A 111829-nucleotide genomic window follows, 5' to 3' on the forward strand; every position below is an offset into this window, starting at 1 on the left:
CGGTCGAGCATCTGCTGGCGGCCCTCTCCGGGCTGCAGATCGACAACGTCCTGATCGAGATCGACGGACCCGAAACACCGATCATGGACGGTTCGGCGGCCGATTTTGTGGCCGCGATCGATCAGGTCGGCTGCATTCAGCAGAGCCGGCCGCGCCGCTACCTGAAGATCGTCAAGCCGGTGCGGGTCGAGCGCGACGGCGGCTGGGCCGAGTTCCTTCCCGCCGAGCGCGGCTTCCGGCTCGACGTCGAGATCGACTTCGCCTCGCCCGCCATCGGTCGCCAGAGCCTCGCCCTCGCCCTCGATCCCGGCGCGTTCCGGCGCGAGATCGCCCGCGCCCGCACCTTCGGCTTCGTCAGCGACGTCAAGAAACTATGGCAGGCCGGCTACGCCCTCGGCTCGTCGCTGGAAAATTCCGTCGCCATCGACAACGACGAGATCCTCAATCCGGAAGGCCTGCGCTACGCCGACGAGTTCGTGCGCCACAAGGCGCTGGACGCCGTCGGCGACCTCTCTCTGGCCGGCGCGCCGATCGTCGGCGCGTACCGGACCTATCGGCCCGGCCACAAGCTGAACGCTCTGGCGCTCGAGGCGTTGTTCGCCGATCGCTCCGCCTACCTCTACGTCGAGGCGGCGCCGGCGAGGCCCTCCGTCAGGGGCGTCGGGGCGCATGTCCCCGCCGCGGCCTTCGCCGCGGCCGAGTAATCCCCCGCCCGCTGATCGTCGCCGCGGTGCTGGATTTCGCCGCCGCGCATCGTTTGGCCCCATCGCCTGCGTCGAGGGCGCCTCGTCGCCACATTTTGCCGCCATTGGTCGAATCGCGTATCGGCCGCGGAAAGTGGCGCGCGCGCTGGGACTGGGGTAAACAGCCGTCGCCGGGAGGCGACGGCGGGACGGCGGTCGTCGCCGATCCATCATTGCCACGATCGAGTTCAAGAGCATGGTCAAAGTCGAACTGGGCGCTGCTTCCTTGATCGCCGGCGGACGCCGGGCGCGCCGCCTTGCGGCGTGCGGAGCCTTGATCGCGGTCGCGTTGAGCGCCTCCGGCTGCTCGATGTTCGATCAGTTCAATCCGTTCGGGGCGGAAAAATACAAGATGGAGGTCAAGCCCGACGTCCCGGCGAGCAAGACCTACGATCAGGGGCTCGAAAAGCTGGCGAACGGCGCGCCGAAGGAGGCCGCCAAGAAGTTCACCGACCTCGGCAAGCAGTATCCGGAGTCGGACTGGGCCCGCAAGGGTCTGTTGATGACGGTGTACGCCAGCTATGAGGCCGGCGAATTCACCGACGCCGAGACCTCGGCCGAGAAGTACCTGAAGGACTACCCCAATTCGCCGGACGCGGCTTACATCGCCTACCTCCAGGCGAACGCCTATTATGGGCAAATTCCCGATATCTCGCGCGACCAGGACGCGGCGAACAAGGCGCTCGCCGCCTTCCAGGACATTCTCAAGAAGTATCCCAAGTCCGAGTACGTCGAGGACGCGAAGTTCAAGATCACGGTGTGCGAAGACCAGCTCGCGGGCAAGGAGATGTCGATCGGGCGGTTCTACCTCGCCCGTCACAACTACACCGCGGCGATCAACCGCTTCCGTAACGTCCTGCAATTTTATCAGACCACGCGGCACGCTCCCGAGGCGCTGTACCGGCTGGTCGAGGCCTATATGGGCCTCGGGATCACCGAGGAGGCGCAGACGGCGGCCGCGGTTCTCGGCCACAACTTCCCCGACAGCCAGTGGTACAAGGACGCGTATTCGGTGCTGCAGAGCCACGGCCTGTCGCCGCACGAAGACACGGGATCCTGGATGGCCAAGATCTACCACGTGGTCGTTCCGTCCTGACAGGAGCCCCGAGCCCATGCTCGCGCGCCTCTCCATCCGCGACGTGGTCCTGATCGATCAGCTGGATCTCGAATTTTCGAGCGGCTTGACGATTCTCACCGGAGAGACGGGCGCGGGAAAGTCGATCCTGCTCGACGCGCTGTCGCTGGCGCTGGGCGCGCGCGGCGACGGCGGCCTCGTCCGCCATGGCCAGACGCAGGGCCAGGTCGTCGCGGTGTTCGAGCTTCCGGCCGGACACGCGGCCCATGCGCTGCTCGAGGGACAGGACATCGAGATCGGCGACCAGCTGATCCTGCGCCGGGTTCAACTCGCCGACGGGCGCACCCGCGCCTATGTCAACGACCAGAGCGTGAGCGTTCAGGCGCTGCGCTCGCTCGCGTCGTCGCTGGTGGAGATCCACGGCCAGCACGACGAGCGCGCGCTCACCGACCCCGCGACCCATCGGGCGCTGGTGGATTCCTACGGCCGGCTCGAGCCGCAGGCGAGGGCGACGCAAGAGGCGCACGCCGCCATGCGCGCGGTCGAGAGCGCGCTCGACGCCGAGCGCAGGCGGGTGGCCGCGGCCGAAGCCGAGGCCGACTTCGCGCGTCACGCGCACGACGAACTGGTCAAGCTCGCGGTCCGCCCCGGCGAGGAGGAGGAGCTCTCCGTCCGCCGCCAGGCGATGATGCAGGGCGAGAAGGTGGCGGCCGACATTCGCGAGGCGCGCGACCATCTGACCGGCGACGCGGCGATCCTGCCGATGCTGGTCAGCGTCTCCCGCCGGCTGCAGCGCCGCATGTCGCAGGCGCCCGGCCTGATCGAGCCGAGCGTCAAGGCGCTCGACGAGGCGCTCGAGGCGCTCGAGGGGGCGGCGCGCGCCGTCGAGGACGCCCTGGAAGCGTCCGCCTTCGATCCGCACGAGCTCGAGCGTTGCGAGGAGCGTCTGTTCGCCCTGCGCGCGATGAGCCGGAAGCACGGGCGCCCGATCGACGGCCTGCCGGCGCTGGCGCAGAAATACGCGGACGATCTGGCCGCGCTCGACGCCGGTCGCGACGAGGTCGCGCGCCTCGAAAGCGAGGCCGCCCTCGTCCGGGAGCGCTATCACGCCGCCGCCCGCGCGCTCAGCGCCGCGCGGCGGCAGAGCGCCCGCGAGCTCGAGACGGCGGTGACGGCGGAGCTGCCGCCGCTGAAGCTCGAGCGCGCCGAGTTCCGGGTGGAGGTGACGGCCGACGAGGCGCTCGCCTCGCCCACCGGCTACGACCGGGCCGAGTTTCTCGTCCGCACCAATCCCGGCGCCCGGCCGGGACCGATGATGAAGGTCGCCTCCGGCGGCGAGCTGTCGCGCTTCCTTCTGGCGATCAAGGTGTGCCTCGCCGAGCGGGGCACCGCCCCGACCCTCGTGTTCGACGAGATCGACGCCGGCGTCGGCGGCGCGGTCGCGGACGCGATGGGCCAGCGGCTCGCGCGCCTCGCCGCGCGGGCGCAGGTGCTGGCGGTGACGCATGCGCCCCAGGTCGCCGCCCGCGCGAGGCGGCATTTGAAGATCGTCAAGAGCGACGTCGGCGCGGGAGAGCGCGTCGTCACCAGCGTGTCCGCGCTCGAGGCGGCGGAACGGCGCGAGGAGATCGCGCGCATGCTGGCGGGCGCGCAAATCACCCGCGAGGCGCGCGCCGCCGCCGCCAGTCTGATCGAAAAGGCCGGATGAGCGCTGAAAGTCCAGTCCCTTATTTCCAATCGGGCTTGCCCAGCCGGCCGCCTTGGCCCTATCAAGCCGTCGACCGAAGCGGCATTCGGTCCGGCGAATATGTGAGGACGCACATGGGCCCGGATGAGGCCGGGAACGCGAACCGGGATCGGCGGCGGGCGCGCCTCGCCTCGTCGCTGCGCGAGAACCTGAAGCGGCGCAAGGCCCAGCAGCGGTCGCGCGCCGGCGACGCGGCGCCGGCGCCGGCGCCGGACGCGCTCGCCTCCGGGTCGCCGCCGGCGGACGAAGAGCGTCGCTGAACATTCCTCGAAGAGTATTGGGCCGGAAGGACTGGGCATGGATCGGATTCAAATTCGCGGCGGGGCGCAGCTGAACGGCGTGATTCCGATTTCGGGGGCCAAGAACGCCGCCCTGCCGCTGATGATCGCCTCGCTGCTCACCGACCAGACGCTGACGCTGGAAAACCTGCCGCGGCTCGCCGACGTCAACCAGCTCGCGCGCATCCTCGGCAATCACGGCGTCGACTACTCGATCGACGGCAAGCGCGCCCGGGAGGAGGCCGCGACCGGCCAGACCGCGCATCTGCGCGCGCGCACGATCGTCGACACCACCGCGCCTTACGAGCTGGTGTCGCGGATGCGGGCGAGCTTCTGGGTGATCGCGCCGCTGCTGGCGCGGGTGGGCGAGGCGCGGGTGTCGCTGCCGGGGGGTTGCGCGATCGGCACGCGGCCGGTCGACCTTCTGCTGATGGCGCTCGAGAAACTCGGCGCGACGATCGAGATCGACGCCGGCTACGCCGTCGCCAGGGCGCCCAAGGGGCTGATCGGCGGGGAGATCGACTTTCCCAAGGTGACGGTCGGCGGCACGCATATCGCGTTGATGGCGGCGTCGCTGGCCCATGGCGCGACCCGCATCGTCAACGCTGCGCGCGAGCCGGAGGTGGTCGACGTCGCCGACTGTCTCAACAAGATGGGCGCGCGCATCCGCGGCGCGGGAACCCCGATCATCGAGGTCGTCGGCGTGCCCCGCCTCAACGGCGCCAACCACCGCGTTCTGCCCGACCGGATCGAGGCCGGCACTTACGCGACCGCCGTCGCCATGACCGGCGGCGACGTCCTCTTGGAGGGCGTCGGCGAGGACCTGCTGGAGACCGCCTTCGACACGCTCGAGCAGGCCGGCGCGACGGTGACGAGCGACAACCGCGGCGTGCGCGTCCGGCGCAACGGCGCCGGCATTCAGGCCGTCGACGTCGAGACCGCGCCCTTCCCCGGCTTCCCGACCGACCTTCAGGCGCAGTTCATGGCGCTGATGACCCGCGCCCGGGGAACGTCGCGCATCACCGAGACGATCTTCGAAAACCGCTTCATGCACGTGCAGGAGCTCGCCCGGCTCGGCGCGCGCATCCGCCTCGACGGCGAGACCGCGATCGTCGAGGGCGTCGACCGACTGCGCGGCGCCCAGGTGATGGCGACCGATCTGCGCGCCTCGGTGTCGCTGGTGATCGCGGGCCTCGCCGCCGAAGGCGAAACCACGGTCAATCGCGTCTATCACCTCGATCGCGGCTTCGAGCGGCTGGAGGAGAAGCTCAGCGCGTGCGGCGCGGACATCAGCCGGATCGTGGGCTGAGCCGATGACGACGGGCGACGATCGGCTGAAGCTCATCGCGCTGGACCGGGAGGGTCTCGACGTCATCTCGGCGCACGCGCAGAATACCTGCGTCAAGCGCGCCGACATGGTGTGGCTGCCGAGGCAGCGTCGTTTCCTCGTCGCCGGCATGCGCTACGACTGGGTGCGGGCGAAGACCGGCCCGGCCGAGCGGGTGTCCAGCGTGCTGCGCTTCGATCGGGTGCTCAAGGCCTCTCAGCTCGGGCTCAGGGACGCGGGCGGGGAGGCGACGCTGAATCTGCTGGCGGTCACGTTCCAGAAGACCGATCCTCCCGCGGGCATGATCGTGCTGGCCTTCGCCGACGGCGCGCTGGTCCGCCTCGACGTCGAGTGCGTCGAGGCGGAGCTGCGCGACATGGAGCTCCGCGCTCCCGCGGAAAGCTGCGACGGGCACGCGCTGTCGGACCCCTCGGCAGTCTGACGGGAAACGGGGCGGAGAGGATCGATGGCTGTTGAACTCGACATGCGGTCGCCGGACTTCGAGGCGCGCTTCGTCGCGCTGCTCGGCGCCAAGCGCGAGGCCGCGGCCGACGTCGACGCCGTCGTCGCCGAGATCATCGCCGACGTGCGCGCGCGCGGCGACGCGGCGCTCGCCGAGCATTCGCTGCGGCTCGACCGGGTCGACATCGTGGCGATGGGCGTCGCCATCGGCGCCGCCGAAATCGACGCGGCGGTCGCGGCCTGCGACGCCGAGGCGCTCGCCGCGCTCGAACTCGCCCACGCCCGGGTGACCGCCTTCCACGAGCGTCAGAAGCCGGCCGACTTGCGCTTCACCGACGCGCTCGGGGTCGAGCTCGGCTGGCGCTGGCGGCCGATCGAGGCGGTCGGGCTCTATGTTCCGGGCGGGGCCGCGAGCTATCCGTCCTCCGTGGTGATGAACGCCGTTCCAGCCAAGGTCGCGGGCTGCAAGCGCCTGGCGATGGTGGTGCCGACGCCGGAGGGCCGGATCAATCCGCTGGTGCTGGCGGCGGCGCGGATCGCCGGCGTCGACGAAATCTACCGCGTCGGCGGCGCCCAGGCGGTGGCGGCGCTGGCCTACGGCACGCAAACCATCCGCCCTGTGGCCAAGATCGTCGGTCCGGGCAACGCCTGGGTCGCGGCGGCCAAGCGGCGGGTGTTCGGCGCCGTCGGCATCGACATGATCGCGGGACCGTCCGAGGTCGTCGTTCTGGCCGACGCGACCGCCGATCCGCGCTTCGTGGCGGCCGACCTGCTGGCGCAGGCCGAGCACGACGCGGCGGCGCAGTCCATTCTGATCACCGACGACCCCGCGCTCGCGCGCGCCGCGGCGGCCGAGGTCGAGCGCCAGCTCGCCGATCTGCCGCGGCGAGACATCGCCGGCGCGAGCTGGCGCGACAATGGCGCGATCATCCTCGCGCCCTCGCTCGAGGCCGCGCTGCCGCTGGTCGAGCGCCTCGCGCCCGAACATCTCGAGATCATCGCCCGCGATCCCGAAGCGCTCGCCGAAAGCATCGTCAACGTCGGGGCGATCTTCCTCGGGCCCTACACGCCGGAGGCGATCGGCGACTATGTCGGCGGCTCCAATCACGTGCTGCCGACGGCGCGTTCGGCCCGGTTCTCGTCCGGGCTCGGGGTGCTCGACTTCATGAAGCGCACCTCCCTGCTCAAGTGCGACGCGCGGTCGCTGGCCGCGCTCGGCCCCGCCGCCGTGACTCTCGGTCGGGCGGAAGCGCTCGACGCCCACGCCCGATCGGTGTCGATCCGGCTCGCTGCGGAGGCCGGCCGATGAACGCGCGCGACGACGACCGGCGCGACCGGCTGAGCGACGTCTTTCTCGACGAGGACACCATCCCGCGCGGGGCGATCGAGGCCGATCACGAGCGCGCGGTCGCCATCTTCGATCTCGTCGAGGAGAACACGTTCGCCATTCCCGGCCGCGACGACGGCCCCTACACCATGACGATCTCGCAGGAGGAATCGAAGTTCACCTTCGACATCCGCACCTCCGACGGCGAGCAGGCGCTGTCGATCGTGGTGTCGATGACGCCGTTCCGATCGCTGCTCAAGGATTATTTCCTGATCTGCGAGACCTATTATTCGGCGATCCGCACGGCGAGCCCGCGCCAGATCGAGGCGATCGACCGCGAACGCACCAAGCTGCACAACGAAGGCGCCGAACTGATCGGGCATCGGCTGTCCGAAAGGGTGACGATCGACCAGAACACCTCGCGCCGGCTGTTCACGCTCATCTCCACGCTGCGCTGGAAGATATGATCGCGACGCCGGCCGCCCGGCGCGCGTTCGTGGCGGCCAACACGAGGCTGCTCGTCCCGCCGCTGGTCCCCGAATTGCGGCTCGGCCTCGCCGATGAAGCGCTGCCGATCTGGAAGCGGACCGAGGAGGAGATCGGCGAACTGGGCCTGCCGCCGCCGTTCTGGGCCTTCGCCTGGGCGGGCGGGCAGGCGCTGGCCCGCTACGTCCTCGACAATCCGGACCTCGTTCGCGCCAGGCGGGTTCTCGACTTCGCCTCCGGCTCGGGCCTCGTCGCGATCGCCGCGGCGCTGGCGGGCGCGGCGGAGGTCGAGGCCTCCGACATCGACGCCTTCGCGGTCGCCGCGATCGAGATCAACGCCGCCATCAACCGGGTCGCCGTCACGCCCCGCCACGAGGACCTGATCGGCGCCGACGAGGACTGGAGCGTCGTGCTGGCGGGGGACGTCAGTTACGAGAAGGATATGGCGGAGGCCGCGACCGACTGGCTCATGGGCCTCGCGCGGCGCGGCGCGACGGTTCTCGTCGGCGACCCGCGCCGCACCTATCTGGCGCTCGACCGGCTCGAGAGCGTCGCCGAGTACGGCGTGCCGGTGACGCGCGACCTCGAGGATTCCGAGATCAAGCGCACGGGCGTGTTCCGGTTCCGCTGAGTCCCGTGAAGGGGGTCGGCGAGCGCTCCGCCGGTTGCGGGCGCGGATTCCAGGATTTCAACGCGTTGCGACGGAATTTTCAGGCGATCGCCGCCCCCGCGGCCGTCCGTACGTGGGCGAGGCGCGAGAAGGGGAAAGGGGGGCGTACGGGGCGCAATATTGGTTTCCCTTCGCAATTGTATTCCGATTAAGAGAAGTTACCTCGCGGTCGAATCTTTGAGTGCATCCCGTCCTGTAGCCTTCGGAAGAACAGTTCCGTTCAAAATGCAAGATACAAACCGTGGGTTTCACCAGGAATTTTCATCTAACAGGCCGCGCCAAACAGCATGAGTAAAATTAATGCAGTCTACAACATCATAATCTTGGTTCTCAGTTTCAACAATTAGCCAATTTTCCGTTACAATATCATCAGATTGGTTGAATTGTCCTTCATTGAATCCCTGAGAATCAAACTGAGCAGTGTTTAGCAATACGGGCGTTTCAATCAATCTTATGTCTTGTGCTCCCTGCAATATTCTTGGCTTCCGATTGAGCACCATATGCTTCGATGCGTTGGCTATATCTCTGACAACGTCAAAACGTTTGTCAATTTTTGCCAACTCGGACTGGAGATCGCCATCGTTGCTAAATTTTGGCTTAGGCGAGCCTGCATTTGACCAATGTTGATTATAGTGCGTGGCTGCGACCCAGTTTCTGAGGCTCCAGATCGAAACGCATGCGTGGTACGCAAGTCGAAGATCAGTCTGCGCGGCCAGAAGCACTGACACGTCGACGTCAACGATATAATCGAAGAATTGCTTTGGGGTCTCGATCTTCCGGATTCTGTTTTGGCTCACTTTGGCTTCCACTCGCTTGCCCTCCGCTGTGCCTCGCCGATTTGATTGACATCATCCCGGTCGCCACCGCGTCGCGGTCTTTGGTCACCCTTTCCCGAGCAACCATGGCATCTCCTGCGTGCGACGCTGCCAAGCTCAACCACGTGAGAGCCTGCACGTAGTTGGCACGCGACGACCGTCCTCGTATATCAGTCCGAGGTCAATCTGCGCAAAGGCATAGCCCTCGTCCGCGGCCTTGCGATGCTAAGCGAGGGCCTCGGCACAGTCTTTCGGCACCCCACTGCCAGTCTCGTGCCTCAAGCCACGGCGTCACATTCCTCTGCTAACTGACGTAAATGCTGCAACGCCGCCGATCGAGCGCCCTTCTTGACCGTGACGGGTTCCTCCGCGAGAGAGAGGGAAATCCGCGAGGCTCCCGTGGCGCTCCTTTTCGACCTGCTCGTCATCCTGTTCGCGCTCGCCGGCCTCGCCGCGATCGGTCTCGCCGCGCTGCTGGCTGCTCCGCTCAAGGTCCCGCCGCCGCTCGGTTCCGTTCTCGACGGGGCGTTGCAGATCGACCCCGAGGGGCTGCCGGAGCTCGACCGCTTTCAGGCGCGCGACGGCACCTGGCTCGCCTACCGGCGCTATCCGGCCCCGCACGGCGCGGGAAACCGGATCGCCCTGCTCGCCCACGGTTCCGCCGGCGCCTCGGCCCAGATGAACGCGATCGCGCGTGGGCTCTGCAACGCCGGGATCGGCGCGGTCGCCGTCGACTTCCGCGGCCACGGCGCCTCGGGGACGCGGGGCGACGCGGCTTACGCCGGCCAGCACGACGACGATTTCGCCGACCTGATCGCCGAGTTGCGCGCGCGTGATCCCGAAGCCGAGCTGGCGTTCGTCGGCCATTCCTCTGGCGGCGGCTACGGGCTCAGGGTCGCGGCCGGGCCGCTCGGCGCCGCCTTCGAGCGGTTCGTCCTGCTCGCGCCCTATCTCGGCCATCGCGCCCCGACGGTCCGGATTACCGACGCGGCGAAGGGCTGGGCGTCGGCGAACGTGCCGCGCATCATCGCCATCCTCGCCCTGGCGCGGCTCGGAATCGACTGGCCGCAGGCGCTGCCCGTGCTCGCCTTCGCCACCGGACCGAACTCGAAAAAGTTCGTCACCGATCAATACACCTTCCGCCTGATGGCGAGCTACGCCGCGCCGGACGACTGGAAGGCGGCGTTCGGGAAGGCGCGGGCGCCGATCGAGGTGATCTCCGGCGCCGACGACGAACTGATGGATTCGGCGGCCTTCGCGCGCGTCCTGTCGCCGCTCGGCGTCCGGGTGACGCTGATTCCGGGCGTCGACCACATGGGCCTGTGCTGGCGGCAGGAGGCGATCAAGGCGATCGTCGCCGCGCTGAACGCCTGAGCGGATGCCGAGACTCATCGCCGCCGCGCGCTGGGCGCTCGCCGAATTCGGGCCGCTGATCGTGTTCTGGGCGCTCGCGCCGACGCTCGGCGTCAAGCCCGCGATCGTCGGCTCCCTCGTCTTCATCCTCGCCGACGCGGCCTGGCGAAGGCTGACGGGCAAGCCGTTCACCCGGCTCTATCTGTTGGTCAGCGCGCTGACCCTCGTCTTCGGCGGGATCGACCTCGTCTCGACCTCGCCGTTCATGCTGAAATACGAGGCGGCGGTCACCAATGTCGCGGTCGGCCTCGCCTTCGTCGTCGGCGCGCTGGGCGAGAGGCCGATCATCCAGGAGGCCGCCGAGGCGCGCGGCGAAAGCGTGCCGGCGACGCGGGAAACGCGCGCCTTCTTCCGCCTCTTCACCCTGGTCTGGGCCGGCTATTTCATCGTCAAGGCGGCGTTCTACGTCTGGGCCGCCTGGACCTTGCCGATGCTCGAGGCGATGGCCGTGCGCTCGCTGGTCGGCTCGGTCAGCCTCGGCATGATGATCCTGATCAGCGCGACCCAGGGGCGGCGGCTGTTTTTCCTGTGCCGCCGCCTGGGGCTCCTGCCGAAACCGGAGGCGGCCCCGGCGGGCGATTGACCGGGACGGCCCTCGCGGCGACAAAGGGAACCATGATCCGAGGCGTCTTTCTCCTGCTGTTCTTTCAGCTCGCCGGCGAGATTCTGGCGCGCGGCCTGAGCCTTCCCGCTCCCGGTCCCGTCGTCGGCCTCGGCCTGCTGGTGGCGGCGATGGCGGGCTGGCGCGCCTTTCGCCCGTTCGACGACGAAGAGCTGGCGTCGAGCGAACTCGGCCGGGCGGCGGCCGGAATGCTCGCCAACCTGTCGCTGCTGTTCGTCCCCGCCGGCGTCGGCGTCGTCCAGTATCTCGGCCTTCTTCGGGCCGAGGGCGTGGCGCTGGCGGCGGCGCTGATCGTCTCGACCTTCGTCACCCTGATCGCGACGGTCGGCGCGTTCCTGGCTGTCAAGCGGCTGATCGGGCTCAGGAGGGAGGTATGATCCCGTTCCGCCTCTGGGTCTATCTTCAGACGACGCCGCTGTTCTGGCTCACGGCGACGCTCGCGGCCTATATCGTCGCCGACCGGATCGCCGCGGCGGCCGGCCGCCACCCGGTCGTCAATCCCGTCGCCATCGCCATCGCGCTCGTCGGCGCGCTCTTGATGCTCACCGGGACCGACTACCAGACCTACTTCAACGGCGCGCAATTCGTCCATTTCCTGCTCGGGCCGGCGACGGTGGCGCTGGCTGTGCCGCTCTATCGCAATCTCGAGCTGGTCAGTCGCAATCTCCTGCCGATGGCGGCGGCGCTCGCGGTCGGCGCGGTGACGGCGATCGTTTCGGCGCTCGTCGTCGCGCGCGCGCTCGGCGCGCCGCGCGCGGTGCTGGTGTCGCTGGCGCCGAAGTCGGTGACGGCCGGGGTGGCGATGGCGGTGTCGGAAACGCTCGGCGGCGCGCCGCCGCTGACCGCGGTGCTGGTGATCGCCACTGGCATTCTCGGCGCGATCATGGTCACGCCGCTGATGAACGCCCTGAAGATCCGCGACTACGCCGCCCGCGGCTTCGCCGTCGGCCTCGCCTCGCACGGCATCGGCACCGCGCGCGCCTTCGCCGTCGATCCGGTCGCCGGCGTCTTCGCCGGCATCGCCATGGGATTGAACGCGGTCGTCACGCCGGCGCTCATTCCCGTTCTGCTGCCGTGGCTCGCCGGATAAAAAAGGGGCGGCCGAAGCCGCCCCACCGTGGGAGAATCGAGAAACCCGTGGTTTGGCCAGCATAGGCCGGAACGCCGCGCGCGGCTGTCACAGTTCGGCAACAGTCGCGATCGAAGATACGTCGCGGAACCGTCATAATCGCGCCCGACGCGCCTATCCCTCCGGCACGCCCGCCTTGCGCATGCCCTCGATCACCCGCTCGCGCTGGGCGAGGAACACCGGATTGTCGCTCTCGGCCGCGGCCCGGTAGCCGGCGAGCGTGAACCCGGGCGCGATCGCGAGCCCCGCCTCGACCTCGCTTTCGGCCTCGCTCTGCCTGCCGAGCAGCCCGAGCGCGGCGGCGTTGTGGAAATGGTTGAGCGGGAAGTTGCGGCTGGCGTCGATCGACTGGCGGAACAGTTCCGCCGCCTCCGCGTCCGCGCCGAGGAACAGCTTGCCGAGCCCGGCGATGTACTTCCACAGGAACGCGACCCCGTCGGTCGGCGAGATCCGGAACGCCTCGGCGACGTGCGCTTCGGTCTCCTCGGCGCGGCCCTGCATGATCCTGGCGAGGCCCATCCAGGCGTGCGCGACGCCGATGTTGCGGTTCAGCGACATCGCGCGTTCGAGTTCGCCGACGCCGCGCGAGGCGCGATTGGTCAGGATCTGCACGTAGCCGAGCCAGAGGTGGGCCCAATGGCTGCGCGGGTCGATCGCGAGCGCGTTGAGCAGTTCGCTCTCCGCCGCCTTGAGGCGCTCGGCGCGCTCCTCCTGCCGGTAGAGGGCCATGATGACGTCGGCGCGCGCCGCCCCGACGATCGCGTCGACCTGGGCCGGATTGAGCTTCAGCGCCTCCTGGAAGAGCTCCTTCGCCCGCAGGATGTTCTCGATCCGGCCCTTGTTGAAGGCGGCGACCCCGCGGAAATAATAGTCGATCGCGTCGGGATTGGGCTCGAGCTCGGCGCGGCGGGCCTCCGCCGCGATCAACTCCGCGCGCAACTGGTTGGCGAGCCGCGAGACGATCTCGTCCTGCATGTCGAACGAGTCGGCCACCGGCTTGTCGAACCGGTCGGCCCAGATGTGGTTGCCGGTGGCCGCGTCGATCAACTGGGTGTTGATCCGCATCCGTCCCGCGCCGCGCTGGATGCTGCCCTCGAGGATGTAGCGGACGTTGAGCTCGCGCCCGACCTGCTTGGCGTCGACCGGCTTGCCCTTGTAGGTGAAGGCCGTGTTGCGGGCGACGACCACGGTGTTCGAGAGCCGCGAGAGGTCGGTCGTCAGGCTCTCGGTGACGCCGTCCACGAACGCCTCGTGCTCCTCGCCGCCGCCCAGGCTCGCCAGCGGCAGCACGACCAGCGAGCAGCGCTCCGGCCCGGATCGCTGGGGCGGCGATTCGAGCGGGGCCGGGCGCGCCTCCGCCGGGACGCCGACCTGCAGCGAATAGACGCGCAGCGGCTCGGCGATGTTCTTGAGCGCCTTCATGCCGAGATCGCTGACCGCGAACTCGATCCGCCCCCGCACCTGCCGGTAGGCGTCCTCCGAGAGGGCGATCGCTCCGGGCGTGGCGATGCCTTCGAGCCGCGCCGCGATGTTTACGCCGTCTCCCATGAGGTCTCCGTCCGCTTCCTCGACGACGTCGCCGAGGTGGATGCCGATTCGGAAGCGGATCTGGCGGTCGGCGGGCACGCCCGCATTGCGCTCGATCAGCCCGTTCTGCATCTCGATCCCGCAGCGTACGGCGTCGACCACGCTGCGAAACTCCACCAGCACGCCGTCGCCGGTGCGCTTGACGACGCGGCCGTTGTGCACGGAAATGCTCGGGTCGATCAGATCGCTGCGCAACGCCCGCAGGCGCGCCAGAACGCGATCCTCGTCCGCCCCGGCGAGGCGCGAATAGCCGACGATGTCGGCGACCAGTATGGCCGCGAGCTTGCGCGTGACAATCATGGGCCGGCTCCGACTTGGCTCCGATTATATAGGGGCGCAAGGCGGACAATCCAGAACCAACGGCCGTCAAACGCCGACGGCCCGGCTTCCGTGGCCCGAGCGCGCGCCTCGCGTCCGCCTGTCGTCAAGCCGGATGGTCGGCTCTCGCCGGGCGCGCCGCGCGGGGCGTCATTGCCGATACTGCTGGATGCGCGTCGTGCGCAAGCCCGGAAGGCCGTGCTGGTCGATCGAGACCTGCCAGCTCAGGAACTCGTCGACGGTCAGCGTGTAGCGGGCGCAGGCTTCCTCCAGCGACAGAAGCCCGCCCCGGACCGCGGCCACGACCTCGGCCTTGCGGCGAATGACCCAGCGGCGGGTTTCGGGCGACGGCAGGTCGGCGACGGTCAGGGGGCTTCCGTCCGGACCGATGACGTATTTCACTCTCGGCCGCATGGCATCGCTCATGGAACGCTCACTCGTACGCACTCAACGAGTCGAACCTAGCTGCGGCGCTTTAAATTCCGATAAACGTCAAGGGTCGGAAACGGCGCGCCGGTGTGTCAAAACGCGAGGCCGCCTCGAAACTGGCGGCGGCCGGCGTTTTCGGCTATGACCTTGGTTTCGCGGGCCGGAAGGCCCATATGGCGCCTGCGAACACCTGTTTCGCCGGGAAGAGGTCGGAATGCTCGCGACAAGCCTCGCGCACGCCTCGCGCGGCGCGGTAAACAGCCTCGGAGTCGACAAGGCGCCCGCCGACACCCGCGTGGTGGTGGCGATGTCGGGCGGCGTCGATTCGTCCGTCGTCGCGGCTTTGCTCGCCGACGAGGGCTACGACGTCGTCGGCGTGACGATGCAACTCTACGACCACGGCGCGGCCGCCCACCGCAAGGGCGCCTGCTGCGCCGGCCAGGACATTCACGACGCGCGCGACGTCGCCGCCCGGATCGGGATTCCCCACTACGTGCTCGATTACGAAGCGCGCTTCCGCCAGAAGGTGATCGAGCCGTTCGCGCGCGCCTACGTGTCGGGCGAAACGCCGATCCCCTGCGTCGCCTGCAACCAGCACATGAAGTTCGCCGACCTGTTCGGGGCGGCGCGCGATCTCGGCGCGGACCTGCTGGCGACCGGGCATTACGTCGTCACGCGCGACGACGGGCGCGGCGGGCAGGCGCTCTATCGCGCCGCCGACGCCGAGCGCGACCAGAGCTATTTCCTGTTCGCCACCACCCGCGAGCAGCTCGCGCGCCTGCGTTTCCCGCTCGGGGCGATGCCGAAGGCGGAGGTTCGCGACCTCGCCCGCCGCTTCGGCCTGATCAACGCCGAGAAGCCGGACAGCCAGGACATCTGCTTCGTGCCGGCCGGCCACTACAGCGACATGATCGAGCGGCTGATGCCCGGAGCGGCCACGCCCGGCGACATCGTCGACGCCGGCGGCCGCGTGCTCGGCCGCCACGCCGGCATCGTCCACTACACCATCGGCCAGCGGCGCGGGCTCGGCGTCGCCTCGACCCAGCCCCTGTACGTCGTGGCGCTCGACGCCGAGCGCCGGCGGGTGGTGGTCGGGCCGCGGTCGGCGCTCGCCCGGACGCGGCTGAAACTCCGCTCCGTCAACTGGCTCGGCGACGGCCGGCTCGGCGATCTGCCGCCCGACGGCCTCGTGATCGCGGCGCGGGTCCGTTCGACCCGACCGCCGGCGCTGGCGGCGCTCACGCCCGAGGGCGAGGTCGAGTTCCTCGAGCCGGAGACCGGCGTCTCGCCGGGGCAGGCCTGCGTGTTCTACGAGTCGCTCGACCCGCACGCGCGGGTGTTGGGCGGCGGCTTCATCGCCGCCTCCTGAAGTCCGGGATCATCCGATGGCCGCCTTCGACGAGGAATCCGTATTCGGCGCGAAGCCGAGGCCGACGCCCGCGCACGAGATCGGGCAGAGCCTCGACGCCCTGTCGGAAGCCGAACTCGCCGAGCGGATCGCGCTGCTCGGGGCCGAGATCGCCCGCCTCGAGCGGGCGATCGAAAGCCGCCGGGCGACGCGCGCCGCCGCGGACGCGGCGTTCAAGATCTGAACGGCGTCCCGTTTTCGCACTCCCCGTCCGGTCCGTTTTGCGACAGCGTCTGCGAACGCCGCTTCGCCGCGGCCGCCGCGCGGCGCCGCCCGTCGCGCGCCGGGTAAACGCGGCCCGTCCCGGCCTTTCCGGGGGTTTTCGACCTTCTCTGCATACCGCCGAGGCGCGCGTTAACCTTACGCCCGGGTTAATGCGCGCCCGCCTCGTCGAGGCCCTATACTTGCCTCGACGCCTCCCGGATGCGGGGGGCCCGGCCGGGAGCCTCTTCCGCGAGGTCAGGGAGTGTTGGCGGATGAATCGTCAGACCGACGGCTGGAAGCGCCCTTTCGCAGCGGTCGCGCCTCAGCAGGCCGTTCCCTTCATTCACCGCCTCACCGCCTCGCCCGCCTTCGCCGACCTGTTCAGCCAGGGCATGGCGCTGGTGGAGGAGGCGGCGGCCTATCTCGACGGTCCGGGGCGGGTGGAGGCGCGGGCCCTGTCGCGGATGGCCGGTCTCGCCTATGCGACCGAGAGCATGCGGCTGACGACCCGGCTGATGCAGGTCGCCTCGTGGCTGCTGCTCCAGCGCGCGGTCAACGAGGGCGAACTGACCGCGCGACAGGCGTTGAGCGACCGACACCGGGTGCGGCTCGCCCGTCAGGACCTCGCCTGCGCGCCGGAGCTGTTCGACGAGCTGCCGCCGACGTTGCGGGCGCTGAGCCGCCGCTCGCTGCGCATCCAGGAGCGGGTGATCCACCTCGATCGCGGTCTCCTCGCCGCCCGGGCGCCCGAGGCTTTCTCGCAGGCGAGCGCGGTCGCGGCGCAGGTCGCGCGGCTGCGGGCGGCGTTCTCGGGCTGAGGGCGCGGCCGGGGCGGGCGCCTGAATGCAATGCCCCAGGCGGGCGGGATACGGCCAAAGGCCGGGCGGCGGGACAAAAGCCGTCGCTGACCTACGGCGGCGCTTTCCGCTGAGACCGCCGTCCTGTACATTCCTGGTCGATCGCCCGGAACAGCAGCGATGACCAACACGCGCGTCTTCAAGAACGGAAATTCGCAGGCTGTGCGCATCCCGGCGGAACTGGCTTACGAGCGCAGCGATATCGACGTCGAGATCGAACGCGTCGGCGACGAGCTCCGCATTCGGCCCGCGAGCCGCTCGCTCGCAGGGGTGCTCGCCAAGTTCGCGCGTTTCTCCCCCGATTTCATGGCCGACGGACGCGGCGAGCATGATCAGGCCGAGCGCGACCGCCTGTGACCGCGCGCTCCGCGCCCCGTAACGGCCGAGGTGGGGCGAAAGCCCTTTCCGTCGTCATCGCGAGGAGCTGAAGGCGACGCGGCGATCCGGGGGCCACGGTGAGGAGAGGCGCCGCCCGGACTTTGGCGGACAGCGCGCGCCGGTCTCGCGGAGCGCCGTCCCCGCGCGCCAAGGTTGAGCAATCCACCAACCCGCGATCCGGCGGCGGCATGGATGGCTTCGCTGCGCTCGCCATGACGGTCGTGAACTCCCGGCCATCGTGACGGCCGTGCGCTTTCCGTCGAGGGGATCGTGCGCTCACCCTTCCGCGCCGGCAATTCGGTCGAGATTGGCGATCACCCGCGACAGCAGGGCGACGAACCGAGCGGCTTCCTCGTCGGAAAAACCGCTCAGCGCCTCGCGGTTGCCTTCCATCAGCGCTTCGCAGGCGTCCGGAATGCGCGTCGTCGCGACGCTCGTCAGCGCAATCCGGCTGCTGCGCCCGTCCGAGGGGTCGGGCGTGCGCCGGATCAACCCGTCCCGCTCCATGCGCGCCAGCATCTGCGCCATGGAAGGCTGCTCGATTCTGGCGAAGCGGGCGAGCTCGCGCTGCGTCTGCGCCCGGCCGTCCTGCAGCGCGACCAGCACCGGCAGGCAGCCCACGCCGAACCCCAGCGGCTTGAGGCGCGCCTCGCTCAGGCGGGCGAACCCGCGCGCCGCGAGGCTGATCAGGTGTCCCGGCGTGGACAGCACTTCGAAATTCATGGCGACCGGCCTCTTGCATAGGAGCCTATTGTTTTATATAGGCGCCTATGTATAACGTCGGGCCGCCGCGCGCAACCCGCTCACCCCGCCGTGGCGCCTTCGCGGCGCAGGGCCGAGCGGACGCGGGGCGGCGTCCCGAACCAAGAGAAGGACCGGATCGATGGAGAACACCGACGCGATCGTGCGCCGCCTGTACGAGGGCTTCAACCGACGCGACATTCCGGCCGTTCTGACGCTCCTCACCGACAATGTCGCGTGGGCGAACGGCATGGACGGCGGGCATGTGCACGGACACGACGGCGTCCGGGCCTACTGGACGAAGCAATGGGCGGCGATCGCGCCGCGGGTCGACCCGATCCGCGTCTCCCGGCGCGACGACGGGGCGACGGTGGCGGAGGTCCACCAGGTCGTCCGGGACCTCGCGGGAAAGGTGTTGCTCGACGAGGCGGTCCGGCATGTCTTCCACTTCGAGGGGGACCGCGTCAGCCGGTTCGACATCGAGAACGCCGGCGGGCTCGCGGGAATCGCGCACGCGTGAGGAGCGCGCGGGAAAGGTCGGCCAGCGCGGGCGCAAAGCTCCGCTCCGCGCAGCCGGCCGACAGGCCCGCGGCGGGGCCGGGCTTGCCTCGACCGGGATTTGGCCGCATTGGTCGGCCAGTTATGCCCGCTCCCCGAACCCGCCGATCATGCCCCCCAAACCAGTCCATCCGCCGCGCTGCTCGCTCACCCTGATCACGCCGCCGCTCTCGCCGGAGAGCGCTCCGGCCTTCGCCGGGATATTCGCCGAGGCGGTCGCAGCCGCCCCGGTGGCGAGCGCGCGCGTCCGCTTCGCCCCCGGGGCGGACGGGGACGCCAGGGCGATCGTCGCGCCGCTCCTGAAGGCCGCCGCGGCCGCGGACTGCGCCCTGATCCTGGACGGCGACCCCCGCCGCGTCGCCCGCCTCGGCGCCGACGGCGCGCATGTCGAAGGCGTGGACGAGGCGCTCGACGCGGCGCTGGACAGCCTGAAGCCGGAGCGGATCGTCGGCGCCGGCGGCTTGCGCATGCGCGACGACGCCATGACCGCGGGCGAGAAGGGCGCCGACTACGTCATGTTCGGCGAGCCGCGCGGCGAAACCCCGTCGATGGCGCTCGAACTGTTGCTCGAGCGGGTCGGATGGTGGGCGGAGATTTTCGAAACCCCCTGCGTCGCCTATGCCGAATCGATCGACGCCGCGCGCCGGCTCGCGGCGGCGGGCGCGGACTTCGTCGCGGCCGACGACATCGTCTGGCGGGCGGCGTCCCCGGCCGAGGCCGTCCGGGCGCTGCACGCGGCGATTTCCGTCGCGGCGGCGGAGGGCGCATGAAGCGTCCCGTCCGTCTCGCCGCCGCCGCGGCGGTTCTGTCGCTCGCAGGCTCGCTCGGCCAGGCCGCCGCCGAGACGGCCCCCGCCCTTCCTTCCCTGCCGCCGCCGCTTCCCCCGCGCGCCGACGGCAAGCCGGCCGACCTGGCGTTCGGCGCCTATCAGCGCGGAAACTTCCTGATCGCGCTGCGCGAGGCCGAACGTCGGCTCGACCAGAACCCGCGCGACGCGGCGGCGATGACCCTGATCGGCGTCATCTATCGGGACGGCGCGGCCGAGGGGAAGAACGATCTCGAGGCGTCGCGCTGGTTCCGGCTCGCGAGCAATCTCGGCGATCCGCAGGCGGCCTACGAACTCGGGTCGCTGCTGCTCGAGGGGGCGAAGGACCTGCCGAAGGACCGGGACGCGGCCAAGGCGCAGTTCGAGCGCGCGGCCGCCCGGAACCAGGGCGCGGCGCTCTACAACCTCGGCGTGATGGCGCTCGAAGCGTCGGGCGGCAAGACTCCCGATTACGCGGCGGCCGCGCAATATTTCCTCAAGGCGGCGAACGCGGGCTACGACGACGGGGCCTATTCCTACGGCGTCATGCTGCGCGAAGGCAAAGGCGTGCCGGCCAATCTCGCCGAGAGCGCGCGCTGGCTCAAGCGCGCCGCCGACGCCGGCGTGGTCGCGGGGCAGGTCGAATATGCGATCATGCTGTTCAACGGCAAGGGGGTGCCGAAGGACCAGGCCGCGTCGGTGGCGATCCTGAGGGTCGCGGCCGCCAAGGGCAATCCGATCGCGCAGAACCGGCTGGCGCATCTCTATGTCGACGGCGTCGGGGTCGACCGCGACCTCGCCAAGGCCGCGGCCTGGAACGCCTTCGCCAAGGCCGGCGGACTGCAGGACCAGGGGCTCGACGTGGCGACGGCCAATCTGACGGCCGACGAGCGCAGCCGCTTCACCCGCATCGTTCGCCAGACGATCGGAAACTGAAAGCAAGGGGGCGTCGGCCGGACGGGCGCGCCCTCGGGAACGGCGGCGTCCCATGGCTTCTTTTGAGGAGGCAGGCATGACGGATCTCAACGCGCGGGTCGGCGAAGTCACCGAGCGGATCGTGAAGCGGAGCGCCGCCGCGCGCCGCCCCTATCTCGACCGGATCGACGAAGCGGTGGCGAAACGGCCGGCGCGCAAGCGGCTCGGCTGCGCCAACTTCGCCCACGGTTTCGCGGCCTGCGCGCCGGGCGACAAGCAGGCTTTGCGCGAGGGCGACGGGCCGAACCTCGCGATCGTCACCGCCTACAACGACATGCTCTCGGCCCATCAGCCGTTCGACCGGTTCCCCGACCTGATCAAGCAGGCGGCGCGCGCGGTCGGCGGCTCGGCCCAGGTCGCCGGCGGCGTTCCGGCGATGTGCGACGGGGTCACGCAGGGCGAAGCGGGCATGGAGCTGTCGCTGTTCTCCCGCGACGTGATCGCGCTCGCGACCGCGGTGGCGCTGTCGCACGACATGTTCGACGCCGCGGTCTATCTGGGCGTGTGCGACAAGATCGTGCCGGGGCTGCTGATCGGCGCCTTGTCGTTCGGTCATCTGCCGGCGGTGTTCCTGCCCGCGGGGCCGATGCCGTCCGGTCTGGCGAACGACGAGAAGTCGAAAATCCGCCAGCTCTACGCCGAAGGCAAGGCGACGCGGGTCGACCTGCTCGAGGCCGAGTCGAAGGCCTATCATGGGCCCGGCACCTGCACGTTCTACGGCACGGCCAACACCAATCAAATGCTGATGGAGATCATGGGGCTTCACCTGCCCGGCGCCTCGTTCGTCAACCCGAACACGCCGCTCAGGGACGCTCTGACGATGCTCGGGGTAAAGCGGGCGCTGGAAATGACCGCGCTCGGCAACGCCTTCACCCCGATCGGACATGTGGTCGACGAGCGCGCCGTGGTCAACGGCGTCGTCGGCCTGCACGCGACCGGCGGCTCGACCAATCACACCATCCACCTCATCGCCATGGCCGCCGCGGCGGGCATCGCGCTCCGGTGGGAGGATTTCGCCGACCTCGCCGAGGTGACGCCGCTCTTGACCCGCATCTACCCCAACGGCAAGGCCGACGTGAACCATTTCCAGGCCGCGGGCGGCATGGGGCTGCTCATCCGTGAGCTCAACGACGCCGGGCTCGTGCACGGCGAGGCGCGCACGGTGTGGGGCGAGCGGCTCGCCGATTACGTCGTCGAGCCTCATCTCGACGAGTCGGGCGAGATCGGCTGGCGGCCTGCGCCGGACGCCTCGGGCGACGTCGCCGTGCTGCGCGGCGCCGCCGATCCGTTCCAGCCGACCGGCGGCCTGCGCGTGCTCGAGGGGCCGCTTGGTCGGGCGGTGATCAAGACCTCCGCGGTCGCCCCCGATCGCCATGTGATCGAGGCGCCGGCGCGGGTGTTCCACAGCCAGGAGGAGCTGCACGCGGCGTTCCGGGCGGGCGAACTCGACCGCGATTTCGTCGCGGTCGTGCGCTTCCAGGGCCCGAAGGCGATCGGCATGCCGGAACTGCACAAGCTGATGCCGCCGCTCGGGGTTCTTCAGGACCGCGGCCACCGGGTGGCGCTGGTCACCGACGGCCGTCTCTCCGGCGCCTCGGGCAAGGTGCCCTCCGCCATCCACGTCACGCCCGAGGCCGCGGCCGGCGGCGCGATCGGAAAAATCCGCAACGGCGACGTGGTCCGGCTCGACGCCCCCGCCGGCCGCCTCGACGTGATCATCGACGCCGACGTCTGGGCGCGGCGGGGCCACGCGGAAACCGATCTCGCCCGCTCGCACGTCGGCATGGGGCGCGAATTGTTCGCCGCGTTCCGCGGGCAGGTGGGCGCGGCGGACGAAGGCGCGGCGATCTTCTCGGCGGTGTGAGCCGCGGACGTCGCTTTTCACCACGAAGGGCACGAAGGACCACGAAGTCTTCGTGTCCCTTGGTGTCCTTCGTGGTGAGTTCGACCGCTGCGGCCCGCGAACCGTCGCGTCGCCCTTCGCGCTCCTCTCGGCGAGGGAACAAGGGCGCGCCCGTTCGCAGCCCGCGTTGACTCTTCCTTCACCCTTCGCCGGCGATATCAAGACCGTCGCCCTCGGGGCGATCATCGGGAAGCAGGGCGCGCCGCAGCCCGTCCATGGACGGGCTCGCGCCTCGGCCGGCGCCTTCGACGCCGGGCGCGCCGCTTCCAGCCGCAAAATCAGCGAGGAGACCGATGCCGTCACGTCTGTGGCTGATACTGGCTTTCATCGTCGCCTTCGGCGCAACCCCGGCGCAGGCGGCGCGCGCGCCGGCGCGCCTCGCTCAGGCGAGCTTCGTCGCGCCGCCCAATGGCGCGCCGCCGCCCGTCGGCGCAACACGAGGGACGCGGCCGTGAGGCCGGCCGCGCCGACGGACGATTGCACTCGCGCACGAAGGAACTTGACGCCGAGGCGGCGCCCTTGTTCAACTCGCGTCGCCGATCGCGCGCGCAGGCGGTCGAGCGCGTCTCGTCCTTCCTGGCGACATCGCGCGCTTCGCGACGGCTCCTGAGCTATCGGAGGGGAAACGCGACATGCCTCAACCCTATACGGCCGTCGGCCTCGTTCCGACCGTTCGCGGCGTCCGCAAGCGGGCGGAGATCGAGCGCAATCTCGAACACATCGCCCACATGATCGCCGCCGCTGCCTGGCTTTCGAGCCTCGATCTGCCGGTGCGGCTGGTCGCCGTGCCGGAGGGCGCGCTCCAGGGTTTTACCGACGAGGTGTTCGATCTCGACCACGTCACCTACGCGCGCGAGACCGCGATCGACATTCCCGGCCCCGAGACGCGGTTCCTCGGCGACCTCGCGCGCCACTGGAACGTGTTCATCATGGCCCAGGCCAAGGCGCGCCACGAAGCCTTTCCCGACCGCTTCTTCAACGTCGGCTTCGCCATCGATCCCAAGGGCGAGGTGGCGCTCAAGCACTACAAGCTCGCGACGCTCTATCCGGTCGAGCATTCGGTGACGCCGCACGACGTCTGGGACCGCTGGATCGAACTCTACGGGCGAACGCTCGACGCCTTCTATCCGGTCGCCGACACCGAGATCGGGCGGCTCGGCGTGCTGATGGCGAACGAGGGATCGTATCCGGAGAACGCCCGCGGTCTGGCGATGAACGGCGCCGAGGTCGTCTACCGCGCCTCGTATCCGCACCCGCACACCGGCAACGACTTCTTCGAGATCCAGAACCGCGCCCGCGCGCTCGACAACAATTTCTTCGTCGTCGCTCCCAACATGGGAACCTACTACCTCGACGCCGACGCGGACCTGCCGATCGACACCTTCGGCGGCCGCTCGATGATCGTCGACTACAAGGGCCGGATCGTCGGCCGCCACGACTACGGCGCCGGCTCCTCCTATGTCGCCGGCACGATCGACATCGAGGCCATGCGGGATCACCGCACGCGCGCGCAGTGGGACAACTGGATGAAGGACCTGCGCACCGAGGTCTACCAGACGATCTACGAGCAGCCGGTCTATCCGAAGAACCTCTATCTCGACCGGCCGCCCTACAATCACGCCGAGTTCCGCCGCGAGGTGATCGACCGGCAGATCGCCCAGATGATCGAGCGCAAGATCTGGACGCCGCCGGGCGCGTACGGGGCAGGGCCCGGGAAGCCGGAGCGCTGAGCGACCGCGGCGTCGAGCGGCTTGCCGCCTGCCTTGCGCTTCAGAGTCGCCGCCAGCGCGCCGCGCCGTCCGCCTCCTCGCCCGCCACAATTCCTCGCTCCGCGAGGTCCTCGAGATGGGCGAGGGTCGAGAGGCCGGCGGCACGGACGAGCTTCGGGTCGAGGCCGACATAGACCCGCGCCACCAGTTCCGGAATGGTGGCCGCGCCGGCGTCGAGCGCCGTCAGAATCGAGACCTCGCGCTGGCGGCGGTGATGCGCCAGCGCCCGGACATAGCGCTGCGGCTCCGTGACCGGCCCGCCATGGCCCGGCCAGTAGATGCGCTCGCCGTGGGCGCGCACCTTGTCGAGCGAGGCCATGTAGGCGCCCATCGATCCGTCGGGCGGCGCGATCACCGAAGTCGACCAGGCCATCACGTGGTCGCCGGAGAACAGCGCCTGCTCCTGGCCGAGCGCGAAGCACAGGTGATTGGCGCAGTGGCCCGGGGTCGCCACCGCCTCGAGCGTGAAGCCGGCGCCCTCGAACCGCTCGCCGTCGGCGAGGACCGCGTCCGGGGCGTAGGCGCGGTCGTGCGACGAATCGAGCCCGCCCGTTCCGTCGCCCTTCGGGGCGAACGGCGCCGCGCCGACGATGCGGGCGCCGGTGGCCTGTTTCAGCCGGCCGGCGAGGGCGCTGTGGTCGCGGTGGGTGTGGGTGACGACGATCGTGGCGACCGTCTCGCCCGCGACCGCGGCGAGGATCGCGTCGAGGTGCGACGTTTCGTCCGGGCCCGGGTCGAGGACGGCGACGGCGCCTTGCCCCAGAATGTAGGTGCAGGTGCCGTTGAAGGTGAACGGCGAGGCGTTCGGCGCGATCAGACGGCGCACGAGCGGCGAAAGCCGCGTCGCCTCGCGCGGCGGCGACTGCCGCGGGTCGACGAAGAGGTCGGGTTCCTTGTCCTCGGCCATGCGCGTTCGGGTCCTCGTGCGACACTCGTCGCCTTGTCATGATAGCCTGTCATGACTAAGACGCGTAGAGCCGACCGCTGGAAGCATTTGGAGATCCCATGACCGCCGCCCTCGACGCCACGCTTGTTTCGACGCTGTGGCCCGCCAACCCGACCGCCCGGCTTGCGCGCGACGGGGCGCTCGTCCTGACCGGCGCGCTGGTCCTCGCCGTCTCGGCCAAGGTCCAGGTTCCCTTCATTCCCGTGCCGATGACGCTGCAGTCGCTGGCCGTGCTCGTCCTCGCCGCCGCCTATGGCCTGCGGCTCGGCGCCGCGGCCGTGGCGTTCTATCTGGTCGAGGGCCTGCTCGGCGCGCCGGTGTTCGCCGGCGCCCTCGCCGGCCCGGCCTACATGGCCGGCCCGACCGGCGGCTATCTCGCCGGCTTCCTCGTCGCCGCCGCCCTGGTCGGCTTCCTCGCCGAGCGCGGCTGGGACCGCTCCTGGCCCCGCCTGCTGGCGGCGATGACAATCGGTCACGGCGTGATCTTCGCCTTCGGCTTCGTCTGGCTCGCCGTGCTGATCGGACCCGAGAAGGCGTTCGCGCTCGGCGTGGTCCCGTTCGCGCTGGCGACGGTCGTCAAGACCTTGCTCGCCGTCGCGCTGGTCGGCGCCGCCTGGAACGCGGTGAAGCAGATGCGCGCCGCCTGACCCAATATGGCCGCCGAATCCGATCGTCAGGGGCCGCCCACGCGGGCGGCCTTCGCGCGTTTCGTGCCGCTGGCGACGCGCTGGAGCGACAACGACGCCTACGGGCATCTCAACAACGTCGTCTACTATGCGCTGTTCGATACGGCGGTGAACGCGATCATGATCGAGGCGGGGCTGCTCGACCCCAACGCCAGCCCGATCGTCGGCCTCGTCGTCGAGACCTCTTGCCGCTACTTTTCCAGTCTCGCCTATCCGGACCTCGCCGAGGTCGGCGTCGCGGTCGAGCATCTGGGGCGGACGTCGGTGCGCTATCGGCTCGCCGTGTTCAAGGCCGGCGCGGCGGTCGCGGCGGCGGCGGGACGGTTCACCCACGTCTATGTCGATCGGCAGACCAACCGGCCGTTTCCGATTCCGGACGGGCACCGGGACCTCATGCAGACGCTGATCGTCGACTAGAGACCGGAGTCCGTTCTCCCGTTGGGCCGCCCGGGGCAGGCGGCCGGTCTGGCGGATCCTGATGTTTTCGAGAGCGCGCGATCCGGACGTCTTTCCCGCCTCGGTGTCCCGATACAGCGTGACCATTCCGGCGAACCCCGCGCCGGTCGGCCGGGCGCCGCCGTTCGCCTTGCCGGCCGCGCTCGAGCGCGCCGTCCCGAAGCGGCGGACCCATTTTCTCGCCGGCCGCGTCTGCGCCCGCGAGGCGATCGCGCGCATCTCGGGGGGGTGGGCGCCGGCGATCGCCCTGGCGCAGGACGCCGACGGCTGTCCGGTCTGGCCGGCGGGGCTCGTCGGCTCCATCTCCCACACGGAGGCTTTCGCCACCGCCGCAGTGGCGCGGAGCGGCGAAGCGCGCGGGATCGGCGTCGACGCCGAACCGGTCATGAGCCGCAAGGCGGCGGCCGACCTCACGGGATTCGTCGCCTCCGAAGACGAAATTCTGCGCGCCGCGCGCGCAGGCCTCGACGGGTTGGAGAGCCTGACGCTGGTCTTCTCGGCCAAGGAGAGCCTGTTCAAGGCGCTTTTCCCGGCGTATCGGCGGCGGTTCGACTATCTCGACTGCGAACTGGTCGGCGTCGATCCCGCGACGCGGCGCTTTTCGATGCGCCTGAAATCGCCGTTCGACGCCGCCTTCGGCGCGGCCGCCTTCGCGGGACGCTACGAAGCCGCCGACGGCGCGGTCCACACCGGCGTGCTGGCGCCCTGAGCGCGACGCCGCCGGCGCGAGGCCGCTTTTCCGCGCCCGGCGGCATGGCGACACTTGATCTCATGCGCCGTTTGAGGCATGAGGAGCGCCTCAAATTCCTGCGCCGTGGGTCTTCCCCGCGGGAAGAACCATTGGTGAACGCCGTGAAAGTCCGCAACTCGCTCAAGTCCCTGCGCAACCGCCACCGCGACAACCGGCTGGTCCGGCGCAAGGGCCGCGTCTACATCATCAACAAGACGCAGAAGCGCTTCAAGGCGCGTCAGGGCTGATCTGCGACGGGTCGACAGGACCGTTTTGACGGCGGTCCCGGGGCGCGCTACTTTCGCCCCATGACGCTATCGCAGATCGCGCTCGCCGCCGCGCTCGCGGCGTTCGCCGCCGGCGGCGCTTGGGCCGCGGCGACGACGCAGTCCGAGGTCCCTCAAGAGGGGCAGGCGGAGACCGTCGCGCCGAAGACGCCCGCCGACTTTCGCGAGGAGCTTTACACGCGCCTCGCCGGCTCCGCCGACTCGGACGAGACGGAGGGGCTCGTCGGCCTGCTGTTCGCTTCCTACGGGCGCACCGGCTCCGACACTGCCGACCTCCTGCTCGAGCGGGCGCACAAGGCGATCGCCGCCCAGGACTACGCCGCGGCGGGGCATATCCTCGACGCAGCCGTCGCCTTCATGCCCGAACGGGCGGAGACGTGGAACGCGCGCGCCACCTTGCGCTATCTCGACGACGACCCCGATGGCTCGATGGCCGACATCGCCCAGACGCTGAAGCGCGAGCCGCGCCATCTCGGCGCGCTGATGGGAATGGCCAGCATTCTCGAGACGCGCGACAAGAAGAAAGAGGCGCTCGAGGTCTATCATCGCGCCCTCGCGATCGCGCCGCACTGGAAGTCCGCCGAGGAGCGGGCCGCCAGGCTGAAGGCCGAGATCGCGGGCCAGGAGCTGTGATCGGCTTCGCCGTCCGATATCCCGCCTCGTCATGATTTTCGTTCTCTCCCTCCTTCTTCTGATCGTTTCGCTCGCCGTCTTCACCGCGGTCGAGACGCGCCGCATCGAGGCGCGCTTTCCGCCGATCGGGTCGCGGGTGGCGATCGCGGGCGGCGTCATCAGCGTCCTCGACCGGCCGGCGACCGCCGGGAATCGGGCCGCGGTCCTTCTCGTCCACGGCGCCTCGGGAAATTCCGCCGACCTGGCGGTCGCGCTCGCCGACCGGCTCGCGGCGGCGGGCTTCCGCGTCCTCAGCGTCGACCGGCCAGGACACGGCTGGAGCGACCGCATCGGCGGCGACGACGGCGCCTCGCCGGCCGTGCAGGCGGCGGCGCTGCGCGCGGCGGCGGAAAAGCTCGGCGTCGGGCGGGCGCTGGTCGTGGTCCATTCGCTCGGCGCCCTCGCCGGCCTCGCGCTGGCGCTCGACCATCCGGACTTCGTCCGCGCGCTCGTCCTGATCTCGCCGGTCAGCCACCCGTGGCCCGGCGGCGTCGCGTGGTACTACGGGCTCGGCGCGCGCCGCTGGCTCGGGGCGCCGTTCCGCCGGCTCGTCGCGCTGCCGGCCGGGCGGCTGCAGATGCGCGCCGCCGTCGAGGGCGTCTTTGCGCCCAACCGGCCGCCACGGGACTTCATCGTGGCGACGCGCCTGCCGCTCGTGCTGCGCCCGCGCCACTTCCGCGCCAATTGCCAGGACGTCGCCCACGCCGAGGCCGCGGTCGCGGCGATGTCGCCGCGCTACGGCGCAATCCGCGCTCCGACCGAGATCGTCACCGGCGATTCCGACGGCGTCGTCTACGCGCACATCCATTCCGCGGGCCTCGCGCGCGACATTGCCGGAGCGCGGCTGACGACGCTTGCGGGCGTCGGTCACTCGCCCCATCACACGGCGCCGGACCGGATCGTCGCGATCGTGCTGGCGGCCGAACGCCGGGCCGCCGCGCGGGAGACCGCGGGCGGCGAGCGGCGGATGGCGAGTAGCGAGTAGCGAGGAATGGCGAATCCACTCGCCGTTCGCCATGCGCGGCTCGCTTCCCTACAACCCGGCCTCGATCGCCCGCAGCACCCGGAACCGCAGCGCGCCGTCGTCGCCCGCGAGCGCGATCACGAACCGCACCCGCCCGTGGCCCGAGGTGTCGGCGTAGCCGGCCAGCGTCCGGATTCCCGCCATGGTGCCGGTCTTGTTCAGGCCGCCGTCATGGCCCCGCAGCAGGTCGGCGTGCGGGGCGAACAGCGCCAGCGCGCGGGCGAGACCGCGGGCGGTGAAGCGGGCGCCGCGGCTGAGGCCGGAGCCTTCCTCGAGATGGATGTCGGCCGCGAGGCCGTTGGCGGCGAGCATCGCGTTCGCCACCTCGAGCGACTTGGCGAGGCTGACGGGCGGCCCCAGGCGATGCGCGCCGATTTCCAGGAAGACCTGGTTGGCGACGTAGTTGTTCGAGCTCCGAAGCAGTTCGACCAGGATCTCCGACAGCGGCCGCGACTGCCGGTGAACAAGGACCGGCGCCAGGCCTTCGGGGACGGTTCCGATCGAGATTGGACCCTTCACCCTTCCGCCGGCCCGCTCCAGGAACGCGCTGATCAGTTCGCCGGCGTATCGCAGGCTGACCGCGGGCTCGCGGGTCAGGCTGATGCGGCCCGCGCCCTCGGGGCCCTCGGCCCGCACCTGGGCGATCGCCAGCGGGGTGATCGGGGTCTGCGGTTCGGCGGAGCGGACCTGGTCGCCCCTGCGCACCGCGTAGATGGTGTTGAAGTTCACCGCCAGCGCCGAGTTCAGCGCGTCATAGGCCTCGTTGTCGTCCTCCACGCCGGGGATGCGCAGGTCGGCGGGATAATAGCTCGGGTCGAGCACGACGCCGGCGATCGGCGCCCGGCCGACCGCCGCCGCCAGATCGACCCCGAGCGGCGCCAGTTCCTCCGAGATCAGGAACGGATCGCCGCCCCCGCGAACGTAGAGCACGCGCCGGTCGTCGAGGTAGAAGCGGGTTTCGAAGCGGTAGTCGCCGCCCAGAACCTCCATCGCCAGCCAGGCGGTGACGATCTTGGCGACCGAAGCCGGGACGAAGGGCGCGTCGGCGTTCTGCGCCACCAGTTCGTTCCCGAGGGCGTCCGTCACCAGCACCGTCCCCGACGGGGCGAGCTGCGCGACCTGCTCCCGCACCCCGGCCATCGCCGGGGCGGACAGGAGCAGCAGGGCGAGGACGAGCGGGCGACACCACATGGCTGATCCCTATCCCGGGCGCTCGCGCTGCGCGACCTCTCCGGGCGCCGTCGGGAACGCCGGAGCGTCGGACCGGCCCGCGGCGGGGGCCGGGTCGAATCGTCGCCATCCTGGACGGCGTCGCCCGGTCGTTGCAAGTTGCAAACGCCGTTAACCGGCAGGCTTTGCGATTTCGCATGGTTTCCGGCGTTTTGGCTTCCAGAGGCCGCGAACGGCCGCGCTCCGGCCGGCACGCGCGTTGCAAGGTCAACGTCGAAACCCCCCGTTGCGGAATGACGCTCGATGCTCACCTTCACCGTCGATCAGGACATGGATCACGCCGGCATGTCGGCCGTCCGCGCCTCGTTCGACGAACTCGCGCGAAGCCCAGTGGACGTCTGCCTCGATCTGTCGCGCGTCCGGTTCATGGATTCGGCGGGCCTCACCGGGATGATCAGGCTTCGCTCTGCGCTCTCGAAACGCTCGCTCGAATTCGCCGTCGCCCATGCGCAGGGGCAACCGCTTCGCCTCATGCGCGGCGTTTCGCTCGATCGCGCCGCCGCCCCCGGGGTTGCGGCGCCTGGTCCCGAGGGCGTCGATTGCAGACGCCCGGTTCGTTGAAAAGGAGAGCCACCGATGCCGCCTGAAGTTCGTTATTCGGTCGAGCGGGTCGAGGACCGCCACTGGGTCGTCATCGACAAGGCTCGTGAACGTCGACGGGTCGGGCGCGCGAGCGATGAACCCGGCGCCCGGACAATCGTGTCCCTGATCGAACGCCTTCGCAGCGCGCCGCTACGGGTTGCAGCCCTGGACGCGTCGCGGACCGAGGCAGCCTGACGCCGGCTGCGGCGCCGACGCCGGAAGTCCGGCCCACGGATCGTCGCCGTCGAAGGCAGCGAGAATGCGCACGCTGCAGGCGCCTGGCGGCCAGGGGCCGAGCATTCGGAAGGCGTCCATCTCGCTCGCCGCCCGAACGTACGCCTTCCTGAGAACCTGACCCGAGCGATCGAGAAATTGCACGGAATGAATCACGGTTGAGCTCCCCGCCGACAGTCGGCCGACGACCGGTATTCTGGCTTCGATAAAGTGACGGCCCCGCGGCTGAACGGTAGTTCACCTTTTCGGAGGAGTAAAGGCGCCGCGGCGCCGCGGCAGGCGTTCACATGTCTGGCGATCGACCCCGATTTTTCGGAGCGCGCCGGGCCGGCGGAGACGAGCGGTTCAGGCCGCGACAGGGTCCGGGCGCAGCCGGTCCAGCACCTGTTGGACGATCTCCAGGGAGACCGGCTTGGTGAAGTGGAGGTCGAAGCCGGCTTCCCGGGAGCGGGCGCGGTCCCGGCTCTGTCCCAGCCCGGTCACCGCGACGAGCAGCGGCGTGCGATCGGCGAGCCGCTGGCGGAGCCTGCGGGCCGTTTCCAACCCGTCGATCCCCGGCATGCGGAGATCGACGAATGCGACATGCGGCTGAAACGACTCGGCCAGCGCGACGCCGGAAGCCCCGTCGTAGGCGCAGCGGACGTCGGCCTCGAGAACCTGCAACAGCATCACGAAGCTGTCGGCGACGTCCCGGTCGTCGTCGATAACCAGCGCGCGCGATCGCATTTTCGGCTGCGGAGACGGCGCCTCCACCGGATGCGGAGGCGCCGTCTCCGATTGCGCGAGCGGCAGGCGGACGACAAACGCGCTTCCCCGCCCGAGGCCTTCGCTGCGGGCCTCGACGCGCCCGCCGTGAAGCTCGACCACGGCCTTGACCAGCGCCAGACCCACGCCGAGGCCGCTGTCGTCGCGCGCCGAGCCCTGGCCGCCGCGAACGAAGGCGTCGAAGACGCGCGGAAGGAACTGCGGCTCGATTCCCCGGCCGTTGTCGCTGACGGTCACCGCCGCCCCGGACGGATCGCGCTCGATTGCGACCCGAATCCGGCCATCGTCGCCGGTGTACTTGACCGCATTGCTCAGGAGGTTGGCGAACACCTGCGTCAGCCGCACCGGATCGGCGTCGACGAGCAGCGGCTCGTCGCAGGCGATCGCCAGGGCCGCGGGATTCGGCTTTCGCTTCGCCTCTTCGGCGACGATGCTCCACGCGTCGGCGATCGAATCCTCGACGCTCACGGGCCGACGACGAAGCGCGATGGCCCCGACATTGACTCTCGACACGTCCAGGAGGTCGTCAACCAGTCGGACGAGGTGATCGACCTGACGCCCCATGATTTGGAGAAGCGCCCGGCCGCGATCGTCGCCGCCGGCGTCGCGCATCTTGAACAGTTCGACGCCGCTCTGAATCGGGGCGAGCGGATTGCGCAACTCGTGGGCGAGGAGCGCGATGAACTCGTCCTTGCGACGATCCGTTTCCTTCAGCTCCGCCTCGAGGGCCTTGCGCTCGGTGATGTCCTGGACGAGACCGACCAGTCGCGGCGGACCCTGCTTGGCGAGCGCTTCGGCATGCGAGACGACCCACTGGGTCGTTCCGTCGCGGCGTAGCGCCCGGTGCTCGCTGTGGAAAGGGCTTCCCTCGTCGATTGCGCGCCCAAGCGCGTCGCGAACGCGAACGCGGTCGTCCGGGTGCACCGCAGCGAGGGCGTCCTCGCGCGTTAACCGTGTCCCCGGCGGCAGGCCGTACAGCGCCAGCGCCCGATCGGAAGCGAAGAACGACCCGGATGCAGCGTCGACTTCCCATTCGCCGGCCTTCGCGGCCGCGAGCGCCTGCTTCAGCCGCACCTCGCTGCGGCGCAGCGCGGTTTCCCCCCGTCTGCGCTCCGTGACGTCGCGAACGATCTTCGAGGCCCCGACGATTTCGCCCAACGCATTCCGGATCGGCGAAATCGTCAAGGACACGTCGATGCGACGGCGGTCTTTCGTCATGCGCACGGTCTCGAAATGGTCGATGCGCTCTCCGGCCCGGATGCGCTCCAGGATTCGATCCTCTTCGTCCCGCCGCTCCGGCGGGATGATCCGCAGGATCGAGGTCCCGATCATGTCCTCGACCGACCAGCCGAACAGCCGCGCCGCGCCGGCGTTCCAACTCGTCACGGTCGAATGGAGGTCCTTGCTCACGATCGCGTCATGGGCCGACGTCACGATGCTCGCGAGACGCTCGATCGCGGCGAGCTGCTCCTGTCGCTCGGTCAGATCTTCGGTGGTCAGAATGAGTCCGGCGATTGCGCCGTCGTTGTCGCGCCAGGGCCGGGCCTCCCACTTGATCCATTGAACGGCGCCGTCATCGCGGCGAAACGGCTCGCCCTCGCTTCGGAGCGTGGCGCCGGCGAGGCACTGCGCGTGGATCGCCTTCCACGCCTCTCCGATTTCGGGGAAGATGTCGTAATGGCTGCGGCCGAGCGGAGACTGGCGCAGGCCGTAGTCGGACAGCCAGCGTCCGCTGACGGCGAGGTACCGCATCTCGCGGTCGAACATCGCCATTGCGGCGCTGGACTGCTGGATGAACGCGTCGAGGCGCCCGCCGAGAAAGAGGTCCTTCACCGTACTCCCGCTGCCCCCGGCGCAAAACAGTTCAAACGGATGGCGTTCTCGGCGCTCATCATCGCCCGCGCGTGGGGCGGGCGGCCCTGGCGACTTGGCTTTGGCGACTCCGGCCTTCCGGGCGCCCGTGTCGGCGTTTCCCGGATATCGGGGTTAGCGCCGTTCCGCAAACAGCCAAGAAGTCCTAAGGCTCAGGCCCGCCGGCGTTTTTCCAAACGAGGATGGCTGCGGCGAGGTCCTCGATCGCGGCGCCGACCGACTTGAACAGCGTGATCTCGTCCGCGCCCCTTCGGCCCGGCGCGCCGCGGCACAGCGCCGGCAGATCGGCGACGACCGCGGACCGGTCGATGACGCCGCCGAGAATGCCGAGCGCCACGTCGCCCCCCTCGACGAGCGCGGCCTCGGTATCGACGTAGACGCGCGCGCGCCGCAGCGCCTCGTCGTCCGCCTCGCGCATCGAGACGGTGAACGCCCCGACGAGGTCGAGATGCTGGCCCGGCTTCAGCCAGCGCCCCGCGATCAGCGGCTCGGTGGCGAGGGTGGCGCAGGAGACGACGTCGGCCTCGGCGACGGCGGCTTCGAGATCATCGGCGGGGCGCGCGGGCAGGCCCATCGCGGCGAGGCTCGCCGCGAGCTTCCGCGCCCCTTCGGGCCGATGGTTCCACACCTCGATCCGCTCGTAGGCGCGCACGCTCGCGTGCGCGCGCGCCATGAACGGCGCGAGCGCGCCCGCGCCGACCACGAGCAGGCGCTTGGCGTCCGTCCGTGCGAGAAATCGCGCCGCAAGCGCCGAGGCGGCGGCGGTGCGCCAGTGAGTCAGCCGGGTCCCGTCGATCGCGGCCAGCGTCTCGCCCGTCCGGCCGGACTGCAGCACGTAGAGGCCGGTGACGGAGGCAACGCCCCGGGCGGAATTGCCCGGAAAGACGTTGACCAGCTTGACCCCGAGATAGAGTCCGGCGCGCGAGGCGCTCTCGGTCCAGGCCGGCATCAGAAGGCAGGTCGCGACCGGCTCGCCGGCGCGCTGGATCGGGTGGTGATGGCGGCGCGGCGCAACAAACCCGCCGCGCATTGCGGCGGCGAGTTCGTCGATCAGCGCCGGAAAGTCGAGCGTCCGATCGAGATCTTCGGCGGAAAAGACCCGCATCGGCGCCGCCGGCGGCGCTTTACGTGCGCGTCAGGGCCGACCCGGCCGGCTGGGCGGCCTTGAGGGTCTGCGCCTCGCTCCGCCACTTCGCCGCCTCGCGGCGATTCACGCGCGCGGCCTTGCGGTGGCGGCCCTGGCTCACCCAGGTCGCGAGGGCGCCAGCGATCACCGCCAGCATGGCGACCACGACCACCACGACGAACAGCGGCGCCTGGGTGGCCACGGCCGCATTGTCGGGGGTGCTGAACGGATCAAACGACACCGTCACCGGCTGCCGATTGGCGAAGCAGAACGCGACGAGCACGATCGCGATGACCGCGACGACGAGAAGGCGAAGGAAGCGAAACATGGACGGTAGCTCGCTCGGACGGTTGGGGGCCTCGGATTTCCTGACGACGCGTACAGACCGGCGCTAGCCCTGTTCGGCCGGCGTTCGATTGAGGCGCTCGCGCATTTCCTTGCCCGTTTTGAAGAAGGGCGCAAGCTTTTCGGTGACCGGGACCTTGTCGCCGGTGCGCGGATTCCGGCCGGTGCGCGCCTGCCGCTGCTTGGTCGAGAAGGCGCCGAAGCCCCTGAGCTCGACGCGCTCGCCGCGCGCCAGCGCGTCGCCGATCTCGCCGAGAATCGCGTCGATGATGTTCTCGATGTCGCGCTGGTAGAGGTGCGGATTGCGCGCCGCCATCCGTTGCACGAGTTCAGACTTGATCACGGAACGACCCCAACTCGAAACCGCCCAAGGAAAATCCCCGCGCCCTCACATGACTCAAATCGTCTGTGCACACCAATATCGATCCGCCGGCGCGTCGTCATGACGCAGCGCGTCCCGCGGCGCGGGCGCGCATTCAGGCCGAACGTTGCGTCTCATACTGACCCGTCTTGCGGAACCGAACAAGGTAGGACGGGATGATCGCGTCGACCGCCTGCGGCCTGATTCCGAGACCCGTCAGGGTGCGTCCCTCCGCCTCCGCTTCGTTCGACACGACGGCGTCGAAGGCCAGAAGGTCGATCTGGTCGCGGCTCGTGGTCAGAAGCTTCGGGAATCGTCCGAGCGTCACCTTGGCCGCGAAGCTGGTGGTCGAAGCGATCATGTAGGAGGGCGCGAACGGCAGGCCGACGAGCAGCCTGTGGCGATCCGTCGCGCGCAGGACCGCTTCCGCCGCCTCGCGCAGCGTCATCACATCCGGCCCGCCGAGTTCGTACACGGTCGCGGGCTTCGCTTCGCCTGCGAGCGCGGCGGCCGCCGCCTGCGCGAGGTCGCCGACATACACCGGCTGGAGCCGCGCCTTGCCTCCGGCGAACAGCGGAATGACCGGAAGGAAGCGCGCGAGCGCCCCGAAGCGGTTGAAGAAATCATCCTCCGGGCCGAACACCACGGACGGCCTGAGGATCGTCGCGGCGGGAAATTCCGCCCGCGTGGCGTCCTCGCCGAGCCCCTTGCTCGCGACATACGGCGACCAGGAGTTGGGATCGGCGCCGATCCCGGAAACGAGCGCGAAGGTCTCGACGTCGGCCGCCCTGGCGGCGCGGGCGAGCGCCTGCGCGCCGTCGACGTGCACGGCGCGAAAGGTCTGCGCGCCGGTCTCGGCCTTCACCCCCGTCGCGTTGACGGCCATCTCGGCGCCTTCGAGGGCGGCGGCGATCGAGGCGGGATAGCGCAGATTGGCCTGAACGGCCTCGATCTGCCCGACCCCGCCGATCGGCTGCAGGAAGAAGGCGAGCTCCGGCCGGCGCACGGCGACGCGCACGCGCCAGCCCCGGCGGACCAGGGCCCGGACGATGTGGCGGCCGACAAATCCGGAGCCGCCGAAGACGGTCGCCAGGCGGCTTCGTTCGAAAGTGGCGTCGGCCATCGCGCTCGTCTCCGGAGGAAAGGCGTTCCGCCGCCCCGTTTAAGCGAAGGCCGCGCCCCTGTACAGCCGCGAAAAAGGCTGAATTTCCGGCGCGCGGACGTCAGCCTATCCGTTCGCGTTCGCGGCCCGCCGCTGTTCGACGACGTGGTCGGCGGTCTTGCCCGTCAGCTCCGCCAGATGGTCGAACTTCGTCTCGAAGGCGCCGACGCCGGAGGTCGCCGAGCGCAGTTCGATGATCAGGTCGCCGATCTCCGCTTCCGGGATCAGGGCGCGCAGCGCCTCCCACCCCTTCCAGCCTTCGCGCCCCTCGAAGCCGAGGATCTGGCCGCGGCGGGCGCTGACGAGCGCGCTGGCGCGGGCGAGCGCGTCGGAGGGCACGTAGATCGTCACCGACAGGATCGGCTCGAGCAGCACCGGGCGCGCCTTGGCCATCGCCTCGTCGAGGGCGATGCGGGCGGCGGCGCGGAACGCCATGTCGGACGAATCGACGGTGTGATAGGAGCCGTCGGTCAGGGTGACCGCAATGTCGACGACCGGGAAGCCGAGCGGCCCGCGCGCCGTCGCGTCCCTGGCGCCGGCCTCGACCGACGAAAAGTACTGGCGCGGCACGGAGCCGCCGTGCACCGTCTCGTCGAAGGCGAACCCCTCGCCGCGCGCGCGCGGCCCGACCTCGACCACCACGTCGCCGAACTGGCCGTGCCCGCCCGACTGCTTCTTGTGCCGTCCGCGCACCGTGACCTTGTCGCGGATCGTCTCGCGGTAGGCGACCGTCGGCTTGTGGGTGTGGATCGTCACGCCGAACCGGTCGGACAGACGCTCTTGCGTCACGCGCAGATGCATCTCCCCCTGGCCGAGGAGCTTCATCTCCGACATTTCCGCGTCCTGGACGAAGGACAGCGCCGGATCCTCCTCGCACAGTTTCGCCAGCGCGGCGGCGAGCCGGACTTCGTCCTTGCGGTCCTTGACCTTGATGGCGAAGGCCTGGGTCGGCGGCGGGGCCGGCGGCAGGTCGGCGGGGGCGGGGGCGGTCTTGCCCTCGGCGAACCGGTCGCCGGTGGCGAGGTTCTCCAGCCGGGCGAAGGCGACGGTGTCGCCCTCCTCGGCGCGGCCGATCTTGGCCGATGACGAGCCGGTCAGCCGGGCGAGGCCGCCGATGCGCTCCTCGATCCCGCGCGAATTGATCACCGTCACGCCGTCGCCGAAGGCGCCGCGCAGCACCCGCGACAGCGACAGCTTGCCGCCGTGGGCGGTGTGGACGGTGCGGATGACCTGGGCGAGCGCCGGTCCGGAATCGTCGACGCCGAGGCGCAGGCGGGTGTGGCCGATCCCCGGCGCCTCGTGGCGCACCGCCTTGAGGAGCCGCGTCACGCCGTGCCCCTCGGTCGCCGAGCCGATCAGCACCGGCACGACCTGGCCCTCGCGCAGCTCGCGCGCGAGGTCGTCGAACACCAGATCCTTCGGCGGGTCGAGGTCGCTGAGAAGCTGCTCCATCAGCGCATCGTCGTAGTCGGCGAGTTTCTCGAGCATCGAATAGCGGGCGTGCTTCTCCTCCTGCATCACGCCCGCCGGCATCTCGATCACCTCGGACGGCGCGGACTCGCGGTAGAGGAAGGCGCGTTCGAGCGCGAGATCGACGAAGCCGGTGGCGACGCCGTTCTCCCACACCGGGATCTGGCGCAGCAGCAGCGGGGTGCGCGACGCCGGCTGGAGCATCTCCAGCGTCTCGCGCAGCGAGCCGCCGGCCTGGTCGATCTTGTTCAGGAACAGGATGCGCGGCAGGCCGAGCTCCTCGAGTTCGCGCAAGATCACCTGCAGCGCCGGAATCTTGCGCGGGTCGGCCTCGCACACCACGATCGCCGCGTCGCAGACCGGCAGGGCGGGACGCATGTCGTGGATGAATTCGATCGACCCGGGACAGTCGAAGAAGGTCAGCCGGTCGCCCATGTAGTCGATGCTGGCGACGTTGGGCTCGACGCTCATCGCGTGGCTGCGCGCCTCCTGGCTCGAATCGCCGACCGTCGTCCCGTCGCGGACCGCGCCCTGCCGCGCCAGGCCTCCGCCGCGCGCCAATATCCCCTCGAGGAGACTGGTCTTGCCGCTCTGGAACGGCCCGACGATGGCGATGAGACGAGGACCGGCGATGCGGTGCTCGTTGTTGGCAGCAGTCAAGATCCAGCTCCCTTACGGCGGCCCCCGCGACGGTTTCGCCGCGGCTTTTCCACAAGGCGCGCAAGCCGTTGCGACATCCGCGGGCGCCGCTGCCCGCGTTTGTCGCGCGCCTGTCGTCGATTTGACATGGTCGCAAGTTCGCGCGCGCGGCGCAAGCCGGTCCTCCGTGCGACAAAACCGCCTCGTTGGCGGATTTCGCGCGCACTGTCGCGCCGCGCCCGATTCCTGTAGGGGACTGCGCTCGAATGCAAATCCGCAGGGACGTGGAGTGATGGCGCAGAGTCAGCCGGTTGACGTGCGGCGCGTGGCGGCGGCGCTGGGAAGCCGGTCGGTGGTGCTGGTCGGAATGATGGGCGCCGGCAAGACGTCGGTCGGCAAGCGCCTGGCCGCGCGCCTCGGCCTGCCGTTCGTCGACGCGGACGCGGAGATCGAGGCCGGCGCGCAGCTGACCATCTCCGAAATCTTCGAGCGGTTCGGCGAGGCCTATTTCCGCGAGGGCGAACGCCGGGTGATCGCGCGGCTCTTGAACGGCGGTCCCCAGGTGCTGGCGACCGGCGGCGGCGCCTTCATGAACGCCGCGACCCGGGACGCGATCGCCGCCGGCGGCGTGTCGATCTGGCTCAAGCCCGAGGTCGAGGTCCTGCTTGCCCGCGTGCGCAAGAAGGCCAACCGTCCGCTGTTGCAGACCGACGATCAGGAGGGCGCCTTGCGCCGCATTCTCGCCGACCGTGCGCCGATCTACGCGCTCGCCGACATCACCATCGAATCGCGCGACGGTCCGCACGAATCCGTGGTCGACCAGACGTTGCGACGGCTCGCGGAGACGCTCGGCGGCGCGCCTGAGGCCGGCCCGGAGGCGGCCCGGCGCCGGGTCGAGGTGCCGCTCGGATCGCGCGCCTATTCGATCCATATCGGCCCCGGCGCGCTCGACACGGCGGGGGCGGAAATCGCGCGGATCGCCAAGGGCGCCAAATGCGCGATCGTGACCGACGCCAACGTGGCCGCGCTTTATCTCGACCGGGTGCGCTTAAGCCTCGAGGGCGCAGGCCTCGCCGCCGCCGCCATCGTCTGCCCGCCGGGCGAATCCACCAAGTCCTACGCCGAGTTCGCCCGCGTGTGCGACGCGCTGATCGCCGCCCGCATCGAGCGCCGCGACATCGTCGTGGCGCTCGGCGGCGGCGTCATCGGCGATCTCGCCGGCTTCTGCGCCGCGTCGCTGCGTCGCGGCGTCCGCTTCGTGCAGATCCCGACGACGCTGCTCTCCCAGGTCGATTCGAGCGTCGGCGGCAAGACCGGCATCAACTCGCCCCACGGCAAGAATCTCGTGGGCGCCTTCCACCAGCCCTCGCTGGTGCTCGCGGACTCGGGCGTTCTCGACACCCTGAGCCCGCGCGAGTTCCGCGCCGGCTACGCCGAGGTGGTCAAGTACGGCCTGATCGGCGACCGGGGCTTCTTCGACTTCCTCGAGGCGCGCTGGCGGGAGGTGTTTTCCGGGGGCCCGGCGCGGGCGGAGGCGATCGCGGCGAGCTGCGCCGCCAAAGCCCGCGTCGTGGTCGCTGACGAGACCGAACAGGGCGAGCGGGCGCTGCTCAATCTCGGCCACACCTTCGGCCACGCGTTCGAGAGCCTCTCCCACTACGATTCCGCGCGGCTGGTGCATGGCGAGGGCGTGGCGGTCGGCATGGCCTGCGCCTTCCGCTTCTCCCGCGCCCTCGGCCTCTGTTCGGGCCAGGACGCGGTCCGGGTCGAAGCGCATCTGGCTTCCGTCGGCCTGCCGAGCCGGATCCGCCACATCCCCGGGCTCGACGCCGACGCGGGGGCGATCCTCGCCGCCATGCGCCAGGACAAGAAGGTCGAGCGCGGGCGGCTGACCTTCGTGCTCGCCAGGGGGATCGGCGAGAGCTTCCTCGCCCGCGACGTCGACGAGGCCGGCGTTCTGGCCTTCCTCGAGCAGGAGCTCGCGCTTGCGCCGGACTGACGGCGGGCGATCGTGATAGAACCCATGTCCATGCCGATCTCGCTCGACGTCGCCGTCATCATCGTCAGCATCGCCTTCGCCGCATTCTTCGCCGGGGCGGAAACGGCGCTCACCGCCGCCTCCCGCGCCCGCATGCACGCTCTCGAAATGTCGGGCGACACCCGCGCCGCGCTGGTCACCCGGCTGATCGGCATGCGCGGGCGCCTGATCAGCTCGATGCTGCTCGGCGGGCAGATCGTCACCATCGGGTCGTCGGCGATCGCCACCAGCGTCATGCTCGACCTTTACGGCGAGCGCGGGGTCGCGGTGGCGACGGTGGTGATGACCACCCTGATCGTCGTCTTCGGCGAGGTCATGCCCAAGACGATCGCGATCGCCTTTCCCGACCGGTTCGCGCTCGCAATCGCGCCGGCCGTGCTGTTCTTCGTCACCATCTTCGGCCCGGTCGTGTTCGCGGTCGAGGCGGTGGTCCGCTTCGTGCTGCGCATCTCCGGCCTGTCGCTCACCGAGACCGAGTCCGGCGTCTCGGGCCACGAGGAACTGATGGGCGCGGTCGACATCCTGCACCGCGAGGGCGAGGTCGAGCGCGACGAGCGCGACATGTTCGGCGGCCTGCTCGAGCTCGCCGAGGTGCCGGTCAGCGACGTGATGGTCCACCGCACCAAGATGCGGCTGATCGACGCCGACCTGGCCCCGGACGAGGTGGTGCGCGAGGCGATCGAATCGCCCTACACCCGCCTGCCGCTGTGGCGGGGCGATCCGGACAACATCATCGGCATTCTGCACGCCAAGGACCTGCTGCGCGCGCTCGTCAACTGCGGCGGCGACGCCTCGAAGCTCAGGATCGCCGACATCACCATCGATCCGTGGTTCGTTCCCGAATCGACGACGCTGCGCGACCAGCTTCAGGCCTTCCTGCGCCGCAAGACCCACTCGGCGCTGGTGGTCGACGAGTACGGCGTCGTGCAGGGGCTGGTGACGCTCGAGGACATCATCGAGGAGATCGTCGGCGACATCCGCGACGAGCACGACGAGACCGTGATGGGGGCGCGCAAGCAGCGCGACGGCTCGGTCGTGGTCGAGGGCTCGGTGACGATCCGCGACCTCAACCGGGCGATGGACTGGAACCTGCCGGACGAGGAGGCGGCGACCATCGCGGGCCTCGTCATCCACGAGGCGCGGGCGATTCCGGAGCCGCGCCAGACCTTTTCCTTCTACGGCTTCCGGTTCGAGGTGCTGCGCAAGCAGCGCAACCGGATCGCCGCCCTCAGGATCACGCCGCTCGGGGCGAACCCCGCCGCGCCGCGGCCGTCGGATCAGGACAGCGAGCCCGCGCCGCAGGAGTAGCGGAGCGTCGTTCCTCCCGGCGCGCCGGCGCCTCCGCCTGCCGCCGGATTCGGACGAAGCCGGGCCGGCGGCGTCCGGCAAGGCTGCGGCCATCCGTTGCCCCGCAGCGCGGCTAGCCTATATAAGCGCCAGTTCGGCGAGGCCGCCGGCGATCGAGAGAACGGAATGTCCTGGAACAATCAAGGCGGCGGCCCCTGGCGACCGCCCGGTCGCGGCCCGTGGGGACAGGGGCCGTCCGGCCCGCCCACCGGCGACCTCGAGGAGATCATCCGCCGCGTCCAGGAGGCGCTCGGCAAGTTCGCGCCGGGCGGATCGGGCGGCGGCGGATCCGGCGGCTTCAGCCTGCGCACGGTTCTGTTCGGCGTGCTGGCGGCGGTGCTCGTCTGGCTGGCCTGGGGCACGTTCTACACCGTCCAGCCCAACGAGGTCGGCATCAACCTCGTGCTCGGCCGCTACACCGGCAAGACCGCCGCCGGTCTCAACACCAACTGGCCCTGGCCGATCGGCTCGGTGATCAAGGTTCCGGTGTGGGATCAGCTGATCGAGGAGGTCGGCTACCGCAGCAACGGCGCCGACGTGCCGGAGGAGAGCCAGATGCTCACCGGCGACAAGAACATCGTCGACGTCCATTTCCGGGTGAACTGGCAGATCGATCCGGCCAAGCCCGAAGACTACGTGTTCAACATCCTGAGGCCGCGCGAGACGGTCAAGGCGGTGGCCGAGAGCATCATGCGCGAGGTCGTCGGCCTGAAGACGATCGACGGGATTCTCACCACCGACCGCGCCTCGGTCGAGGCCGACGTGCAGAAGCGCATGCAGGATCTCTTGAACGAGTACCACGCCGGGGTGCTGGTGAAACAGGTCCAGCTCCAGTCGGTCGACGCGCCGAGCCAGGTGCTTTCGGCCTACCGCGACGTGACCGCCGCGCAGCAGGACCAGCAGCGCCAGGTGAACGAAGCCGAGACCTACGCCAACAAGGTGGTGCCGGAGGCCGAGGGCGGCGCCTCGCGCATTCTCGCCGAGGCCAACGCCTATCGCGAGCAGACGATCCTCGACGCCAGGGGCCAGACCCAGCGCTACAACCTGATCCACGAGCAGTACAAGAAGGCGCCCGGCGTGACGCGCGAGCGCATGTACCTCGAAACCATGGAGCGCGTGCTCGGCCCGATGGACAAGACGATCGTCGACACCAACGGGACGACGACGCCCGTGCCCTACATTTCCCTCGACGCGCTCACCAAGTCCTCGGGAGGGGCCAAGTGAACCGTTCCCTTTCCGGACTGGCGGTCGCGGTCGTCGCGGCGATCGCGATCGTGCTCGTCTTGATGTCGACGTTCGTCGTCGACCCGACCGAACAGGCGCTGGTGCTGCGCTTCGGCCAGCCGGTGCGCGATCTGATCGGCGCGCCGGGCCTCTACTTCAAGGCGCCGCTGATCGATACGGTCGTCTATATCGACAAGCGGATTCTGGCGCTCGACAACGAGCGCCAGGAAGTGCTGGTGTCGGACAACCAGCGGCTCGAAGTCGACGCGTTCGTGCGCTACAAGATCGCCGACCCGCTGTTGTTCTATCAATCCGTGTACAACACCCGCGGCGCCGACGCCCAGCTCGGCGGCATGCTGAACTCGGCGCTGCGCCGGACGCTGTCGGGGGCCTCGATCACCGACATCGTGCGCGACAAGCGCGACGCGCTGATGGCCGACATCCGCGACCAGATGATCGGCGGCGCCAAGCGCTTCGGCATCGACGTCATCGACGTCCGGATCAAGCGCGCCGACCTTCCGGCCGAGAACTCCGAGGCGGTGTTCCGGCGCATGCAGACCGAGCGGCAGCAGCGCGCGGCGTCCTATCGCGCGCAAGGCTCGCAGCAGGCGCAGCAGATCCGGGCGGAGGCGGACCGCAAGGTCACCGTCATCACCGCGCAGGCGCAGCAGCAGTCCGAGCAGATCCGCGGCGAGGGCGACGGCGAGCGAAACCGCATCTTCGCCGAGACCTATGGCGCCGATCCGGAGTTCTTCGCCTTCTATCGCTCGATGCAGGCCTATCAGAACGCCTTCAAGGACGGGCAGACCCGGTCGCTGGTGAGTCCGAAGTCGGACTTCTTCCGCTATTTCAGCACGCCGACGCCAGCGCCAGCGGCGCCGGCTCCGGCTGCGGCGAACCCGCCGCCAACGAAGGCGGACTGACGCGATGCGGGACTTCGCCGCCGCGATCGGCCTCGTCTTCGCCATCGAGGGAATGCTGATGGCGGGATTCACCGACCAGATGCGCAAGAGCATGGCCGCGGCCGCCCGCGAAAACCCGAACACGCTGCGCGGGGTCGGCCTCGGCGCCGCCCTCGTCGGGGTGGCGATCGTGTGGGCCTCGCGCTCGCTGCTTTAGTGCCTATGTAAGGCGCCGGCTCGCTGGAGCGGGCGAAACCCGATCGTCGACGCTTTCGAGGAGGATGACATGACCCACCCCGCGCGGAGTTTGACGCCGCCCCGCCCGCTCGGCCCGGCGCTCGCCGCCGCGCTCGCGGCCGTGCTGATCGGCGCGCCGCCGGGCGCCGCGGTCGCGCAGACGCGGCCGAACAACCTCGCCGATCTCGTCGATCAGGTCGCCGACGCCGTCGTGAACATCTCCGCCACCCAGACGATCGAGGAGAAGGGCGGCGGCGCGATGCCGAACCTGCCCAAGGGCACGCCGTTCGACGAGATGTTCGAGGAGTTCTTCAAGAACCACGGCGTCAATCCGCGACCGCGGGCGCAGAAGGCGCAGTCGCTCGGGTCCGGCTTCGTCGTCGATCCGAGCGGCATCGTCATCACCAACAACCACGTGGTCGGCGACGCCAACGACATCGTCGTCATCTTCAACGACGGCCGCAAGCTCAAGGCCAAGGTGATCGGCAAGGATTCCAAGGTCGACGTCGCGGTCCTGAAGGTCGAGAGCGACAAGCCGCTCAAGACCGTCAAGTTCGGCGACAGCGACAAGGCGCGGGTCGGCGACGGGGTGATGGCGGTCGGCAATCCGTTCGGTCTCGGCGAGACCGTGACCGCCGGCATCGTCTCGGCCCGCAACCGCAACATCGACAGCGGCCCCTACGACGATTTCCTGCAGACCGACGCGTCCATCAACAAGGGCAACTCCGGCGGCCCGCTGTTCAACCTGCAGGGCGAGGTGATCGGCATCAACACCGCGATCCTGTCGCCGTCGGGCGGCTCGATCGGCATCGGCTTCGCCACGCCCTCGGCGACGGTTCAGCCGGTCATCGCCCAGCTCGAGCAGTTCCACGAGACGCGCCGCGGCTGGCTCGGCGTGCGCATCCAGCCGGTCGACGACACCATCGCCGAGAGCCTCAATCTCGGGACGGCGCGCGGCGCCCTGGTCGCCGGCGTCGACGACCAGGGTCCGGCCAAGCCCGCGGGGCTGAAGGCCGGCGACGTGATCGTCAGGTTCGACGGCAAGGAGATCAAGGAGTCGCGCGACCTGCCCCGGATCGTGGCCGGGGAGCCGGTCGGCAAGGCGGTCGACGTGGTCGTCGTCCGCAACGGCCAGGAGGTCACCAAGTCGGTGACGCTCGGCCGGCTCGAGGACGGTGAGAAGACCGCCGAGGCGGCGAGCGCCGAGGACCCGACGGCCGAGACCAATGTGGTGCAGAAGGCGCTCGGCATGGAGTTCTCCGGGATCACCGACGACGTGCGCAAGAGCTTCAAGATCAAGGAGAGCGTCAAGGGCGTCGTCGTCACCTCGGTCGAGCAGGGGTCGCCGGCGGCCGAGCGGGGCCTCAGGCCCGGCGACGTGATCGAGGAGGTCAACCACCAGGCGGTCGAGAAGCCCGCCGATCTGACCAAGGCGCTCGCCGACGCGAAGAAGGACGGCGGCAAGAAGCCGGCGCTGCTGCTGGTGGCCAACGGCGAGGGCATGGCGCGCTTCGTCGCCGTCCCGGTCGAGTGATGGACGGGTCCGGGACGGCGGCGGGCGCGGACGACAACGCGCTGGCGGTGGCGCGCGCTGTGCTCGCGCGCGCCCCGGTGTTCGACGGCCACAACGACCTGCCGTGGGTCATCCGCATCGACAAGGCGGCGCGCGGCGACCCGATCGCCTACGGATTGAACCAGGTCCACGAGAAGGCCGACACCGACATTCCGCGTTTGCGGGAAGGCATGGTGGGGGCGCAGTTCTGGGCGGCGTTCCAGCCGACCGGCGCGCCCCATCCGGCGCGCACCGCGCTCGAGCAGATCGACCTGATCCGCCGCATCGAGGCGGCGCACCCCGGCGTGTTCTTGCCCGCGCGCAGGGCGGCGGATTATGCGAGGGCCAGGGCCGCCGGAAAGATCGCCTCGTTCATCGCGGTCGAGGGCGGGGTGGGGCTGGAGAATTCGCTCTCGCCCTTGCGCATCTGGCATGCCGCCGGGGTCCGGCTGATGACGCTGTGCCACAACGAATCGCTCGACTGGGTCGATTCGGCGACCGACGCGCCGCGCAACGGCGGTCTGAACGCCTTCGGCCGCGCGGTGATCGGCGAGCTCAACCGGCTCGGCATCGTGATCGACCTCGCTCACGTCTCGCACGACGGGATGCGGCGCGCGCTCGACGCGACCGAAGCGCCGGTGGCGCTGTCGCACGCAAACGCCTTTTCGCTGTGCGACCACCCGCGCAACGCGCCCGACGACGTGCTGCGGCGGCTCAGGGACAACGGCGGGCTCGTCATGGCCACCTTCGTGCCGGGGTTCATCTCGCAACGGTTGCGCGACTGGCTACGGCGTGGGCGCGCCGCCTACGCCAAGGCGCCGCCGGCCGCCGACCCGACGGCGCCGTTCGCCGATCCCGAAGCCGGGCAGGGGCAGGCGCCGAGGGCCACGCTCGAAGAGGTCGCCGACCACATCGAACGTCTCGCCTCGACCGCGGGCGTAGACCACGTCGGCATCGGCTCCGACTATTTCGGCGGCGCCGCGCCGCAGGGCCTGGAAAACGTCAGCCGCTTCCCGCACCTGTTCGCGGAGCTGGTGCGGCGCGGGTTTTCGGAGGGCGACCTGATGAAGATGTCGTCGGCGAATGTGCTGCGGGTGATGCGCCGGGTCGAGGCGGTCGGCAGGCGGCTCGCCAGGACGCGGCCGCCTGCGCACGGACGGATCGAGGATTATCCGGGAGCGTGACGGCCCATCGAGTCGCGGTCGCCGACCAGACCGTGACCCGCTTCCCGCCCCTGGTTGTGGGCGCGGAGCGGGTTCCCGGGCACAAAGACTGGGCGTGAGCGTTGGAGCGCCCGTCCCGCGCACGCCGTCCGTCCCCTTTCCCGCCTTCGACATTTCCTTGCCGGGCTCAAAGAGATGTTCTACATTCGTTCTCATAAGCCGACGTCGAGGCCGCTCTTGTCCGATCTCTTCCGCCCCGTCCCCGAACGCGCCGAAGCCGCGCGCCGGCAAGCGCCGGGCGGCCGGATCGCACGCGGGCTCGACCGCCGGCCGTCACGGGCCGGCCGGCGGCGCGCGCGGAACCGAAACGCGCCGCAAGCTGTTGGAAAGTCTCGTTTCCGGAGCCGGGGTCTTTCCCCTCGCCGCTCGCCTTGGCCATCGCTTTCGGACGTAACCGCCAAGGCGGGACGCCGACGCTCCGGCGCCGTGACGAGCCCGAAGGACGACGTGGCGCGGCATCGCGAGCGAAGCGTGGCGATCCAGGGCCGCCGGCCGCCAGAGCGCCGGCGGGCAGCCGCTTTCGGTCGTCACTCCCGAGCCGCCGCTTCCGGACCTGGCCCTGAGCCTATCGAAGAACGCTCGCGGGGCACAAACGCCTCCGCGCACTGGATCATCCTTCGACAAGCTCAGGATGGGGCCGGTGGAACGCTCGCTGTTCATCGAGCCGGCCCGGCCGGCGCTTTCGGACGTATCTCCCGAGAGAGCGGCGGCGGCGCGGCTCAAGAGGAGGGCGCCCGTCCGGGGCGCCCGGGCGGTGGGCCTTCGCCCTCCGGGGCGCGCTGTCGGGCTCCTCGCGAACACCCGCCTTGGCAGGGACTCGCCGGCCCGAAAAAGTCGTCCATCGCGTTGAGAACATTCGACAGGCGCTCGACGAAGCGGAACGGGGGCTGCGGCCGCCGGCGGGCGCGCGACGAAAGCGTGGCGCTTCCGGCCGCTGTCGGCCCTAACTTCGCCACCGAATTCGTTTTCATCCGCGTGCTGTGCTAGGCAAATCACGGTCGATGGAGCGCGAAGGCGAAGCAATGACGGCGGGCGCGGACACAATGCGGCTCGCGGACGGTCGCGCCTCGGCGCGGCGGACGGCGATTGCGCCCCCGCTCGACCGGGAAAGACTGTTCGCCGCGGCGCGGCGGCGGTCGGGCCGGGTGCGGCTGTTGCGCAGGGCGATCCTCCTCAGCGTCGTCGGCGCCGCGGTCGGCATGATCGCGATCGCCGCCTTCGACCCGTTCGGGCCGAAATCCGGTTCGCTCACCTTTTCCAGCGTGGCGCTCGACGGGACCAAGGTCTCGATGGCGAGGCCCCGGCTGGCCGGGTTCCGCAGCGACGGGCAACCTTACGTGCTGACGGCCGAGCGCGCGCTGCAGGATCTGAAGCATCCGACCGTCGCCGAACTGCAAAACCTCGTCGGAGACATGGGGACGGCCGGAGGGGAGACGACCCGTCTGACCGCCGACGCCGGCCTCTACGACAGCGTCGGCGAGCGCATGAAGCTGAACGGAAACGTGAAGATCGACGGCGCCCGTTTCCAGGCGCGGTTGCGCAGCGTCGACATCGACTTTAAGACCGGCGTCTACGACAGCGACGAGCCCGTCGAGGTTCACCTGGGCGGGGGCACGTCGGTGGTCGCCGACCGCGCGTCCGCGCGAAACAACGGGCAGGAGCTGATCTTCGAAGGGCGGGTCAGGACGACCGTGATCCCTCAGGGCGAAGCCCCGGTCGAGGCTCACAGCACGAGGACCAATCCATGATCGATTCCCGCGCCGTTCTGATCGGGACGCGCGTCGTGGCGCTCGTGCTCGCGTTGAGCGCTGCGGCCGCCGAAGCCGCGACCAAGCCATCCAGTCCGCCGCCGCAGGCGTCGAGTCCGATCCAGATCCTGCCGGGAACCAGTTCGAAGGAGCCCATCTCCATCGACGCGGACAAGCTCGTCTATTTCGACAAGGAGCAGAAGGCGATCTATTCCGGCAACGTCGTCGTGATCCAGGGGGACACGAAAATGACCTGCTCGGTGATGAATGTCTTTCTCGACCGCGCCCCGGCGCCGGCGACGACTGCGCAGACCGCGGACGCCAAGGGCGCGACGGCGCCTGCGGACGGTCAGCAGGGTCCTTCGCAGAACTCCGGCATCAAGCGGCTCGAAGCCGCGGGGCCGGTGACGGTCGTGTCCAAGACGCAAGTGGCGACCGGCGACAGCGGCGTGTACGACAAGACGCAGGACAAGGTGTTCCTGATCGGGCACGTCACCTTGAGCGACGGGCAGAACGTGACCAAGGGCGACAAGCTGACCTACGACCTCAAGTCCGGCCAGGCGACGATCGACACCAATGGAGGCAAGTCTGGACGCGTGCACGGGCTGTTCACGCCCAACAACGCCGCCGAGCCGGCGAAGCCGAAGTAGGCGCATGTCATCGCCGTCTCTCCCCCGCGCGCCGATCCGGGCGGGCCTCCCGCCGTGAGCGACGACCTCCTGAGCGAGACGTCCTTGCGCGGCTCCGCGCGACACGGCGCCCCCCGGGCCGCCGCGGAAGGCCTGCCGGCCGAAGCCGCGGTCGGACAGAGCCGCCTCGCGGTCCATCATCTGGGCAAGGGCTATCGGGGACGGATGGTCGTGCAGGACGTCAGCATCTTCGTGCGGCGTGGCGAGGCCGTCGGACTGCTCGGTCCCAACGGCGCCGGAAAGACCACGGTCTTCTACATGATCATGGGCCTGGTCAAACCCGACAAGGGAACGATCGAGCTCGACGGCCACGACGTGACCGCGTTGCCGATGTTCCAGAGGGCCCGGCTCGGCATCGGCTATCTTCCGCAGGAGGCCTCGATCTTTCGCGGGCTCAATGTCGAGGACAACATCCGGGCGGTGCTGGAGGTGAACGAGCCGGACCGCGCCGCGCGCGAGGCGATGCTGGAGTCCCTTCTCGACGAATTCGACATCGCCCGTCTCAGGAAATCGCCGTCGATCGCGCTCTCGGGCGGCGAGCGCCGGCGGTGCGAGATCGCCCGGGCGCTCGCCGGCAACCCGTCCTTCATGCTGCTCGACGAGCCCTTCGCGGGCATCGACCCGATCGCGGTCGGCGACATCCAGGATCTCGTGCGCCACCTGAAAGGCCGCGGCATCGGCGTGCTGATCACCGACCACAACGTTCGCGAGACGCTCGGACTGATCGACCGGGCGTACATCATCCACAGCGGCCACGTCCTGACCGAAGGTCCGCCGGACGCGATCGTCGCGCATCCCGACGTTCGCCGCTTCTACCTCGGCGAAGACTTTCGCATGTGACCGGCGCGGACTACTCGTCCTCGCCGAAGCGATTGGCGACGAGGTCGGCGAGCGCGTCGAGCGCCTGCTGCGCGTCGGCGCCCGAGGCGAACACGGTGATGGTGGAGCCGAGGCCGGCGCCGAGCGTCAGAATCCCCATGATCGAATCGCCGCCGACGGTTTCCCCGCAGCGGGCGACCTTGATGTCGGCCTCGAATCGGTCGACGCATTGCACGAACTTCGCCGTCGCCCGCGCGTGCAGGCCCTTGCGGTTCACGATCTTCATGTCCCGCGACAGCGCTCCGGGAATGTCGGGCGCGGGCGGGCAGTCGTCGGAAAACCCGTCGCTCATTTTCCCGCGAGGACCTTGCTCGCGACGGTGATGTATTTCCGTCCCGCCTCCCGCGCCTCGATCACCGCATGATCGAGATCGGTCGTCTCCCGCATGGTCGCGAGTTTGATGAGCATCGGCAGGTTGACCCCGCAGATCACCTCGATTCGCCCGCCGTCCATCACCGAAATCGCGAGATTGGACGGGGTGCCCCCGAACATGTCGGTCAGAATCACCACGCCGGCGCCGTCCTGGACGCGCGCGGCGGCGTTCAGGATGTCGGACCTTCGCTGCTCCATGTCGTCGTCGGGACCGATCATGATCGTCTCGAGCTGAGACTGCGGTCCCACGACATGTTCAAGCGCTGCCCGAAAGCCAGTCGCGAGCTGACCATGGGTCACCAGGACCAATCCGATCATTAAGAATCCATCAGTCGTCCGTCTCGGGCTTCCGACGTCGTTGAAAGCGTCCGTGAAGTCACAAGCTGCCTATTTTTGTGCACTGCGGCGCATTGTTCAAGCGAAATTAGTTGCGCCTCGTCTTTCTGCCACAAAAAGGTTCAACCGGTCCGCCGCAGAGAAGGCGTTGTCGACGGCGGCCGCCGCCGAGGAAAGCCCCAGCCGCGGCACGCTGACGCCTTCGAGAATAACCACATCCGGCTCGTCTGGCCAACGGGGCCAGTTGCGATTCGGGCCGCTCAGATCGACCACGAGCCTCACCACGGCGGCAGGTTCGCTCGGCGCCGTCTGGACGCCCGCGCCCCGCCGCTCGATGAGTCCCGCGGTGTGCGGCGCTCCGGACGCGATGATCCTGCCTCCTGCGGCGCGAACCCAGATGCGGTCGTCTCCGACGAGCGCCCCGAACCGCCCGCTCGCGCGCGCATGGGCCATGAGCGCCAGCGCCAGCGCGCTCTTGCCGGCTCCCGACGGGCCGACGATGACGATTCCGTGCTCGCCGAAAACGACGGCCGTGGCGTGAACTGCGCTTCCGGGGGCGGCCGCCGCGCTCATGGCCGCAAAGCCGGCAGTTCGACGACGAAACGGGCGCCCGCGCCGTGCCGCGGCGGGTCGGCCGGACTCCCGTCCCCCGCATCGGCCGGACGGTTCGACGCCCAGATGCGTCCTCCGTGGGCTTCGACGATCTGCCGCGAGATCGAGAGCCCGAGCCCGGAGTTCTGCCCGAAACCCTGACCGGGCCGATCTGTGTAAAAGCGCTCGAATATCCGCTCGAGCGCATGCGGCGGAATGCCGGGGCCGTCGTCGTCGACCGTGATTACGACGCGCTCGTCGGGCGTTTCATCGTCCGCGGATGTCGGCGTTCGGGCGAGGGCCACCCGGACGGTCGCGCCCGGATCGGAGAAGGAGCAGCCGTTGTCGATGAGGTTGGTGACCACCTGTCCGAGGCGCGAATCGTGGCCGAGGACGAGGAACTCGGTCTCCGGGTGACGCCCGCGGCGGTTTTCGACCCGCAGCGCGATGTGCGTTCCGTTGGCGCGGGGCGAGTCCTGCGCCATCGAGACGACGGTTCGCAGCAGCGCGGCCAGGTCGACGGGCGCGGCTTCCCCGCGCGCAAGCTCCGCATCGAGGCGCGACGCATCGGATATGTCCGAGATCAGCCGGTCGAGGCGCCTCACGTCGTGCTGCATCACCGCGATCAGCCTGTCGCGCGACTGGCCGGTCTGCACGCGCGGAAGCGTCTCGAGCGCGCTCCGCAAAGACGTCAGCGGATTTTTCAGTTCGTGGGCGACATCGGCGGCAAAGCTCTCGATCGCGTCGAGGCGGCTGTACAGCGCCCTCGTCATTTCCCTGAGCGCGCCCGACAGGTGCCCGATCTCGTCGGTCCGCGAGGTGAAGTCGGGGATCTGCTGGCGTGATCGGATCCCGCGCCTGACCCGCTCCGCCGCGGTCGCAAGCCTCCTCACCGGCTCGGCGATCGTATTGGCGAGCGAAAGCGATAGAACGAGCATCACCGAAGCCAGCACCACGAAAAACCGAAAGATCGCCCAGCGTTCCGCGGCGATCACCCGGTCGATGTCCCCGCCTTGCGTCGACAGTTGCAACGCGCCGCGGGTCGCCATCATGTACTGGATCGGCACCGCGACAGAAACGATCGTCTCGCCCTCGTTGTTGATCCGTGCGGCGGCCTCGGTCCGTCCCTGGAGCGCCGCGGAAACCTCCGGAACCGATTTTCCGTCGACGAGCCACGGGTTCTCGGGCCGAGGCGCCGAGGGCGTGGCGAAAAAGTTGCGAACAGCGCCGGAAAGGCGGTCGAACGCCCCGCGGCGTTCGGCCGAATCGGGGAGATCGGAGCGCACGACCGCGCCGTGCGCCGACAGGGAGCGCGAGTCCAGGAGCAAGCGCCCGTCGCTGTCGTAGATACGGGCTCGGGTGTGCGTGGGCGTCACGAGACGGTGGAGAACGGGGCCGATCCGCTCGGGATTGATGGAAAACTGAATCGCCTCATCGTCGCTCTGCGAGGGAGCGGCGGTTTGCCCCGGCGCGAGCTGCAGAAGTTTGTCCGGATCGATCGTGATCGAGTCGGTGTCCACTCCGGCGGAGGCCGCGACCGCGGCGGCGATGATCGCCGCCTGCGTCGTCAGGCTCTGCTCCCGCGCCGCGATGATGTCGGCGCGGAACTGATTCAGGAGCAGGAACCCGATCATCAGGACGACGAGTCCGCCGAGGTTCAGGACGACGATGCGTCGCGTCAGCGACGACGAAAAGCGGGCGGTCAGGAGTCGCCACACGAATCGCGCCCTCGCCCTCGCCCACTGCCGTCGGGTCTTTTGGGGTGTCCCAGCTAGGATGCGATCACGACCAATGTCTACGTTCATGAGGCTCGCCCCGAGCCGCTCGCTCAGCCTTCTTTGAACCGGTAGCCGACGCCATAGAGCGTCTCGATCATCTCGAACTCCGGTTCGACGACCTTGAACTTCTTGCGCAGCCGCTTGATGTGACTGTCGATGGTGCGGTCGTCGACGTACACTTGGTCGTCGTAGGCCGCGTCCATCAGCGCGTTGCGGCTCTTCACCACGCCCGGCCGCGTCGCCAGCGCCTGCAGGATCAGGAACTCCGTGACGGTCAGCGTCACCGGCGTCCCGTCCCAGGTGCAGGTGTGCCGCTCCGGATCCATCTTCAGGCGCCCGCGCTCGAGGATCTTGGCTTCTGTCTCCTTCTGGGCGACGGCGTCCTTCGGACTCGAGCGGCGCAGGATCGCCTTCACCCGCTCCACCAGAAGGCGCTGCGAGAACGGCTTCCGGATGAAATCGTCGGCGCCCATCTTGAGACCGAACAGTTCGTCGATCTCCTCGTCCTTGGAGGTCAGGAAGATCACGGGAAGGTCCGACTTCTGCCGCAAGCGGCGAAGAAGCTCCATGCCGTCCATGCGGGGCATCTTGATGTCGAAGATGGCCAGGTCGGGCGGGTTGGACTTCAAGCCTTCGAGAGCGGTCGCGCCGTCGGTGTAGGTCTGGATCCGGTAGCCCTCCGCCTCCAGCGACAGCGACACGGAAGTCAGGATGTTGCGGTCGTCATCGACCAGGGCGATCGTAGGCATGAGGTTTCCGTTGCATTCGAATCGCGCCGCCTGCTGGCGCGTGGGGCGCGGGCGCACCATCATAACCGTTCGCGGCTGAAATGTGTTCCATTTCTGGAAAATCCCAGCGGCCGGTTCAGCGCGGTCGACAGGCTCCCCCACGGCGGTAAACGAGCCGCAGGCCGCCGTCTGGCGTCCCCTCTGCGCTATTTAGCGGCGTGCTCAAGAAAATCAAGGAGTTGGGTGCCTCTTTGGCGCAGTCGAGCAAGGGACCTGAGCTTATCGATAGGAAAGAGTATAATATTCGCTTGACCGTCGCACAGCTTGTGTTTCTGCTGCCGTCATCGCGTCAGCTCTGGAATCCTCATGGCGAAGCCTCCCGTCGATCCCGAAACCGTGCACGCCGAGGCCGTCGCCGACGCGAAGCGGCTGATGCGGCTCGCCCGCACCGGCGCGCTGGCGACGCTCGATCCGGCCGTGGGCGCTCCGCTGACGACCCTGGTCGGCGTGGCCAGCGACTTCGACGGCGCGCCGCTGTTCCTGATGTCGACGCTCGCGCGCCATACCCGGCATCTCGCCGCCGATCCGCGCGCCTCGCTGCTTCTCACCGAAGAGCGGGAGCGCGGCGACCCGCTGAACCATCCCCGCATCTCCTTGAACGGCCGCGTCGACAAGGCTTCGTCGCCGCACGTCCGCGCGCGCTACCTTCAGCGCAACCCGAAAGCGAAGCTTTACGCCGATTTCACCGATTTCGCCTTCTTCCGGCTCACCGTCGAGGCGGTTCACTTCAACGGCGGCTTCGGCCGGGCCGATCTGCTGACACCTGCCGACATCCTGATCGGCCGCGGGACGGAAACTGCGCTGGCGGAGGCAGAGAGCCGCCTGATCGACTGGGTCGGCGCGTTCGGAGACGAGGCGCTGGCGCGCCTCGTCGGCCACGAGGCGGGCGGCCGACAGGCTTGGCGGGCGGTCGGCCTCGACGCCGAAGGACTCGATTTAGCGGCGGGAGGGCGGCCTGCGCGCGTGCAGTTTGCCGCCGCGGCGAGCGACGAAGCCGAGTGGCGGGCGCATTTCGTCCGCGCGTCCGGCGCGCGTGCCGGATGACCCGCGACTGCCGGACAAAGGCCGTTTCCCGCGACGGCGTCCGGAGCTTCAATCGCTTTCCGCGCCTTCGATCGCGCGGCGGTGCCTCGCCAGTTCGGCGCCGGCCAGATCCATGAACGCGCGAACCCGGGCCGAGCGGCGCAAATCCGAGTGGGTCAGGATCCATAAGCCCAGATCCCATTCCCTGAGCGGCTGACCGAGACGCGCTAAGGACGTGTTCTGGTCCCCCAGGAAACAGGGCAGCGGCGCGGCGCCGAAGCCGGCGGCGACGAGTTCGAGCGCGGCATGCATCGAGTTCACGCGGGCTGCGAGTCGCTCTGGACGGATCGTGGCCTCGATCCACCGACGACCGACCGGCGGCCCGAAATCGTCGGAGAACCCGACGAACGGGATTGAGTCGACCGGCCCCGAGCCGATTTGCTCGGCATTGTCGCGCCGGCAATACACCCCCCACCGGACGGTGGAGATACGTCGGCCGACCAGGGTTTCGGGCGGATCGTTGGTCACCCGGATGGCAACGTCCGCATCCCGCTGCGACAGGTTCAGTTCCCGTTCCGACAGGATGAGGTCGGTGACCACGCCCGGATTCTGCGCCTGAAACTGCGCGAGGATCGACGGTAGGAACCGCTGGCCGATCGCCTCCACGGTCGTCACGCGGAGCCGGCCCGTCGGCTTGACGTCCCGCCCGGCGACGCGCCGTTCGAACTCCACGATCGAATCGGCCATCACATTCGCGAGCGCGGTCATTTCCTCACCAGCGGCGGTCAGGTCGTAGCCCGCCCGCGAGCGCTCGAACAGCGGCGCGCCGACGGTGGCTTCGAGCGCCGCCAACCTTCGAAACACGGTCGAGTGGTTCAGGCCCAGCCTGGCGGCGGCCCCGGCGAGCGAGCGCGTGTCGGCAATCGCCTTGACCAGTCGGAATTCGTCCCAGCTCAGCGCCGAATCCATCGCACCGACAATCGGTTGCACCCCTTGTCGCTCACCCTGCCCCGCCGGTCGAGGCTTCGCAAGCCCGCCTGCCCGGCGACAAAGTCCTAGGACCCGGGGGTCAGAGGTCGCGCGGCGCCGCGGCGCGCCGCAGCCGATCGTTGATGGCGGCGCCGAGGCCGGACGCCGGAATGGGCGCCGTGGCGATGATTGATGCGCCCGACTGGTCCAGCGCCCGCAGCCAGGCGAACAGATTCGCGGCGGCCTCCACGAGATTTCCCCGCGGCGAAAGATCGAGGCGAGCGCGGCAGGGCGCGCCGGCGAGCGCGCCGTTGAAGTCGAGCGCCGCTTCCTCCGGCGAAACGGCGCGCGCCGCGAGCCGAAGCCGCGCATGGGGCGCGTAGTGCGAGACGAGCTGCCCCGGGGCGCGCGGCGCGTCCGGCGCGCCGGCGGCGCGCGTGGCGAGGGGGCGCCCGAGGGCCGCTTCGATCGCCTCGCGGGGCAGGGCGCCGGGGCGCAGCAGCGTCGGCCCCCCGTCGAGGCAGGCGACGATCGTCGACTCGAGCCCGTGCCGGCAGCGCCCGGCGTCGAGGATCCAGTCGATCCGGCCATCGAGGTCGGCGAGAACATGGTCGGCGTCGGTCGGGCTGACGTGGCCGGAGGCGTTGGCGGAAGGCGCCGCGAGCGGCCGGCCGGCCGCCTCGATCAGCGCGCGGGCGACGGGATGGTCCGGCGCGCGCAGCGCGATCGAGTCGAGCCCCGCGCGGGCAAGGAGGCTGACCCTGCAGGTCGCCGCGGCCGGCAGGACCAGCGTAAGCGGCCCCGGCCAGAAGGCGCGCGCGAGCCGCTCAGCGTCGGCGTCGAATCTCGCCTGCTCTTTCGCCGACTCGACGCCGCCGACATGGGCGATCAGCGGATTGAAGGTGGGACGACCCTTCGCCGCGTAGATCCCGGCGACCGCCTCGTCCGAGGTCGCATCCGCGGCGAGACCGTACACGGTCTCGGTCGGCATCGCGACGAGGCCGCCCCGGCGAAGGCATTGCGCCGCCGCCGCGATCGCCTCGGGCGTCGCGAAACTGCGTTCGGTCGTTCGGCGATTGCCCGCCATACTTGCTTCCCATCGCAGCTTTGCGTGAATGGTCGCTATTTAAACGCGCTCGGGTTTGGCTTATCAAGCGGCGCAACGATGCTGGATGAACGCGCGGAGGAACCCCGATGACCTACCGATCCCCTGTCTCAGATATCCTGTTCTCCCTCAAGGCCGTCGCGGGCCTGCCGGAGCTGATCGCGGGGAAGCTGGACGGGGACTTCGACTGGGACACCCTCGCCTCCGTGATTTCCGAGGCCGGCCGATTCGCCACCGAGGAGATCGCTCCGCTCAACCGAACCGCCGACACCGTCGGGGCGGCTTACGAGAACGGCGCCGTGACGACGCCTCCCGGCTTCGCCGACGCCTATCGGCGCTGGGCCGAGGCCGGATGGGGCGGCGTCTCCGCCCCGGCCGAGTTCGGCGGCATGGGCCTGCCGCACCTCGTCAATGTCGCCTGCACGGAGATCTGGAACGGCGCCTCGATGGCCTTCGCCCTCTGCCCGCTCTTGACCGAGGGCGCGATCGGCGCGCTCAAGACCTACGGCGCGCGCGAACTCCTTGACCGCTACCTGGAGCCGATGATCGCCGGACGCTGGACCGGCACGATGAATCTGACCGAGCCGCAAGCGGGGTCCGACCTCAACGCGGTCAGGACGCGCGCCGAGCGCGCCGACGACGGAGCCTACCGTCTGTTCGGCCAGAAGATCTTCATCACCTATGGCGAGCACGACATGGCCGAGAACATCGTCCATCTCGTGCTCGCCCGACTGCCCGGCGCGCCGGCCGGCACCCGGGGACTGTCGCTGTTCCTCGCGCCGAAGTTTCTGGTCGACGCGGACGGGACTTTGGGCGCTCGCAACGACGTGCGCTGCGGCAGCATCGAGCACAAGCTCGGCATCCACGGCTCGCCGACCTGCGTGATGATCTTCGGGGAGAACGAAGGCGCCAAGGCCTGGCTCGTCGGCGAGGAGAACCGTGGACTCGCGGCCATGTTCGTCATGATGAACGCGGCCCGGCTCGCCGTCGGCACGCAGGGCGTGGCCATCGCCGAGCGCGCCTATCAGCAGGCGTTGGAATACGCCCGCGAGCGGCGGCAGGGCCGCAGCGGCAAGGGCGGCGACGGCATGGCGCCGATCATCGAGCACCCCGACGTGCAGCGCATGCTGATGACGATGAAGGGCTACGTCCACGCGGCGCGGGGGATCTGCCACCTGACCGCCGCGGCGCTCGACCTCGCCAGTCATGGGCGGACGGAGGAGGAGCGAACGGAGGCCGCCAATCGCGCAGCGCTCCTGACCCCGATCGCCAAGGCGTTTTCGACCGACCTCGGCGACGAGGCGGCGTCGCTCGGTGTGCAGGTGCACGGGGGCATGGGGTTCATCGAGCAGACCGGCGCTGCGCAGCACATGCGCGACTCCCGGATCGCCGCGATCTACGAGGGCGCGAACGGCATCCATGGCATCGATCTCGCGCTGCGCAAGCTGCCGCTCGCCGGCGGAGCGACCGTGCGCAACCAGATCAACTGGATCTACGATGTCGCCCGGGCCGTTTCGGAGAGCGGCGGCGGCGCTTTCGGCGCGACGGCCGGACGGCTCTCGGAGGCGGCCGAGGCCCTCGACGGGGCGACGAGAGAAATGCAGAAGTGGCTGGCGAGCGACAGCGAGTCGGCGCTTGCGGGCGCGTCTTCCTATCTGCGCCTGTTCGGCCTGACGCTCGGCGCCGCCTGCCTCGCGAAAGCGGGACTCGCGGGGGAGGCGCTCGCCGCCGACGGCGACGCGAGCGAACTCCCCCGCGTGGCGCTCGCCCGCTTCTACGCCGAGAAGCTCCTGCCGGTCGCGCCCGGTCTCGCCCGCTCGATCGTCTCGGGCGCCGCGCCGCTCAGCGCCTACGAAGCCGTGCTGGCGGACGCGATATGAGCGCGGGCGTCGAGGTTCGGCGCGAGGGGGCGGTTCTCGTCGCCGCCTTCGCGCGCCCAGAGAAGAAGAACGCGATCACCGGCGCCATGTACGAGGCGCTGATCGAGGCGTTCGACACGGCCGGACGCGACCCCGACATCGGCGCGCTGGTGCTCGCGGGCCGCGGCGGCGTCTTCACCGCTGGCAACGACATCGCCGACTTCCTGTCGTTCGCCGCCTCGGCGCGTGACTTCGCGACCCTTCCCGCCGCGCGCTTCATTGCCCGGCTCGCCGAGTTCGAGAAGCCGCTCCTGGCCGCGGTCGACGGTCTCGCGGTCGGCGTCGGAACGACGCTGTGCTTCCATTGCGACCTCGTCTACGCGACGCCGGCGGCGCGGTTCCACATGCCCTTCGTCGATCTCGGCCTCGTCCCCGAAGCCGGCTCGTCGCTGCTCGTCCCGCAGCGGTTCGGGCGAGCGAAGGCGGCCGAGGTCCTGATGCTCGCCGAGTCGTTCGACGGCGAGGCCGCGCTCGGTCTCGGTCTCGTCAACGCGCTCGTCCCGCCGGAGGCGCTTCTCGCCCACGCCACCGCCAAGGCCGCGGCGCTCGCCGCCAAGCCACGGTCGGCGCTGATGACGACGCGCCGCCTCCTGCGCGGCGATCCGGCGGCGCTGAAGGCGCGCATGGCCGAGGAGGGCGCCGCCTTCGCCGCCGCGCTGGCGTCTCCCGAGGCGCGGGCGGCGTTCATGGCTTTCATGGCCGGCGCGAAGCGATAGCGGCGAGCGCCCCTCTCGCCGGTGGGCGACGGCGGCGCCGACCGGCTGGACGTCTGGCGGGACGAGCGCCGCACCCGGCTCTGGAGACGCGCGGAATCGACACCTTGCCGCGTCCGCCTGAAATCGGTTAGCCACAAGTCGGAATCCCGCGCGCCTGGCGCTGCTTTCCAAGGGGGGCTTCCGTGACCGAGCTCGACGAACGCATAGACCTCTTCGAAACCCCGCGCGACTGGCTGCGTCACGCGATCGGCCGCTTCCGCGCCGCAAACCTGTCCTTCGGTCACGGAGCGACGACGGCGCTCGACGAGGCGGCCTATCTCATCCTCGAAGGGCTGCATCTTCCGATCGACACGCTCGACCCGTTCCTCGACGCCAAGCTGCTCAGAAGCGAGCGGACGCGGCTCGACGCGTTGATCGAGGCGCGCGTGACCACGCGCAAACCCGCCGCCTATCTCGTCAACCGCGCCTACATCCAGGGCGTCCCCTTCTACGTCGACGAGCGCGTCATCGTGCCGCGCAGCTTCATCGGCGAACTCCTGATCACCACCTTGTCCGACGACGAGTCTCCAATCGACGATCCGGAGGACATTTCCAGCGTCCTCGACCTGTGCACCGGCGGCGGCTCGCTCGCCGTCCTCGCCGCGCGGGTCTTTCCCAACGCCGCGATCGACGCCGTCGACCTGTCCGCCGACGCGCTCGCCGTCGCCGAGCGCAATGTCGTGGAGCACGGCCTCGCCGACCGCATTCGCTTGCTCGAGGGGGATCTGTTCGGTCCGCTCAAGCACGAGCGTTACGACCTGATCCTGACCAATCCGCCCTATGTCGACGCGGAGTCGCTCGCCGCCTTTCCGCCCGAATACGCGGCCGAGCCGCGCATGGCCCATGCGGGCGGCGAAGACGGCCTCGACGTCGTGCGGCGCATCCTGGCCGAGGCGCCGCGGCGCCTGACCGAGGACGGCGCCCTGATCTGCGAGATCGGCCAGGGCCGCGACCGTCTCTTGAGCGAGTATCCCGACCTTCCGTTCGTCTGGCTCGACACAGAAGACAGCGAGGGCGAGGTCTTTCTCTTGCGCGCGTCGGATTTCGGCGCTGCGAGGCCCCGGGCGAAGAAGAAGGGCTAAAGACCGGCGGCCTCGCGCAGGCTCGCGCGCGCGTCCGCCCGAAAAACGTCGATCGAGGTGAGGTCTCCGCCCCGCTCGACGTGCCAGAACGCCCAGCCGTTGCAGGCGGGCAGCCCCTGGACCAGCGCGCCGATCTTGTGGATCGAGCCGATTGCGGGGCCGGCGGCGAGCGTGCCGTCGGCGCGCACGAGCGCGCAATGGCGTCGGCGCGCGTCGAAGACGCGCTCGCCGGCCGCCACCACGCCGGTTTCGACCAGGCTCGCGAAGGCGATGCGCTGCTCGTTGCGACGGGTCGGGGCGATGGCGACGGCTTCGTCGTCGAGCGGCTCCACCGCCGCGATGCGCGCGCGCGCCGCCGCGGCGTAGGACGGATCGCGCTCGATGCCGATGTAGGAGCGTCGGAGCCTTCGCGCGACGGCGCCGGTCGTGCCGGAGCCGAAGAACGGATCGAGCACCAGATCGCCGGCGTTGGAGGCCGCGATCAGAACCCGGGCGAGGAGGGCTTCCGGCTTCTGTGTCGGATGCGTCTTGCGGCCCGCCTTGTCCTTGAGGCGCTCGCCGCCGGTGCAGATCGGCAGAAGCCAGTCGGAGCGCGCCTGGCAATCGTCGTTTCCGGCCTTCAGCGCCTCGTAGTTGAAGGTGTAGCCCTTGGCGTCCTGGCCGCGCGCCGCCCAGATCATGGTCTCGTGGGCGTTGGTGAAGCGCCGGCCGCGGAAGTTCGGCATCGGGTTGGTCTTGCGCCAGACGATGTCGTTCAGGATCCAGAAGCCGAGATCCTGCAGGATCGACCCGACCCGGAAGATGTTGTGGTAGGAGCCGATGACGACGATCGTGGCGTTCGGCTTCATCACCCGGCGCGCGGCGGCGAGCCACGCCCGGGTGAAGGCGTCGTATTCGGCGAAATCGACGAACTTGTCCCAGTCGTCGTCGACCGCGTCGACGAGGCTCTGGTCCGGCCGGGACAAGGCGTTTTCGAGCTGGAGATTGTAGGGCGGGTCGGCGAACACGAGATCGACCGAGCCCGCCGGCAGTCTGTCCATCTCGGCCACGCACTCGCCGACGACAATCGCATCGCGCGGCGCGGGACCGATTGCGGCCGGGCGTGTCGTCCCGCCGGCGCCAGTACGCACAACCTGAATCTGGGCGGGGAGACGCGACGCTCCGGCACGCAAGGTACGCATGTACACGAACCACTCGACGCAACGGCCGGCGCGCTTCGAGCCGGCGGGCCCGTTATGGCCGCATTGAGGTAAAGGTCCGGTTATGCGGGGGCGGTTGACGTTGTGTCGTTTTCGGACGCCGGCCCCGTCGGGGCGAGATCGCCCCTCCCGACCGCGTCCGCCCCCTCGCCGCGCAGGCGGAACGAACGCCGGTGGTAGGGGCAGGGGCCGAGGCTCGTGAGCGCCTTGCGGTGGAAGGCGGTGGCGTAGCCGGCGTGGCCGTCGAAGCCGTAGCCGGGAAAGTCGCGCCCGAGGTTGCGCATCAAGGCGTCCCGAGTGGTCTTGGCGACGATCGAGGCGGCGGCGATCGACATCGAAAGGGCGTCGCCGCCGATGATCGGCCGCCCGCGGCAGACGAGCCCGTCCGGAACGTCGCGCCCGTCGATCAGGACGAGGTCGGGGCGGATGTGCAGGGCCGCAACGACCCGGGCCATGACGCGCAGCGTCGCGCCGCGGATGTTGTATCGGTCGATCTCCTCGGCGCTGGCGAAGGCGACCGAGACGCTGATCGCCTTGGCGAAGATGACCGCCTTGAGCGCGTCGCGCTTCGCCTCGGGCAGCGCCTTCGAATCATCGAGACCCTCCGGCAGATCGTCGGGATCGAGGATGACCGCCGCCACCCCGACCGGCCCCGCGAGCGGGCCGCGCCCGACCTCGTCGACGCCCGCCACGAAGCGGCAGCCGCCCGCCATCGCCTCGCGTTCGAAGTCGAAATGCGGTCCGCTCACGGCTCATGCTCCAGCGGCCCGGCGGCGAGCCGGGCGAGGTCGAAGGCGTGGACGTCGCGCAGGAGCGCGATGAAACGCTGCACCCCGTGCGCCGCGGCGGCCTCGCCCTTTTCCGCCGTCGCCCGGTCGGCCTCCCCGACCGCGCCGGCCGAGTTGAGATCGCTCGCCGCCCAGGCGAAGCCGAGCGGCGGCTTTGCCCGCAGGAGGGCGAACTCGCGCTCGATCTCCTCGGCCGCGCTGGGAAAATCGCGCGCCTCGTCCCCCCGCACGAGATCGGGACGGAAGGCGAGCATGAGCGAGGTCTCGGAATCGCCGCCGTGGATTCCGTGCGTCGTCTCGCGCGGCGAAAACAGATTGTCCGGATAGCCGAGCCGCCGCCAGGAGGCGTGGACCGCGAGCATCCGCCAGCGCATGCGCAGGCGCAGGGCGACCGCCTCGATCGCCGCGCCGTTGCCGCCGTGGGAGTTCATCACCACGAGCTTGCGGCAGCCGGTCCGGGCGACGCTGTCGCCGATGTCGGTCCATGCGCGGATGGCGGTCTCGATCGACAGCGTCAGCGTGCCGGGATAGCCGGCGTGCTCGTCCGACACGCCGACGACCTGGGTCGGCAGGAACAGGACCGGCAGGTCCTGCGGCAGGATGTCCGCTGCGCGCGCGACGTAGCCCTCGTTGATCGCGGCGTCGACGCCGAGCGGCAGATGCGGGCCGTGCTGCTCGATCGCGGCCACCGGCAGGACCGCGATCACGCGGCCCATGTCGGCGCGGGCGAAGTCGCGCCAGGTCATGTCGGCCCAGTAGCGTGTCGGCAGCGTCACAGGCTTCCCCTTCCGCTGGGCGCGGCGCAGCGAGCAGTCCGCCCGCGCGCCAGTCGCAACCCGGGATCGAGCGTTTTCAGGCCGTTGCGGCGCCATTCGCAACCCGACGCGACGGCCGACGTTGTCATGCCTGCGGAGGCGGGCATCCAGAGCCGCCGGGCCGAGGCCGAGGCGGTCGGCTCAAATGCGACACGGCTCGTCCGCCCGGCCTTCCGGAACCCCGCTTGCGCGCCAGCTGATGCACATATCCGTTGGACGCGCGCACCCTTCCCCAGCTTTGCTGGGGAAGGTGGCCCGTCAGGGCCGGATGGGGTGTGGAAAGCAGGATTCCCGCGGCGACAAGTTGACGGCGACGGTCGCGCAATCCGTCCGGCGCCGATGAAGCGGCCCACACCCCATCCGTCGCTTCGCGACACCTTCCCCGCTTCGCGGAGAAGGGGGAAACGCCCCCGCGCCGCGCAAGGAAAAGACCTGTGTGCATCGGCTCGCGCTTGCGCGGGGATGACAGGGGGCGAGATCGTCGGCCGCGCCGACCATCCTGGCGCCGACGCAACGATTCCAGACGCTTGGCTGCCTAAACCTGCCACTCGGTAACTCCCAAGCCGGCAGCGAACAGCGCCGTCATCGCGAGCGACCCCCGGGTCGAAGAGCCCGGGGGGAAGCGATCCAGGGCCGCTGGGCCGCTGTTGCGCCCTCTGATCGTCCCGCCGCCCTTCGTTGCGAGCAGAAGACGGAGCGATTTTTTCCGCAGGAGGCAAGCGGTGGCATGGGTTGCTTCGTCGCTTCGCTCCTCGCAATGACGGGGTTGGGAGTAACGCCACTCGTAACACCCAAGCCTTGGCGCGCCTCGGGAAGGACGGGCGGTCGTCGACGCCGAGGCGATTGCGCTTTTCGGCGTCCTCGCGAGGAGCCCCAAGGGCGACGCGGCGATCGAGGGGCCGCCTGCGCCGACGTTGAAACGCGGCGAGGCCCGGCATACGCCAGACCTTGGCCGCGCCCCCTGGATCGCCACGTCGCTTCGCGCCTCGCGATGACGGCGTTTCTGACGCGGGCCGGCGATGGGCGCCTCTCCGGCTCCGGAAACGGGACTTTTCAAGAGCTTGTGACCCATTTCGGTTCCGAATCCCCGCGCCCCGCGCAACGGCCGGGGCCGCCGGACGGGCGGCGAAGCCGGCAGGCGCGAGGGCGCCGGCCCACGGCGGCAGCCGAACCTCAGGCGTCGCCAACCCTCCGTTCGCCATGGTCGAGAACCCTTCAGAAGCGTTCCGCCGACCGGCGGCGGCGCGGGATCAACGCGGCTCGCAGGGCGGCCGTGATTCGAAGGCTAGCACATCCTTCTGCTTTCCAGAAGCGATTGTCGGGCGTCCGCCCGCAGTTTTCCCCAACCCCTCGGGAGGACGGCGGCGGAACGGGCGCTCGGTCGCGCCGACGGGCGCCGCGCCTCCCGCCGTCCGCGATTTCGTATAGAAGTTCTCCATGACCTTCGGTGCGATTCGCATTCTCGGCGTCGATCCCGGCCTCCGCAACACCGGCTGGGGGCTGATCGAGTCCGTCGGCTCGCGGCTGAGCTTCCTGAGCTGCGGTTCGATTCGCACCGATGCGAAGGAGTCGCTCGCCGAGCGGCTGGCCGTGATCCATTGCGCGTTGACCGACCTCATCATCGCGAACGGTCCGCACGAGGCGGCGGTGGAGGAGACGTTCGTCAATCGCGATCCGCAATCCACCCTGAAGCTCGGCCAGGCGCGCGGCGCGGCGATCGCGGCGCTGGCGATCAGGGACCTGCCCGTCTCGGAATACGCGGCCAACCTGGTCAAGAAGACAGTGGTGGGCGTCGGCCACGCCGAGAAGACTCAGGTCGCGATGATGGTGAAAATGCTTCTGCCGGCGTCCGACGCGGCGAGTCCCGACGCGGCCGACGCGCTCGCGGTCGCCATTTGCCATGCCCAGCACCGCACGGCGCGAGCGCGGGGCGCGGCATGATCGGCAAGCTGCGCGGCATCGTCGACAGCGTCGACGCGGACGAGCTGATCCTCGACGTCAACGGCGTCGGCTACCTGGTCGCCGCCTCGGCGCGATCGCTCCGGGCGCTGCCGCCGCGCGGGGAGCCCGCCGAACTCCTGATCGAGACCCACGTCCGCGAGGACGCGATCAAGCTCTACGGGTTCGTGACCGCCGCCGAACGGGACTGGTTTCGCCTGTTGCAGGGCGTGCAGGGGGTCGGGGCCAAGGTCGCGCTCGGGATTCTCGGCGCGCTGACGGCGGACGCGCTCGCCTCCGCCATCGCCCGCCAGGACAAGGCGACGATGGCGCGCGCGCCCGGCGTCGGGCCGAAGCTCGCGGCGCGGCTGGTGCTCGAGCTCAAGGACAAGGCGCCCGCCGGCGCGGCCGGGTTCGCGATGGCGCCGGGGGAGGTCGAACGGGATTCCGCCCTGCCCAAGGCGGCGCAGGACGCGATCCTCGCGCTCGTCGGCCTCGGCTATGCGCAGCCGCAGGCGGCGGCGGCGATCGCAAAGGCGTCCGCGGCGCTCGGCGCCGAGGCCGAGACCGCGACGCTGATCCGGGCGGGCCTGAAGGCGCTGGCGCAATAGCCGGGTTTTTGCGATATTGAGATCGATCATCAACAGGTAAGGCGAATGTCCGCCACAGCGACCGTGTCATCCAAGTTCCAGATCGCCATCCCGAAGGAAGTTCGTGAGCGAATGGGCCTGCGGCCGGGGCAGAAGGTCGCCTTTATCGCCAAGCTCGACGGCGTGATGATCGTTCCCGTGCCGGAGCGCGAAGACATTCAGGGGATGGCGCGCGGAGCGAACCCCGAGGGATATCGCGACCGGAACGACCGCTTCTGATGCGGGTCGTCGACACATCCGCCTGGATCGAATGGATGCGGGGCTCCGCGCTCGGAGAGTCGCTCGCTCCCCAGTTGCCTCGCAACGAAGAGTGGGTCGTGCCGACGGTCGTTCAGTACGAGCTGGCGCGCTGGCTTATGCGGGAGGCGTCCGACGCGCAGGCGTCCCGGGTCCTGGCGTTCACCACGGAGCTCGTGGTCGCGCCTCTGACGACCGACATCGCCACGAAAGCCGCAGATTACGCGGCGCTCTACAAACTCGCCATGGCGGACGCGGTCATTTACGCCACGGCGAGCGACGCGCGCGCCGATCTCCTGACCTGCGACGCCCACTTCGCCGAATTGCCGAACGTGACCTATGTCCGCAAGGCGCCTGTCGATGACTGACGTTTCCCTCCGCCGTCAGCTCCGGGCGCGGGAGCCATGACCGCTCCCGCCCCGCCCCGGCGCTTTCTCGCGCCCTTTCTCGGCATCGCGTTCGTGTTCGCGGCGATCGGGCCGCCGGTCGGCGGCGCGACCTTCCTGCCCGTCGCGGCGCTCCTCGAGGCCCCGGCGTCGTCAGCGGGGGGGTTCGCCTTCGCCGCCGTGGCCGGGATGCTGTTCGGCCACTGGATTTTGTTGTTTCCCGCTTATGTGATCGGCCTCGGGCCGGCGGCGGCGACCGGCGTCCTGTACGCGCTCTGGGACGCCGCCGCGCCGCCGCGCTGGCCGCGCGCGCTCGCAGCCGCCGTGATCGGCGGCCTCGTGGCCTATGCCGTCGCGCTTCGCCTGGCGGCGCTCGGGACCACGCTCGACATGATGTTCCAGACCGACTTCGACGCGCCGGTCCTGCACTCGATCAGCCTGACCGAGCCTGACCGGGCGGCGACGGCCTCGATCGGGACCGGGCTCGTGCGCGCTTTCGTGGCGGCCGGCGCGGTCGCGGGCCTCGCTTGCGCGATGGTCTCGAGCCTGATCGGCCTGACCATGCAGCCGACCCCGCCGCCCGCGACGTCCGGGGGGGCGGTCGATGGCTGACGCCCCGCGCCGCCTGATCTCCGCCGAAAAACGGCCCGAGGATGACGCGGCGCTGCGCCCGCAGGTGCTGGCCGATTTCACCGGCCAGGAGGCGGCGCGCAAGAACCTCAAGGTGTTCATCGAATCGGCCAAGGCGCGCGGCGAGGCGCTCGACCACGTGCTGTTCGTCGGCCCGCCGGGCCTCGGCAAGACCACGCTGGCGCAGATCGTGGCGCGCGAACTCGGCGTCAGTTTCCGCTCCACTTCGGGGCCGGTGATCGCCAAGGCCGGCGACCTCGCCGCGCAATTGACCAATCTCGAGCCGCGCGACGTCCTGTTCATCGACGAGATCCATCGGCTGAACCCGGCGGTCGAGGAAATCCTCTACCCGGCGATGGAGGACTTTCAGCTCGACCTCATCATTGGCGCCGGGCCGGCGGCGCGGTCGGTGAAGATCGACCTCGCCCGATTCACCCTGATTGGCGCGACGACGCGCGCCGGCCTGCTGACGACGCCGCTGCGCGACCGGTTCGGCATCCCGGTGCGGCTCAACTTCTATACCGCCGAAGAGTTGCAGAGCATCGTCGCGCGCGGCGCGCGCGTCATCGGCATCGGGCTCTCGGACGAAGGGGCCAACGAAATCGCCCGGCGCTCCCGCGGCACGCCGCGCATCGCCGGCCGGCTGCTGCGGCGGGTGCGCGATTTCGCCGTCGTCGAGGGCGCGGCCGAAGTGACGCGCGCGCTCGCCGACGCGGCCCTGCGGCTCTTGGACGTCGATTCGATCGGCCTCGACCAGATGGACCGGCGCTATCTGGACGCGATCGCGCTGAAATTCGGCGGCGGGCCGGTCGGGGTCGAGACGATCGCGGCCGCCCTCTCGGAGCCGCGCGACGCGATCGAGGACATCATCGAACCCTACCTCATCCAGCAGGGTTTTGTGCAGCGGACGCCGCGGGGGCGGCTGCTCACGCCGCACGCCTTTCGCCACCTCGGCCTCGCCGAGCCGCGCCGCGAGGGCCGTGAACTCGACATGTTCGACGACGAATGACCCGATCCCCGTCCGCCCCGCCGCCGTCGCACGGCCAACGTCTGCAGAGGTTTTTCCGTTTCCCGGTGACCGCCGACCTCGCGGCGGCGCCGCCCCCTCCACCGTCCTTCGGACGGTCCCCCTCCCCCGTTTCGCTTCGCTTCACGGGGGAGGAAAACGCCGGCGCCCCTGATTTCCTCCCCTGCCGGAGGCGGGGGAGGGGGACCATGCGAAGCATGGTGGAGGGGGCAGTCGCCAAAAACGCGACGGCTGGGGAGCTGCGCTTGCCCGATGCCGTCGCCCCCCGCGGCGGCGTCCGGGTCCGGGCGACGAGCTCGCAGCCGCGGCACGCCCCATGACCGCGCGGCGGATCGATCGCGTCGCGTCTTTCCTCGAGGCGCTCGCCGCCGAGCGCGGCGCGAGCGCCCATACCATCGAGGCTTATCGGCGCGACCTCACCGACTACACGGCGCGCCTCGCGAACCAGGGCCGGACCGAGCTGACCGTCGGCCCGGCGGACGTTCGCGCCTATCTCGCCGCCTGCGGCGAGGCCGGCCTCAAGGCCGCGTCGCTCGCCCGCCGGCTGTCCGCCATCCGGCAGTTCCACAAGTTTCTCTATGCCGAAGGGATGCGGGCGGACAACCCGGCCGTCGCGATCGAGGGCCCGCGCCGCGGCCGGCCGTTGCCGAAGGTGCTGACGGTCGACGACATGACGCGTCTGATCGAGGCCGCCCGGCAGGGGCTCGACGACGCGGAACGGCCGCTGCGCGAGCGCCTCGCGCTGGCGCGCATGACGGCGCTGGTCGAGCTCCTGTACGCCTCGGGCCTGCGCATTTCCGAGGCGTTGGGTCTGCCCAAAGCGGCGGCGCGGACGAAGGAGCCCTTCCTCGCCGTGCGCGGCAAGGGCGGCAAGGAGCGGCTCGCCCCGATTTCCAATCCGGCGCGCGCTGCGCTCGCCGTCTACCGGAGGCTGCTGACCGAAGCCTCGCCGGGCCTCGCCGCCTCGCCGTGGCTGTTTCCGGCCGCGAGCGAGAGCGGCCATCTGACGCGCCAGGCTTTTGCCCGCGACCTCAAGACGGCGGCCGCGGCGGCCGGCATCCCCGCGGCGCGGATCAGCCCGCACGTCCTGCGCCACGCCTTCGCCAGCCACCTGCTGCAGAACGGGGCCGACCTGCGCGTGGTCCAGGACCTGCTCGGCCACGCCGACATCTCGACCACGCAGATCTACACCCACGTGCTCGACGAGCGCGCCAAGGCGATGGTGCGCGATCTGCATCCGATGAACGACGGGGAGGTCGAACCCCGATGACGGACGATGCGCCGTGGCGCGCCGCGCCCGACGGCGTCGTCGTCGCCTGCCGCCTGACGCCCAAGGGCGGGCGCGACGCGATCGACGGCGTGGCGCGTCTTTCCGACGGACGGCGCGTGCTTCTGGTCCGGGTGCGCAGCGCGCCCGAGGACGGACGCGCCAACGACGCGCTGCGCGGCCTCCTGGCCAAGGCGCTCGATGCGCCGACGTCGCGCGTCCAACTCGTCGGCGGCGCGAAGAGCCGGCTGAAACAGGTCGCGGTCGGCGGCGATCCCGCGGCGCTGATCGCCCGGCTCGAGGCGCTTTGAGACAACCGACCGCATGCGCGCGCCATTGCGCTTCCGCGGAAAAAGGATTTCGATGCGGTCGATTGCCGGGCGTCGGCGCGAGGGACGCGCCGGGGAGCGACGCGGTTTCAGGGAAGCGGTCGGTCAGGAGGACGGAAATGAAATCGGTCATGATCGCGAGCGTCGCGCTCGCGGCGCTCGTCGCGGGCGCGGCTTCCGCGAAGACGCTCGTCTACTGCTCCGAGGGCAGTCCCGAAAACTTCACCCCGGCGGTCAACACCACCGGAACCAGCTTCGACGCGGCGCGGCCGGTCTACAACCGCCTGACCGAGTTCAAGCGGGGCACGACCGAAGTCGTTCCCGGGCTCGCGGAAAGCTGGGACATCGCCGACGGCGGCAGGACGATCACCTTCCACCTGCGCAAGGGCGTGAAGTTCCATTCGCTCAAGGACTTCAAGCCGACCCGCGCGTTCGACGCCGACGACGTGATCTGGTCGATCGAGCGGCAGTGGAAGCCCGACCACCCCTACGCCAAGGTTTCGGGCGGCAAGTACGACTACTTCAACGACATGGACATGCCGGCCCTGCTCGATTCGGTGACCAAGACCGACGACCATACGGTGGTGATGAAGCTCAAGGAGCCCAACGTCGCCATCCTCGCCAACCTCGCGATGGACTTCATGGCGATCGGCTCGAAGGAATACGCCGACTTCCTGCTCAAGAAGGGGACGCCGGAGCAGTTCGACCAGGCCCCCGTCGGCACCGGTCCGTTCGCATTCGTCGCCTACCAGAAGGATTCGGTCATCCGCTACAAGGCGAACAAGGATTATTACGGCGAGAAGGCGCTGGTCGACGACCTCGTCTTCGCCATCACCCCCGACGCCACCGCCCGCTACGCCAAGCTCAAGGCCGGCGAATGCCACATCAACGGCTATCCGCGCCCGGCCGACCTCGCCGAGATGCAGAAGGACCCGACGCTGAAGGTGTTGCAGTCCCCGGGGCTCAACATCGCGTACTGGGCGTTCAACACCGCCAAGCCGCCGTTCGACAAGAAGGACGTGCGGGAAGCGCTGTCGATGGCGATCGACCGCGACGCGATCATCAAGGACGTCTATCTCGGCGCCGGCGAGAAGGCGACCACGCTGATCCCGCCGACCATGTGGTCGTTCGACGCCAAGATCCCGGACGTGCCCTACGACCCGGAGAAGGCGAAGGCGCTGCTCGCCGCCGCGGGGGTGAAAACGCCGCTCGAGATCGATCTCTGGTACCAGCCGGTCGCGCGCCCCTATAATCCCAACGGCAAGCGCATCGGCGAGATGATGCAGGCCGATCTCGCCAAGATCGGCGTCGACGCCCGGCTCCAGACCTACGAGTGGGGCGAGTACCGCAAGCGACTGGAGAACGGCGAGTCGATGACCGGGCAGATGGGCTGGACCGGCGACAACGGCGATCCCGACAACTTCTTCTTCCTGCTCGGCTGCCCGGGCGGAAAGGCGGCCGAGAACAACATTCCAAAATGGTGTAATGCAGAATTCAACGACCTTCTGGTCAAGGCGCGGACGGTCGCCGACCAGGCGGAGCGGGCGAAGCTCTACCAGCGGATGCAGCAGATCGAGCACGACGAGGCGCCGGAGCTGCTGCTGGCGCATTCGATCGTGTCGGAGGCGATACGCGCCAATGTCGAGGGCTACAAGCAGAGCCCGCTCGGCACGCATATGTTCGAAGGCGTGGACATCAAGTAGGTCAGCGCGCAACAGGGTCCGGCCTTCGGCCGGGCCCTCAAGCCATTCGGGACGGCCATGCTCGCCTATTTCCTCCGCCGTCTCGCGCTGACGATCCCAACCTTTCTCGCGCTGATGTTCCTCACCTTCATCGCGATCCGGCTGGTGCCGGGCGATCCGGTCGAGGTGCGGGTCGGCGAGCACGGGATCTCGCCCGAGCGGCTGGCGTTTTTCCGCCACGAGCTCGGTCTCGACCTGCCGGTGTGGCGGCAGTTCCTCGACTACGTCTGGCGGCTTCTGCACGGCGATTTCGGCGTGTCGCTCGCGACCCAGCAGAAGGTTCTGACCGAATTCCTGACGCTGTTTCCCGCGACCCTCGAGCTGTCGTTCTTCGCCATGGCGTTCGCCGTGATCGTCGGCGTGCCGGCGGGCGCGATCGCGGCGGTCAAGCGCGGCAGCGTGTTCGATCAGGCGTTGATGACGGTCTCGCTGTTCGGCTACTCGATGCCGATCTTCTGGTGGGGCCTGCTGCTGATCATGTTCGTCTCGGTCCGGCTCGGCCTCCTGCCGGTGTCCGGCCGGATCGACCTCATCACCTATTATTTCGACCAGCCGACCGGCTTCATGACCGTCGACGCGTTGCTGTCAGACCAGCCGGGCGCCTTCCTCGACGCGCTCAGGCACCTCGTCCTGCCGGCGATCGTGCTCGGCACCGTTCCGCTCGGGGTGGTGGCGCGCATGACGCGCTCCTCGATGCTGGAGGTCCTCGGCGAGGACTATGTGCGCACCGCCCGGGCCAAGGGGCTGTCGCCCGGCCGCGTCATCGGCGTCCACGCGCTGCGCAACGCGCTGTTGCCCGTCGTGACGGTGATCGGCCTCTCGGTCTCGGGCCTGATGGCCGGCGCGGTGCTGACCGAGACCATCTTCTCGTGGCCCGGCGTCGGCAAGTGGCTGATCGAATCGATCGGCCGGCGCGATTATCCGGCTTTGCAGGGCGGCGTGCTGCTCGTGTCGGCCGTGGTCATTCTCGTCAATCTGGTCGTCGACCTCGTGTACGGCGCCGTCGATCCGAGGATCCGTCATGGCCGCTGACGTGACGGCCTCGGAGTCCGGCGACAGCGGCGCGGCCGCGGTGCTGGCGCAGCCGTCGCCGCTCGCGGCCTTCTGGTCGGCGTTCGGCGAGAACAAGGGCGCGGCCTTCGGGCTCGCCGTCTTCGGCCTCGTGCTGATGCTGGCGCTGGCCGCCGATCTCGTCGCGCCCTATTCGCCGATCGAGCAGTTCCGCGACGCCGTGCGCGCGCCGCCGGTGTGGGAGACCGGCGGGTCGTGGCGCTTCATTCTCGGCACCGACGGCGACGGCCACGACATGCTCTCGAGGCTCATCTACGGCGCGCGGGTGTCGCTGTTCATCGGCTTCTCGGTCATGTGCGTGTCCTTCGTCATCGGCGCCGCGCTCGGCCTCGCCGCCGCGATGACGGGACCGGTGGTGGACACGGCGGTGACGCGCCTGATGGACCTGATCATGGCGGTGCCGAGCCTCGTGCTGGCGATTCTGGTCGTCGCGGTGCTGGGGCCGAGCCTCACCAACACGATCGTGGCGGTGACGATCGTCTACCTGCCCCGCTACGTGCGCCTGGTCAGGGCCTCGGCGCTGGGCGAACTGAACAAGGACTACGTGACCGCCGCGAAGGTCGCGGGCGTCGGTCCGTTTCGGCTCGCCTGGTCGACCGTACTGCCGAACTGTCTCGCGCCGCTGATCGTGATGGCGGCGCTCGGCGTGTCCGACGCCATCCTGGAGGCGGCTGGCCTCGGGTTCCTCGGCCTCGGCGCCCAGCCGCCGACCCCGGAATGGGGCTCGATGCTGGCCGACTCGCGCGAGTTCATTCGCTCGGACCCGTGGATCGTCACCCTGCCGGGCCTCGCCATCCTGATCACGGTGGTGGCGATCAACCTCGCCGGCGACGGCCTGCGCGACGCGCTCGACCCGAAGATGCGGCGGGGATAGGCATGGCCGTTGATTGCGCCAAGATCCCTGACCTGATCGCGATCGTCAAAGCGGCCGCCCCGACGATTCAGGCTGTCGGCCCGACCTTGGTGCTTCTCGGCGGCGTCCTCGCGTGGCTCGCGAACCGGTTTCTCGGGTGGTGCGTATGGGTCTTTGATCGCTTCGTCCGGCGACGCGATCTGATGAAGGCGCTGCTGGCGGAGATCGCGAGCAATTCCGAGGCCGAAGCCGTCTATTACCCGGGAGAGGCGCCCGAGGGCGAAATTCCGGACCGCGCCAGAGACTTCATCAAGGGGCTGAAAGGGGAGCTTGGCCCTTACAAGCCGCTCGCGCCCTATGTAGCCACGGTTCCGGGCAACCCCGTTTACGAGAAGGCGATTGATTCCCTTCCGCTCCTGCCCAGCGGAGTCATCAAGGCGATCGTCGCCTACTATTCAGCCAGCGTCTCGCTCACCAACCAGTTGCTCGACTTTCGCGAGGACGCCTTCCTGAAGCTCAGTCAGCGTCGTCAGCTGGAAATCATAGCCATGCTGTGGAACGTCATCGGAAGAGACGTCGAGCGCACGGCCCGGAAGGCGAAAGCTGCCCTCCGCTGGGCGCTGTGGAAAAGCGCGCTCGGCGGGTCGGCGGTTCTTGCGGCGATCGTCGGCGCATGTGTCGCGGCGTTCTTTGTCGTACAGTCGCCGGTTTCAAGCCTGGCCGCCGCCTTCACACAGGCGGCAATATGGGCCTCAGCATGTGAAACTCCCACACTTCGAGCGACCGGGGCGTCGCCTTGACCCTCATATAGCACGAGGCGCCTGATTTTTCCATGACCCTCCTCGATATCCGCAACCTCACCGTCACCTTCGCCACCCGTCGCGGCGCCTTCACCGCCGTCGACGGCGTCGACGTCGCGGTCGATCGCAACGAGGTTCTGGCGATCGTCGGCGAATCGGGGTCCGGCAAGTCGGTCGCGATGCTGGCGGCGATGGGCCTCCTGCCGAAGACCGCGACCGTGACCGCCGACCGAATGAATTTCGACGGTCTCGATCTCATGGCCCTGTCCGCCGACCGGCGCCGCCGCCTCGCCGGCAAGGACATGGCGATGATCTTCCAGGAGCCGATGACGTCGCTCAATCCCTGTTTCACCGTCGGCTTCCAGATCGGCGAGACGCTGAGCGCGCATCTCGGCCTCGCCCGCAAGGCGCGGGCGGCGCGGGTGGTCGAGCTCCTGGCCGAGGTCGGCATCCCCGATCCGGCGCGGCGCGCGCGCGCCTATCCCCACCAGCTTTCCGGCGGCATGAGCCAGAGGGTGATGATCGCCATGGCGCTCGCCTGCCGCCCGAAGCTCCTGATCGCCGACGAGCCCACGACCGCGCTCGACGTGACGATCCAGGCGCAGATCCTCGATCTGCTGCTCCGCCTCAGGCGCGAGAACGGCATGGGCCTCGTGCTGATCACCCACGACATGGGCGTGGTCGCCGAAACCGCCGACCGGGTGATCGTCCAGTACGCCGGCCAGCAGGTCGAGGCGAGCCCGACCCGGGCGCTGTTCGCCGACCCCCACCATCCCTACACCGCAGCCCTGCTCGCCGCCCTGCCGGAGCGGGCGACCGAGCGTCGCCTGCCCGCCATTCCCGGCGTCGTGCCGGGGCAGTTCGATCGCCCGGCGGGCTGCCTGTTCTCGCCGCGCTGCGCGTTCGCCTTTTCGGCCTGTCATCGCATCGCGCCGCGCCGCGCCGGCCCCGAACTCGGCGCGGCGCTCTGCCACACGCCGCTCGCGGCGGGCGTCCCGCAGCCGGGCGCGTTGCAGGAGGCGGGCGCTTGACCGCGGCGCTCGAAGCCCGCGGCCTCGCGCGCGACTATTCCGTCGCGCGCGGCGCCTTCCGCCGGCCGGCGCTGGTGAAGGCGCTCGCCGGCGTGTCGTTTTCGCTCGAAGTCGGGCGCACGCTGGCGGTCGTGGGGGAATCCGGCTCGGGCAAGTCGACGCTCGCCCGCCTGCTGACCCTGATCGAGGCGCCCAGCGCCGGCGCGCTCCTGATCGAGGGCGAGGACGTCGCCCATGCGACACCGGCCACGCGCCGGCGCCTGCGGCGCGAAATCCAGATGGTGTTCCAGAACCCGTACGGATCGCTCAATCCGCGCCAGACGATCGGCAAGGCGCTCGAGGAGCCGCTTCTGGTCAATACCGACATGAACGCCGCGGACCGCCGGGCCGCCTCGCTCGCGATCATGGAGAAGGTCGGCCTGAGGCCGGAATACCATCACCGCTATCCGCACATGTTCTCCGGCGGCCAGCGGCAACGCATCGCCATCGCCCGGGCGATCGTGCTGCGGCCCAAGATTCTGGTGCTCGACGAGCCGGTCTCGGCGCTCGACGTGTCGATCCGGGCGCAGGTGCTCAATCTGCTCGCCGGCCTCAAGGACGAATTCGGCCTCGCCTACGTGTTCGTCTCGCACGACCTGTCGGTCGTGCGCCACATCGCCGACGAGGTGATGGTGATCTACCTCGGCCACGCGGTCGAGACGGGGTCGCGCGACGCGATCTTTCACGACGCCCAGCACCCCTATACGCGCGCGCTTCTGTCGGCGACGCCGGTCGCCGATCCGACCGCCCGGCGCGAGCGCATCCTGCTGACCGGCGAGCCGCCGTCGCCGATCGCGCCGCCGCCGGGCTGTCCGTTCCATCCGCGCTGCCCACTCGTCTTCGATCGCTGCCGGGTCGACAAGCCGCCGGCGGAAACCAAACGCGGCCGCGAGGTCGCCTGCTGGGCGGTTACCCCATGAGCGCGATCGAGACATACGATTACATCATCGTCGGCGCGGGGTCCGCGGGCTGCGTGCTGGCGAACCGGCTCACGGCGGACCCGCGCAACCGCGTGCTGCTGATCGAAGCCGGCGGCAAGGACGACTGGATCTGGTTCCATGTTCCCGTCGGCTACCTGTTCGCGCTCGGCAATCCCCGCGCCGACTGGATGTTCCGGACGGAAGAGGAGCCCGGACTGAACGGCCGCTCGATCGCCTATCCGCGCGGCAAGGTGCTCGGCGGCTGCTCGGCGATCAACGGCATGATCTACATGCGCGGCCAGGCGGCCGACTACGACGGCTGGAGACAGCTCGGCCTCGACGGCTGGGGCTGGGACGACGTGCTGCCGTACTTCCTGCGCCACGAGGACCATCATGGCGGCGCCTCGGCAATGCACGGCGCCGGCGGCGAATGGCGCGTCGAACGGCCGCGCGTCTCCTGGCCGATTCTCGATGCGGTGCGCGAGGCCGGCGCCGAGATCGGCATTCCGAAGGTCGACGACTTCAACCGCGGCGACAACGAGGGGTCGGCCTATTTCGAGGTCAACCAGCGGCGCGGCCGGCGCTGGAGCGCGGCCACCGCGTTTCTGAAGCCGATCCTGCGCCGCCCCAACCTCAGCGTCGTCGATCGCGCTCACGCCGAGACCATCCTGTTCGACGGTCCGCGCGCGGTCGGCCTCGCCTATGTCCGCGACGGGACCCCGTTCGAGGCGCGGGCGCGCGGCGAAGTCCTGCTGGCGGCCGGGGCGATCGGCAGCCCGCGGCTGCTGGAAATCTCGGGCCTCGGCCGCCCGGGCGCGGTCCAGGCGATCGGCGCGCGGTTGCGGCGCGCGCTGCCCGGGGTCGGCGAGAACCTTCAGGATCACCTGCAACTGCGCGCGATCTTCCGCGTCGCTGGCGCGCGCACGCTCAACGTCGACTACCGGTCGCTCTGGAAGCGCGGGGCGATGGGGCTCGATTACGCGCTGCGCCGCCGCGGCCCCCTGACCATGGCCCCGTCGCAAGTGGGCCTGTTCGCGAAGTCGTCGCCGGATTGCGCCACCGCCAACGTCGAATTCCACGTCCAGCCGCTGTCGCTCGACCGGTTCGGCGAGCCGCTCCACCCCTTTGCCGCGATCACCATCAGCGTCTGCAACCTGAGGCCGACCAGCGTCGGTTCGACCCACGCCACCAGCGCCGACCCGCACGCCGCGCCCGCGATCCGGCCGAACTACCTGTCGACGCCCGAGGATCAGCGCGTCGCGGTCGAATCGATCCGGCTCGCCCGGCGGCTCGCGGCGGCGCCGGCGCTCGCGCGCTATCGGCCGGACGAGCTCATCCCGGGCGCGGCCCTCGAGAGCGAGGACGAACTGGTCGAGGCGGCGGGCGACATCGGCGCCACGATTTTCCATCCCGTCGGCACGGCGAAGATGGGCCGCGCCGACGATCCGCTGGCGGTCGTCGACACGAGGCTCAGGGTGATCGGCGTATCGGGGCTCCGGGTGGTCGACGCGTCCGTCATGCCGCGGATCGTCTCCGGCAACACCGCCGCCCCGACCATGATGATCGCGGAGCGCGCGGCGGAGATGATCCTCGCCGACGCCAGGGGCTAGCCGACATGCCCGGCGACCGGCTCGCGCTTCCGCCCGACGGCCGGCAGTCGGAAACGGCGCTGACGATCGCTCGCGGCGTGCGCCGACTTCTGCGGGCGCGGGGATTTTCCAGCCTGACCGAGCTGCCGCTGGTCGACGGACGACGGGCCGACATCGTCGCGGTCAACGGCGAGGGCGAGGTGCTGATCGTCGAGATCAAGTCCTCCGCCGCCGACCTCCGGGCCGACCGCAAGTGGCGCGACTATCTCGCGGCCTGCGACCGGCTCTATTTCGCCATATCGGCGGCGACGCCGGCGGCGATCATGCCGGCCGAGGCGGGGCTGATTCTGGCCGACGCCTACGGCGCCGAAGTTCTTCGCGAGGCGGATCCGAGACGGATGGCGTCGGCGACGCGCCGGGCGGTGCTGCTCCGCTTCGCCCAGGCCGCCGCCGACCGGCTGCACCGCCTGGCCGACCCGTCGGGGGGATTCGACGTGTGAGGCCGGCGTCCTGGGCGTCGCCGCCCAGGCCTCGGCCGGGACGGGCGCCGGACCGGCCGATGACGACCGCTCAATGCGCATGGCGCGACCGCCGGCGCGAAGCGCTTCAACGACGGCGTCCCGTTTTCCGCACCCCATCCGGCGCTGCGCGCCACCTTCCCCAGCAAAGCTGGGGAAGGGTCAGTGCGACATCAGCACGGGAAGCGACTGCTGGCGCATCAGATCGAGGCTCACGCCGCCGAACAGGCCTTCGTAGAGCCGCGAATGGCCGAAGGCGCCGGCGACGATCAGGTCGGCGTCCTGGGTGTCGAGGCTCGCAAACAGCGCTTCGATCGCCGTGAGATCGCCGGTGTTGGTCCAGTCGGAGATGTGCGCCGTAACGCCGTGCATCTCGAGATGCTCGAGCAGCATGACGGCCGAGGCGCGCAGGTCGCTCGGGCGCGACGAGAAGCAGAACACCGTCACCTTCTGCGCCGTCGCGAGGAAAGGCATGGCGTCGTGCACCGCGCGCAGGGCCTCGCGGCCGCCGTTCCAGGCGATGACGACGTTTTGGCCGACCGTGCCGCCGGTCCAGTCCGGCGGCATGATCAGCATCGGCGCGCCGGAGTCGAGCAGGGCGCGGTCGAGCGCGCCGCGACGCACGGCGTCGCGGGAGGCGCCCGCCGGCGCGGGCGCGACGATCAGATCGACGCAGTGGGTGAAGGCGTCGCCCTCGCCGGGCTTGTCGGCCGGGACGAACACGGACTTGAACCCCGCGGCGCCGGTCAGATCCTCGAATCCCTTCGCGGTGACCGCGCCCTCGTCCGCCGCGAGCGCGCCCGTCGTCGCGGTCGCGTCGACGCCGATCAGGCGGGCGCCGTGGGCCTTGGCCAGGGCGACGGCGAACTTCAGCCGCTCCATCGATTCCGCGGTCGGGTCGAGATAGACGAGAATGTCCTTGTAAGTCATGGCTGCCTCCGTGCCGTTCCCGCGTCTTCGACGGTTGTAGCATGCCAGCGGCCGCGCGGCTAAGGCGACGCGAGGTCGCGCCGGCGCTGGTTCAGTAATCCACCCGCGCCAGATAGAGCCCGTGCGCCGGCGCGACCTGCCCGCACCGGCTGCGCTCGGCGGCGGCCAGCGCCGCTGCGAGGTCGGCGGCGGTCCAGCGCCCGGCGCCGACGTCGATCAGCGAGCCGACCATCGAGCGCACCTGTCGATGCAGGAACGACAGCGCGCTCACCGCGAACGTGATCGCGTCGCCGTCGCGCGCGACGTCGAGCCGGTCGAGGGTGCGGATCGGCGATTTCGCCTGGCACTGCGCGTCCCGGAAGGTGGTGAAGTCGTGGCGGCCGATCAGGGCGCGCGCCGCCGCGCGCATCGCCTCGACATCGAGGCTCGCTTTCACCCGCCAGGCGCGGCCGCGGTCGAGCGCGAGCGGGGCGCGGCGGTTGACGACCCGATAGACGTAATGGCGCGCCCGGGCGGAATGGCGGGCGTCGAAATCGTCGGCGACCGGCTCGACCGCGAGGACTGCGACCGGATGGGGGACGCAATGCGCGTTGAGCCCCTCCGACAGCCGGAACGGCGCCCAGCCGCGCTCGAGGTCGATGTGGGCGACCTGCCCGGTCGCATGCACGCCGGCGTCGGTCCGGCCCGCTCCGGCCACGACCCGCGTCTCGCCGGTCATGGCGAAGGCCGCCTCCTCCAGAACCTGCTGCACCGAGAGACCATTGTCCTGCCGCTGCCAGCCGACGAACGGCGCGCCGTCATATTCGAGTGTGAGCTTGTAGCGGGGCATCGAGGCCGGCGGCTTCTTTGAGGACGCGCATTCCTTATGCGACCGCCGCGCCGGTGGAAACGCCAAGTCCCGCTCCCGGGGCTCGTGGGGGAACTTTCGGGCGAAGCGCGGCGTTGGCCCGACAGCCGATGTGTCGAGCCCAGGGAGACCGAATCATGGACGCAGTGCAGGAAACCGGCAGTCTGATCGCCGCGAGCAAGGTGCAGGGAACCACTGTCTACAATTCCGCAGGCGACAATCTCGGCGCGATCCACGACGTCATGATCGACAAGCCGTCCGGCAAGGTCGCCTATTCATGTCGTTCGGCGGCGTCCTCGGGATCGGCAATCAGTATCATCCGCTGCCGTGGTCGGTTCTCCGCTACGACACGGACAAGGGCGGCTATGTCGTCAATCTCGACAAGAGCCAGCTCGAAGGGGCGCCGGCCTATGACGTCGACGAGGCGCCGACGTGGGGCGACCGTGCGTTCGAAGGCCGCATCCACGACTATTACGGCGTCGGACCCTATTGGGGCGGCCTGTAGACGAGGCCCCGCCCCGGGGGTTCGTCATGATCCGCCGCGCGGCGCGGCGGCGATGGCGTCGTCGAGCACTTCGAAGATCCGCGGCTCGACGCAGCGAGCGACGTTGAACCTCAGGCAGCCGCGCCCCAGGTCGGACGCGCTGAACGCCGGCCCCGGCGCGAGCAGCACTTTCTTCGTCAGGCTGTAGCGGGCGACGTCGGCGGCCGCGATTCCGTCGGGCAGGCGCGCCCAGAGAAAGATGCCCGCGCGCGGTTCGATCCACGGCTCGAGCCCATGCGCGCGCAGCTTGCGTAGGGCGTGGCCCATCGCGTCGGCGGCCTTGCCGCGCAGGGCGTCGAGATGGCGGCGATAGTTGCTCTCGGTCAGCACGCGATGGATCATGGCTGCGCCGGTCACGCTGTTGCCCATGGAGGTCGCGAGTTTGAGGTCGACGAGCGGGCCGATCCAGTCGGCCGCCGCCGCGATGTAGCCGCAGCGCGTCGCGGCGCCGACCGCCTTGGTGGCGCTGCCGACCTGGACGACGCGGCGCAGGCCGTCGAGGCCGGCCAGTCGGATCGCCGGCTCGGGCTCGAAATCGCCGAACGTGTCGTCTTCGAGGATCAATAGATCGTAGTCCTCGGCAAGGCGCAGGACGCGATGGGCCTTCGCAGGCGAGAGCGTCGCCCCGGTCGGGTTCTGAAGGCCGGCGTTGGTCAGATAGAGGCGCGGCCGGTGTTCGATGATGAGGCGTTCGAGCGCTTCGACGTCCGGACCGTCCGGGGCCAACGGCGCGGCGACGACGTTGGCGCGATTGGCCTTCAGGAGCGACAGGAAGTTGAAATAGCAGGGGTCGTCCACCACCACCGTGTCGCCCGGCCGCAACAGGAACCGGCAGACGAGGTCGAGCGCTTGCGAACAGGAATCGGTGACGATCACCTGGTCGGGATCGACCAGCACGTCGCGCTCGGCCAGGCGCACCGAAAAGAGACGGCGCAGCGGCGCAAAGCCCATCGGCTCGTCGTATTGGCGCCGCCGGTGCGCGCCGTCGCGAGCGGCGAGCCGCAGGGCGCGCTGGACGCCGAGGTCGAGCACCCAGGAATCCGGCAGCCACCCGGCGCCGGGGCACAGAAAGTCCGGCAGCCCCATCATCGCGTGCTGATTGATCCAGGAGGGATCGATCGCCGGCTCCGGCGGCGGGTCGGCAGGCGCCGGCGCCAGGGGCCGGGCGGGGCCGGCGACGAAAAAGCCCGAGCCGCGGCGCGCCACGACCGCGCCCTCGGCGGCGAGCCGCTCGTAGGCCTCGACCACGGTCGATTTCGAGACGCCGAGTTTTTCCGCGAGTTCCCGCACCGACGGCAGCCGCGCCCCGTGCGCCAGCGTACGGGTCGCGATGCGGTCGCGAATATGCGCGACGGCGCCTTCGACCCGCGAGGGAGGACGAGCGTCCATGGCTTGGACTCCAAAGTGTCCGGACATTGAAACAGTACAGTTTGACGGAACTGTACTGAACTGTCTCTGGCGCTTCAAGGCCGGCGAGACAATGCTGGCGGCGAAAGGAGGCGCCCATGTCGCCCTTGAATCGAGTCTGGTCCCGGTTTTCCGAACTGGCCGCGCGCGCGGCCGCCTGGCCGTTTCGGGTCGCCGCGGCCCGGGCGACGATGCGGGCGCTCGCCGGCATGGATCGCCGCGAATTGATGGATATCGGGCTGACGGTCAGCGATGTGCGCGACGCCTCCGCCCTGCCGCTCGACCGCGATCCGACCGCGCTGCTCGCCCGCCGCGCCCGCGAGCGCCGCCGGGACGCCTTCGCGCCGCCGACCGCGCCGGAGCCGCCGCGCGAGCTCGGCGGTCCGCGACCGGCGCGCGCGGACGGTCCGGCGTCGCCTGCCCGGCCGCGGCCGTTCCCGGACGGGCGAGCGCTCAGAACAGGCTGAGTTGCCCGCCGGCCTCCTTCGCCTGCGGCGGGGGCTTCACGAACAGGTCGGTGCGCAGCGCCAGCGGCGTCTCGCGGAAACCCAGCCGCCGCGCCGTCATCTCGAAGCGGCGGCCGACCATCCAGGCGTAGGGACCCGAGCCCGCCATCCGTCGGCCCCATTGCGCCTCGTAGTCCTTGCCCTCGCGCATCGACTGGACGAGCGACACGGAGCGCTTGAGGCGGTCGGGAAAATGGACCTGCAGCCATTCGCGGAACATGTCGCGCAGTTCGAGCGGCAGGCGCAGCACGATGGTTCCGCCCTCGCGCGCCCCGGCGGCCCAGGCGCGGTTCAGGATCGTCTCGATCTCGGAATCGTTGACCGCCGGGATGACGGGCGCGACCATCACCCCGGCCGGCACGCCGGCGTCGTTCAGGCGCGCGATCGCTTCGATCCGCTTGTCCGGCGTCGGCGCGCGCGGCTCCATCTTGCGCGCCAGCGCGCGGTCCATCGTCGTCACCGACAGGAAGACCTTGATGAGGCCGTCGCGCGCCATGTCGCTCAAGATGTCGAGGTCGCGCAGGACGAGATTCGATTTGGTGACGATGCTCGCCGGGTGGCGCGTTTTCCGCAAGGTCTCCAGGATCGAGCGGGTGATCCGGTACTGGCGCTCGATCGGCTGATAGGGGTCGGTGTTGGTCCCGAGCGCGATCGGCGCGGGGGTGTAGCGCGGCGCCGCCAGTTCCCGTTCCAGCGCCGCCGCCACGCCCTGCTTGGCGAACAGCTTGCTCTCGAAATCGAGGCCCGCCGACAGTCCGAGATAGGCGTGGGTGGTGCGGGCGAAGCAGTAGAAGCAGCCGTGCTCGCAGCCGCGGTACGGGTTGATCGAACGGTCGAACGGGATGTCGGGCGAGGCGTTGCGGGTGATGACGCTCTTCGGCTTTTCCCAGGTCACCTCGGTGACGAGCGGCTCGGCGGCTTCGTCGCGCGTCCAGCCGTCGTCGAAATCCTCGCGCGCCTGGATCTCGAACCGGCCGGAAACGTTGGTCGCGGCGCCTCGGCCGCGCCGCCGCTCCGACGGGACGAGGCGTTCGGCGATCGCCGCGGGCTGATGACGCGGGTCGGGGGAGAGTGCGGTTCGGCGCATGGTCATGACGATGTCCCGCGGTGGTAGGAACAAATCATGAACATGAGATAGGGCGCCCGCGCCCGCGCGTCAAGGGCGCGCCTCCCCGCCGATCGTGCGTCCAGGCGCGATCGCGAGGTCGCTTGCGGCGCCTCGAAGGCGCGGGTCGGGGAACGCGAGCGGCTTCCGCCCTGACGCACCCGCCCCAGGCTTGCGCAGAGACGTCGGCAGGTTATGATTTCCGGGCGCGGCCTTGCGATGGTGACGGGCCGGGCGGGCGCCGGGGGCGGTGGACGCAAGGGGCGGGGGAAGGCGAGGGACATGTCAGGATCGTTTTCGACGCCCGCAGTCGCCGGGGCTGCGGCCGGCTTGTCGCGATTGGATGCGCCCGCGCCGGCGCGCTCCGCGCTCGCTCGCGCCGCTTCCGCGCCGGTGTTCATTCATTCGAGCTGGCGGACCTCCAGCACCTGGCTCTGGGCGAAACTCAGGTCCGCGCCGACCGCGATCGCCTATTGCGAGGTGTTCCACGAGCGGCTCGCGTCGCTGACGATCGAGTATCTTCGCAGGAACGACTATTCCGGCTGGAACTCGAAACACCCGGAGGGCGCGCCCTATTTTCTCGAATTCGCGCCCCTCGTCGGGCCCGGCGGCGCGGCCCGCGGCTACGACCGCCGGATGGCGGTCGACTGGTTCGTTCCGCTCGAGGGGCTCGGCGGTCCGCTCAGGGACGCGGAACGAACCTATCTGGAGGGGCTGATCGCCGCCGCCGCGGAGCGCGGCAAGGTCGCCGTGCTGACCGACACCCGGACGCTCGGGCGCTTCACCGCCATCGCCGGGGCGTTTCCGGGCGTACACGTCCTGCTGGTGCGCAACCTGTTCCACCAGTGGGCGTCCTACACCGAGCAATGGGCCAACGGGAACGGCTATTTCCTCGACATGCTGTTCGCCACGGTCGAGGCGGCGGCGCGCGCCGATCCGTTCGCGCGCCTCCTCGCCGACTGGTTCGACGTCGGCGAACGCTCGCCGCTCAACCCCGCCACGTTCCAGCTTTTCCTGCTGTTTCATCTCTACCTCACCGTCCATGCGCACGACGCGGCGAACCTCGTGGTCGACGTCAACCAGGTGGCGGCGGAGCCCGAGCGCCGCGCCGCGGTCGAGGCGGCGCTCGCCGCCGCGGTCGGCGCGCCGATCGACCTCGCCGACGCCCGCGCCCCCTTCGGCCTGTCGCTGTTCGCCGTCCCCTCGCGCACCGCCTTCGTCGACACGATCGAGCAATTCTTCAAGCTGGCGATCGACGGCTCGGTCAGCGCGGAGGCGGTGCGGTTCGGCGCGCGCGCGAAGGACGAGGCGCTGCTGGAATGGGACCGGTGCGAGTTCTACTGCGGCGCCCAGCGCGCCCGGTTCGGCAAGGCGGCGCCTCCGGCCCTGGCTCCGGCCCCGGCTCCGGCCCCGACGACGGCCGGCGAGGCGATGCGGCCGAAGGAAAAGCGCCGCGGCAGGCGCCGGTAGACGCGGCGCGGCGGCTCAGGCCGGCCGCCAGTTTCCGTGGAAGCCGAAGGGAACGCGCCGCGGCGCGCGGGCGCGCGCGATCGGACCGGCTTCGATCGCGCCGGCGTCGAAGACCACGAAATCGCTGCGATCCTCGGCGCCGCGATAGACGAGCGCGACAATCCACCCGTCGCCCTCCGCAGCGTCCGGCGCGCGCGGGACGAACACCGGCTCGCCGGGCGAGTCGCCGGCGGCGAACGGGTAGAGCGTGCGCCGGCCGGTCGCGAGGTCGACGTGGGCGATGCAGTCGAAGCCTTCGCCTCGCGGCAGGTCGGACTGTCCGGCGAACCAGCCGTGGCGATAGGACAAGCCCGCCCGCCGCTCGTCGAAGCGGGGGAATTCGCCGGGCAGATCGTCGAGCGGCTCGCGCCGGATCGTGTCCGAATTGGCCGCGAGGTCGAAGGTCCAGCGCACGAGACGGGCGGGCGTCCGGTCCGGCGTCGACCCGTCGGGGCGGGGAAACAGCGGCGCGACCGGATATTCCATCACGTCGGCGACGATGGTCTCGCCCTCTTCCCACGCGTTCATCGGATGGAAGACGTAGCAGGCTTCCGTCGTGAACCAGCGCATGCCGCCGACCCCGGCGTCGCGCGCCATCACGCCGACATGGGCGCCCTTGTCCGGCTCCCAGGCGAAGGGCGGGCCGCCGCGCATCGCCCGCCCGAGATCGCCGGTCAGCGGCAGCACGGGGAACAGCGCATGCCGGCGCGTCGCCAGAAAGTCGTGCGCCATGCTCGAGAACGGCGCCTCGAAATCGTCGCGCCGCGTGACCCGGCCGCTGGCGTCGGTCACGCCCCAGGACATGGTTTTCGTGAACCATCCCCCGGCGGAATAGGCGAACCAGAGCATCTCGCCGGTCTCGGGATCGATTTTCGGATGCGCGGTGACGCGGCCCCGGTACGATTCGACGTAGCCGCGCGGTTCGAGCGTCCCGGGATCGAGCTCGAACGGCATGTGGGCTTCCTCGAGCGCCAACAGTCGGCCCGCGTGCCAGACGACGTTGGTGTTGGCGACGCCGTTGTCCTTGCCCACGACCGACGGGTCGGCCGCCCTCGGGTCGAAGCCGCCGAACAGCGCCCTGCCGGCGGCGTTCTCCAAAAGCCACTTCGGCGTCCGGACATAGCGGTTGCGGTAGGCGACGCGGCCGCCGTCGACGAAGAAGGCGTGGATCATCCCGTCGCCGGCGAACCAGTGGTGTTGGCCGCGCGGCTCGAACTGCGGATTGGGCCCGTTGCGGTAGAACGCGCCCCGGAGACCCGGCGGAATCTCGCCCTCGACCTCGAGGACGAAGTCGTCCTCGCTCCGCACCGGCGCGAAATTACCGGCGAGCCAGGGATTGATCGAAGGCGAAGGGTCCATGGGGCGTGTCTCCCGAGGCGATCGGCGTCGAGCGCCGTTGCGTTGCGAATCGATTTGGGCAGTATCGCTGCGATCGCGTTTTCGGCGGCGGCGGAACGGGCGGCGACTGCGGCGCACGGTCCTTCCCCGCGCCTGATCCGAGGAGACGACAATGCAAAGGCGGAAATTGGGCGCGGGCGGCCCGGAGGTCGGCGCGATCGGCCTCGGCTGCATGGGCATGTCGGACTTCTACGGGCCCGCCGACCGGGCCGAGAGCATCGCGACCATCCACGCGGCGCTCGATTCCGGCGCGACCCTGATCGACACCGGCGACTTCTACGGCCAGGGCCACAACGAGATGCTGATCGCCGAGGCGCTGAAGGGGCGGCCGCGCGACAGCTACCAGCTCAGCGTCAAGTTCGGCGCGCTGCGCGATCCGGCGATGAATTTCATCGGCTACGACGCGCGCCCGGCGGCGGTGAAGAACTTTCTCACCTATTCGCTGAAGAGGCTCGGCGTCGAACACATCGACATCTACCGCCCGGCGCGCCTCGACCCCGAGGTGCCGATCGAGGACACCGTCGGCGCGATCGCGGAGATGGTTCAGAAGGGCTATGTGCGGGCGATCGGGCTGTCGGAGGTGAACGCCCGGACGATCCGGCGCGCGGCCGCCGTCCATCCGATCGCCGACCTGCAGATCGAGTATTCGCTGGTGGTGCGGATGGTCGAGGCCGAGATTCTGCCGGCCTGCCGCGAACTGGGGATCGGAATCACGGCCTATGGCGTGCTGGCGCGCGGGCTGATCTCCGGCCACTGGACCCGCGAGCGCTCGGGCGGGCGCGACTTTCGCGCCGCCTCGTCGCGCTTTTCCGGGGACAACCTCGAGCACAACCTGACGCTGGTCGAGGCGCTCAGATCCCTGGCGCATCGCCGCGGCGCGAGCGTCGCGGCGATGGCGGTCGCCTGGGTGATGGCGCGAGGGGGCGACATCGTCCCGCTGGTGGGCGCGAGGAAGCGCGTCCAGTGGGCGGAGTCGGCGGCCGCGGAAAACCTCGCCTTCACGGACGCCGATCTCGCGGCGATCGAAGCGGCCGTGCCCAAGGGCGCCGCCAGGGGCGACCGCTACCCGGCGCAGGCCATGGCGCATCTCGACAGCGAGAAGCGCGACTGAGCCGGCCGTCGCCGGCCGGCTCGGAAAGGCCGGCTAGACCGCCCGCGCCTCGAGCGCCTCCTTGATCTCGTCGAGCACCTTCGGGTCCTCGATCGTCGCCGGCGTCGCCCAGGAATCATGGTCGGCGATCTTCTTCATCGTGCCGCGCAGGATCTTGCCGGAGCGCGTCTTGGGCAGGCGCGCGACCACCAGCGCGACCTTGAACGCCGCCACCGGGCCGATCTTGTCGCGCACCAGCTTGACCACCTCCCGTTCGATCTCCGCGGCCGGCCGGGTGACGCCGGCCTTGAGCACGATGAAGCCGCACGGCTGCTCGCCCTTGATGTCGTCCTTGATGCCGAGCACGGCGCATTCGGCGACGTCGGGGTGCGAGGCGACGACTTCCTCCATGCCGCCGGTCGAGAGCCTGTGGCCGGCGACGTTGATGATGTCGTCGGTGCGGCCGAGGATGGTCAGATAGCCGTCCGCGTCGATCGTGCCCGCGTCGGCGGTCTTGTAATAGCCCGGGAATTCCTTGAGGTAGCTTTCCCGCATGCGCTCGTCCTGGCGGTAGAGGGTGGGCAAGCAGCCGGGCGGCAGCGGCAGCTTGACCACGATCGAGCCCATCTGGCCGACCGGGACCGGGTGGCAGGCCTCGTCGACGATCTCGACGGCGTATCCGGGCATCGGCACGGTCGGCGAGCCGGGCTTGATCGGCAGCAGGCCGAGGCCGACCGGATTGGCCGCGATCGCCCAGCCCGTCTCGGTCTGCCACCAGTGGTCGACCACGGGCACGCCGAGCACCTTCTCCGCCCATTCGACCGTGTCGGGGTCGGCGCGCTCGCCGGCGAGGAACAAGGTGTGCATCGAGCTGATGTCGTATTTCGCGAGCAGCGCCGCCTGCGGGTCCTCCTTGCGCACCGCGCGGAAGGCGGTCGGCGCGGTGAAGAAGGCGCGCACCTTGTACTCCTCGATCACCCGCCAGAACGCCCCGGCGTCGGGCGTGCCGATCGGCTTGCCCTCATAAAGGACGGTGGTGCAGCCATGCAGCAGCGGCGCATAGACGATGTAGGAATGACCGACCACCCAGCCGATGTCGGAGGCGGACCAGTAGGCCTCGCCGGGCTTGACGTCGTAGATCGCCGACATCGTCCACTTGAGCGCGACGATGTAGCCGCCGATGTCGCGCACCACCCCCTTGGGCACCCCGGTCGTGCCCGAGGTGTAGAGGATGTACAGCGGATCGGTCGCCGCGAGGTCGGCGCAGGGCGCGCGTTTTCCCGCCGCCTTCGCGGCCTCGACCAGCGTCTTCCAGTCGTGATCGCGCTCCGGATTGATCCGCGCTGCGATCTGCGGGCGCTGGAACACGACGACCGACTGGGTCTTGGCCTTGCTGAGGCCGATGGCGAGGTCGAGCAGGGGCTTGTATTCGACGATGCGGCCGGGCTCGATGCCGCAGCTCGCGGTCAGGATCACCTTCGGTTCGGCGTCGTCGATGCGGGTCGCGAGCTCTTTGGCGGCGAAGCCGCCGAACACCACCGAATGGATGGCGCCGATGCGGGCGCAGGCGAGCATGGCGACCACCGCCTCGGGAATCATCGGCATGTAGATCAGCACGCGGTCGCCGGCGACGACGCCGAGATCCTGCAGCACGGCGGCGAGGGCGGCCGTCTCGTCGAGCAACGCGCCGTAGGTGATCGTCCGCTTGGTCGCCGTCACCGGGCTGTCGTAATAGATCGCGGGCAGGTCGCCGAGTCCCGCCTCGACATGGCGATCGACGGCGTTGTAACAGGCGTTGACGCGCGCGTCGGGAAACCACCGGCCGTAGACGCCGGCTTCGGGGTCGAAAATCCGCTCGGGCGCCTTGATCCAGGAAATCTCGCGCGCGGCCTGGGCCCAAAAGGCTTGCGGATCGGCGCGCCACTGATCATAGGTCTGCCTGTAGCCACTCATGCGTCTTCACTCCCGTCGCCGCCGTTGTCGTCGAAGTCGCGGCAATTTCGCGCCGGACGCGGTGAAGCGCAACGCCGCCGGGCTAAAACTAACGGCTTAGGTCACATTTCCATGCGGGGGAGCGTCTGAGGCGCAATGTCGGGGGAAATGGACTTCTACCTCGTCGCGATCCCTGCGGTGATCGTTCTCGGACTGTCGAAAGGCGGCTTTACCGGCCTGAGTTCGCTGGCGATGCCGATGCTGTCGCTGGTGACCTCGCCGGTTCGGGCGGCGGCGATCGTCCTGCCGGTGCTGATCGTCCAGGACTGGGTGAGCGTATGGGCGTTCCGACGCGACTTTTCGTCGCGGAACCTCCTGATCCTGATTCCCGCCTCGATGCTCGGCATCGCCGCCGGCTGGCTCCTCGCCGCGCGCGTCAGCGAGGACGCGGTCCGGCTCGCGGTCGGCGTCATCTCGATCGCCTTCGTCGTCTACATGCTCCTGCGCGACCGGCTCGGCCGCGCGGCGGTCGATCGGCCCGGCGTGCCCTCCGGCGTGCTGTGGGGCGCCGTCGCCGGCTTCACCAGCTTCATCAGCCACGCCGGCGCGCCGCCGTTCCAGGTCTACGTCATGCCGCAGAACCTGAAACCGCGTATCTTCGCCGGTACAGCGACGATGTTCTTCGCCGCGGTCAATCTCATCAAGCTGCCGCCCTACTTCCTGCTCGGGCAGTTCAGCCGCGACAACCTGAAGGTCTCGCTGGCGCTCGTCCCCGTCGCGGTGCTGTCGACCTTCGCCGGCGTGTGGCTGGTTCGCCGGGTCGACTCGAACCGGTTCTACGCCATCATCCTCGTCATCACTTTCGGGATCGGGGTCAAGCTGACATGGGACGCGCTGGGGGCGCTGCTTTAGGACAGTTCCGCGTTCCCCCTCGCCCATCGGCGCCGCTTCGCCTTTCGTTGATCCGGACGCCGAACCCCTCGCCAGAGGCCATCGAAGCGGTATGATGCGCCCCGACCGTCGCCGCGTGGCGCCGCTCTGGAAGGCGGTTGGTCGCGTCGCGAACCCCCCGGGGGGGTCCCGATCCGTCCCGAAGGGTGTGGGTAGAGGAATCCGATGTCCCAGTCGTCCTATGAGCGCGATCTCGATCGCAACGCCGCGAATTTCCAGCCGCTGACGCCGCTGACCTATCTCGAGCGCGCGGCGCAGGTGTTTCCCGATCGGCTCGCGATCGCGCACGGGCCCCTTCGCCGCAGCTACCGCGAATTTCACGCGCGCTCGAAACAACTCGCCTCGGCGCTGGCGAAGCGCGGCTTCGTCCGCGGCGACACGGTCGCGGCGATGCTCGCCAACACGCCGGCGATGCTCGAGTGCCACTACGGCGTGCCGATGTGCGGCGCGGCGCTCAGCACGATGAACACCCGCCTCGACGCCGCCGCGATCGCCTTCATGCTCGACCACGGCGAGGCGAAGGCGGTTGTCGTCGACCGCGAATTCTCGAAGGTCATGGCGGAGGCGCTGAAGCTCGCCAACGTCCGACCGCTGGTGATCGACTACGACGACCCGGAATACGACGGGTCTGGCGAGCGGATCGGCGCGATCGAATATGAAGCCCTGCTGGCCGAGGGCGACGAATCCTACGAGCGGGCGTTCCCGCTCGACGAGTGGGACGCCATCGCGCTCAACTACACGTCCGGCACCACCGGCGATCCAAAAGGCGTCGTCTATCACCACCGCGGCGCAGCCCTCCTGGCGATGGGCAACATCGTCACCGCCGACATGGGCCGGCATCCGGTCTATCTGTGGACGCTGCCGATGTTCCACTGCAACGGCTGGTGTTTCCCGTGGTCGATCAGCGTCAAGGCGGGCGTTCACGTCTGCCTCAGGCAGGTCCGCGCCAAGACGCTTTACGACCTGATCGACGAGCACAAGGTGACGCACCTCTGCGGCGCGCCGATCGTGATGTCGATCCTGCTCAACGCGCGCGAGAGCGAGCGCAAGCCCCTGCCGCATCTGGTGCGGTTCTTCACCGCCGCCGCGCCGCCGCCGGCCGCCGTGCTCAAGGCGATGCGCGCGGCGGGCTTCGAGGTCACGCATCTCTACGGCCTGACCGAGGTCTACGGACCGGCCGTCGTCAACGACTGGAAGGACGAGTGGAACGCGCTCGAGGCGGAAGAGCAGGCCCATCTCAAGGCCCGCCAGGGCGTCCGCTACCATGCGCTCGACGCCCTCGACGTGATGGACCCGGACACGATGGCGCCGACCCCCGCCGACGGGAAGACGATGGGCGAGGTCATGTTCCGCGGCAACGTGGTGATGAAGGGCTATTTCAAGAACAAGTCCGCCACCGAACGGGCCTTCGCCGGCGGCTGGTTCCATTCCGGCGATCTCGGGGTCAAGCATCCCGACGGCTACATTCAGCTGCGCGACCGGTCGAAGGACATCATCATCTCGGGCGGCGAGAACATCTCGTCGATCGAGGTCGAGGACGCGCTGTTCGAGCATCCCGGCGTCCAGCTCGCCGCCGTGGTGGCCCGGCCGGACGAGAAATGGGGCGAGACCCCGTGCGCCTTCGTGGAGATGAAACCCGGAGAGACGGCGACCGAGGAGGAGCTGAAAGCGTGGTGCCGGCAGCGGCTCGCGCACTACAAGTGCCCGCGCACGGTCGTGTTCGCCGACATCCCGAAGACGTCGACCGGCAAGGTGCAGAAATTCGCCCTGCGGGAGCGCGCGCGACGCCTCGGCGACACGGCCTGACGTCGTGGAAACGCAACCCTGGCCGGGATACTGCCGCGCGCTGCTGGCGTCGTCGGTCGCGTCGTCCGCGGCGCGTTTCCCCGGCCGCGGCGAGGAGGCGCCGGAGCGCGTCCACGGCGTGCGCAAGAGCCTGAAGGAATCGCGCGCCCTCGCGCGGTTGTTCCTGCCGAGCATCGGCGAGCCGGCCCGGGTGACGATCGCCGCGCTCGCGGTCGTCAGACGCCGGATCGGCCGCGCTCGCGACCTCGACGTCATGGAAGGCCGCATCGAGCGCCTCGCGCCGCCGCCGGAGATCGCGGCGCCGCTGCGCGACGCGATCGACCGTGAGCGCGCGGCCGCGCAGCGCGCCCACACCAGTTTCGCCACCGCCGCCTCGCGCGCCCAGCTCCAGGCGATCGTCAAGCGCCTCGAGGGGTGGGATCTGAGCCCGGTCGCGGACGCCGACATCGCCGAGGCGGCGGCGCGCACCTTCCGGCAGGCCGTGCGGCGCGGCCGCCTCGCCTTCGACGACGGCGATCCGGCGGCGCTGCACGCGTTACGGTCCCGCGTCGTCGACTTGCGCTATCAGCTGTCCGCCCTCGCTCCGGCTTGGCCCGCGACCCTCGACGCCCACTCCGAGGCGTTGAACGCGCTCCGCGACACGCTCGGCGATTACAACGACCTGGACGTCCTGGGACGCTTCGCGGCCGAACGCGGCGGGCTTTCGCCCGAAGCGCTCGCGACCTTCCACGAACGCCTCGACTCGAAGCAGCGCAAGCTGAAACGGCGCGCCGCGATCGAATTCGAGCGGCTGTTCGCCGCCGAGACGCCCGATGCGTTCGCAGCGCGCCTCGCCGTCTATCTCAGGCATCCCCTGGGCAAGCTCGCGCCGCCGCGTCCGAAGTCTTCGGAACGCCTGGCCTCGCCGCCCGTCACCGCGTGATCGATGCGGCCCGCGCCGGGCGGCGGCGGGCGAAAGCCGGCTTCAGAAATCCACCGCCAGCCCTTTCACCTCCCAGTCGCCGTAGCGGACCGGATCGCAGCCGCCGCGACCGGCGATTTCGCGCGGGCGCTCCGGCTCGCGCCGCAGCCGTCGCGCCTCGGCTTCGGCGAGCGCCCGTTTCGCCGCCGGCGGCAAGACCCGCGCCGGCGGAATCGGTTCGTCTCCCCTTGCGATCGGGCCCGAAATCTCGTCGCTCGCACTCACGGTTCTCTCCTGCGCACATCCCCGGGACGGCCCATTCTATTTGCAGCGCGAGGCGTTCATCAATGCGCCCGTCCGATCGGCCCCGACCCGGGTTGCGGGCGTGCGCCGGGTCCAGCGTCGGACGTTCCGGTCGAACGCTGCCGGCGGCCAATCAGAAACTCCACAGACAATCGTGCGCCGGGATGCGAACAGCCTCGCGCGCCGCCCAACAGGCGCTCCCGCTCCGGTCAAGTACAATATGGTCCTGGATTCCCATCCGGCCGATCGGCGCGGCGGAGAGGAGCAGATTAGCCAACACCTTTCTCATGGTCAACTTTTCTTGACGTCCGAGCGAGAGACGTCGGGACGCATGGTCGCCTTTCGCCATCGAGAGAAAATCCCTTTGGCGGCTTGCGTTGCGGCGCAAAAATCGTCTACTGAAAAAGCCTTCATAATGGCGATCGGGATTAGAGGTCATGGCCGACCGCAAACAACGTTGGTTCGGGATGTTGAACGGATCAACATTGCGCGCACTGGAAACAAAGCCCTTTACTCAGACTGCACGTGCGTTTCTGACGGACGGCGGGCCTGAGCGGCCGGCCGGGGATGAGGCTACGGAGAGGCGCTCCGGCGCCCCGCCGTTGGCTGCCGACCCGCCGCAGGTCGAAGACGCTTCACCGCCGCCGCTCGCGGCCGCCCCCTCTGCCGAGGTCGCTTCGCCAGCGCCGCCCGCCGCGCCGCTGCGATCCCAAGAGGCTTTGCCTGCGCCCGGATTCGAAGAGGCTCCGGCCGAATTCGTCACCGAGGAAAGCAGCGTCGAGCTGTGGTCGCCGGCGGCGCAGCAGCTCCACGAAATTCCCAGCCTCGACGGGGAATGGATCGCGGCCAAGCCTTTGCGCGAACAAAGCCTTCTCAGGCTCATGTTGACGCACGACGCCATCCGGTCGGCGCTCAGCGACGGGCCCGTGGTGGAAGTGCGGGCCTCGGCGGACGGCCGACTGGATTGCCTTGTGCCTTTCGCCGCCGCCATGGAAGTGAATGCGAACGATTCGAAGGAAGCCCAGCGCGCGATTCGTAGCCTGAAGAACGACATCAGCATGTTGTTCCTCCACAACGCCTTGCAGTATCTGACCGAGACGCGACAGTTTCTCGGCCTCTGCTTCTCGAAGCTGGCCATCGGCGGCGTGCTGGTGATCAGCGTGCCGCATCAGTTTCTCTACGAGCGCAAGCTGAGGCTTCCCTCGCGGCGCAACCGCTTCCACAGGCGTTTCTACACGTCGAACGTCCTCCTGGCCGATGTCGAGGAAGCGATCGACCCAAGCGAATTTCGCGTGCGGTTTCTCGGCGAGAGCGACGCCGGATACCCTTACCGGGAAGGGCTCGGCGGCAGCCCCGGCGGCGGGCAAGACATCCTGCTCGCGGTCGAGAGACTCGAGCGGCCGCCGTGGCGCGGCGACATGGACAACGATGAAATCTGGACCGGAACGCCGACCAAACCGCCGCGCTTTCTGCCGCTCGATCGCAAGGCGCCGACGCAGATCAGAATCATCGCGCCCGATCCGCTGGCGGCGAAGCGCATCATCCTGGTGAAGCTCGACCACCGCGGCGATTTCATGATGGCGACCCAAGCGTTCCAGACGCTGCGGACGGGCTTCGAGACGGCCCACCTGACGCTGGTGTGCGGGTCCTGGAACGCCGCGGAAGCGGAGCGGAGCGGGTATTTCGACGAAGTGATCCCGTTCGATTTCTTCGCCGAGGACGACTCGGCCCGAACCGAAATGCCGCCGCGCGCGGCGCTGATCGCCGAATTCGGCAAGCGCATGGCGGGCAAGCCGTACGACCTCGCCATCGACCTGCGCCTCTACGACGACACGCGAGAACTGCTTCAGAAGATCGAGGCGCGCAATCGCGCGGGGTTCGACCGGTACGATGCGTTCCCCTGGCTGACCATTCGTCTGAACACGCCGAGCGCCTCCGACGACGATCGGGGCGAGACCGGCGTGATCCCGGCGAACGTGTTCCACGCCTCCACCGCGACCGGGCACAAGGCCTATGAGATCGCGTTCGAGGAGCCGTTCACGCCGGCCGGCCAGCAGACCTTGATCTGGGGACCTTATCAGCAGCTCAAGCCCGGTCGATACCAGCTCGAGTGCCTGATCGACCCGCTGGGGGACGAGTTCGATCTGGCTTTCGACATCGTCAAGGATCACGGGACGGTGACGATCGCCGCCGGATTGCTGCCGGTCAGGCGGAAGGCGCGCCCGATCATCGATCTGATGGTGGTCGAAACCATTCCGGAATTCGAGCTTCGATTGTTCGGCCGGGCCGCAGTTCCGGTCAAGCCGTTCCGGTTCCGCGGCCTTCGCTACACCCGCCCGGGCGTTTTCCGCGGCGTGCATCAGAGCGAAGCGATGGTCTTGCTGGCTCACCTCGTTCAGATGCGGATGCACGACGCATTCACGACGGAACTGGTGTGATGTTGATGCAGGGTCGCGAGCCGCCGGTGCTGATTTCGCCGTTCGCCAACGAGCGGGTGCGCCAATGGCCATGGCAGCACTACCGAAAGCTGATCGAGATGATCGTGCGCGAGCACGGACATTCGGTGGCGGTCGTCGGCACCCGCGCCCAACGCGCCGCGGCGAACGCGATCGTTCGGGATCTGTCCTCGGAGATGGTGTCCAACGCCTGCGGGATGTGGAGCTGGGCCGAACTGGTCGCGGCGGTGGACGCGGCCCCCTACGTGGTGGCGAACAATTCGGGCGTCGCGCACCTCGCGGGCGGACGCGGCCGCTGGACTCTCTGCATCTTTGCTGCGAGTCACGCATACAGCGAATGGATGCCGCGCGGGCCGCGGGTGGTGACCCTGACCAAGGCGCTGGCGTGCTCGCCCTGCAGCGTGGGAGGCGAACGCTGCTACAACGGCGTCGCCTGCATGATCGACTTCGAACCGGCTGAGGTTTTCTGGTGCTTCAATTACGCGAGAAACGCGGCGGCGGCGTTGGGTTGAACGCGGAGCGCGGCGTAACAATGAGAATCAACTACTTCGTTCAGGTCAGCGGGACGGATCAGGGCATCAGCGGCATCCCGAGGGTCGTCAAGAACCTGGCCCGCGCGCTCGGTTCCATCAAAGGCGTCGAGTTGGTGCCGGTAAGCTGGAGCGCCAGGCTCAAGACGCTCTTCCACACCGAGCAGAAGATTCTCGACAACCTCGCGCTGCACGGCGGCCCGAAGCTGACCGCGTCCAGCGACGCCGGCAAGCCCGTCGCGATCCAAGCGGGCGAGTGGCTTCTCGTCGCCGAGGCGCCTCATCTGGGCAGTCACGACCGCGACTATCCCTCGCTGTTGATCGACCAGTTGATCGGCTTTGCGCGGCATGCCGGCCTTCTGGTCGGAATCGTGCTGCACGACATCATGCCTCTGACCCATAGCGCCGACTCCGGCGGGCGCCTCGCATTCGCGGACATGGCGTCGGTCGCCGACCGCGGCGACGAGGGCGAGCGACAGCGCCTTCGCTTCGCCATCTACGCCCACGCGGTCGCGCTCGCGGATGTCGTGCTTCCGGTTTCGCGCACCAGCGGAGAACTCCTGGGCGACTGGCTGGTCCGGAACGGACATTCGCCGGAGACGCTGCCGGCGATTGATCCAATTCTGCTGCCGGAAGAGGTCGCGTCGGCGGCGCGGATCGTTCCGCACCGGTTCCGGAAGGAATCGACTGGACCGAAGAGGTTTCTCTCCGTCGGAACCGTCGGCGTGCACAAGAACCAGCTTGCGGCGATGGCGGCGTTCCAGCGCCTGATCGAGCGGCGACCGGACCTCGACGTGCGTCTCGACGTGGTCGGCCTGGTGACCTCGGAGATCGCGGTTGCGGCGAGCCAGTTGGCCAAGCGCTCCAAGGGCAGGATCGTCCTGCACGGGCTGCTTGCCGACGACAAGCTCGAGACCATCCGCGGATCCGCCTATGCGAGCGTATTTGTCTCGCTCGCCGAAGGCTATGGCCTGCCGGTCGCCGAGAGCCTGTGGCGCGGCAAGCCCTGCCTGTGCTCGAACGACGGATCGATCGCCGAGATCGCCGTCGGCGGCGGCTGCTTGCCCGTCAATCCGCGCAGCATCGACGAGATCGAGCGGGGATTCGAGCGTCTCGCCACCGATCCGGCGCTTTACGAGCTGCTTTCGCAGCAGATCGCGGCGCGCAAACTGCGAAGCTGGGCGCAATACGCCGGTCAGATCGTCGATCGGCTCACCGCCTATTCGGAAGGCCGCCTCGATCCGCAGATCAAGCCGCGCCGCCTGCCTCGGAGCGCGGCGGAAGAGGAAGGCGCTTTCGTCAGTCCGGTTCTCGTGCTTTCCGCTGCGGATCTCAGTCTTCCGGGCAAGTTCGGCCCTCATGAAGGCAACCCGATCCGTCATGCCGGCGTCATCCGTTACGACGGCGCCAAACACGGCGCCGTCAAGGAGAACGTGCTCTTTTTCGGACCCTATGTGTGGCTTCCGGCGGGACATTACGCATTCAGGCTCGACGGCGAGATCACCGGCGAAATCTCGCTGAACCTCACCGCGGACGAGGGCCGGCACCGGATCGCCAGCGTTCACCTCTCGCGTTTCGACGAACCGATCGTCGTCGAACTCGCGCAGCCGGTCAACGGCTTCGAGATCGTGGGCCATCGCACGCCGACCCTCGAGCGGCTCGTCCTGCGGGGCGCCGTCATCGAATATCGCAGTCCCACCCTGCCGCCGCCGGCGCTTCCCGAGCCTGTCTCCGACCTGGCGGCCGTGAGCGACCCCACGCCGGCGGCGGAGACTCCGAGCCCGGCGCCCGCGACGGCGTTGTACGGCTGGGACGACAATGGCCAGCCGCTGTCCTTCCCGTGCACGATTCCCGCCTCCGGCATGCGTGTCCACGAGGCCTATGGCGCAGAGCCGGCGAGCCGGATTCGTTCCGACGCGGCGATCGCCTTCCGGTCGAAGGAGCACGATGACGTCGCGGAAACCAATCTGTTTTTCGGACCGTATCTGCATCTGGAGCCGGGCCGTTACGCCTTTCGCCTGGGCGGCCAGCTGCAGGGCGCCCTTCGGATTCGAATGACGCAGAATTTCGCATCGGGCACGCTCCTCGACACGGTCGTCAAGAGCTTCCGGCCGCCCATTCGCCTGACGCTGACGCATGCGGTGGAGAAGTTCGAAATCCTCGGCGATCGAACCAGCGACACCCGCACGCTGACGCTGCGCGCGATCACGATCGTGCGGGAAGGCGACGTCGGCGAAGATGCGCCCGTGGACGCGCCGGTGGCCGTGGAGGAGGAAAAGGCGATCGCGGCGCCGGCGGGCGTCGGCGACCCGAAATGAGCGGTCGCGGCCACGGATCTGGGGGTCGCGGCGAGGCAGGGCGTGGGCTCGAGTTCGAACAGGGTCGAGCCTTCAACCGGTTCGCCGCCGCCAAGCGCAGGCCGGCGTTCCGGAAAGAGACGTCAATGCGATTTCCGCGTCTTCTGGTCCTGCTCGCCGCGTCCCTGGTTTGTGCGACGAGCGGCGCGCTCGCGGGCCCGCACGACAGCCTGAACGGCAAGCTCGTCGTCGGCTTTCAGGGTTGGTTCAAATGCCCGACAGACAGCGGCAGCGAGCATAGATGGGTTCACTGGTTCACCAGGAACACGCCGGACGCAGCCCATCTGCATCTCGACATTGCGCCCGACACGAGCGAACTCAGCCCTGAGGAAAAGTGTCCGACGCCGCTCACGACCAGGAGAGGCGGCGTTTTCAACCTGTATTCCGATCAGAATCCCAAGACGGTCTCGAGGCAATTCGAGTGGATGAAGGAGTACGGTATCGACGTCGCTGCGCAGCAGCGTTTCCTTGTCGGGATCGATCCAAATAAGGCGCCTGTCGACGTGCGTCAGGACTGGGATCGGGTTCTGGATAATTCCCTGCAGGCCGCCGACGCGACCGGCAGGGGATTGTACGTAATGTACGACATCGCTGCCGCCGATCCCAAGAGATGGGTAGACGTTCTTGTCGGCGACTGGAAGACCCTGCTCGCCACGGGACTCGTCGGGCATCCGAGCTATCAGCGCCACAAGGGCAGGCCGGTGCTGGCGATTGCCGGGATCGGCTTGGGGGACAGACCCGGGACGCCCGAAGAGACGCTCCGGCTCGTTTCCCAATTGCGCGAGGCCAGCGCCGGCTTTGGCGGCGTCACCTTGATCGTGTCGGGGCCGGCCGCATGGCGAGCCGGAAACCGCGACGCCAAGAGCGGGCCCGGTTGGGATCAGGCGTACAAGGCCTTCGACATCATCAGCCCCTGGACGGTCGGCCGGTACACGGACGCGACGAGCTTCGACGCCTTTCTCAAGCAACGAATCGAACCGGACATTGCCGAGACCAAACGGCTCGGTATCGACTATATGCCCGTGATCTACCCGGGCACGTCGCAACAGAACCTCTTAGCGTCAGAAGGGCGCCGCCCTTCTTCTCCCCAAGTCCGGCTCTACAACCATGTTCCGCGCGATTGCGGACGATTCTTGTGGATGCAGGCGGCGCGCGACCGGCAGGCCGGCGCGACCATGCTTTATGCGGCGATGTTCGACGAGGTGGACGAAGGGACGGCGCTGTTCAAGCTCGCCCAGCCCGAAGACGAACCGCGGGATCCGCAGATGCTGACCATCGACGCGGACGGTTGCAAACTGCCATCGGACTGGTATCTGCGCGTGGCGGGCGCAATCGCCGAGATGCTCAAGCGTCATGAGCCGCCGAGCGCCGCATTGCCGATTTCGCCTCGATAGGCGACGGCGGCGACTTGGCTCCGAAACCGGCTCGCGCTTTCCGTTCGGCTTCCCCGCCGCCGCGCTCCCTTCAATCAGAGGCAAGGCCGGGCCCCGCCCGTTCGGGCTCGAGGGCTCGGAACGGCAGCGATGAGCTTTCCGTGAACCCTATGCGATGTCGACCCATTTTCGCGCCCGCATCATCAGGGGGAGTCCGATCACGAGCAGCGCAACCGAGCAGCCGACGATGAACGGCAAGCTCCAGATCGTCTTCACCGATGGCGGGAATACCCCGGCCCGGAACATCTCGCAGGCGTTGGCGAGCGGCGACCACTCGACGATCACCCGCACCCGGGGCGGGAGCCAGCTCGCCAGCGCGAACGAGCCGGTCAGCGGCAGGGTGAGATACATGAGCGGATGAAGGAGTTTCTCGACGATTTCGGAAAACTCGCTCAACCCGGCCACCACGCTGGCGAAGGACAAGCAAAAGAGCGTGTCGGCGCCCCACGCGGTCAGGAGCAGGCCGTAATCGCTGGGCGGATCCATGAGACCGAACATCACGCCAAAGAAGGCGATGATCGAAAACGACGTCAGGATCGCGATGCTCTCCAGGATAATATGAGCCAAAAACATATCGACAACGTGGACATGTTGATGGTAAAACAACCAGGCGTTGCGCTTGATCGTCCCCATCGAACCGTTCACGCTGTATCGCCAGAGCTGGATGTGGCTATACGCGGTAAGCGCGAACGGGAAGACCTTGACCGTGCTGTGGCCTTCGGCGCGGCCCGACACTGCCCATAGAGAGATGACGCCGAGGGTCAGTATCAACGGTTCGGCGATGGTCCAGAAGAAGCCGAAGGTTTCCCGGGTGTATTTGGCTTGCGCAACGCGCACCGTCAATGCGCTCACGACCCGAATCTGGATTGCAACGCTCGTCATGAACGACGGCTTGCGGACTCTTCTCGTGATGGACATCGACCCGATTTCGTTCATGGCTGAGCCAATAGCGCGTTTCCGTCTTCGCCTGCAAGTTTGGCCGTGTTGGGGCGAGGGACGCGCCGGCCGTGGGCGAGCGCGACGCCCCACGCGATGGGGCGGCGCGGCCGGATCACAGCGGGTGTAACGCGCGGCCGGAACAAACCACGAACATTTTCTTGACGAACACGCCGGCCGCTGCTCAAATGCAGTCATGATATTCTGTTTTTCCAAATCGTACTGGCACGCACTTTCGCTATTGGCGCAGGGTGGGTCAGCGGGCGCAGACCTGCCGCGCCGCCCCATCCGCGCGATCTCGAAAGCCGCGCCGCATCTCCCGGAGGACGTCGTGAACCGATTTTCCCTGACAGCCGTCTTTGTCCTGGCGCTTGCGCCGCCGGCGGAAGCCCAGCAGATGAGCGGGTCGATGCTCCCCACCCAGGCAGCTTCCCCGATCGCCGCCGAGACGTTCAGCGGGACCGGCGCCCCCGCGGCCGCCAGTCTCGCCAACCGCGCGACCGATTCCGGCGTGACCTTCAACCTGAAGGAGGACTTCGGCGCCGCCTGCGACGGCGCCACCGACGACACGACGCAAATCCAGAACTGGCTCGCGAAGGCGGCCTCGGGCGTCCGCCTCGTCTTCCCGGCCGGGACGTGCCTGTTCTCGTCGACCCTGGCCGCGCCGACCGCGAGCAATTACAGCATTTCCGGCGCGGGCTCGGCCGCCTCGGTCCTCAAATACACCGGAGCCTCGACCGCGACGCCGCTCATCAACCTCGGGTCAGCGACGGAAACCGGAGTGGTTCCGGTCGACTTCTCCGTGACCTCGGTCAATGCGGTCACCGGGCCGCTGCTCGCGATCAACGGCGCCGCCTACACCCCCGTCGGAACGGGCGATCGTCGCATCGTCAACGCCCTCGACCTCGGCGCGGACCCGACCGGCGTCGCCGACAGCACGAACGCGATCCAGGCGGCCTTCAACACCGGGACCAATTCGAGCGACAAGTCTGCCGCCTTGCCCGGCGTTTGCGTCTATCTTCCCGCAGGGACTTACCTCGTCACCGGCACGATCACCCTGCCGCATTACAACGCCTGCCTGATCGGCGACGGCCGCACGCTGTCCGTCCTGACCGTCCCCTATTCGTCGACGTGGGCCACGGCGTTGCCGACCGGCGTGCTCGTGGCGCCTTATGGCGTCGGCAACGACTGGACCGGGCCGATCCTGCGCGACTTCGGCATCGCCTTCACCGGGCAGGTCGATGGCCCGACCCGGGCGAACCTCCTGACCTTCCCGCCCGGCATCTTCATGCAGCAGGTGAGCCGGGCGCGCGTCGAGCGGGTGCGCATCACCGGCGGGACGTCCTGCATCGACGCGCGCGGCAACGTCGGCGGATCGTACTTCGTCGACGACGAATGCGGGGCGATCGCGCAAGGGCTGCAGCTCGGCGGCGCGGCGACCTTCGGAACGGGCCAGACCGGGACGTGGGCGATCACCAGAGGCACCTACGACAGCGGGACCTCGACCGTGACCCTCACCGGCACGTCGTGGGGAACCCCGTCGCCGGCCGTCGCCGTCACCGTGCAGAATGCCTCGCCGTCATGCCTGAACGGGACGTGGCTCACCTCCGCAGTCGGCGCGAACACGCTCTCCTACGTCGACACCGGCTGCTCGGCGTGGACGGGCGGCGGGACGATCTCGACCTCCGGCGCCGGCGAGGGCGTTCACGTCTACGGCTGGCACGCATGGGACTTCGGCTGGTCGACCACGAGCCACCTCAAATACATCTACTGCGACGGGACCAATGTTTCCATGCAGATCGGCCGCGTCGATCAGCTCGACGTGATCGGCGGGCAGTCGTTTTGCGGCAACGTCGTCTACAACCTCGACGCCTCCAACTCCGAAGACCGCAATTACTGGACCGACTTCGGCATGGACTCGTCCGCGTGGCAGCAGTCCGGCGGCACGGTGTTCATGAGCGGCGGCAATCTGCTGACGGGCGGGCTCGGCCCCTACCAGAACGGCACGAACACGCAAGGATCGTCGGGCTGGTCCCCGCGCATCCAGATGGGCGCCGCGGGATCGGACCCGAACGCGCATCTCTATATCAAGAATGCGACCATCGGCAGCTATGCGTCCACCATCGGCGCGATCAACGTCACGAGCGGCTATGTCGATATCGACGGCGGGCAACTGAACTGCTCGAATGGTGCTGTGCCGTGCGGTCTCGTCAGTGGCGGCGGCCTCTCGGTTCGCAACGTTGACTTCTCTCCGAACGCCGCGCCGGCCTCCTATACCATCGTCACCGGGTCGATCAACTCCAGCACCATCACCCTGACCGGATCGTGGGGAACGGTCGCGTGGGGGCCGCTCGTGACCATCTCGGGTGCGACCCCGTCTTGCCTCAACGGCACATGGGTGATCACCAACAGTGCGGCGAACTCGGTCTCGTTCACGAACCCGGTCGGCTGCTCGGTTTGGACCGCTGGCGGGACGGTCGGGAACACAAACTGGTCGTCGCCGTCGACCGCCTATCTCGCTCAGACCGGCGGGTGGGTGCTGGCGGTCGGGAATCGTTTCCTGAACGCGAACGCGGGCGTCGGCATCGGTTACGCGAGCGACAACGCGTTCAACTGGACCTCGCCGATGGCCAATTCGATGGACGGCGCGCAGGTCGTGCCCCCAAGTACGACCAACCTCGGCTTCTACGGCTATCAGTTCAACCCGGCCGCCTACGGAAAGGACAGCTCGGTCAGCATGAACGCGACCGGCGGCGCGAGCACGGGCTTTACTCTGATGAACGCCGGCGTCCAGAAGTGGCGGGTTCTGCTGACGAGCGGCAACAACGACTTCCAGATTTCCGACAAGACGTCCGGATCACCAGTGTCTTGGCTCACGGTTCTCCCTGGTGGAAGCGCGACGATCGGCGAGTCGCCGTCCAACACGACGACGATCAACGGCGGGCTCGCGGTCGGCGGCACGCTCGGCGTCGCGGGGAACACGTCGCTCACCGGCGGGTCCCTCTCGGTGTCGTCGGCGACCGGAAACGCGATCATCTCGATGAACGCGCCGAGCGGATACGGCGCCGGGATCGTGCTTCAGGCCAACGGATCGAACGCCTGGGAGACGCAAGCCATCGGAAGCGGCGGGACGGCCGGGCACTTCCAGGTCGACGACATCGCCAACGGCTACGCTGCCGCGCTCGACGTCGCGCCCGGAGGAAGCGTGACGGTCGGCGAGCAGAACAGCAACGTTCTGACCGTCACCGGGTCGCTGGCGGCGAAGGCGAGCGCGACGCCCACCGCCTCCGGCTCGTGCGCGGTCGCGAGCCTGACCGGCGGCCAGATCGCCGGCAGCTTCAAGGCCTCCGCCCCCTGCGCGGGGGGGACCGTGACGCTCGCCTTCGCCGCGACTCAGGCCAACGGCTACGCCTGCGACGCCCACGATGAGACAACGCCTCTGGATATCTTGAACCAGACCGCCCACACGACCACCGCGGTCACCCTGGCCGGTTCGATGGCGAACGGGGATATCGTCGTCTGGAAGTGCGTCGGGTTCTGAACCGACGGTATCCACACGCGGGTCGACGGCGGCGAACGCTGCGGTTTGCAGCGTTCTCGACCCGCGGCCCTGCGGTTTGCGCTGTTGCCCGAGCATCTGATATGCCGCTGTGGAGAGAGCGGTTCGCCGAGACGCGAGCAGGTTCGGGGCAGTTCTGTGAATCGCAGCGCCGGCTTGGCGGCCTCGACGTCACGTCCAGACACGACTCCGCGCGTTGGCCGGCGAGGATCGTGGCCTCGGTCCGCGCGCCGGCATATCCTTGCTGTCGCAGAAGCTGATGGGAAGAAAACGCCAATGCGGTCTCCGCGTCTCCTGGTCCTGATTGCCGCGTCCCTCATTTGCGCAATGAACGGCGCTTCGGCGGGCCCGCACGACAGCCTGAACGGCAAGCTCGTCGTCGGCTTTCAGGGTTGGTTCAAATGCCCGACCGACGGCGGCAGTGAGCACAAATGGCTTCATTGGTTCACCAAGAACATGGCGGACGGCGCTCATTTGCACCTCGACGTTGCGCCCGACACGACCGAACTGACGCCTGCCGAGCAATGTCCGACGTCGCTCGCGACCAGGAGGGGCGGCGTTTTCAACGTGTATTCCGATGAGAACCCGAAGACGGTGCTGAGGCAGTTCGAGTGGATGAGGGAGTACGGCATCGACGTCGCCGCGCAGCAACGTTTTCTCGTGGCGATCGATCCGAAGAGCAAACCGCTGGACGTCCGTCAGGGCTGGGATCAGGTTCTCGACAACTCCCTGCATGCCGCGGATGCGACCGGCAGGGGCCTGTACGTGATGTACGACATCGCCGGCGCCGATCCCAAGACCTGGGCGGATGTCCTCGTCACCGACTGGCAAAACCTTCTTGCGTCCGGAATCACCGGACGCCCGAGCTATCAGCGCCACAAGGGCAAGCCTGTGCTTGCGATCGCCGGGATCGGCCTGGGGGGCAGACCCGGGACGCCCGAAGAGGCGCTCGCTCTCGTGTCCCGGTTGCGCGAGGTCAGCGCCCCGTATGGCGGTCTGACGTTGATCGGAGCGGGGCCGGCGGGCTGGCGAACGGGAACGCGCGACGTCAAGGGCGGACGCGAATGGGATCCAGTCTACAGGGCCTTCGACATCATCAACCCCTGGACTGTCGGCCGCTATCGGGACGCGGCGAGCTTCGAAGCCTTTCTCAAGGAGAACATCGAGCCGGACCTTGCCGAAACGAAACGGCTCGGGATCGACTACATGCCGGTGATCTACCCGGGCACGTCGCAGCAGAATCTGTTCGCGTCCGCCGGACGCCGCCCTGCCGATCGCCAAGCCCAGCTTTACAACATGGTTCCGCGCGACTGCGGACGATTCTTGTGGATGCAGGCGGCGCGCGACCGGCAGGCGGGAGCGACCATGCTCTACGCGGCGATGTTCGACGAGGTGGACGAAGGAACGGCGCTGTTCAAGCTCGCCCAGCCCGAGGACGACCCGCAAGGCGTGCAAATGCTGTCGATCGACGCGGACGGCTGCAAACTGCCGTCGGACTGGTATCTGCGCGTTTCCGGCGAAATCGCCAAGATGCTCAAGCGTCACGAGCCGCCGAGCGCCACATTGCCGATTTCGCCTCCGTAGATTAGACCTGCCCGGCTTCGCCTGCAGACTTGGCCGCGTTGGGGGGACGCGCGCGCAGGCAGTCCGCGGCACGCGTTGACCTGAGCGGCGGCGCGACGTGACCGCAACGCCTTTCGCGAGGGTATGAATGGAGTTGCGAACAAGACCAGGGCATTTCTCGACAGACCTCAGGGTCGATTAGTCGAGGAGGGACGCACCGAAGATATGCGTCCCACCCACCCTGCCCCATGCCGTCATGATTTTCTCGTGCAACTTGACGTCGTCTTCGCACAGAGCCGCCAGGTGTCGCTGAAGGGGCTCATCGAGATCTTCCATTCGCAGGAGTTGCGGCGACGCGTTGGCTCGCGTCTCCGAGTCGATTCCCCATTGCTCGAGCAGCCAACTCTTGTACATCTCGATTGGCACAATCTCGATATTCGTGCGTATGATTAAATCGACTGCAGAGTCGAAATTGCCGCGGCCGAGCATGTGCCTGGGAAGATTTTGTATCATCATCCCTTTGTTCCGCAGCATTTCTCGGCCCAGCTCCCTTCTTGCCTCCACATCCATATTGCGGTCGAAACTGCTTACGCCGAGATAGCTCGCGTATGATTGGGTGTCCGGCCATTTACACTCCGGATCTTCCTTCACTCGTCTAAGATAGTAGTTTATCAGCGAAAGGATACTTTTTCGTGGATCGCGGACGACGGTGAAAATGCGATCGTTCGCCCTGCACAAACGTTTGTCGACATACCACGCCAGCGAAACGTGTCCCGATGCGACGATTTCGTTGGCGCGCTGAGCACGGCGAGCGGTTTCCGCCAGATGCGCCAGCAGCTTATCCGGGGTCGTCTCAGGCCGGCTATGATTGTAGTGAATGTATGGCAAGTGATTGACCAACTTCTCGCGAAAGTCGGTCCCGGCCGTCTTTGGGATGTGAATGTGGATCAGGCGTTGCTTCTCAGGGTACGCCCTGAGCAGCATTTCGACAATATTGTTCCGAAACTCGCCTGATTGGAGCGAGGCCAGCGCGTGAGCCCGGCGATTGAGTTTGCCGGAAGAGGCAACGACGGACGCCGATTCGGGCAGTCGACCAAAGAACGTATGATAGATGTGCTGAACGTTTTCGTCCGACCAGTCGAAGCGGCCGATGAAGGTCTCGACCGACTCATCCGGCGCGACGTCCGACATCGCGTCAAATAATTCACGCATGGTTTTCGGGGCAGCGATCATGTTCATTAACTTCTATACTCAGGAAGGGTGGCGACCCAACGTGGAACCTCAACCGCACAGACCGGCGAAGCGCCGCCCCCGCGGCGCGTCGTCGACCGGCGCCGACCTCGTCATCCGGCCGGTTGGCGAACCGGGTAACGGGGGTTATCGGCGACGAGATTCGCGCCGACGATATCCGTCCCGTCGACCCTGCGCCACGCGCTCATCGTCTCGAGGCACGCACGGCGATGCATTTGTCTTTGTCCTCGGTCGACATCATCCCTCCAGCAGCAGCCGCTTCGGAATTTGTTTTCCAGGCGCCTCTTCCAGAGTTCGAATGCTTTTCAGGGCGGGAACCATGGACACACTTTTCCCTTTGGTGACAAACTCGCCGTCTCGGACAAAAAGCGGAAACCGCAAGCAAAGTCAACGGCTGTACCTCTTTCCGACAAAGCGGGTTAGATAATACAGTGACCCGATGCTGTTTTGTCCGGGCAGCCCGTGCCGCCGGATCAATCGTCGAGGAGGTCAGAGCCGAAAATATGGGTCCCGCCGACTCTGCGCCACGCCTTCATGATGCGCTCGTGCAACCTGAAGTCCTCCTCGCAGACGGCATGCACTCGGCTCAGCAGCGATTCGTCGAGATCCTCCGTTCGAAGGACTTTGCGCGACTCGTTGGCCCGGGTCGTCGAGTCGATGCCCCACTGCTCGGCCAGCCAGTCGCTGTACGCCTCGAGCGGCACCAACTCGATGTTCGTCCGGACGATCAAATCTATTGCGGAGTTCAGACTTCCGCGTCCGAGCATATTGGTCACGAGTATCGAACGGGTGAAGTCCTCCATTTTCAACATCGTCCTCGCCAATTCGCGTTGGTCATCCTCGGCCATATTCGGTTCGAAACGGTCGATCTTCAGAGACTTTGCCCAAGCGCTCGGCCCCGGCGACCTGCATTCCGGATCTTCCCTGAATCTCCTGAGGACGTAGTTAACGTTCGAAATCAGCGAAGCCATCGGTTCTCGCACAACCGTGAAGAGCCGATCGCCCGTCCTGTATAAGCCCTTATCGATGTACCATGCCAAGGCGGTATGGCCAGTCGCGAGGATCTCGCTGGACTTACGTACGCGCTGAGCCATGTTAGCCAAGTGAACAATAAGTCTAGACGCGGTATATGAAGCACGACTCCTGTGTGCATCGTGTAAAAATGGCAACTTTCCTTCGAGTTTGTCGCGGAAGTCCACGCCAGCCGTCTTGGGAATGTGAATATGAATCACACGCTTTTTCTCTGGGTACGCCTTCAAAAAACAACTCAGGTATTCGACTTTGAAATTCCTTTGATTGAATCGTCGTCATTGCCTGTTCTCTGCGGTCGCCCTTGGCGAGTTTACGAACCACAGCTTCGGATTCAGGCAGGCGGTCAAGGAACGTACAATAAATATCGTGAACGCCCATTTTCGCCCAATCAAATAGATCGACGAATTCCTCGGTCGACTTCTTAGTCCGATGATGATCCGCCATCGCATCGAACAGGCCACGAATATTGGTTGGAGCAGCGATCACAAGAAGACTCGTCCGGTTCGTGAAAGATAACTCTGCTGACACAGGCCGTAAAAAATACCGCCTGAAACTCGATCTGGCCTAAACGCTGCGCGCTTCGGCGATCCGGAAGGAGGCGTCCAACCCCTTCTGAAGTGAAATACCCACGACGCCCAAATCCGCGACCGCTCTGTCATCCGGGAAGTCGGACATCGCATCAACCACCTTGCGGCGGCTTCGAGCGGCAGGGGCCAATTGACATACTCTCGTCACCAAAGGATATTTTGCTCATGGCAGGATAAGAACTCCACGGCCTGAGAAATGTCAACGCCTCCGACCGTTGCGACAACGGCTCGGATCCGTTTCGTGGCGGTCAGTTGCCGGCGGGCGCCGTCCTCGATCGGCGCTCGACGGCGGGTACAATAGTTCCGACGCCCGGGGCGTCGAAACTTGGGTCAGGCGATCCCGACGAGCCCGGGCCACGACCGCTCCGACCGAGCTACCCTCGCCCCTTCTCCGCGGCGCGGCGCAGCGCGTCGGCGAGCGCGCCGCCGCCCGGGGACGGGCGGTCGGCGGCAGCGTTGGCGGCGCGCATCGCCTTGGCGTCGCCGCGGCCGCCGCTTCCCCGCGAAACCTCGCCCTCGGGGTCCGTCAGGCGCATGGTGAGCGCGATGCGCTTGCGCGCGACGTCGACCGCCAGCACCTTGACCTTGACCACGTCGCCGGGCCTGGCCACCGCGCGCGGATCCTTGACGAACGCATTGGCCATCGCCGACACGTGCACGAGCCCGTCCTGGTGGACGCCGATGTCGACGAAGGCGCCGAAGGCGGCGACGTTGGTCACCGTCCCCTCCAGCACCATGCCCGGCTTCAGGTCGCCGAGCGACTCGACGCCCTCGCGGAACGCCGCGGTGCGGAAGGCGGGCCGCGGGTCGCGGCCGGGCTTTTCCAGCTCCTTGAAGATATCCGCCACCGTGGGCACGCCAAAACGCTCGTCGGCGAAGTCGGCGGGCCGAAGGCCGCTCAGCGCCCTGGCATTGCCGATCACGGCGTGGATGTCGGCCTTCAGCCTCTCCAGGATGCGCCGCACCACCGGATAGGCCTCCGGGTGGACCCCCGAACGGTCGAGCGGCTGGTCGCCGCCGGCGACGCGCAGGAAGCCGGCGCTGAGTTCGAACGCCTTGGCGCCGAGGCGCGGCACGTCCTTCAGCGCCGAGCGGGTCCGGAACGGCCCGTTCGCCTCGCGATGGACGACGATCGCCTGCGCGAGCGCGTCGCCGATCCCCGACACGCGGGCCAGCAGCTTGGCCGAGGCGGTGTTGACCTCGACGCCGACCGCGTTGACGCAGTCCTCGACCACCGCGTCGAGCGAGCGGCCGAGCTTCTGCTCCGACAGGTCGTGCTGGTACTGGCCGACGCCGATCGACTTCGGGTCGATCTTGACCAGTTCGGCGAGCGGGTCCTGCAGCCGCCGCGCGATCGAGGCCGCGCCGCGCAGCGTCACGTCGAGGCCGGGCAGTTCCTGCGCCGCATAGGCCGAGGCCGAATAGACGGAGGCGCCGGCTTCCGACACCGTGACCTTGGTCAGCTTCAGCTCCGGATTGCGGGAGATGAGGTCTGCGGCGAGCTTGTCGGTCTCGCGCGAGGCGGTGCCGTTGCCGATCGCGATCAACTCGGCCTTGTGGCGGATCGCCAGCGCCGCCAGCACGGCGAGGCTCTCGTCCCAGCGCCGCTGCGGCTCGTGCGGGTAGATCGCCGTCGTCTCGACGATCTTTCCGGTCGCGTCGACCACCGCCACCTTGACCCCGCTGCGGAAGCCCGGATCGAGACCGATGGTCGGCCGCCCGCCCGCGGGCGCGGCGAGCAGCAGGTCGCGGAGGTTTGCGGCAAAAACCTTCACCGCCTCGTCCTCGGCCTGGGTCCAGATGCGCAGCCTGAGGTCGACCGCGAGCTGGGTCTCGATCTTTGTCCGCCACGCCCAGCGCGCCGCGTCGAGCAGCCAGCGGTCCCCGGGCCGGCCGC

At 69.0% G+C, this 111829-nt stretch carries 108 protein-coding genes and 1 pseudogene (2 of these 109 only partly in view); 75 read left to right on the forward strand and 34 right to left on the reverse strand.

The window, feature by feature from the left end; all coding sequences use genetic code 11:
• The 9 genes from lpxC to DFR50_RS00835 all read left to right on the forward strand — a co-directional run.
• Positions 1 to 704: the 3' portion of a UDP-3-O-acyl-N-acetylglucosamine deacetylase gene (lpxC, locus tag DFR50_RS00795; protein WP_113887277.1), read on the forward strand. Its footprint begins 238 nt before the window's first position; the window shows 704 of its 942 coding nt (coding positions 239–942); its start codon lies off the left edge, out of view; the stop codon is at positions 702 to 704.
• Between the two features lie 235 nt (positions 705 to 939).
• Positions 940 to 1839, forward strand: a complete 900-nt coding sequence (locus DFR50_RS00800; protein ID WP_113887278.1) for an outer membrane protein assembly factor BamD — start codon at positions 940 to 942, stop codon at positions 1837 to 1839.
• Between the two features lie 16 nt (positions 1840 to 1855).
• Positions 1856 to 3526: a DNA repair protein RecN gene (gene recN / locus DFR50_RS00805; RefSeq protein WP_113887279.1), complete on the forward strand. Its 1671-nt coding sequence runs from the start codon at positions 1856 to 1858 to the stop codon at positions 3524 to 3526.
• A 113-nt stretch (positions 3527 to 3639) separates the two neighbouring features.
• Positions 3640 to 3825, forward strand: a complete 186-nt coding sequence (locus DFR50_RS00810) for a hypothetical protein (RefSeq protein ID WP_113887280.1) — start codon at positions 3640 to 3642, stop codon at positions 3823 to 3825.
• 37 nt (positions 3826 to 3862) lie between these two features.
• Positions 3863 to 5152, forward strand: coding sequence for a UDP-N-acetylglucosamine 1-carboxyvinyltransferase (murA, locus tag DFR50_RS00815; protein ID WP_113887281.1), 1290 nt, complete (start codon positions 3863 to 3865; stop codon positions 5150 to 5152).
• Positions 5153 to 5156: 4 nt separating this feature from the next.
• Entirely contained in the window at positions 5157 to 5612 is a 456-nt protein-coding gene (locus DFR50_RS00820; RefSeq protein ID WP_113887282.1) for a DUF2948 family protein, read from the forward strand.
• 24 nt (positions 5613 to 5636) lie between these two features.
• Entirely contained in the window at positions 5637 to 6941 is a 1305-nt protein-coding gene (gene hisD / locus DFR50_RS00825) for a histidinol dehydrogenase (RefSeq protein ID WP_113887283.1), read from the forward strand.
• On the forward strand, positions 6938 to 7426 hold the full coding sequence (locus tag DFR50_RS00830) for a UPF0262 family protein (RefSeq protein WP_113887284.1): 489 nt from the start codon (positions 6938 to 6940) through the stop codon (positions 7424 to 7426). The genes hisD and DFR50_RS00830 overlap by 4 nt, the downstream gene beginning before the upstream one ends.
• Positions 7423 to 8076 (forward strand): class I SAM-dependent methyltransferase, encoded by a 654-nt coding sequence (locus tag DFR50_RS00835; RefSeq protein ID WP_113887285.1) that lies wholly within the window; start codon positions 7423 to 7425, stop codon positions 8074 to 8076. The genes DFR50_RS00830 and DFR50_RS00835 overlap by 4 nt, the downstream gene beginning before the upstream one ends.
• Positions 8077 to 8363: 287 nt before the next feature.
• Here the strand turns inward: DFR50_RS00835 and DFR50_RS31160 are convergent, their stop codons facing one another.
• On the reverse strand, positions 8364 to 8924 hold the full coding sequence (locus DFR50_RS31160; RefSeq protein WP_147262622.1) for a hypothetical protein: 561 nt from the start codon (positions 8922 to 8924) through the stop codon (positions 8364 to 8366).
• Between the two features lie 405 nt (positions 8925 to 9329).
• On the opposite strand from DFR50_RS31160, the gene DFR50_RS00840 reads away from it, so the two are divergent.
• From DFR50_RS00840 to DFR50_RS00855, 4 genes are read left to right on the forward strand one after another with little or no spacing between them, the layout of a single operon-like run.
• A complete protein-coding gene (locus DFR50_RS00840) occupies positions 9330 to 10304 on the forward strand; it encodes an alpha/beta hydrolase (protein ID WP_113887286.1) in 975 nt (324 codons plus the stop codon).
• 4 nt (positions 10305 to 10308) lie between these two features.
• The gene (locus DFR50_RS00845; RefSeq protein ID WP_113887287.1) at positions 10309 to 10926 is read left to right on the forward strand and encodes a septation protein IspZ; all 618 of its coding nucleotides are present in this window, start codon (positions 10309 to 10311) and stop codon (positions 10924 to 10926) included.
• Between the two features lie 32 nt (positions 10927 to 10958).
• Positions 10959 to 11342, forward strand: coding sequence for a CidA/LrgA family protein (locus DFR50_RS00850; RefSeq protein WP_113887465.1), 384 nt, complete (start codon positions 10959 to 10961; stop codon positions 11340 to 11342).
• Positions 11339 to 12055 (forward strand): LrgB family protein, encoded by a 717-nt coding sequence (locus DFR50_RS00855; RefSeq protein WP_113887288.1) that lies wholly within the window; start codon positions 11339 to 11341, stop codon positions 12053 to 12055. Before DFR50_RS00850 ends, DFR50_RS00855 begins: the two co-directional genes overlap by 4 nt.
• A 153-nt stretch (positions 12056 to 12208) precedes the next feature.
• Here the strand turns inward: DFR50_RS00855 and DFR50_RS00860 are convergent, their stop codons facing one another.
• The gene (locus DFR50_RS00860; protein ID WP_113887289.1) at positions 12209 to 13981 is read right to left on the reverse strand and encodes an adenylate/guanylate cyclase domain-containing protein; all 1773 of its coding nucleotides are present in this window, start codon (positions 13979 to 13981) and stop codon (positions 12209 to 12211) included.
• Positions 13982 to 14149: 168 nt separating this feature from the next.
• Positions 14150 to 14425: a CtrA inhibitor SciP gene (gene sciP, locus DFR50_RS00865; RefSeq protein ID WP_113887290.1), complete on the reverse strand. Its 276-nt coding sequence runs from the start codon at positions 14423 to 14425 to the stop codon at positions 14150 to 14152.
• Positions 14426 to 14642: 217 nt separating this feature from the next.
• Between sciP and mnmA the strand changes: the two genes are divergently transcribed.
• From mnmA to DFR50_RS00885, 4 genes are all read left to right on the forward strand, one after another.
• The gene (gene mnmA, locus DFR50_RS00870) at positions 14643 to 15797 is read left to right on the forward strand and encodes a tRNA 2-thiouridine(34) synthase MnmA (RefSeq protein ID WP_113887291.1); all 1155 of its coding nucleotides are present in this window, start codon (positions 14643 to 14645) and stop codon (positions 15795 to 15797) included.
• 16 nt (positions 15798 to 15813) lie between these two features.
• Entirely contained in the window at positions 15814 to 16020 is a 207-nt protein-coding gene (locus DFR50_RS00875; protein WP_113887292.1) for a DUF1192 domain-containing protein, read from the forward strand.
• Between the two features lie 292 nt (positions 16021 to 16312).
• Positions 16313 to 16858, forward strand: a complete 546-nt coding sequence (rcdA, locus tag DFR50_RS00880) for a protease adaptor protein RcdA (RefSeq protein ID WP_113887293.1) — start codon at positions 16313 to 16315, stop codon at positions 16856 to 16858.
• Positions 16859 to 17017: 159 nt separating this feature from the next.
• Positions 17018 to 17254 (forward strand): antitoxin, encoded by a 237-nt coding sequence (locus DFR50_RS00885; RefSeq protein WP_113887294.1) that lies wholly within the window; start codon positions 17018 to 17020, stop codon positions 17252 to 17254.
• Between the two features lie 297 nt (positions 17255 to 17551).
• Here DFR50_RS00885 and DFR50_RS00890 read toward each other — a convergent pair whose 3' ends face one another.
• Complete coding sequence (locus DFR50_RS00890) at positions 17552 to 17998, reverse strand: MarR family winged helix-turn-helix transcriptional regulator (protein ID WP_113887295.1); 447 nt, start codon at positions 17996 to 17998, stop codon at positions 17552 to 17554.
• Between the two features lie 160 nt (positions 17999 to 18158).
• On the opposite strand from DFR50_RS00890, the gene DFR50_RS00895 reads away from it, so the two are divergent.
• The 6 genes from DFR50_RS00895 to DFR50_RS00915 all read left to right on the forward strand — a co-directional run bounded on the left by DFR50_RS00895 (position 18159) and on the right by DFR50_RS00915 (position 23987).
• Positions 18159 to 18536 carry a nuclear transport factor 2 family protein gene (locus tag DFR50_RS00895; RefSeq protein WP_113887296.1) on the forward strand — a complete coding sequence of 126 codons (378 nt, stop codon included), beginning with the start codon at positions 18159 to 18161 and terminating at the stop codon, positions 18534 to 18536.
• 148 nt (positions 18537 to 18684) lie between these two features.
• A complete protein-coding gene (locus tag DFR50_RS00900; protein WP_113887297.1) occupies positions 18685 to 19344 on the forward strand; it encodes a thiamine phosphate synthase in 660 nt (219 codons plus the stop codon).
• The gene (locus tag DFR50_RS00905) at positions 19341 to 20315 is read left to right on the forward strand and encodes a tetratricopeptide repeat protein (RefSeq protein WP_113887298.1); all 975 of its coding nucleotides are present in this window, start codon (positions 19341 to 19343) and stop codon (positions 20313 to 20315) included. Before DFR50_RS00900 ends, DFR50_RS00905 begins: the two co-directional genes overlap by 4 nt.
• A 76-nt stretch (positions 20316 to 20391) precedes the next feature.
• A complete protein-coding gene (gene edd, locus DFR50_RS00910) occupies positions 20392 to 22218 on the forward strand; it encodes a phosphogluconate dehydratase (protein WP_113887299.1) in 1827 nt (608 codons plus the stop codon).
• 332 nt (positions 22219 to 22550) lie between these two features.
• Entirely contained in the window at positions 22551 to 22712 is a 162-nt protein-coding gene (locus tag DFR50_RS31820; RefSeq protein ID WP_170152984.1) for a hypothetical protein, read from the forward strand.
• A gap of 177 nt (positions 22713 to 22889) precedes the next feature.
• Complete coding sequence (locus DFR50_RS00915; RefSeq protein WP_113887300.1) at positions 22890 to 23987, forward strand: nitrilase-related carbon-nitrogen hydrolase; 1098 nt, start codon at positions 22890 to 22892, stop codon at positions 23985 to 23987.
• A gap of 40 nt (positions 23988 to 24027) precedes the next feature.
• Here DFR50_RS00915 and DFR50_RS00920 read toward each other — a convergent pair whose 3' ends face one another.
• Positions 24028 to 24933 carry an MBL fold metallo-hydrolase gene (locus DFR50_RS00920; protein ID WP_113887301.1) on the reverse strand — a complete coding sequence of 302 codons (906 nt, stop codon included), beginning with the start codon at positions 24931 to 24933 and terminating at the stop codon, positions 24028 to 24030.
• A 98-nt stretch (positions 24934 to 25031) separates the two neighbouring features.
• Between DFR50_RS00920 and DFR50_RS00925 the strand changes: the two genes are divergently transcribed.
• The 6 genes from DFR50_RS00925 to DFR50_RS00950 all read left to right on the forward strand — a co-directional run bounded on the left by DFR50_RS00925 (position 25032) and on the right by DFR50_RS00950 (position 28788).
• Positions 25032 to 25619 (forward strand): biotin transporter BioY, encoded by a 588-nt coding sequence (locus DFR50_RS00925; protein ID WP_113887302.1) that lies wholly within the window; start codon positions 25032 to 25034, stop codon positions 25617 to 25619.
• A 6-nt stretch (positions 25620 to 25625) separates the two neighbouring features.
• The gene (locus tag DFR50_RS00930) at positions 25626 to 26075 is read left to right on the forward strand and encodes an acyl-CoA thioesterase (protein WP_113887303.1); all 450 of its coding nucleotides are present in this window, start codon (positions 25626 to 25628) and stop codon (positions 26073 to 26075) included.
• 61 nt (positions 26076 to 26136) lie between these two features.
• Entirely contained in the window at positions 26137 to 26823 is a 687-nt protein-coding gene (locus tag DFR50_RS00935) for a 4'-phosphopantetheinyl transferase family protein (protein WP_113887304.1), read from the forward strand.
• 143 nt (positions 26824 to 26966) lie between these two features.
• Positions 26967 to 27092, forward strand: coding sequence for a type B 50S ribosomal protein L36 (ykgO, locus tag DFR50_RS00940; protein WP_113887466.1), 126 nt, complete (start codon positions 26967 to 26969; stop codon positions 27090 to 27092).
• Between the two features lie 60 nt (positions 27093 to 27152).
• Positions 27153 to 27764, forward strand: coding sequence for a hypothetical protein (locus DFR50_RS00945; protein WP_113887305.1), 612 nt, complete (start codon positions 27153 to 27155; stop codon positions 27762 to 27764).
• A gap of 31 nt (positions 27765 to 27795) precedes the next feature.
• The gene (locus DFR50_RS00950; protein ID WP_113887306.1) at positions 27796 to 28788 is read left to right on the forward strand and encodes an alpha/beta fold hydrolase; all 993 of its coding nucleotides are present in this window, start codon (positions 27796 to 27798) and stop codon (positions 28786 to 28788) included.
• 48 nt (positions 28789 to 28836) lie between these two features.
• Here DFR50_RS00950 and DFR50_RS00955 read toward each other — a convergent pair whose 3' ends face one another.
• The gene (locus tag DFR50_RS00955) at positions 28837 to 30018 is read right to left on the reverse strand and encodes a D-alanyl-D-alanine carboxypeptidase/D-alanyl-D-alanine-endopeptidase (RefSeq protein ID WP_113887307.1); all 1182 of its coding nucleotides are present in this window, start codon (positions 30016 to 30018) and stop codon (positions 28837 to 28839) included.
• Positions 30019 to 30300: 282 nt separating this feature from the next.
• Here DFR50_RS00955 and DFR50_RS00960 point away from each other — a divergent pair, with 282 nt between their 5' ends.
• Both DFR50_RS00960 and DFR50_RS31165 read left to right on the forward strand, forming a co-directional pair.
• Positions 30301 to 30618, forward strand: a complete 318-nt coding sequence (locus tag DFR50_RS00960; RefSeq protein ID WP_113887308.1) for an STAS domain-containing protein — start codon at positions 30301 to 30303, stop codon at positions 30616 to 30618.
• A gap of 15 nt (positions 30619 to 30633) precedes the next feature.
• Positions 30634 to 30834 (forward strand): hypothetical protein, encoded by a 201-nt coding sequence (locus DFR50_RS31165; RefSeq protein WP_147262623.1) that lies wholly within the window; start codon positions 30634 to 30636, stop codon positions 30832 to 30834.
• Between the two features lie 384 nt (positions 30835 to 31218).
• On the opposite strand, the gene DFR50_RS00970 is transcribed toward DFR50_RS31165, so the two are convergent.
• From DFR50_RS00970 to DFR50_RS00995, 6 genes are all read right to left on the reverse strand, one after another.
• A complete protein-coding gene (locus tag DFR50_RS00970; protein WP_113887310.1) occupies positions 31219 to 33471 on the reverse strand; it encodes a PAS domain S-box protein in 2253 nt (750 codons plus the stop codon).
• Positions 33472 to 33655: 184 nt separating this feature from the next.
• Positions 33656 to 34615, reverse strand: coding sequence for a bifunctional Delta(1)-pyrroline-2-carboxylate/Delta(1)-piperideine-2-carboxylate reductase (gene lhpI / locus DFR50_RS00975; RefSeq protein ID WP_113887311.1), 960 nt, complete (start codon positions 34613 to 34615; stop codon positions 33656 to 33658).
• 19 nt (positions 34616 to 34634) lie between these two features.
• Complete coding sequence (locus tag DFR50_RS00980; protein ID WP_113887312.1) at positions 34635 to 34964, reverse strand: lipopolysaccharide assembly protein LapA domain-containing protein; 330 nt, start codon at positions 34962 to 34964, stop codon at positions 34635 to 34637.
• Positions 34965 to 35027: 63 nt separating this feature from the next.
• Positions 35028 to 35324 carry an integration host factor subunit beta gene (locus tag DFR50_RS00985; protein ID WP_113887313.1) on the reverse strand — a complete coding sequence of 99 codons (297 nt, stop codon included), beginning with the start codon at positions 35322 to 35324 and terminating at the stop codon, positions 35028 to 35030.
• A 133-nt stretch (positions 35325 to 35457) separates the two neighbouring features.
• Positions 35458 to 36465, reverse strand: coding sequence for a complex I NDUFA9 subunit family protein (locus tag DFR50_RS00990; RefSeq protein ID WP_113887314.1), 1008 nt, complete (start codon positions 36463 to 36465; stop codon positions 35458 to 35460).
• Between the two features lie 105 nt (positions 36466 to 36570).
• Positions 36571 to 38634 carry an elongation factor G gene (locus DFR50_RS00995; RefSeq protein ID WP_245427228.1) on the reverse strand — a complete coding sequence of 688 codons (2064 nt, stop codon included), beginning with the start codon at positions 38632 to 38634 and terminating at the stop codon, positions 36571 to 36573.
• A gap of 271 nt (positions 38635 to 38905) precedes the next feature.
• Between DFR50_RS00995 and aroB the strand changes: the two genes are divergently transcribed.
• The 10 genes from aroB to lptB all read left to right on the forward strand — a co-directional run bounded on the left by aroB (position 38906) and on the right by lptB (position 50413).
• Entirely contained in the window at positions 38906 to 40612 is a 1707-nt protein-coding gene (aroB, locus tag DFR50_RS01000) for a 3-dehydroquinate synthase (protein WP_113887315.1), read from the forward strand.
• A gap of 24 nt (positions 40613 to 40636) precedes the next feature.
• Positions 40637 to 41959 (forward strand): HlyC/CorC family transporter, encoded by a 1323-nt coding sequence (locus tag DFR50_RS01005; RefSeq protein ID WP_113887316.1) that lies wholly within the window; start codon positions 40637 to 40639, stop codon positions 41957 to 41959.
• Between the two features lie 165 nt (positions 41960 to 42124).
• Positions 42125 to 43222, forward strand: coding sequence for an FtsH protease activity modulator HflK (gene hflK, locus DFR50_RS01010; protein WP_113887317.1), 1098 nt, complete (start codon positions 42125 to 42127; stop codon positions 43220 to 43222).
• Complete coding sequence (gene hflC, locus DFR50_RS01015) at positions 43219 to 44145, forward strand: protease modulator HflC (RefSeq protein WP_245427230.1); 927 nt, start codon at positions 43219 to 43221, stop codon at positions 44143 to 44145. Before hflK ends, hflC begins: the two co-directional genes overlap by 4 nt.
• A 4-nt stretch (positions 44146 to 44149) precedes the next feature.
• Positions 44150 to 44341, forward strand: a complete 192-nt coding sequence (locus DFR50_RS01020) for a DUF2065 domain-containing protein (protein WP_113887318.1) — start codon at positions 44150 to 44152, stop codon at positions 44339 to 44341.
• Between the two features lie 69 nt (positions 44342 to 44410).
• Positions 44411 to 45895: a DegQ family serine endoprotease gene (locus DFR50_RS01025; RefSeq protein ID WP_113887319.1), complete on the forward strand. Its 1485-nt coding sequence runs from the start codon at positions 44411 to 44413 to the stop codon at positions 45893 to 45895.
• Positions 45895 to 47097 (forward strand): dipeptidase, encoded by a 1203-nt coding sequence (locus DFR50_RS01030; protein ID WP_113887320.1) that lies wholly within the window; start codon positions 45895 to 45897, stop codon positions 47095 to 47097. Before DFR50_RS01025 ends, DFR50_RS01030 begins: the two co-directional genes overlap by 1 nt.
• 1061 nt (positions 47098 to 48158) lie before the next feature.
• A complete protein-coding gene (gene lptC, locus DFR50_RS01035) occupies positions 48159 to 48884 on the forward strand; it encodes an LPS export ABC transporter periplasmic protein LptC (RefSeq protein ID WP_170152985.1) in 726 nt (241 codons plus the stop codon).
• On the forward strand, positions 48881 to 49534 hold the full coding sequence (locus DFR50_RS01040; protein WP_113887322.1) for an LptA/OstA family protein: 654 nt from the start codon (positions 48881 to 48883) through the stop codon (positions 49532 to 49534). The genes lptC and DFR50_RS01040 overlap by 4 nt, the downstream gene beginning before the upstream one ends.
• A 54-nt stretch (positions 49535 to 49588) precedes the next feature.
• Positions 49589 to 50413, forward strand: coding sequence for an LPS export ABC transporter ATP-binding protein (gene lptB / locus DFR50_RS01045; RefSeq protein ID WP_113887323.1), 825 nt, complete (start codon positions 49589 to 49591; stop codon positions 50411 to 50413).
• A 10-nt stretch (positions 50414 to 50423) separates the two neighbouring features.
• Here the strand turns inward: lptB and DFR50_RS01050 are convergent, their stop codons facing one another.
• The 5 genes from DFR50_RS01050 to DFR50_RS01070 all read right to left on the reverse strand — a co-directional run bounded on the left by DFR50_RS01050 (position 50424) and on the right by DFR50_RS01070 (position 54278).
• Positions 50424 to 50744, reverse strand: coding sequence for an HPr family phosphocarrier protein (locus DFR50_RS01050; RefSeq protein WP_113887324.1), 321 nt, complete (start codon positions 50742 to 50744; stop codon positions 50424 to 50426).
• Complete coding sequence (locus DFR50_RS01055) at positions 50741 to 51142, reverse strand: PTS sugar transporter subunit IIA (protein ID WP_113887325.1); 402 nt, start codon at positions 51140 to 51142, stop codon at positions 50741 to 50743. The genes DFR50_RS01050 and DFR50_RS01055 overlap by 4 nt, the downstream gene beginning before the upstream one ends.
• 96 nt (positions 51143 to 51238) lie before the next feature.
• Positions 51239 to 51733, reverse strand: coding sequence for an HPr kinase/phosphorylase (locus DFR50_RS01060; protein ID WP_113887326.1), 495 nt, complete (start codon positions 51731 to 51733; stop codon positions 51239 to 51241).
• The gene (locus tag DFR50_RS01065; RefSeq protein WP_113887327.1) at positions 51730 to 53556 is read right to left on the reverse strand and encodes a sensor histidine kinase; all 1827 of its coding nucleotides are present in this window, start codon (positions 53554 to 53556) and stop codon (positions 51730 to 51732) included. The genes DFR50_RS01060 and DFR50_RS01065 overlap by 4 nt, the downstream gene beginning before the upstream one ends.
• A gap of 23 nt (positions 53557 to 53579) precedes the next feature.
• Positions 53580 to 54278: a response regulator transcription factor gene (locus DFR50_RS01070; RefSeq protein WP_113887469.1), complete on the reverse strand. Its 699-nt coding sequence runs from the start codon at positions 54276 to 54278 to the stop codon at positions 53580 to 53582.
• A gap of 345 nt (positions 54279 to 54623) precedes the next feature.
• On the opposite strand from DFR50_RS01070, the gene DFR50_RS01075 reads away from it, so the two are divergent.
• Positions 54624 to 55361, forward strand: coding sequence for a HugZ family pyridoxamine 5'-phosphate oxidase (locus DFR50_RS01075; protein WP_113887328.1), 738 nt, complete (start codon positions 54624 to 54626; stop codon positions 55359 to 55361).
• 48 nt (positions 55362 to 55409) lie between these two features.
• Here DFR50_RS01075 and DFR50_RS01080 read toward each other — a convergent pair whose 3' ends face one another.
• Together DFR50_RS01080 and DFR50_RS01085 are read right to left on the reverse strand one after the other, a co-directional pair.
• The gene (locus DFR50_RS01080) at positions 55410 to 56309 is read right to left on the reverse strand and encodes a LysR family transcriptional regulator (protein ID WP_113887329.1); all 900 of its coding nucleotides are present in this window, start codon (positions 56307 to 56309) and stop codon (positions 55410 to 55412) included.
• Between the two features lie 100 nt (positions 56310 to 56409).
• A complete protein-coding gene (locus DFR50_RS01085) occupies positions 56410 to 57396 on the reverse strand; it encodes an L-threonylcarbamoyladenylate synthase (protein ID WP_113887330.1) in 987 nt (328 codons plus the stop codon).
• A 107-nt stretch (positions 57397 to 57503) separates the two neighbouring features.
• Between DFR50_RS01085 and DFR50_RS01090 the strand changes: the two genes are divergently transcribed.
• From DFR50_RS01090 to prmB, 3 genes are all read left to right on the forward strand, one after another.
• Positions 57504 to 59294: an acyl-CoA dehydrogenase family protein gene (locus tag DFR50_RS01090; RefSeq protein WP_113887331.1), complete on the forward strand. Its 1791-nt coding sequence runs from the start codon at positions 57504 to 57506 to the stop codon at positions 59292 to 59294.
• A complete protein-coding gene (locus DFR50_RS01095) occupies positions 59291 to 60049 on the forward strand; it encodes an enoyl-CoA hydratase-related protein (RefSeq protein WP_113887332.1) in 759 nt (252 codons plus the stop codon). The genes DFR50_RS01090 and DFR50_RS01095 overlap by 4 nt, the downstream gene beginning before the upstream one ends.
• A gap of 182 nt (positions 60050 to 60231) precedes the next feature.
• Positions 60232 to 61170, forward strand: a complete 939-nt coding sequence (gene prmB / locus DFR50_RS01100; RefSeq protein ID WP_245427231.1) for a 50S ribosomal protein L3 N(5)-glutamine methyltransferase — start codon at positions 60232 to 60234, stop codon at positions 61168 to 61170.
• On the opposite strand, the gene DFR50_RS01105 is transcribed toward prmB, so the two are convergent.
• From DFR50_RS01105 to DFR50_RS01115, 3 genes are all read right to left on the reverse strand, one after another.
• On the reverse strand, positions 61167 to 62351 hold the full coding sequence (locus DFR50_RS01105; RefSeq protein ID WP_113887333.1) for a site-specific DNA-methyltransferase: 1185 nt from the start codon (positions 62349 to 62351) through the stop codon (positions 61167 to 61169). The two genes, prmB and DFR50_RS01105, sit on opposite strands and share 4 nt — an antisense overlap.
• An 80-nt stretch (positions 62352 to 62431) precedes the next feature.
• The gene (locus DFR50_RS01110; protein WP_245427233.1) at positions 62432 to 63118 is read right to left on the reverse strand and encodes a ribonuclease HII; all 687 of its coding nucleotides are present in this window, start codon (positions 63116 to 63118) and stop codon (positions 62432 to 62434) included.
• On the reverse strand, positions 63115 to 63903 hold the full coding sequence (locus DFR50_RS01115) for a creatininase family protein (RefSeq protein ID WP_113887472.1): 789 nt from the start codon (positions 63901 to 63903) through the stop codon (positions 63115 to 63117). The genes DFR50_RS01110 and DFR50_RS01115 overlap by 4 nt, the downstream gene beginning before the upstream one ends.
• A gap of 1506 nt (positions 63904 to 65409) precedes the next feature.
• Between DFR50_RS01115 and ruvC the strand changes: the two genes are divergently transcribed.
• The 16 genes from ruvC to DFR50_RS01195 all read left to right on the forward strand — a co-directional run bounded on the left by ruvC (position 65410) and on the right by DFR50_RS01195 (position 78981).
• Positions 65410 to 65913: a crossover junction endodeoxyribonuclease RuvC gene (ruvC, locus tag DFR50_RS01120; RefSeq protein ID WP_113887334.1), complete on the forward strand. Its 504-nt coding sequence runs from the start codon at positions 65410 to 65412 to the stop codon at positions 65911 to 65913.
• Entirely contained in the window at positions 65910 to 66521 is a 612-nt protein-coding gene (gene ruvA, locus DFR50_RS01125) for a Holliday junction branch migration protein RuvA (protein WP_113887335.1), read from the forward strand. Before ruvC ends, ruvA begins: the two co-directional genes overlap by 4 nt.
• A gap of 45 nt (positions 66522 to 66566) precedes the next feature.
• Positions 66567 to 66779: an AbrB/MazE/SpoVT family DNA-binding domain-containing protein gene (locus tag DFR50_RS01130; RefSeq protein WP_113887336.1), complete on the forward strand. Its 213-nt coding sequence runs from the start codon at positions 66567 to 66569 to the stop codon at positions 66777 to 66779.
• A complete protein-coding gene (locus DFR50_RS01135; RefSeq protein WP_113887337.1) occupies positions 66779 to 67165 on the forward strand; it encodes a type II toxin-antitoxin system VapC family toxin in 387 nt (128 codons plus the stop codon). The genes DFR50_RS01130 and DFR50_RS01135 overlap by 1 nt, the downstream gene beginning before the upstream one ends.
• A gap of 36 nt (positions 67166 to 67201) precedes the next feature.
• On the forward strand, positions 67202 to 67795 hold the full coding sequence (locus DFR50_RS01140; protein WP_113887338.1) for a hypothetical protein: 594 nt from the start codon (positions 67202 to 67204) through the stop codon (positions 67793 to 67795).
• Positions 67788 to 68822 (forward strand): Holliday junction branch migration DNA helicase RuvB, encoded by a 1035-nt coding sequence (gene ruvB, locus DFR50_RS01145; protein WP_113887339.1) that lies wholly within the window; start codon positions 67788 to 67790, stop codon positions 68820 to 68822. Before DFR50_RS01140 ends, ruvB begins: the two co-directional genes overlap by 8 nt.
• Before the next feature lie 334 nt (positions 68823 to 69156).
• Entirely contained in the window at positions 69157 to 70110 is a 954-nt protein-coding gene (locus DFR50_RS01150; protein ID WP_113887340.1) for a site-specific tyrosine recombinase XerD, read from the forward strand.
• Positions 70107 to 70418 carry a DUF167 family protein gene (locus DFR50_RS01155; RefSeq protein WP_113887341.1) on the forward strand — a complete coding sequence of 104 codons (312 nt, stop codon included), beginning with the start codon at positions 70107 to 70109 and terminating at the stop codon, positions 70416 to 70418. Before DFR50_RS01150 ends, DFR50_RS01155 begins: the two co-directional genes overlap by 4 nt.
• Positions 70419 to 70555: 137 nt before the next feature.
• Complete coding sequence (locus DFR50_RS01160; RefSeq protein WP_113887342.1) at positions 70556 to 72139, forward strand: ABC transporter substrate-binding protein; 1584 nt, start codon at positions 70556 to 70558, stop codon at positions 72137 to 72139.
• Between the two features lie 57 nt (positions 72140 to 72196).
• The gene (locus DFR50_RS01165; protein WP_113887343.1) at positions 72197 to 73210 is read left to right on the forward strand and encodes an ABC transporter permease subunit; all 1014 of its coding nucleotides are present in this window, start codon (positions 72197 to 72199) and stop codon (positions 73208 to 73210) included.
• Positions 73200 to 74123, forward strand: a complete 924-nt coding sequence (locus DFR50_RS01170; protein ID WP_113887344.1) for an ABC transporter permease subunit — start codon at positions 73200 to 73202, stop codon at positions 74121 to 74123. The genes DFR50_RS01165 and DFR50_RS01170 overlap by 11 nt, the downstream gene beginning before the upstream one ends.
• Before the next feature lie 2 nt (positions 74124 to 74125).
• Complete coding sequence (locus DFR50_RS01175) at positions 74126 to 74902, forward strand: MDR/zinc-dependent alcohol dehydrogenase-like family protein (protein WP_113887345.1); 777 nt, start codon at positions 74126 to 74128, stop codon at positions 74900 to 74902.
• A gap of 32 nt (positions 74903 to 74934) precedes the next feature.
• Positions 74935 to 75933, forward strand: coding sequence for an ABC transporter ATP-binding protein (locus tag DFR50_RS01180; RefSeq protein ID WP_113887346.1), 999 nt, complete (start codon positions 74935 to 74937; stop codon positions 75931 to 75933).
• Complete coding sequence (locus tag DFR50_RS01185; protein WP_113887347.1) at positions 75930 to 76892, forward strand: dipeptide ABC transporter ATP-binding protein; 963 nt, start codon at positions 75930 to 75932, stop codon at positions 76890 to 76892. The genes DFR50_RS01180 and DFR50_RS01185 overlap by 4 nt, the downstream gene beginning before the upstream one ends.
• The gene (locus DFR50_RS01190; protein ID WP_113887348.1) at positions 76889 to 78502 is read left to right on the forward strand and encodes a GMC family oxidoreductase; all 1614 of its coding nucleotides are present in this window, start codon (positions 76889 to 76891) and stop codon (positions 78500 to 78502) included. Before DFR50_RS01185 ends, DFR50_RS01190 begins: the two co-directional genes overlap by 4 nt.
• 5 nt (positions 78503 to 78507) lie before the next feature.
• Positions 78508 to 78981 (forward strand): MmcB family DNA repair protein, encoded by a 474-nt coding sequence (locus DFR50_RS01195; RefSeq protein WP_113887349.1) that lies wholly within the window; start codon positions 78508 to 78510, stop codon positions 78979 to 78981.
• A gap of 180 nt (positions 78982 to 79161) precedes the next feature.
• On the opposite strand, the gene DFR50_RS01200 is transcribed toward DFR50_RS01195, so the two are convergent.
• Positions 79162 to 79929 (reverse strand): universal stress protein, encoded by a 768-nt coding sequence (locus DFR50_RS01200; protein ID WP_113887350.1) that lies wholly within the window; start codon positions 79927 to 79929, stop codon positions 79162 to 79164.
• Positions 79930 to 80020: 91 nt separating this feature from the next.
• Entirely contained in the window at positions 80021 to 80758 is a 738-nt protein-coding gene (gene truA / locus DFR50_RS01205) for a tRNA pseudouridine(38-40) synthase TruA (protein ID WP_113887351.1), read from the reverse strand.
• A 155-nt stretch (positions 80759 to 80913) separates the two neighbouring features.
• On the opposite strand from truA, the pseudogene DFR50_RS32740 reads away from it, so the two are divergent.
• Positions 80914 to 81000: pseudogene (locus DFR50_RS32740) on the forward strand (PRC-barrel domain-containing protein); the annotation flags it as partial.
• 53 nt (positions 81001 to 81053) lie between these two features.
• Positions 81054 to 81281: a hypothetical protein gene (locus tag DFR50_RS32745; RefSeq protein ID WP_245427250.1), complete on the forward strand. Its 228-nt coding sequence runs from the start codon at positions 81054 to 81056 to the stop codon at positions 81279 to 81281.
• 24 nt (positions 81282 to 81305) lie between these two features.
• Here the strand turns inward: DFR50_RS32745 and DFR50_RS01215 are convergent, their stop codons facing one another.
• Positions 81306 to 82709 carry an aminotransferase-like domain-containing protein gene (locus tag DFR50_RS01215; RefSeq protein ID WP_113887352.1) on the reverse strand — a complete coding sequence of 468 codons (1404 nt, stop codon included), beginning with the start codon at positions 82707 to 82709 and terminating at the stop codon, positions 81306 to 81308.
• Between the two features lie 116 nt (positions 82710 to 82825).
• Here DFR50_RS01215 and DFR50_RS01220 point away from each other — a divergent pair, with 116 nt between their 5' ends.
• The gene (locus DFR50_RS01220) at positions 82826 to 83194 is read left to right on the forward strand and encodes a DUF1127 domain-containing protein (RefSeq protein WP_113887353.1); all 369 of its coding nucleotides are present in this window, start codon (positions 82826 to 82828) and stop codon (positions 83192 to 83194) included.
• Here DFR50_RS01220 and DFR50_RS01225 read toward each other — a convergent pair.
• Positions 83181 to 84326 (reverse strand): PA0069 family radical SAM protein, encoded by a 1146-nt coding sequence (locus tag DFR50_RS01225; protein ID WP_113887354.1) that lies wholly within the window; start codon positions 84324 to 84326, stop codon positions 83181 to 83183. The genes DFR50_RS01220 and DFR50_RS01225 overlap by 14 nt on opposite strands.
• A 294-nt stretch (positions 84327 to 84620) precedes the next feature.
• On the opposite strand from DFR50_RS01225, the gene DFR50_RS01230 reads away from it, so the two are divergent.
• The gene (locus DFR50_RS01230) at positions 84621 to 85808 is read left to right on the forward strand and encodes a hypothetical protein (protein WP_113887355.1); all 1188 of its coding nucleotides are present in this window, start codon (positions 84621 to 84623) and stop codon (positions 85806 to 85808) included.
• A 15-nt stretch (positions 85809 to 85823) separates the two neighbouring features.
• Here DFR50_RS01230 and DFR50_RS01235 read toward each other — a convergent pair whose 3' ends face one another.
• On the reverse strand, positions 85824 to 87206 hold the full coding sequence (locus DFR50_RS01235; RefSeq protein WP_113887356.1) for a carotenoid oxygenase family protein: 1383 nt from the start codon (positions 87204 to 87206) through the stop codon (positions 85824 to 85826).
• A gap of 151 nt (positions 87207 to 87357) precedes the next feature.
• On the opposite strand from DFR50_RS01235, the gene DFR50_RS01240 reads away from it, so the two are divergent.
• Positions 87358 to 88356: an aldo/keto reductase gene (locus DFR50_RS01240; protein WP_113887357.1), complete on the forward strand. Its 999-nt coding sequence runs from the start codon at positions 87358 to 87360 to the stop codon at positions 88354 to 88356.
• 33 nt (positions 88357 to 88389) lie between these two features.
• Here DFR50_RS01240 and DFR50_RS01245 read toward each other — a convergent pair whose 3' ends face one another.
• The gene (locus DFR50_RS01245; protein WP_113887358.1) at positions 88390 to 90288 is read right to left on the reverse strand and encodes a propionyl-CoA synthetase; all 1899 of its coding nucleotides are present in this window, start codon (positions 90286 to 90288) and stop codon (positions 88390 to 88392) included.
• Between the two features lie 135 nt (positions 90289 to 90423).
• On the opposite strand from DFR50_RS01245, the gene DFR50_RS01250 reads away from it, so the two are divergent.
• The 3 genes from DFR50_RS01250 to DFR50_RS01260 all read left to right on the forward strand — a co-directional run bounded on the left by DFR50_RS01250 (position 90424) and on the right by DFR50_RS01260 (position 93946).
• The gene (locus DFR50_RS01250; protein WP_113887359.1) at positions 90424 to 91179 is read left to right on the forward strand and encodes a sulfite exporter TauE/SafE family protein; all 756 of its coding nucleotides are present in this window, start codon (positions 90424 to 90426) and stop codon (positions 91177 to 91179) included.
• A gap of 204 nt (positions 91180 to 91383) precedes the next feature.
• Positions 91384 to 93024, forward strand: a complete 1641-nt coding sequence (locus DFR50_RS01255) for an acyl-CoA synthetase (RefSeq protein WP_113887360.1) — start codon at positions 91384 to 91386, stop codon at positions 93022 to 93024.
• A gap of 4 nt (positions 93025 to 93028) precedes the next feature.
• Positions 93029 to 93946 carry a CHAD domain-containing protein gene (locus DFR50_RS01260; RefSeq protein ID WP_113887361.1) on the forward strand — a complete coding sequence of 306 codons (918 nt, stop codon included), beginning with the start codon at positions 93029 to 93031 and terminating at the stop codon, positions 93944 to 93946.
• A gap of 42 nt (positions 93947 to 93988) precedes the next feature.
• On the opposite strand, the gene DFR50_RS01265 is transcribed toward DFR50_RS01260, so the two are convergent.
• Complete coding sequence (locus DFR50_RS01265) at positions 93989 to 94210, reverse strand: DUF1674 domain-containing protein (protein ID WP_425376057.1); 222 nt, start codon at positions 94208 to 94210, stop codon at positions 93989 to 93991.
• Positions 94211 to 94947: 737 nt separating this feature from the next.
• Here DFR50_RS01265 and DFR50_RS01275 point away from each other — a divergent pair.
• The 4 genes from DFR50_RS01275 to DFR50_RS01290 all read left to right on the forward strand — a co-directional run bounded on the left by DFR50_RS01275 (position 94948) and on the right by DFR50_RS01290 (position 100965).
• The gene (locus DFR50_RS01275; protein WP_170152986.1) at positions 94948 to 96666 is read left to right on the forward strand and encodes a glycosyltransferase family 9 protein; all 1719 of its coding nucleotides are present in this window, start codon (positions 94948 to 94950) and stop codon (positions 96664 to 96666) included.
• A complete protein-coding gene (locus DFR50_RS01280; RefSeq protein WP_113887363.1) occupies positions 96666 to 97196 on the forward strand; it encodes a glycosyltransferase family 9 protein in 531 nt (176 codons plus the stop codon). The genes DFR50_RS01275 and DFR50_RS01280 overlap by 1 nt, the downstream gene beginning before the upstream one ends.
• Positions 97197 to 97216: 20 nt before the next feature.
• Complete coding sequence (locus DFR50_RS01285; RefSeq protein ID WP_113887364.1) at positions 97217 to 99532, forward strand: glycosyltransferase; 2316 nt, start codon at positions 97217 to 97219, stop codon at positions 99530 to 99532.
• Positions 99533 to 99657: 125 nt separating this feature from the next.
• Entirely contained in the window at positions 99658 to 100965 is a 1308-nt protein-coding gene (locus DFR50_RS01290; RefSeq protein WP_113887365.1) for a glycoside hydrolase family 99 protein, read from the forward strand.
• 147 nt (positions 100966 to 101112) lie between these two features.
• On the opposite strand, the gene DFR50_RS01295 is transcribed toward DFR50_RS01290, so the two are convergent.
• Positions 101113 to 101922, reverse strand: coding sequence for an ABC transporter permease (locus tag DFR50_RS01295; RefSeq protein ID WP_170152987.1), 810 nt, complete (start codon positions 101920 to 101922; stop codon positions 101113 to 101115).
• A gap of 349 nt (positions 101923 to 102271) precedes the next feature.
• On the opposite strand from DFR50_RS01295, the gene DFR50_RS01300 reads away from it, so the two are divergent.
• Together DFR50_RS01300 and DFR50_RS01305 are read left to right on the forward strand one after the other, a co-directional pair.
• Positions 102272 to 105481, forward strand: a complete 3210-nt coding sequence (locus tag DFR50_RS01300; protein ID WP_170152988.1) for a glycosyl hydrolase family 28-related protein — start codon at positions 102272 to 102274, stop codon at positions 105479 to 105481.
• A gap of 294 nt (positions 105482 to 105775) precedes the next feature.
• Entirely contained in the window at positions 105776 to 107083 is a 1308-nt protein-coding gene (locus DFR50_RS01305; protein WP_113887368.1) for a glycoside hydrolase family 99 protein, read from the forward strand.
• A gap of 177 nt (positions 107084 to 107260) precedes the next feature.
• On the opposite strand, the gene DFR50_RS01310 is transcribed toward DFR50_RS01305, so the two are convergent.
• The 4 genes from DFR50_RS01310 to DFR50_RS01320 form a co-directional block, all read right to left on the reverse strand.
• A complete protein-coding gene (locus tag DFR50_RS01310; RefSeq protein WP_210208772.1) occupies positions 107261 to 108295 on the reverse strand; it encodes a hypothetical protein in 1035 nt (344 codons plus the stop codon).
• Between the two features lie 491 nt (positions 108296 to 108786).
• Complete coding sequence (locus DFR50_RS01315; RefSeq protein WP_113887370.1) at positions 108787 to 109284, reverse strand: hypothetical protein; 498 nt, start codon at positions 109282 to 109284, stop codon at positions 108787 to 108789.
• 145 nt (positions 109285 to 109429) lie between these two features.
• Positions 109430 to 109831, reverse strand: coding sequence for a hypothetical protein (locus tag DFR50_RS31170; RefSeq protein WP_147262625.1), 402 nt, complete (start codon positions 109829 to 109831; stop codon positions 109430 to 109432).
• Positions 109832 to 110306: 475 nt separating this feature from the next.
• Positions 110307 to 111829: the 3' portion of a Tex family protein gene (locus DFR50_RS01320; protein WP_113887474.1), read on the reverse strand. The gene runs 793 nt beyond the window's last position; 1523 of the gene's 2316 nt are visible here — the last part of the coding sequence; the start codon falls outside the window, past its right edge; the stop codon is at positions 110307 to 110309.

The organism is Roseiarcus fermentans, assembly GCF_003315135.1.
Classification (GTDB): Bacteria; Pseudomonadota; Alphaproteobacteria; order Rhizobiales; family Beijerinckiaceae; genus Roseiarcus; species Roseiarcus fermentans.

Bases quoted from the DNA above. Each gene is read 5' to 3' on its own strand.
- DFR50_RS01180 (WP_113887346.1), top strand. From the start codon at position 74,935: ATGACCCTCCTCGATATCCGCAACCTCACCGTCACCTTCGCCACCCGT.
- DFR50_RS00820 (WP_113887282.1), top strand. From the start codon at position 5,157: ATGACGACGGGCGACGATCGGCTGAAGCTCATCGCGCTGGACCGGGAG.
- DFR50_RS01065 (WP_113887327.1), bottom strand. From the start codon at position 53,556: ATGAACGTAGACATTGGTCGTGATCGCATCCTAGCTGGGACACCCCAA.
- DFR50_RS00900 (WP_113887297.1), top strand. From the start codon at position 18,685: ATGCCCCCCAAACCAGTCCATCCGCCGCGCTGCTCGCTCACCCTGATC.
- DFR50_RS01285 (WP_113887364.1), top strand. From the start codon at position 97,217: ATGAGAATCAACTACTTCGTTCAGGTCAGCGGGACGGATCAGGGCATC.
- DFR50_RS01030 (WP_113887320.1), top strand. From the start codon at position 45,895: ATGGACGGGTCCGGGACGGCGGCGGGCGCGGACGACAACGCGCTGGCG.
- lptC (WP_170152985.1), top strand. From the start codon at position 48,159: ATGACGGCGGGCGCGGACACAATGCGGCTCGCGGACGGTCGCGCCTCG.
- DFR50_RS00990 (WP_113887314.1), bottom strand. From the start codon at position 36,465: ATGGCCGACGCCACTTTCGAACGAAGCCGCCTGGCGACCGTCTTCGGC.
- DFR50_RS31820 (WP_170152984.1), top strand. From the start codon at position 22,551: ATGCCGTCACGTCTGTGGCTGATACTGGCTTTCATCGTCGCCTTCGGC.
- DFR50_RS01055 (WP_113887325.1), bottom strand. From the start codon at position 51,142: ATGATCGGATTGGTCCTGGTGACCCATGGTCAGCTCGCGACTGGCTTT.
- DFR50_RS01230 (WP_113887355.1), top strand. From the start codon at position 84,621: ATGTCAGGATCGTTTTCGACGCCCGCAGTCGCCGGGGCTGCGGCCGGC.
- DFR50_RS01235 (WP_113887356.1), bottom strand. From the start codon at position 87,206: ATGGACCCTTCGCCTTCGATCAATCCCTGGCTCGCCGGTAATTTCGCG.
- DFR50_RS00905 (WP_113887298.1), top strand. From the start codon at position 19,341: ATGAAGCGTCCCGTCCGTCTCGCCGCCGCCGCGGCGGTTCTGTCGCTC.
- DFR50_RS01020 (WP_113887318.1), top strand. From the start codon at position 44,150: ATGCGGGACTTCGCCGCCGCGATCGGCCTCGTCTTCGCCATCGAGGGA.
- DFR50_RS01225 (WP_113887354.1), bottom strand. From the start codon at position 84,326: ATGACCATGCGCCGAACCGCACTCTCCCCCGACCCGCGTCATCAGCCC.
- DFR50_RS01075 (WP_113887328.1), top strand. From the start codon at position 54,624: ATGGCGAAGCCTCCCGTCGATCCCGAAACCGTGCACGCCGAGGCCGTC.
- DFR50_RS01060 (WP_113887326.1), bottom strand. From the start codon at position 51,733: ATGAGCGCGGCGGCCGCCCCCGGAAGCGCAGTTCACGCCACGGCCGTC.
- DFR50_RS00850 (WP_113887465.1), top strand. From the start codon at position 10,959: ATGATCCGAGGCGTCTTTCTCCTGCTGTTCTTTCAGCTCGCCGGCGAG.
- DFR50_RS01140 (WP_113887338.1), top strand. From the start codon at position 67,202: ATGACCGCTCCCGCCCCGCCCCGGCGCTTTCTCGCGCCCTTTCTCGGC.
- edd (WP_113887299.1), top strand. From the start codon at position 20,392: ATGACGGATCTCAACGCGCGGGTCGGCGAAGTCACCGAGCGGATCGTG.
- DFR50_RS00925 (WP_113887302.1), top strand. From the start codon at position 25,032: ATGACCGCCGCCCTCGACGCCACGCTTGTTTCGACGCTGTGGCCCGCC.
- DFR50_RS01150 (WP_113887340.1), top strand. From the start codon at position 69,157: ATGACCGCGCGGCGGATCGATCGCGTCGCGTCTTTCCTCGAGGCGCTC.
- DFR50_RS00895 (WP_113887296.1), top strand. From the start codon at position 18,159: ATGGAGAACACCGACGCGATCGTGCGCCGCCTGTACGAGGGCTTCAAC.
- DFR50_RS00875 (WP_113887292.1), top strand. From the start codon at position 15,814: ATGGCCGCCTTCGACGAGGAATCCGTATTCGGCGCGAAGCCGAGGCCG.
- DFR50_RS01215 (WP_113887352.1), bottom strand. From the start codon at position 82,709: ATGGACGCTCGTCCTCCCTCGCGGGTCGAAGGCGCCGTCGCGCATATT.
- DFR50_RS01095 (WP_113887332.1), top strand. From the start codon at position 59,291: ATGAGCGCGGGCGTCGAGGTTCGGCGCGAGGGGGCGGTTCTCGTCGCC.
- DFR50_RS00800 (WP_113887278.1), top strand. From the start codon at position 940: ATGGTCAAAGTCGAACTGGGCGCTGCTTCCTTGATCGCCGGCGGACGC.
- lhpI (WP_113887311.1), bottom strand. From the start codon at position 34,615: ATGCGGGTCTTTTCCGCCGAAGATCTCGATCGGACGCTCGACTTTCCG.
- DFR50_RS00930 (WP_113887303.1), top strand. From the start codon at position 25,626: ATGGCCGCCGAATCCGATCGTCAGGGGCCGCCCACGCGGGCGGCCTTC.
- ruvB (WP_113887339.1), top strand. From the start codon at position 67,788: ATGGCTGACGCCCCGCGCCGCCTGATCTCCGCCGAAAAACGGCCCGAG.
- murA (WP_113887281.1), top strand. From the start codon at position 3,863: ATGGATCGGATTCAAATTCGCGGCGGGGCGCAGCTGAACGGCGTGATT.
- DFR50_RS31165 (WP_147262623.1), top strand. From the start codon at position 30,634: ATGCCGCCTGAAGTTCGTTATTCGGTCGAGCGGGTCGAGGACCGCCAC.
- DFR50_RS00860 (WP_113887289.1), bottom strand. From the start codon at position 13,981: ATGATTGTCACGCGCAAGCTCGCGGCCATACTGGTCGCCGACATCGTC.
- DFR50_RS01155 (WP_113887341.1), top strand. From the start codon at position 70,107: ATGACGGACGATGCGCCGTGGCGCGCCGCGCCCGACGGCGTCGTCGTC.
- DFR50_RS01280 (WP_113887363.1), top strand. From the start codon at position 96,666: ATGTTGATGCAGGGTCGCGAGCCGCCGGTGCTGATTTCGCCGTTCGCC.
- DFR50_RS01290 (WP_113887365.1), top strand. From the start codon at position 99,658: ATGCGATTTCCGCGTCTTCTGGTCCTGCTCGCCGCGTCCCTGGTTTGT.
- DFR50_RS00950 (WP_113887306.1), top strand. From the start codon at position 27,796: ATGATTTTCGTTCTCTCCCTCCTTCTTCTGATCGTTTCGCTCGCCGTC.
- DFR50_RS01195 (WP_113887349.1), top strand. From the start codon at position 78,508: ATGCCCGGCGACCGGCTCGCGCTTCCGCCCGACGGCCGGCAGTCGGAA.
- DFR50_RS00960 (WP_113887308.1), top strand. From the start codon at position 30,301: ATGCTCACCTTCACCGTCGATCAGGACATGGATCACGCCGGCATGTCG.
- DFR50_RS00935 (WP_113887304.1), top strand. From the start codon at position 26,137: ATGTTTTCGAGAGCGCGCGATCCGGACGTCTTTCCCGCCTCGGTGTCC.
- ruvA (WP_113887335.1), top strand. From the start codon at position 65,910: ATGATCGGCAAGCTGCGCGGCATCGTCGACAGCGTCGACGCGGACGAG.
- DFR50_RS01070 (WP_113887469.1), bottom strand. From the start codon at position 54,278: ATGCCTACGATCGCCCTGGTCGATGACGACCGCAACATCCTGACTTCC.
- hflK (WP_113887317.1), top strand. From the start codon at position 42,125: ATGTCCTGGAACAATCAAGGCGGCGGCCCCTGGCGACCGCCCGGTCGC.
- DFR50_RS01085 (WP_113887330.1), bottom strand. From the start codon at position 57,396: ATGGCGGGCAATCGCCGAACGACCGAACGCAGTTTCGCGACGCCCGAG.
- DFR50_RS01190 (WP_113887348.1), top strand. From the start codon at position 76,889: ATGAGCGCGATCGAGACATACGATTACATCATCGTCGGCGCGGGGTCC.
- DFR50_RS01310 (WP_210208772.1), bottom strand. From the start codon at position 108,295: ATGATCGCTGCCCCGAAAACCATGCGTGAATTATTTGACGCGATGTCG.
- DFR50_RS01025 (WP_113887319.1), top strand. From the start codon at position 44,411: ATGACCCACCCCGCGCGGAGTTTGACGCCGCCCCGCCCGCTCGGCCCG.
- ruvC (WP_113887334.1), top strand. From the start codon at position 65,410: ATGACCTTCGGTGCGATTCGCATTCTCGGCGTCGATCCCGGCCTCCGC.
- DFR50_RS00830 (WP_113887284.1), top strand. From the start codon at position 6,938: ATGAACGCGCGCGACGACGACCGGCGCGACCGGCTGAGCGACGTCTTT.
- DFR50_RS00835 (WP_113887285.1), top strand. From the start codon at position 7,423: ATGATCGCGACGCCGGCCGCCCGGCGCGCGTTCGTGGCGGCCAACACG.
- hisD (WP_113887283.1), top strand. From the start codon at position 5,637: ATGGCTGTTGAACTCGACATGCGGTCGCCGGACTTCGAGGCGCGCTTC.
- recN (WP_113887279.1), top strand. From the start codon at position 1,856: ATGCTCGCGCGCCTCTCCATCCGCGACGTGGTCCTGATCGATCAGCTG.
- DFR50_RS00810 (WP_113887280.1), top strand. From the start codon at position 3,640: ATGGGCCCGGATGAGGCCGGGAACGCGAACCGGGATCGGCGGCGGGCG.
- DFR50_RS00890 (WP_113887295.1), bottom strand. From the start codon at position 17,998: ATGAATTTCGAAGTGCTGTCCACGCCGGGACACCTGATCAGCCTCGCG.
- DFR50_RS00980 (WP_113887312.1), bottom strand. From the start codon at position 34,964: ATGTTTCGCTTCCTTCGCCTTCTCGTCGTCGCGGTCATCGCGATCGTG.
- DFR50_RS01170 (WP_113887344.1), top strand. From the start codon at position 73,200: ATGGCCGCTGACGTGACGGCCTCGGAGTCCGGCGACAGCGGCGCGGCC.
- DFR50_RS01245 (WP_113887358.1), bottom strand. From the start codon at position 90,288: ATGAGTGGCTACAGGCAGACCTATGATCAGTGGCGCGCCGATCCGCAA.
- DFR50_RS00855 (WP_113887288.1), top strand. From the start codon at position 11,339: ATGATCCCGTTCCGCCTCTGGGTCTATCTTCAGACGACGCCGCTGTTC.
- truA (WP_113887351.1), bottom strand. From the start codon at position 80,758: ATGCCCCGCTACAAGCTCACACTCGAATATGACGGCGCGCCGTTCGTC.
- aroB (WP_113887315.1), top strand. From the start codon at position 38,906: ATGGCGCAGAGTCAGCCGGTTGACGTGCGGCGCGTGGCGGCGGCGCTG.
- DFR50_RS01220 (WP_113887353.1), top strand. From the start codon at position 82,826: ATGTCGCCCTTGAATCGAGTCTGGTCCCGGTTTTCCGAACTGGCCGCG.
- DFR50_RS01115 (WP_113887472.1), bottom strand. From the start codon at position 63,903: ATGACCTGGCGCGACTTCGCCCGCGCCGACATGGGCCGCGTGATCGCG.
- mnmA (WP_113887291.1), top strand. From the start codon at position 14,643: ATGCTCGCGACAAGCCTCGCGCACGCCTCGCGCGGCGCGGTAAACAGC.
- DFR50_RS01250 (WP_113887359.1), top strand. From the start codon at position 90,424: ATGTCGGGGGAAATGGACTTCTACCTCGTCGCGATCCCTGCGGTGATC.
- DFR50_RS01040 (WP_113887322.1), top strand. From the start codon at position 48,881: ATGATCGATTCCCGCGCCGTTCTGATCGGGACGCGCGTCGTGGCGCTC.
- DFR50_RS01130 (WP_113887336.1), top strand. From the start codon at position 66,567: ATGTCCGCCACAGCGACCGTGTCATCCAAGTTCCAGATCGCCATCCCG.
- DFR50_RS01005 (WP_113887316.1), top strand. From the start codon at position 40,637: ATGTCCATGCCGATCTCGCTCGACGTCGCCGTCATCATCGTCAGCATC.
- DFR50_RS00845 (WP_113887287.1), top strand. From the start codon at position 10,309: ATGCCGAGACTCATCGCCGCCGCGCGCTGGGCGCTCGCCGAATTCGGG.
- DFR50_RS00955 (WP_113887307.1), bottom strand. From the start codon at position 30,018: ATGTGGTGTCGCCCGCTCGTCCTCGCCCTGCTGCTCCTGTCCGCCCCG.
- DFR50_RS00920 (WP_113887301.1), bottom strand. From the start codon at position 24,933: ATGGCCGAGGACAAGGAACCCGACCTCTTCGTCGACCCGCGGCAGTCG.
- DFR50_RS00915 (WP_113887300.1), top strand. From the start codon at position 22,890: ATGCCTCAACCCTATACGGCCGTCGGCCTCGTTCCGACCGTTCGCGGC.
- DFR50_RS01050 (WP_113887324.1), bottom strand. From the start codon at position 50,744: ATGAGCGACGGGTTTTCCGACGACTGCCCGCCCGCGCCCGACATTCCC.
- DFR50_RS01200 (WP_113887350.1), bottom strand. From the start codon at position 79,929: ATGACTTACAAGGACATTCTCGTCTATCTCGACCCGACCGCGGAATCG.
- DFR50_RS01295 (WP_170152987.1), bottom strand. From the start codon at position 101,922: ATGTCCATCACGAGAAGAGTCCGCAAGCCGTCGTTCATGACGAGCGTT.
- DFR50_RS01240 (WP_113887357.1), top strand. From the start codon at position 87,358: ATGCAAAGGCGGAAATTGGGCGCGGGCGGCCCGGAGGTCGGCGCGATC.
- DFR50_RS01160 (WP_113887342.1), top strand. From the start codon at position 70,556: ATGAAATCGGTCATGATCGCGAGCGTCGCGCTCGCGGCGCTCGTCGCG.
- DFR50_RS01255 (WP_113887360.1), top strand. From the start codon at position 91,384: ATGTCCCAGTCGTCCTATGAGCGCGATCTCGATCGCAACGCCGCGAAT.
- DFR50_RS01315 (WP_113887370.1), bottom strand. From the start codon at position 109,284: ATGGCTTCGCTGATTTCGAACGTTAACTACGTCCTCAGGAGATTCAGG.
- DFR50_RS01105 (WP_113887333.1), bottom strand. From the start codon at position 62,351: ATGCGTACCTTGCGTGCCGGAGCGTCGCGTCTCCCCGCCCAGATTCAG.
- DFR50_RS01175 (WP_113887345.1), top strand. From the start codon at position 74,126: ATGGCCGTTGATTGCGCCAAGATCCCTGACCTGATCGCGATCGTCAAA.
- sciP (WP_113887290.1), bottom strand. From the start codon at position 14,425: ATGAGCGATGCCATGCGGCCGAGAGTGAAATACGTCATCGGTCCGGAC.
- DFR50_RS00885 (WP_113887294.1), top strand. From the start codon at position 17,018: ATGACCAACACGCGCGTCTTCAAGAACGGAAATTCGCAGGCTGTGCGC.
- DFR50_RS01135 (WP_113887337.1), top strand. From the start codon at position 66,779: ATGCGGGTCGTCGACACATCCGCCTGGATCGAATGGATGCGGGGCTCC.
- DFR50_RS01165 (WP_113887343.1), top strand. From the start codon at position 72,197: ATGCTCGCCTATTTCCTCCGCCGTCTCGCGCTGACGATCCCAACCTTT.
- DFR50_RS32745 (WP_245427250.1), top strand. From the start codon at position 81,054: ATGTCGTTCGGCGGCGTCCTCGGGATCGGCAATCAGTATCATCCGCTG.
- DFR50_RS00945 (WP_113887305.1), top strand. From the start codon at position 27,153: ATGACGCTATCGCAGATCGCGCTCGCCGCCGCGCTCGCGGCGTTCGCC.
- DFR50_RS01305 (WP_113887368.1), top strand. From the start codon at position 105,776: ATGCGGTCTCCGCGTCTCCTGGTCCTGATTGCCGCGTCCCTCATTTGC.
- rcdA (WP_113887293.1), top strand. From the start codon at position 16,313: ATGAATCGTCAGACCGACGGCTGGAAGCGCCCTTTCGCAGCGGTCGCG.
- DFR50_RS01080 (WP_113887329.1), bottom strand. From the start codon at position 56,309: ATGGATTCGGCGCTGAGCTGGGACGAATTCCGACTGGTCAAGGCGATT.
- DFR50_RS01090 (WP_113887331.1), top strand. From the start codon at position 57,504: ATGACCTACCGATCCCCTGTCTCAGATATCCTGTTCTCCCTCAAGGCC.